General features: G+C 69.8%; 82 protein-coding genes, 3 tRNA genes, 1 other RNA gene and 2 pseudogenes (2 of these 88 running past the window's edge). 57 read left to right on the top strand and 31 right to left on the bottom strand.

Going from position 1 to position 115,343, the window contains the following annotated elements:
- From nuoF to ACT53Q_RS10315, 20 genes and pseudogenes are all read left to right on the top strand, one after another.
- Positions 1 to 605, top strand: the final stretch of a protein-coding gene (nuoF, locus tag ACT53Q_RS10410; RefSeq protein WP_476186573.1) for an NADH-quinone oxidoreductase subunit NuoF. The gene continues 751 nt to the left of window position 1, outside the view; the window shows 605 of its 1,356 coding nt (coding positions 752-1,356); its start codon lies beyond the left edge, outside the window; it ends in the stop codon at positions 603 to 605.
- Positions 602 to 2,854, top strand: coding sequence for an NADH-quinone oxidoreductase subunit NuoG (gene nuoG / locus ACT53Q_RS10405; RefSeq protein WP_476186572.1), 2,253 nt, complete (start codon positions 602 to 604; stop codon positions 2,852 to 2,854). The genes nuoF and nuoG overlap by 4 nt, the downstream gene beginning before the upstream one ends.
- Positions 2,854 to 3,936: an NADH-quinone oxidoreductase subunit NuoH gene (gene nuoH, locus ACT53Q_RS10400; protein ID WP_476186571.1), complete on the top strand. Its 1,083-nt coding sequence runs from the start codon at positions 2,854 to 2,856 to the stop codon at positions 3,934 to 3,936. The genes nuoG and nuoH overlap by 1 nt, the downstream gene beginning before the upstream one ends.
- Positions 3,936 to 4,424 (top strand): NADH-quinone oxidoreductase subunit NuoI, encoded by a 489-nt coding sequence (nuoI, locus tag ACT53Q_RS10395; protein ID WP_476186570.1) that lies wholly within the window; start codon positions 3,936 to 3,938, stop codon positions 4,422 to 4,424. Before nuoH ends, nuoI begins: the two co-directional genes overlap by 1 nt.
- 8 nt (positions 4,425 to 4,432) lie before the next feature.
- The gene (locus ACT53Q_RS10390) at positions 4,433 to 5,077 is read left to right on the top strand and encodes an NADH-quinone oxidoreductase subunit J (protein ID WP_476186569.1); all 645 of its coding nucleotides are present in this window, start codon (positions 4,433 to 4,435) and stop codon (positions 5,075 to 5,077) included.
- Positions 5,077 to 5,388 carry an NADH-quinone oxidoreductase subunit NuoK gene (gene nuoK / locus ACT53Q_RS10385; RefSeq protein ID WP_476170298.1) on the top strand — a complete coding sequence of 104 codons (312 nt, stop codon included), beginning with the start codon at positions 5,077 to 5,079 and terminating at the stop codon, positions 5,386 to 5,388. The genes ACT53Q_RS10390 and nuoK overlap by 1 nt, the downstream gene beginning before the upstream one ends.
- Before the next feature lie 10 nt (positions 5,389 to 5,398).
- The gene (nuoL, locus tag ACT53Q_RS10380; protein ID WP_476186568.1) at positions 5,399 to 7,510 is read left to right on the top strand and encodes an NADH-quinone oxidoreductase subunit L; all 2,112 of its coding nucleotides are present in this window, start codon (positions 5,399 to 5,401) and stop codon (positions 7,508 to 7,510) included.
- A 30-nt stretch (positions 7,511 to 7,540) separates the two neighbouring features.
- Positions 7,541 to 9,061 carry an NADH-quinone oxidoreductase subunit M gene (locus ACT53Q_RS10375; RefSeq protein WP_476169844.1) on the top strand — a complete coding sequence of 507 codons (1,521 nt, stop codon included), beginning with the start codon at positions 7,541 to 7,543 and terminating at the stop codon, positions 9,059 to 9,061.
- 40 nt (positions 9,062 to 9,101) lie between these two features.
- Positions 9,102 to 10,550, top strand: a complete 1,449-nt coding sequence (gene nuoN, locus ACT53Q_RS10370; RefSeq protein WP_476186567.1) for an NADH-quinone oxidoreductase subunit NuoN — start codon at positions 9,102 to 9,104, stop codon at positions 10,548 to 10,550.
- Positions 10,551 to 10,634: 84 nt separating this feature from the next.
- A tRNA-Met gene (locus ACT53Q_RS10365) sits at positions 10,635 to 10,711 on the top strand.
- A 170-nt stretch (positions 10,712 to 10,881) separates the two neighbouring features.
- Positions 10,882 to 11,481 carry a ribosome maturation factor RimP gene (gene rimP, locus ACT53Q_RS10360; protein ID WP_476186566.1) on the top strand — a complete coding sequence of 200 codons (600 nt, stop codon included), beginning with the start codon at positions 10,882 to 10,884 and terminating at the stop codon, positions 11,479 to 11,481.
- 96 nt (positions 11,482 to 11,577) lie between these two features.
- Positions 11,578 to 13,089, top strand: a complete 1,512-nt coding sequence (gene nusA, locus ACT53Q_RS10355; RefSeq protein WP_476186565.1) for a transcription termination factor NusA — start codon at positions 11,578 to 11,580, stop codon at positions 13,087 to 13,089.
- Between the two features lie 97 nt (positions 13,090 to 13,186).
- A pseudogene (locus tag ACT53Q_RS10350) lies at positions 13,187 to 13,954 on the top strand (translation initiation factor IF-2); the annotation flags it as partial.
- Between the two features lie 42 nt (positions 13,955 to 13,996).
- Positions 13,997 to 15,790 (top strand): annotated as a pseudogene (infB, locus tag ACT53Q_RS10345) (translation initiation factor IF-2); the annotation flags it as partial.
- Between the two features lie 36 nt (positions 15,791 to 15,826).
- On the top strand, positions 15,827 to 16,180 hold the full coding sequence (gene rbfA / locus ACT53Q_RS10340; RefSeq protein WP_476186564.1) for a 30S ribosome-binding factor RbfA: 354 nt from the start codon (positions 15,827 to 15,829) through the stop codon (positions 16,178 to 16,180).
- Between the two features lie 150 nt (positions 16,181 to 16,330).
- A complete protein-coding gene (truB, locus tag ACT53Q_RS10335) occupies positions 16,331 to 17,272 on the top strand; it encodes a tRNA pseudouridine(55) synthase TruB (RefSeq protein ID WP_476186563.1) in 942 nt (313 codons plus the stop codon).
- A gap of 50 nt (positions 17,273 to 17,322) precedes the next feature.
- Entirely contained in the window at positions 17,323 to 17,928 is a 606-nt protein-coding gene (locus ACT53Q_RS10330) for a hypothetical protein (protein WP_476186562.1), read from the top strand.
- 188 nt (positions 17,929 to 18,116) lie between these two features.
- A complete protein-coding gene (gene rpsO, locus ACT53Q_RS10325; RefSeq protein WP_476169837.1) occupies positions 18,117 to 18,377 on the top strand; it encodes a 30S ribosomal protein S15 in 261 nt (86 codons plus the stop codon).
- Between the two features lie 156 nt (positions 18,378 to 18,533).
- Positions 18,534 to 20,642 (top strand): polyribonucleotide nucleotidyltransferase, encoded by a 2,109-nt coding sequence (gene pnp / locus ACT53Q_RS10320; protein WP_476186561.1) that lies wholly within the window; start codon positions 18,534 to 18,536, stop codon positions 20,640 to 20,642.
- Positions 20,643 to 20,848: 206 nt separating this feature from the next.
- Complete coding sequence (locus tag ACT53Q_RS10315; protein WP_476186560.1) at positions 20,849 to 21,775, top strand: hypothetical protein; 927 nt, start codon at positions 20,849 to 20,851, stop codon at positions 21,773 to 21,775.
- Between the two features lie 66 nt (positions 21,776 to 21,841).
- Here ACT53Q_RS10315 and ACT53Q_RS10310 read toward each other — a convergent pair whose 3' ends face one another.
- The 4 genes from ACT53Q_RS10310 to ACT53Q_RS10295 all read right to left on the bottom strand — a co-directional run bounded on the left by ACT53Q_RS10310 (position 21,842) and on the right by ACT53Q_RS10295 (position 27,647).
- Positions 21,842 to 23,338, bottom strand: coding sequence for a DUF1501 domain-containing protein (locus tag ACT53Q_RS10310; protein ID WP_476186559.1), 1,497 nt, complete (start codon positions 23,336 to 23,338; stop codon positions 21,842 to 21,844).
- A gap of 10 nt (positions 23,339 to 23,348) precedes the next feature.
- Complete coding sequence (locus tag ACT53Q_RS10305; RefSeq protein ID WP_476186558.1) at positions 23,349 to 25,190, bottom strand: DUF1800 domain-containing protein; 1,842 nt, start codon at positions 25,188 to 25,190, stop codon at positions 23,349 to 23,351.
- Positions 25,191 to 25,327: 137 nt separating this feature from the next.
- Positions 25,328 to 26,143 carry a 3-hydroxybutyrate dehydrogenase gene (locus tag ACT53Q_RS10300; RefSeq protein ID WP_476186557.1) on the bottom strand — a complete coding sequence of 272 codons (816 nt, stop codon included), beginning with the start codon at positions 26,141 to 26,143 and terminating at the stop codon, positions 25,328 to 25,330.
- A 100-nt stretch (positions 26,144 to 26,243) separates the two neighbouring features.
- On the bottom strand, positions 26,244 to 27,647 hold the full coding sequence (locus ACT53Q_RS10295; RefSeq protein WP_476186556.1) for a GntP family permease: 1,404 nt from the start codon (positions 27,645 to 27,647) through the stop codon (positions 26,244 to 26,246).
- A 231-nt stretch (positions 27,648 to 27,878) separates the two neighbouring features.
- Between ACT53Q_RS10295 and ACT53Q_RS10290 the strand changes: the two genes are divergently transcribed.
- From ACT53Q_RS10290 to ACT53Q_RS10280, 3 genes are all read left to right on the top strand, one after another.
- Positions 27,879 to 30,146 carry a TonB-dependent receptor gene (locus ACT53Q_RS10290; RefSeq protein ID WP_476186555.1) on the top strand — a complete coding sequence of 756 codons (2,268 nt, stop codon included), beginning with the start codon at positions 27,879 to 27,881 and terminating at the stop codon, positions 30,144 to 30,146.
- 182 nt (positions 30,147 to 30,328) lie between these two features.
- Positions 30,329 to 33,709: a hybrid sensor histidine kinase/response regulator gene (locus tag ACT53Q_RS10285; protein WP_476186554.1), complete on the top strand. Its 3,381-nt coding sequence runs from the start codon at positions 30,329 to 30,331 to the stop codon at positions 33,707 to 33,709.
- A 90-nt stretch (positions 33,710 to 33,799) separates the two neighbouring features.
- A complete protein-coding gene (locus tag ACT53Q_RS10280; protein WP_476186553.1) occupies positions 33,800 to 34,288 on the top strand; it encodes an NUDIX hydrolase in 489 nt (162 codons plus the stop codon).
- A gap of 16 nt (positions 34,289 to 34,304) precedes the next feature.
- On the opposite strand, the gene ACT53Q_RS10275 is transcribed toward ACT53Q_RS10280, so the two are convergent.
- Positions 34,305 to 34,811 (bottom strand): hypothetical protein, encoded by a 507-nt coding sequence (locus ACT53Q_RS10275; RefSeq protein ID WP_476186552.1) that lies wholly within the window; start codon positions 34,809 to 34,811, stop codon positions 34,305 to 34,307.
- Positions 34,812 to 35,184: 373 nt separating this feature from the next.
- Between ACT53Q_RS10275 and ACT53Q_RS10270 the strand changes: the two genes are divergently transcribed.
- Positions 35,185 to 35,748 (top strand): pilin, encoded by a 564-nt coding sequence (locus ACT53Q_RS10270; RefSeq protein WP_476186551.1) that lies wholly within the window; start codon positions 35,185 to 35,187, stop codon positions 35,746 to 35,748.
- A gap of 37 nt (positions 35,749 to 35,785) precedes the next feature.
- On the opposite strand, the gene ACT53Q_RS10265 is transcribed toward ACT53Q_RS10270, so the two are convergent.
- Both ACT53Q_RS10265 and ACT53Q_RS10260 read right to left on the bottom strand, forming a co-directional pair.
- Positions 35,786 to 36,490, bottom strand: a complete 705-nt coding sequence (locus tag ACT53Q_RS10265) for a PP2C family protein-serine/threonine phosphatase (protein WP_476186550.1) — start codon at positions 36,488 to 36,490, stop codon at positions 35,786 to 35,788.
- A 168-nt stretch (positions 36,491 to 36,658) separates the two neighbouring features.
- Positions 36,659 to 36,749: transfer RNA gene (locus ACT53Q_RS10260), tRNA-Ser, on the bottom strand.
- A gap of 125 nt (positions 36,750 to 36,874) precedes the next feature.
- Between ACT53Q_RS10260 and ACT53Q_RS10255 the strand changes: the two genes are divergently transcribed.
- Positions 36,875 to 37,285 (top strand): DUF6165 family protein, encoded by a 411-nt coding sequence (locus tag ACT53Q_RS10255; protein WP_476186549.1) that lies wholly within the window; start codon positions 36,875 to 36,877, stop codon positions 37,283 to 37,285.
- A 24-nt stretch (positions 37,286 to 37,309) separates the two neighbouring features.
- Positions 37,310 to 37,954 carry a hypothetical protein gene (locus ACT53Q_RS10250; RefSeq protein WP_476186548.1) on the top strand — a complete coding sequence of 215 codons (645 nt, stop codon included), beginning with the start codon at positions 37,310 to 37,312 and terminating at the stop codon, positions 37,952 to 37,954.
- 558 nt (positions 37,955 to 38,512) lie between these two features.
- Here the strand turns inward: ACT53Q_RS10250 and ACT53Q_RS10245 are convergent.
- Both ACT53Q_RS10245 and ACT53Q_RS10240 read right to left on the bottom strand, forming a co-directional pair.
- Positions 38,513 to 39,265: a hypothetical protein gene (locus tag ACT53Q_RS10245; protein WP_476186547.1), complete on the bottom strand. Its 753-nt coding sequence runs from the start codon at positions 39,263 to 39,265 to the stop codon at positions 38,513 to 38,515.
- Positions 39,266 to 39,390: 125 nt separating this feature from the next.
- On the bottom strand, positions 39,391 to 40,473 hold the full coding sequence (locus tag ACT53Q_RS10240) for a glycosyltransferase family 9 protein (protein WP_476186546.1): 1,083 nt from the start codon (positions 40,471 to 40,473) through the stop codon (positions 39,391 to 39,393).
- Positions 40,474 to 40,489: 16 nt separating this feature from the next.
- Between ACT53Q_RS10240 and ACT53Q_RS10235 the strand changes: the two genes are divergently transcribed.
- The 7 genes from ACT53Q_RS10235 (at position 40,490) to ACT53Q_RS10205 (ending at position 45,082) form a co-directional block, all read left to right on the top strand.
- A complete protein-coding gene (locus ACT53Q_RS10235) occupies positions 40,490 to 41,278 on the top strand; it encodes a 3-deoxy-D-manno-octulosonic acid kinase (RefSeq protein WP_476186545.1) in 789 nt (262 codons plus the stop codon).
- 20 nt (positions 41,279 to 41,298) lie between these two features.
- A complete protein-coding gene (locus tag ACT53Q_RS10230) occupies positions 41,299 to 42,093 on the top strand; it encodes an MBL fold metallo-hydrolase (protein ID WP_476186544.1) in 795 nt (264 codons plus the stop codon).
- A gap of 19 nt (positions 42,094 to 42,112) precedes the next feature.
- Complete coding sequence (gene moaA, locus ACT53Q_RS10225) at positions 42,113 to 43,132, top strand: GTP 3',8-cyclase MoaA (RefSeq protein ID WP_476186543.1); 1,020 nt, start codon at positions 42,113 to 42,115, stop codon at positions 43,130 to 43,132.
- On the top strand, positions 43,132 to 43,803 hold the full coding sequence (locus ACT53Q_RS10220) for a phytanoyl-CoA dioxygenase family protein (protein ID WP_476186542.1): 672 nt from the start codon (positions 43,132 to 43,134) through the stop codon (positions 43,801 to 43,803). Before moaA ends, ACT53Q_RS10220 begins: the two co-directional genes overlap by 1 nt.
- Before the next feature lies 1 nt (position 43,804).
- The gene (moaC, locus tag ACT53Q_RS10215; RefSeq protein ID WP_476186833.1) at positions 43,805 to 44,299 is read left to right on the top strand and encodes a cyclic pyranopterin monophosphate synthase MoaC; all 495 of its coding nucleotides are present in this window, start codon (positions 43,805 to 43,807) and stop codon (positions 44,297 to 44,299) included.
- Positions 44,296 to 44,535: a MoaD/ThiS family protein gene (locus ACT53Q_RS10210; RefSeq protein WP_476186541.1), complete on the top strand. Its 240-nt coding sequence runs from the start codon at positions 44,296 to 44,298 to the stop codon at positions 44,533 to 44,535. The genes moaC and ACT53Q_RS10210 overlap by 4 nt, the downstream gene beginning before the upstream one ends.
- A gap of 124 nt (positions 44,536 to 44,659) precedes the next feature.
- Positions 44,660 to 45,082, top strand: coding sequence for a molybdenum cofactor biosynthesis protein MoaE (locus tag ACT53Q_RS10205; protein ID WP_476186540.1), 423 nt, complete (start codon positions 44,660 to 44,662; stop codon positions 45,080 to 45,082).
- Between the two features lie 9 nt (positions 45,083 to 45,091).
- Here ACT53Q_RS10205 and ACT53Q_RS10200 read toward each other — a convergent pair whose 3' ends face one another.
- From ACT53Q_RS10200 to ACT53Q_RS10190, 3 genes are all read right to left on the bottom strand, one after another.
- On the bottom strand, positions 45,092 to 45,601 hold the full coding sequence (locus ACT53Q_RS10200; RefSeq protein ID WP_476186539.1) for an HD domain-containing protein: 510 nt from the start codon (positions 45,599 to 45,601) through the stop codon (positions 45,092 to 45,094).
- Between the two features lie 209 nt (positions 45,602 to 45,810).
- Positions 45,811 to 45,907: signal recognition particle sRNA small type (gene ffs, locus ACT53Q_RS10195), an RNA gene on the bottom strand.
- A 47-nt stretch (positions 45,908 to 45,954) separates the two neighbouring features.
- Positions 45,955 to 46,047: transfer RNA gene (locus ACT53Q_RS10190), tRNA-Ser, on the bottom strand.
- A 126-nt stretch (positions 46,048 to 46,173) separates the two neighbouring features.
- Here ACT53Q_RS10190 and dnaX point away from each other — a divergent pair.
- The 3 genes from dnaX (at position 46,174) to recR (ending at position 49,015) form a co-directional block, all read left to right on the top strand.
- Positions 46,174 to 47,940 carry a DNA polymerase III subunit gamma/tau gene (dnaX, locus tag ACT53Q_RS10185; RefSeq protein WP_476186538.1) on the top strand — a complete coding sequence of 589 codons (1,767 nt, stop codon included), beginning with the start codon at positions 46,174 to 46,176 and terminating at the stop codon, positions 47,938 to 47,940.
- Positions 47,941 to 47,953: 13 nt separating this feature from the next.
- Positions 47,954 to 48,280: a YbaB/EbfC family nucleoid-associated protein gene (locus tag ACT53Q_RS10180; protein WP_476186537.1), complete on the top strand. Its 327-nt coding sequence runs from the start codon at positions 47,954 to 47,956 to the stop codon at positions 48,278 to 48,280.
- Positions 48,281 to 48,415: 135 nt separating this feature from the next.
- Positions 48,416 to 49,015: a recombination mediator RecR gene (recR, locus tag ACT53Q_RS10175; RefSeq protein WP_476186536.1), complete on the top strand. Its 600-nt coding sequence runs from the start codon at positions 48,416 to 48,418 to the stop codon at positions 49,013 to 49,015.
- Positions 49,016 to 49,076: 61 nt separating this feature from the next.
- On the opposite strand, the gene ACT53Q_RS10170 is transcribed toward recR, so the two are convergent.
- Positions 49,077 to 50,474 carry a S8 family peptidase gene (locus ACT53Q_RS10170; protein ID WP_476186535.1) on the bottom strand — a complete coding sequence of 466 codons (1,398 nt, stop codon included), beginning with the start codon at positions 50,472 to 50,474 and terminating at the stop codon, positions 49,077 to 49,079.
- 254 nt (positions 50,475 to 50,728) lie between these two features.
- Here ACT53Q_RS10170 and ACT53Q_RS10165 point away from each other — a divergent pair, with 254 nt between their 5' ends.
- Positions 50,729 to 51,076, top strand: a complete 348-nt coding sequence (locus ACT53Q_RS10165) for a histidine triad nucleotide-binding protein (protein ID WP_476186534.1) — start codon at positions 50,729 to 50,731, stop codon at positions 51,074 to 51,076.
- Positions 51,073 to 51,924, top strand: a complete 852-nt coding sequence (locus ACT53Q_RS10160) for a TIGR02452 family protein (RefSeq protein WP_476186533.1) — start codon at positions 51,073 to 51,075, stop codon at positions 51,922 to 51,924. Before ACT53Q_RS10165 ends, ACT53Q_RS10160 begins: the two co-directional genes overlap by 4 nt.
- A 24-nt stretch (positions 51,925 to 51,948) precedes the next feature.
- On the opposite strand, the gene ACT53Q_RS10155 is transcribed toward ACT53Q_RS10160, so the two are convergent.
- From ACT53Q_RS10155 to ACT53Q_RS10140, 4 genes are all read right to left on the bottom strand, one after another.
- The gene (locus ACT53Q_RS10155) at positions 51,949 to 52,407 is read right to left on the bottom strand and encodes a GNAT family N-acetyltransferase (RefSeq protein ID WP_476186532.1); all 459 of its coding nucleotides are present in this window, start codon (positions 52,405 to 52,407) and stop codon (positions 51,949 to 51,951) included.
- Positions 52,408 to 52,578: 171 nt separating this feature from the next.
- Positions 52,579 to 53,457, bottom strand: a complete 879-nt coding sequence (locus ACT53Q_RS10150) for a PhzF family phenazine biosynthesis protein (protein WP_476186531.1) — start codon at positions 53,455 to 53,457, stop codon at positions 52,579 to 52,581.
- An 81-nt stretch (positions 53,458 to 53,538) separates the two neighbouring features.
- Positions 53,539 to 53,856 (bottom strand): hypothetical protein, encoded by a 318-nt coding sequence (locus ACT53Q_RS10145; RefSeq protein ID WP_476186530.1) that lies wholly within the window; start codon positions 53,854 to 53,856, stop codon positions 53,539 to 53,541.
- Positions 53,857 to 53,881: 25 nt separating this feature from the next.
- Positions 53,882 to 54,754, bottom strand: a complete 873-nt coding sequence (locus tag ACT53Q_RS10140) for a PhzF family phenazine biosynthesis protein (RefSeq protein ID WP_476186529.1) — start codon at positions 54,752 to 54,754, stop codon at positions 53,882 to 53,884.
- Positions 54,755 to 54,828: 74 nt separating this feature from the next.
- Between ACT53Q_RS10140 and ACT53Q_RS10135 the strand changes: the two genes are divergently transcribed.
- From ACT53Q_RS10135 to ACT53Q_RS10115, 5 genes are all read left to right on the top strand, one after another.
- Entirely contained in the window at positions 54,829 to 57,423 is a 2,595-nt protein-coding gene (locus ACT53Q_RS10135; RefSeq protein WP_476186528.1) for a bifunctional aspartate kinase/diaminopimelate decarboxylase, read from the top strand.
- A complete protein-coding gene (locus ACT53Q_RS10130) occupies positions 57,420 to 57,908 on the top strand; it encodes a hypothetical protein (RefSeq protein WP_476186527.1) in 489 nt (162 codons plus the stop codon). The genes ACT53Q_RS10135 and ACT53Q_RS10130 overlap by 4 nt, the downstream gene beginning before the upstream one ends.
- On the top strand, positions 57,905 to 59,263 hold the full coding sequence (gene murL, locus ACT53Q_RS10125; RefSeq protein WP_476186526.1) for a UDP-N-acetyl-alpha-D-muramoyl-L-alanyl-L-glutamate epimerase: 1,359 nt from the start codon (positions 57,905 to 57,907) through the stop codon (positions 59,261 to 59,263). Before ACT53Q_RS10130 ends, murL begins: the two co-directional genes overlap by 4 nt.
- A 16-nt stretch (positions 59,264 to 59,279) precedes the next feature.
- Positions 59,280 to 60,686, top strand: a complete 1,407-nt coding sequence (gene murD / locus ACT53Q_RS10120) for a UDP-N-acetylmuramoyl-L-alanine--D-glutamate ligase (protein ID WP_476186832.1) — start codon at positions 59,280 to 59,282, stop codon at positions 60,684 to 60,686.
- Positions 60,687 to 60,790: 104 nt separating this feature from the next.
- Entirely contained in the window at positions 60,791 to 61,591 is an 801-nt protein-coding gene (locus tag ACT53Q_RS10115) for a dienelactone hydrolase family protein (RefSeq protein ID WP_476186525.1), read from the top strand.
- Positions 61,592 to 61,673: 82 nt separating this feature from the next.
- Here the strand turns inward: ACT53Q_RS10115 and ACT53Q_RS10110 are convergent, their stop codons facing one another.
- Together ACT53Q_RS10110 and ACT53Q_RS10105 are read right to left on the bottom strand one after the other, a co-directional pair.
- Positions 61,674 to 61,916, bottom strand: a complete 243-nt coding sequence (locus tag ACT53Q_RS10110) for a DUF4332 domain-containing protein (protein ID WP_476186524.1) — start codon at positions 61,914 to 61,916, stop codon at positions 61,674 to 61,676.
- A 5-nt stretch (positions 61,917 to 61,921) separates the two neighbouring features.
- A complete protein-coding gene (locus ACT53Q_RS10105; protein WP_476186523.1) occupies positions 61,922 to 62,917 on the bottom strand; it encodes a polyprenyl synthetase family protein in 996 nt (331 codons plus the stop codon).
- 168 nt (positions 62,918 to 63,085) lie between these two features.
- Between ACT53Q_RS10105 and ssb the strand changes: the two genes are divergently transcribed.
- From ssb to ACT53Q_RS10065, 8 genes are all read left to right on the top strand, one after another.
- Positions 63,086 to 63,631 (top strand): single-stranded DNA-binding protein, encoded by a 546-nt coding sequence (gene ssb / locus ACT53Q_RS10100; RefSeq protein WP_476186522.1) that lies wholly within the window; start codon positions 63,086 to 63,088, stop codon positions 63,629 to 63,631.
- Between the two features lie 1,009 nt (positions 63,632 to 64,640).
- The gene (locus ACT53Q_RS10095) at positions 64,641 to 82,928 is read left to right on the top strand and encodes a non-ribosomal peptide synthetase (protein ID WP_476186521.1); all 18,288 of its coding nucleotides are present in this window, start codon (positions 64,641 to 64,643) and stop codon (positions 82,926 to 82,928) included.
- Positions 82,925 to 90,220: an amino acid adenylation domain-containing protein gene (locus tag ACT53Q_RS10090; protein WP_476186520.1), complete on the top strand. Its 7,296-nt coding sequence runs from the start codon at positions 82,925 to 82,927 to the stop codon at positions 90,218 to 90,220. The genes ACT53Q_RS10095 and ACT53Q_RS10090 overlap by 4 nt, the downstream gene beginning before the upstream one ends.
- A gap of 9 nt (positions 90,221 to 90,229) precedes the next feature.
- Positions 90,230 to 91,822 carry an MBL fold metallo-hydrolase gene (locus ACT53Q_RS10085; RefSeq protein WP_476186519.1) on the top strand — a complete coding sequence of 531 codons (1,593 nt, stop codon included), beginning with the start codon at positions 90,230 to 90,232 and terminating at the stop codon, positions 91,820 to 91,822.
- Positions 91,823 to 91,866: 44 nt separating this feature from the next.
- Positions 91,867 to 93,597, top strand: coding sequence for an ABC transporter ATP-binding protein (locus tag ACT53Q_RS10080; RefSeq protein ID WP_476186518.1), 1,731 nt, complete (start codon positions 91,867 to 91,869; stop codon positions 93,595 to 93,597).
- Between the two features lie 81 nt (positions 93,598 to 93,678).
- On the top strand, positions 93,679 to 94,641 hold the full coding sequence (locus ACT53Q_RS10075) for a TauD/TfdA family dioxygenase (protein WP_476186517.1): 963 nt from the start codon (positions 93,679 to 93,681) through the stop codon (positions 94,639 to 94,641).
- The gene (locus ACT53Q_RS10070) at positions 94,628 to 95,770 is read left to right on the top strand and encodes an efflux RND transporter periplasmic adaptor subunit (protein WP_476186516.1); all 1,143 of its coding nucleotides are present in this window, start codon (positions 94,628 to 94,630) and stop codon (positions 95,768 to 95,770) included. Before ACT53Q_RS10075 ends, ACT53Q_RS10070 begins: the two co-directional genes overlap by 14 nt.
- Position 95,771: 1 nt before the next feature.
- Positions 95,772 to 98,873 (top strand): efflux RND transporter permease subunit, encoded by a 3,102-nt coding sequence (locus ACT53Q_RS10065; protein WP_476186515.1) that lies wholly within the window; start codon positions 95,772 to 95,774, stop codon positions 98,871 to 98,873.
- Position 98,874: 1 nt separating this feature from the next.
- Here ACT53Q_RS10065 and ACT53Q_RS10060 read toward each other — a convergent pair whose 3' ends face one another.
- Positions 98,875 to 99,240 (bottom strand): VOC family protein, encoded by a 366-nt coding sequence (locus tag ACT53Q_RS10060; protein WP_476186514.1) that lies wholly within the window; start codon positions 99,238 to 99,240, stop codon positions 98,875 to 98,877.
- A gap of 185 nt (positions 99,241 to 99,425) precedes the next feature.
- On the opposite strand from ACT53Q_RS10060, the gene ACT53Q_RS10055 reads away from it, so the two are divergent.
- Positions 99,426 to 100,721 (top strand): alpha/beta fold hydrolase, encoded by a 1,296-nt coding sequence (locus ACT53Q_RS10055; RefSeq protein ID WP_476186513.1) that lies wholly within the window; start codon positions 99,426 to 99,428, stop codon positions 100,719 to 100,721.
- A gap of 46 nt (positions 100,722 to 100,767) precedes the next feature.
- Here ACT53Q_RS10055 and ACT53Q_RS10050 read toward each other — a convergent pair whose 3' ends face one another.
- The 8 genes from ACT53Q_RS10050 to ACT53Q_RS10015 form a co-directional block, all read right to left on the bottom strand.
- Positions 100,768 to 101,475 (bottom strand): hypothetical protein, encoded by a 708-nt coding sequence (locus ACT53Q_RS10050; RefSeq protein ID WP_476186512.1) that lies wholly within the window; start codon positions 101,473 to 101,475, stop codon positions 100,768 to 100,770.
- Positions 101,476 to 101,623: 148 nt separating this feature from the next.
- Positions 101,624 to 101,944: a hypothetical protein gene (locus ACT53Q_RS10045; RefSeq protein ID WP_476186511.1), complete on the bottom strand. Its 321-nt coding sequence runs from the start codon at positions 101,942 to 101,944 to the stop codon at positions 101,624 to 101,626.
- Between the two features lie 553 nt (positions 101,945 to 102,497).
- Positions 102,498 to 103,124 (bottom strand): hypothetical protein, encoded by a 627-nt coding sequence (locus ACT53Q_RS10040; protein ID WP_476186510.1) that lies wholly within the window; start codon positions 103,122 to 103,124, stop codon positions 102,498 to 102,500.
- Positions 103,125 to 103,198: 74 nt separating this feature from the next.
- Positions 103,199 to 103,492 carry a hypothetical protein gene (locus ACT53Q_RS10035; RefSeq protein ID WP_476186509.1) on the bottom strand — a complete coding sequence of 98 codons (294 nt, stop codon included), beginning with the start codon at positions 103,490 to 103,492 and terminating at the stop codon, positions 103,199 to 103,201.
- Positions 103,493 to 103,618: 126 nt separating this feature from the next.
- A complete protein-coding gene (gene fusA, locus ACT53Q_RS10030; RefSeq protein ID WP_476186508.1) occupies positions 103,619 to 105,667 on the bottom strand; it encodes an elongation factor G in 2,049 nt (682 codons plus the stop codon).
- Between the two features lie 268 nt (positions 105,668 to 105,935).
- A complete protein-coding gene (locus ACT53Q_RS10025; protein ID WP_476186507.1) occupies positions 105,936 to 106,574 on the bottom strand; it encodes an NADPH-dependent F420 reductase in 639 nt (212 codons plus the stop codon).
- A 46-nt stretch (positions 106,575 to 106,620) separates the two neighbouring features.
- Positions 106,621 to 107,199, bottom strand: coding sequence for a hypothetical protein (locus tag ACT53Q_RS10020; protein WP_476186506.1), 579 nt, complete (start codon positions 107,197 to 107,199; stop codon positions 106,621 to 106,623).
- Positions 107,196 to 107,957, bottom strand: coding sequence for a type 1 glutamine amidotransferase domain-containing protein (locus ACT53Q_RS10015; RefSeq protein ID WP_476186505.1), 762 nt, complete (start codon positions 107,955 to 107,957; stop codon positions 107,196 to 107,198). Before ACT53Q_RS10015 ends, ACT53Q_RS10020 begins: the two co-directional genes overlap by 4 nt.
- 98 nt (positions 107,958 to 108,055) lie before the next feature.
- Here ACT53Q_RS10015 and ACT53Q_RS10010 point away from each other — a divergent pair, with 98 nt between their 5' ends.
- The 3 genes from ACT53Q_RS10010 to ACT53Q_RS10000 all read left to right on the top strand — a co-directional run bounded on the left by ACT53Q_RS10010 (position 108,056) and on the right by ACT53Q_RS10000 (position 109,904).
- Positions 108,056 to 108,940 carry a LysR family transcriptional regulator gene (locus ACT53Q_RS10010; RefSeq protein WP_476186504.1) on the top strand — a complete coding sequence of 295 codons (885 nt, stop codon included), beginning with the start codon at positions 108,056 to 108,058 and terminating at the stop codon, positions 108,938 to 108,940.
- Between the two features lie 28 nt (positions 108,941 to 108,968).
- Positions 108,969 to 109,403: an OsmC family protein gene (locus tag ACT53Q_RS10005; protein WP_476186503.1), complete on the top strand. Its 435-nt coding sequence runs from the start codon at positions 108,969 to 108,971 to the stop codon at positions 109,401 to 109,403.
- A gap of 153 nt (positions 109,404 to 109,556) precedes the next feature.
- The gene (locus ACT53Q_RS10000) at positions 109,557 to 109,904 is read left to right on the top strand and encodes a hypothetical protein (protein ID WP_476186502.1); all 348 of its coding nucleotides are present in this window, start codon (positions 109,557 to 109,559) and stop codon (positions 109,902 to 109,904) included.
- Between the two features lie 45 nt (positions 109,905 to 109,949).
- On the opposite strand, the gene ACT53Q_RS09995 is transcribed toward ACT53Q_RS10000, so the two are convergent.
- The 3 genes from ACT53Q_RS09995 to ACT53Q_RS09985 all read right to left on the bottom strand — a co-directional run bounded on the left by ACT53Q_RS09995 (position 109,950) and on the right by ACT53Q_RS09985 (position 112,595).
- On the bottom strand, positions 109,950 to 110,957 hold the full coding sequence (locus tag ACT53Q_RS09995) for a hypothetical protein (RefSeq protein WP_476186501.1): 1,008 nt from the start codon (positions 110,955 to 110,957) through the stop codon (positions 109,950 to 109,952).
- Positions 110,958 to 111,042: 85 nt separating this feature from the next.
- Positions 111,043 to 111,762 carry a hypothetical protein gene (locus ACT53Q_RS09990; protein ID WP_476186500.1) on the bottom strand — a complete coding sequence of 240 codons (720 nt, stop codon included), beginning with the start codon at positions 111,760 to 111,762 and terminating at the stop codon, positions 111,043 to 111,045.
- Positions 111,763 to 111,926: 164 nt separating this feature from the next.
- A complete protein-coding gene (locus ACT53Q_RS09985; RefSeq protein WP_476186499.1) occupies positions 111,927 to 112,595 on the bottom strand; it encodes a response regulator in 669 nt (222 codons plus the stop codon).
- A gap of 132 nt (positions 112,596 to 112,727) precedes the next feature.
- On the opposite strand from ACT53Q_RS09985, the gene ACT53Q_RS09980 reads away from it, so the two are divergent.
- Together ACT53Q_RS09980 and ACT53Q_RS09975 are read left to right on the top strand one after the other, a co-directional pair.
- Positions 112,728 to 114,620, top strand: a complete 1,893-nt coding sequence (locus ACT53Q_RS09980) for a 3-hydroxybutyrate oligomer hydrolase family protein (RefSeq protein WP_476186498.1) — start codon at positions 112,728 to 112,730, stop codon at positions 114,618 to 114,620.
- 46 nt (positions 114,621 to 114,666) lie between these two features.
- Positions 114,667 to 115,343: the 5' portion of a hypothetical protein gene (locus ACT53Q_RS09975; protein WP_476186497.1), read on the top strand. It continues 223 nt past the right edge of the window; only the first 677 of its 900 coding nucleotides appear in the window; the start codon lies at positions 114,667 to 114,669; its stop codon lies beyond the right edge, outside the window.

Below are 115,343 nucleotides of genomic sequence, written 5' to 3'. Positions count from 1 at the left end.
ACAACGGCGGCCCGAAGGTGTTCTCGGTGTCGGGCCACGTCAACAAGCCCGGCAACTACGAGATCCGCCTCGGCACCTCGTTCGCCGATCTGCTGGCGATGGCCGGCGGCGTGCGCAACGGCAACAAGCTCAAGGCGGTGATCCCCGGCGGTTCGTCGATGCCGGTGCTGCCGGGCGAGACGATGCTCGGCCTCACGATGGACTACGACAGCATCCAGAAGGCCGGTTCGGGCCTCGGCTCGGGCGCTGTCATCGTGATGGACGAGACCGCCTGCATGGTGCGCGCGTGCCAGCGCATCTCGCGCTTCTATTTCAAGGAAAGCTGCGGCCAATGCACGCCGTGCCGCGAAGGCACGGGCTGGATGTACCGCATGCTGACCCGCATCGTCGAGAAGCAGGCGACGATGGACGACCTGCGCATGCTGAAGGCCGCCGCCGGCCAGATCGAAGGCCACACCATCTGCGCGTTCGGCGAAGCCGCGGCGTGGCCGGTGCAGGGCTTCCTGCGTCATTTCTGGAACGAATTCGAGTACGCGATCGTGAACAAGCGCTTCCTGGTCGACGACCAGTGCGCCGGCACCGTCGTCGGGGAGGTGGCCGCATGAGCACCGAGACTGCGACTCCCGCCGCGCCGGTCGTGCCCGAGGGGCACGTCAGCATCGAGATCGACGGCCGCGCACTGTTCGCGCCGAAGGGTTCGATGATCATCCAGGCCGCCGACAAGGCCGGCATCCCGATCCCGCGCTTCTGCTACCACGAGAAGCTGCCGATCGCCGCGAACTGCCGCATGTGCCTGGTCGACGCCGAAATGGGCGGCCGTCCGATGCCCAAGCCGCAGCCGGCCTGCGCCACGCCGGTGGCCGACGGCATGAAGATCTTCACGCGCAACGAAAAGGCGCTGAAGGCACAGCGGAACGTCATGGAGTTCCTGCTGATCAACCATCCGCTCGACTGCCCGATCTGCGATCAGGGCGGCGAGTGCGAACTGCAGGACCTGTCGCTGGGCTACGGCCGCTCGGTCAGCCGCTTCGCCGAGCGCAAGCGCGTGGTGGCCGACGAGGACATGGGCCCGCTGGTCGCCACCGAGATGACCCGCTGCATCCAGTGCACGCGCTGCGTGCGCTTCACCGCGGACATCGCCGGTACCTACGAACTCGGCGGCATGCAGCGCGGCGAGAACCTGCAGATCGGCACCTACGACGGCAAGCCGCTGACGACCGAACTCTCCGGCAACGTCATCGACGTGTGCCCGGTTGGCGCGCTGACCAACAAGGTGTTCCGCTTCCGCGCCCGTCCGTGGGAACTGGTCGCGCGCGAGTCGCTGGGCTGGCACGACGCGCTGGGCAGCAACCTGTTCCTGCACGTGCGCCGCGGCGACGTGCTGCGCACCGTGCCGCGCGACAACGAAGCGGTCAACGAATGCTGGCTGTCGGATCGCGACCGCTATTCGCATCAGGGCCTCTACGCCGACGATCGCGCGAAAAAGCCGATGATCCGAGTGGGCGAGGGCGGCGAACCCGAGGCTTTCCGCGAGGCGAGCTGGGACGAAGCGCTGGCCAAGGCCGCCGAGATCCTGTCTGCGCACCGCGGCGACGACCTCGGCGTGCTCGTGCATCCGTCGACCTCGAACGAAGAAGGCGCGCTGCTCGCGCGCCTCGCCGACGCGCTGGGCACCGGCAACGTCGACCACCGCATCGCGCAGCACGACCTGTCCGACGGCGCGGTCGCCGAAGCCTTCGGCATGGCCGTGGCCGATCTGGAAGCTGCCGACGCCATCGTGCTGGTCGGCACCAACCTGCGCCACGAAGTCCCGCTGCTGCATCAGCGCCTGCGCAAGGCGGCGAAGCGCGGCGCGAAGATCCACGTGGTCAATCCGGTCGACTTCGACTTCGCGTTCGCGATTGCCTCGAAGACGATCGTGCCGCCGTCGCAGCTGGCGTCGGCGCTGTCGGGCCTGAAGCTCGAAGGCGTGACCCGCGGTGCGGTCATCGTCGGCGCGGTCGCGGAAACCTCCGCGCACGCGGCCGCCATCCGCCAGGCCGCGGCCGCGTTCGCTGCTGCGCACAATGCCGCGGTCTGCCGCATTCCGCAGGGCGCGAACGCGCTCGGCCTCGCCCGCATGGGCGTGCTGCCGACCGCGCGCGACGCGCAGGCGATGCTCGCCGACGCGCGCAAGGCCTACGTGATCTACGGCATCGAGCCGGGCCTCGATTTCGCCCATCAGTCCCGCGCGCTGAAGGCGCTGGGCGCGGCGAAGGTCGTGGCCTTCAGCCAGTACGCCTGCCGCTCGACCCGCAACGTCGCCGACGTGATCCTGCCGATCGGTGCGCTGCCGGAAATCGAGGCGACGCTGACCAATCTCGCCGGCACCGACCAGCGCACCGTCGCCGGCGGCAAGCTGCCGGGCGAGGCGCGTCCGGGCTGGCGCGTGCTGCGTGCCCTCGGCGGCACGCTCGGCGCGAACGGCTTTGCCTTCACCGATCTCGCCGACGCCGGCCTCGCGCCGCGCAGCGTGCAGGTCGCCGCATCGGCGGCGCAGCCGCAGGCGGGCGAGGGCCTCGAGCTGACCGTGTCGCAGGCGATCTACCGCGTCGACGCCACCGTGCGTCGCGCCGCGGCGCTGCAGTCGCATCCGCTGAACGCCGGTCCGCGCGTCGTGCTGCACTCGGCCGATGCCGCCGCTGCCGGCGTGCAGGAAGGTGCGATGGCGAAGCTCGACAACGGTGTCGGCACCGCGACGCTGCAGGTCGTGGTCGACGACCGCGTCGCGCAAGGCGCGGCGTGGGTCGAAGCGGGCTACGGCCCGACGGCGGCGCTTGGCGCCGGCCGCGTGCGCGTGACGGGGGTGGTCTGATGGAGATGCTGTTCGACCCGCTGCGCGACTGGCTGCTCGCGCTCGGCCCGACGATCGGCCCGCTGCTGTGGATCGTGCTGAAGATCCTGTCGGTGGCCATGCCGGTGATCATCTCGGTCGCGTTCTACGTGGTATGGGAACGCAAACTGATCGGCTGGATGCATGTGCGCCACGGGCCGATGTACGTCGGCTGGGGCGTGCTGCAGGCGTTCGCCGATGTGTTCAAGCTGCTGTTCAAGGAAGTGCTGCAGCCGTCCAGCGCGAACAAGCCGCTCTATATCCTCGCGCCGATGATCGCGCTGGTGCCGGCCTTCGCTGCGTGGGCGGTGGTGCCGTTCGACGCGCGCGCGGTGCTGTCGAACGCCAACGCCGGCCTGCTGTACTTGCTGGCGATGACCTCGCTGGGCGTCTACGGCATCATCCTCGCTGGCTGGGCCTCCAACTCGAAGTACGCCTTCCTCGGCGCGATGCGTTCCGCCGCGCAGGTGGTGTCGTACGAGATCGCGATGGGCTTCGCGCTCGTCGGCGTGCTGATCGCCGCCGGCAGCCTCAACCTCACCGACATCGTGATGGCGCAGGCGGGCAACGCCGGTCCGTTCGAGTGGTTCTGGTTCCCGCTGCTGCCGCTGTTCGTCGTCTATTTCATCTCCGGCGTGGCCGAAACCAACCGCGCGCCGTTCGACGTGGTCGAAGGCGAGTCGGAAATCGTCGCCGGCCACATGGTCGAGTACTCGGGTTCGCAGTTCTCGCTGTTCTTCCTGGCCGAATACGCGAACATGATCCTGGTCAGCTTCCTGACCGCGCTGTTCTTCCTCGGCGGCTGGCTCAGCCCGCTGCAGGGCCTGATCACGGCCGACGTGTCGCCGTGGGTCGACTGGATCTGGAAGGGCGGCTGGCCGTGGCTGCTGGCGAAGGTGTTCCTGTTCGCCAGCCTGTTCATCTGGTTCCGCGCCTCGTTCCCGCGCTACCGCTACGACCAGATCATGCGGCTGGGCTGGAAGGTCTTCATCCCGGTGACCATGGCGTGGATCTTCGTCGCCGCGCTGCTGGTGCACTTCCAGATCTTCGAGGCCGGCCAGTGATGGACAAGATCCTCTCCTACCTCAAGAGCCTGCTGCTGCTGGAGCTGTTCCAGGGCATGTGGCTGACCCTGAAGTACCTGTTCCGTCCGAAGTACACGCTGATGTACCCGATGGAAAAGACGCCGCAGTCGCCGCGTTTCCGCGGCCTGCACGCGCTGCGCCGCTATCCCAACGGGGAAGAGCGCTGCATCGCCTGCAAGCTGTGCGAGGCGGTGTGTCCGGCGCTGGCCATCACCATCGATTCGGAGCCACGCGAGGACGGCACTCGCCGCACCACGCGCTACGACATCGACCTGTTCAAGTGCATCTTCTGCGGCTTCTGCGAGGAATCCTGCCCCGTCGACTCGATCGTGGAGACCCACATCCACGAGTACCACTTCGAGCAGCGCGGCGAGAACATCCTGACCAAGCCCAAGCTGCTGGCCCTCGGTGATCGCCTCGAGAAGGAAATCGCCGAACGTCGCGCCGCCGACGCGCCCTATCGCTGAGGACCGCCGTGGAAAACCTGCCGACCATCGCTTTCCTCTTCTTCGCGCTCGTCGCCGTCGTCTCCGCCGGCGCGGTGATCACCGTGCGCAACCCGGTGCACGCCGCACTGTGCCTGGTGCTGACCTTCTTCACCGTCGCCTGCACCTGGATCATCGCCGGCGCCGAGTTCCTCGGCGTGGCCCTGGTCCTCGTCTACGTCGGCGCGGTGATGGTGCTGTTCCTGTTCGTGGTGATGATGCTCGACGTCGACATCGCGCCGCTGCGCGAAGGCTTCGTCCGCTACCTGCCGCTGGGCCTGCTGGTCTCGGTGGTGATGCTGGTCGAGATGCTGACCCTGATCGGCGTGAAGGCGCAGCTGGCCGCCGGTTTCGGTGCCGACCCGGCCGAAGCGCAGGGCCTGTCGAACACCGAGTGGCTGGCGCGCACGCTGTTCACCGACTTCATGCTGCCGTTCGAGACCGCGGCGGTGATCCTGACCATCGCGGTGATCGCGGCGGTGATGCTGACCCTGCGCCGGCGCACCGGCGTGAAGCACCAGAACCCCGCCGAGCAGTCGCGCGTCCGCGCGCAGGACCGCATCCGCATGGTGAAGATGGCGGCCGAACAGCCGGTCGTCGCCGAAACCGCCGCGACCGAGGAGGTGAAATCGTGATCGGACCGCTCGCCCTCGGGCACTACCTGGCGCTCGGCGCCGCGCTGTTCTGCATCAGCGTGGCCGGCATCTTCCTCAACCGGAAGAACGTCATCATCCTGCTGATGTCGATCGAGCTCATGCTGCTCAGCGTCAACATCAACTTCGTCGCCTTCTCGCGCCACCTCGGCGACGCGGCGGGGCAGATCTTCGTGTTCTTCATCCTGACCGTGGCCGCTGCCGAAGCCGCCATCGGTCTGGCGATCCTGGTCACGCTCTTCCGCAACCGCCGGACGATCAACGTGACCGAAATCGACACTCTCAAGGGCTGACGGCACCGGTATGTACGCTATCTCGAAGTCCGTCCTGATCGCCGTCGTGCTCGCGCCGCTGTTCGGCGCGATCCTCGCGGGCCTGTTCGGCCGCCGCATCGGCCGCGCCGGCGCGCACACCGTCACCATCCTCGGCGTCGCCACCGCCTGCGCGCTGTCGGTGTACACGCTGTGGCAACTGCTGCAGGGCGCGACGCCGTTCAACGAGAACGTCTACACCTTCTTCCAGGTGGCCGGTTACGACGCCCACGTCGGCTTCATGATCGACAAGCTGACCGCGATGATGATGGTGGTCGTCACCTTCGTCTCGCTGCTGGTCCATATCTACACCATCGGCTACATGGCCGAAGACCCGGGCTACCAGCGCTTCTTCAGCTACATCAGCCTGTTCACCTTCTCGATGCTGATGCTGGTGATGGGCAACAACTTCCTGCAGCTGTTCTTCGGCTGGGAAGCGGTGGGCCTGGTGTCGTACCTGCTGATCGGTTTCTGGTTCAAGCGGCCCAGCGCGATCTTCGCCAACCTCAAGGCCTTCCTGGTCAACCGTGTCGGCGACTTCGGCTTCCTGCTGGGCATCGCCGCAGTGCTGTACTGGTTCGGCACGCTGGACTACGCCACCGTCTTCGCCAATGCCTCCAGCGTGATCGGCGGCGGCCAGACCGTGCAGATCTTCGCCGGCCACGAATGGTCGGTGGCGACGCTGATCTGCATCTGCCTGTTCATCGGCGCCATGGGCAAGTCGGCGCAGGTGCCGCTGCACGTGTGGCTGCCTGACTCGATGGAAGGCCCGACCCCGATCTCGGCGCTGATCCACGCCGCGACGATGGTGACCGCCGGCATCTTCATGGTCGCGCGCATGTCGCCGCTGTTCGAGCTGTCGCAGACCGCGCTCGACTTCGTGCTGTTCATCGGCGCGACCACCGCGTTCTTCACCGGCCTGATCGGCATCGTCCAGAACGACATCAAGCGCGTCGTCGCGTACTCCACGCTGTCGCAGCTGGGCTACATGACCGTCGCGCTGGGCGTGTCGGCGTACTCGGCCGCGGTCTACCACCTGATGACCCATGCCTTCTTCAAGGCGCTGCTGTTCCTCGCCGCGGGCTCGGTCATCATCGGCATGCACCACGAGCAGGACATGCGGAAGATGGGCGGCCTGCGCAAGTACATGCCGATCACCTTCTGGACGAGCCTGATCGGCACGCTGGCGCTGGTCGGCACGCCGTTCTTCAGCGGCTTCTACTCGAAGGACACCATCATCGAGGCCGCCGCCGAACACGCGCACGAAGCCCACGGCTGGATCGCGACCTACGGCTACTGGTCGGTGCTGCTGGGCGCGTTCGTGACCTCGTTCTACAGCTTCCGCCTGCTGTACCTGACGTTCTTCGGTGAGGAGCGCTTTCGCCACGCGGCCGCGCACGGTCACGACGATCATGCCCATGCCGACGCGCATGGCGACGCGCACCACGACGACCATGCGCATGACGACCATGGCCACGGCCATGGCGCACACGAACCGCACGAGTCGCCGTGGGTGGTCACGCTGCCGCTGGTCCTGCTGGCGATCCCGTCGATCTTCATCGGCTTCTTCACCGTCGGCCCGATGCTGTTCGGCAAGGACATGAGCGGGCATCACGAAGTGCTGCCGTACTTCCTCGGCGCGATCGAGGTGCTCAAGGACCACGACGTGGTCGCCAAACTGGCCGAGGAGTTCCACGGCTCCGTGGCCTTCGCGCTGCACGGTTTCGCTGCTCCCGCGTTCTGGCTGGCCTTCGGCGGCTTCGCGCTGGCGACCTTCCTGTACCTGTTCCGCACCGACCTGCCGGCGAAGCTTGCGGCGTTCCCGCCGTTCGCGCTGGCGGCGCGCGTGCTCAACAACAAGTACGGCATGGACGACCTGTGGATCGGCGGCTTCGCCGGTGGCGGCGTCAAGCTGGGCAAGCTGCTGCGTCGCCACGACGAGGTCGTCATCGACGGCGTGATCGTCAACGGCAGCGCCCGCATCGTCGACCTGGCTTCCGCGCTGCTGCGCCGCACCCAGTCCGGCTACCTGTACCACTACGCCTTCGCGATGATCCTCGGCCTGATCGCCATGCTGGCCGTGCTGATCAACTTCTGGCACTAATCGACACGAACCGACGGATACCGAATCGCGATGCAACACTGGCCCCTTCTCAGCATCCTGATCTGGCTGCCCATCGTCGGCGGTGCGCTGGCGCTCGCGCTCGGCCAGGGCCGCGCGCAGACCGCGCGCTGGCTGGCGCTGACGGTCGCGCTGGCGACCTTCGCGTTCAGCCTGCCGCTGCTCACCGGTTTCGACTACTTCACCTCGGGCATGCAGTTCGTCGAGCAGCGCGAGTGGATCCCGAGCTACGGCATCCAGTACCACCTCGGCGCCGACGGCATCTCGGTGGCGCTGATCGTGCTGACCACGCTGACCACCGCGCTGGTGCTGATCGGTGCGTGGACGTCGATCGACAAGCGCGTGAACCAGTACGTGGCCGCGTTCCTGTTCCTCGAAGGCCTGATGGTCGGCGTGTTCTCCGCCATCGACGCGATGCTGTTCTACGTGTTCTTCGAGGGCATGCTGATCCCGATGTTCATCATCATCGGCGTCTGGGGCGGCCCGCGCCGCGTCTACGCGTCGGTGAAGTTCTTCCTGTACACGTTCCTCGGCTCGGTGTTCATGCTGGTCGGGCTGATCTACCTGTACCTGAAGGCCGGCAGCTGGCAGCTGCCCGACCTGTACGCACTGCGCCTCGAAGCCCACGAGCAGATGTGGCTGTTCTTCGCCTTCCTGATCGCGTTCGCGGTGAAGGTGCCGATGTTCCCGGTCCACACCTGGCTGCCCGATGCGCACGTCGAGGCGCCGACCGGCGGCTCGGTGATCCTGGCCGCGATCATGCTGAAGATCGGCGGTTACGGTTTCCTGCGCTTCAACCTGCCGATCGTGCCGGACGCGAGCCACGACTACGCCTGGCTCGTGATCGCGCTGAGCCTGATCGCGGTGGTCTACATCGGCCTGGTCGCGCTGGTGCAGGAGGACATGAAGAAGCTGATCGCGTATTCGTCGATCTCGCACATGGGGTTCGTCACCCTCGGCACCTTCATCGCGCTGATGCTGATCCGAGATTCCAGCGACCCGAACGCCGCCAATGCCGCGCGCCTCGGCTTGCAGGGCGCGATGGTGCAGATGATCTCGCACGGCTTCATCTCCGGCGCAATGTTCTCCTGCGTCGGTGTGCTCTACGACCGCATGCACAGCCGCATGATCCGCGACTACGGCGGCGTGGCCAACGTGATGCCGTGGTTCGCGATGTTCTTCGTGCTGTTCGGTATGGCCAACTCCGGCCTGCCGGGCACGTCCGGCTTCGTCGGCGAGTTCATGGTGGTGCTGGCCAGCTTCCAGGCGCACCCGATGATCGCCTTCACCGCCGCCATCACCCTGATCGTCGGCGCGGCCTACACGCTGTGGCTGGTCAAGCGCGTGGTGTTCGGCGAAGTCGGCAACGCCCACGTCGCCGAGCTCGAGGACATCAATCCCCGCGAGTGGATCGTGCTGTCGGTCTTCGCGGCCGGCACGCTGCTGATCGGCGTGTATCCCAAACTGCTGACCGACCTGATGGAGCCGGCCATCGCCCAGCTCGCCAGCCAGTTGGCCGCCAGCAAGCTCTGAGAACGACACGCGGGTTCAACCCCCAGGTTCCGGGAAGATCATGATCACGACCAACGTCACCGCCGCCTCCCTGCTGCCGCTCCTGCCGGAGCTGGTGCTCGTGGGCGCCGCGTTCTCGCTGCTGCTGCTCGACCTGTTCGTCAGCGAACGCCAGCGCGGCCTCGTCCACGGACTCGCCGTCGCCACGCTGATCGGCGTCGCCGGCCTCATCGCGCTGGGCGTCGGTGGCGACGCCGCCAGCCTGCACGGCAGCTTCCTCGGCGGCATGTTCGTGCGCGACACCATGGCCGACGTGCTGAAGTGGGTGGCCTGCATCGTCAGTGCGGCCTCGCTGGTCTACAGCTGGGCCTTCCTGCGCGAGCGCGGCCTGTACAAGGGCGAGATCGCGGTGCTGATGCTGTTCGCGGTCGCCGGCATGATGCTGCTGATCTCGGCCGGCAGCCTGGTGATGGTCTATCTCGGCCTGGAACTGCTGGCGCTGTGCTCGTACGCGCTGGTCGCGATCGACCGCGACAGCCCGCTCGCCTCCGAAGCGGCGATGAAGTACTTCGTGCTGGGCTCGCTGGCCTCGGGCCTGCTGCTGTTCGGCATGTCGCTGGTCTACGGCGGCGCCGGCAGCCTCGATCTCGCCGTCATCCACGGTGCCGGCACGGACAACCCGCTGCTGCTCACCGGCGTGGTGCTGATGGTCGCCGGCATCGCCTTCAAGTTCGGCGCCGCACCGTTCCACATGTGGTTGCCGGACGTCTACGAAGGCGCGCCCACGCCGATCACGCTCTTCATCGGCGCCGCGCCCAAGCTTGCCGCGTTCGCGATGGCGTACCGCCTGCTGGAAGGCGGCGTCGGCCAGCTCGACGCCGAGTGGCGCCTGATGCTCTCGCTGCTCGCGGCCGCTTCGCTGGCGATCGGCAACCTCATCGCGCTGGCGCAGACCAACCTCAAGCGCATGCTCGCGTATTCGACGGTCTCGCACGTCGGCTTCCTGCTGCTGGGCCTGTCCGGTGGCGGTGCGTCGGGCTATGCCGCATCGATGTTCTACGCGATCTCCTACGCGATCATGGCGGCCGCGTCCTTCGGCACGATCATCATCCTGTCGCGCAAGGGTTTCGAGGCCGATCGCATCGACGACTACAAGGGCCTCAACGCGCGCAGTCCGTGGATGGCGTGGCTGGTACTGTGCGTGATGGCGTCGCTGGCCGGCGTGCCGCCGTTCCTCGGTTTCTGGGCGAAGCTCGCCGTGCTGCGCGCGGCGTGGGAGGGCGGCCAGATCTGGCTGACGATCGTCGCGATCGTGTTCGCGGTCATCGGCGCGTTCTATTACCTGCGCGTGATCCGCGCGATGTTCTTCGACGAACCGCAGGGCGAACCGATGGTGCAGCGCGACGACATCGCCCTGCGCGTGGTGTTCGCGGTGAACGCGCTCGGCCTGCTCGTGCTCGGTCTGGCGTGGGATCCGCTCATGGCCTGGTGCCAGCAGGCGTTCGCCTGAAGATGAAGACGCCTGCATTCAGTCTTCGCGACTGAACAGGGCTTGCAACAGCCGTACGGGATCGGCATAATCTCGTTTCTCTGCTGCGGGGTGGAGCAGTCTGGCAGCTCGTCGGGCTCATAACCCGAAGGTCGCAGGTTCAAATCCTGCCCCCGCTACCACGTTTCTTCCATGTGTTCCGGCTTCGACCGGAGCGCATGGGAAACGGGGCTTGTCGAAACGGTTGCTCCCGTTTCGACGCCGACATCCAGCGGTATCGGACAAGGGGCCCCACGGCCCCTTTTTCGTTTCCGATTTTTGCGTATTCCGACCCCCGGAGCATCGCCGCAACATGGCGGACAAAGCCACCGACATCGCCGCACTGCTGTCGCCGACCGTCCAGGCGCTCGGCCTGGAACTGCTCGGCGTCGAGTATCTCCCCGCACCGGGCGGCGCGACGCTGCGGCTGTACATCGATCGTCCGGCCACGGAACCCCTGCGCGGGCCGCTGCCGGAAGGCGAGGGCAGTGCGCAGCACGTCGGCATCGAGGATTGCGAAGCGGTGAGCCGCGAGGTGTCGGCGTTGCTCGACGTCGAGGACCCGATCAGCGGCCACTACACGCTCGAAGTGTCGTCGCCCGGCGTCGATCGCCCGCTGTTCACCGCGGCGCAGTGCGCGCGTTTCCTTGGCGAAGAAGCCAAGATCGTGCTGAAGCTGCCGCAGGACGGCCGCCGTCGCTTTCAGGGCCGCATCGCGGCGGTCGAAGGCGATCGCGTCGAGTTCTCGATCGAGGCGAAGCCGGAAAACGCGATCCTGTCGGTGACGTTCGACAACATCGAGAAGGCTCGCCTGGTGCCGGACTGGGCCGCGCTCGGTTACGCGCCGACGAAGCCCGGCAAGAAGCCCGCGGGCAGGAAGCCGGACGCGAAGCGTTCCGACGGCAAGGGATAACGATCCAACGATCGCGGGCCGTCCGGCCCGCGGGGACGCGGCGACGTGTCCCGGCCCCACGAATGAGTGAATCCAAAGGTTCTAGAGGCAAACAAGATGAGTAAGGATCTGCTGCTGGTCGTCGACGCGGTCGCCAACGAAAAGCGCGTGCCCGAGTCGGTCATCATCGAGGCGCTCGAAGCCGCGCTGGCCACCGCCGCCAAGAAGCGCTACCAGGACCAGGACGTGCTGACGCGCGTGTCGATCAATCCCAAGGACGGCAGCTACGAGACCTTCCGTCGCTGGGAAGTGGTCGCCGACGACGTGGTGATGGAATCGCCGGATCGCCAGATCCGCCTGATGGACGCGGTCGACGAAGTCGAAGGCGTCGAGGTCGGCGACTACATCGAGGAGCAGATCGAGAACCCCGAATTCGGCCGCATCGGTGCGCAGGCCGCCAAGCAGGTGATCGTCCAGCGCGTGCGCGAGGCCGAGCGCCAGCAGGTCGTCGATGCGTGGAAGGACCACGTCGGCGAACTGATCACCGGCACGGTCAAGCGCGTCGAGCGCGGCAACGTCTACGTCGAACTGCCCGACAAGGTCGAGGCGTTCATCCCGCGCGACAAGGCGATCCCGCGTGACGTCGTGCGCGCCGGCGACCGCATCCGCGGCTTCCTGTCCGACGTCCGCAGCGAACCGCGTGGCCCGCAGCTGTTCATCAGCCGCGTCGCCCCCGAATTCATGATGGAGCTGTTCAAGCTCGAAGTGCCGGAAGTCGGCCAGGGCCTGGTCGAGATCAAGGCCTGCGCGCGTGATCCGGGCGATCGCGCCAAGATCGCGGTCGTCGCCTACGACAACCGCACCGATCCGATCGGCGCCTGCATCGGCATGCGCGGTTCGCGCGTGCAGGCGGTGTCGAACGAACTGAACGGCGAGCGCGTCGACATCGTGCTGTGGTCGGACAACCCGGCCCAGTTCGTCATCAACGCGATGGCGCCGGCCGAAGTGCAGTCGATCATCGTCGACGAAGAGAAGCACTCGATGGACCTCGCGGTCGCCGAGGAACGCCTGGCGCAGGCGATCGGCAAGGGCGGCCAGAACGTGCGCCTCGCCAGCCGCCTGACCGGCTGGCAGCTCAACGTCATGACCGCCGACCAGGTGCAGGCCAAGAGCGAGGCCGAGCAGGCCGCCGCCCGCCGCCTGTTCATGGACAAGCTGGAAGTCGACGAGGAGATCGCCGGCATCCTGGTGGCCGAGGGCTTCAACACGGTCGAGGAAATCGCCTACGTGCCGGTCGGCGAGCTGCTGGCGGTCGAGGGCTTCGACGAGGACATCGTCGAGGAGCTCCGCTCCCGCGCCCGCGACGCCCTGCTGAACGAGGCGCTGGCGGTCGAGGAGGAACTGGACGAGCACCAGCCCGCCGACGACCTGCTGTCGCTGGACGGCATGGACAGCGAGACCGCCTACGCCCTGGCCGGGCACGGCGTCCGCACCGTCGAGGAGCTGGGCGAACTGGCGGCCGACGAAGTCGCCGAGTTCGGGATCGAGGGGCTGGACGAGGCCCGCGCCGCGGCGCTGATCCTGGCCGCCCGCGCCGAGGAAATCGCCCGGCTGGAACGCGAAGGCTGAGTCGTCCCCGGGCGCCCCGGCGCCCCCCGCAGTAGAATTGCCAGATACTGCCAGATCACATGCGCGGCCCGCCGCGTCATAGAGAAACGGATACCGAATGTCGCAGCAAACCACCATCCGCAAGCTGGCCGAACTGGTGAACACGCCGGTCGAGAAACTGCTGGAGCAGCTGGCCGAAGCCGGCATGACCTTCAGCGGTCCCGACCAGATCGTGACCAGTGCCGAGAAGCTGAAGCTGCTCGGCTTCCTCAAGCGCGCACACGGCAAGAGCGAACCGACCGTCGAAGACCCGGTCGCGGCGAAGAAGATCACGCTCAGCCGCAACAGCAAGCAGGAAATCACCGTCGGCGGCGGCAAGAACAAGACCACCGTCGACGTGGTGGTGCGCAAGAAGGTCACGCTGGTGAAGCGGCCGGAAGGCGGCGCCGATGCCGGTGGCAACGACGAGCGCGCCGAGATCCTGCGCAAGCTCGAGGAATCGCGCCAGCGCAACCTCGAAGAGCAGCAGCGGCTCGCCGCCGAGGACCGCAAGCGCGCCGAAGAGGCCGCCGAGCGCAAGCGCATCGCCGACGAGGCCGCCGCGCGCGCCGCGGCCGAGGCCGCGCTGGCTGCGGGGACGGTCGCCGAGACCACCGACGAGGCCGCCGCGCGCCCGAAGGTCGCCGGCCACGGTCATCCCAAGCCGGCGCGCCCCGATGCGCCGCGCGTCGACGACCGCAACGCACACAAGGCCAAGCCGAACCGCGGCTCGCACGCGATGGTGGCCGACGTCGAGGACGACGACGCCACCGCGCGCTTCGCCGGCCAGTTGCACCTCAGCACGGCCGAGCGTGAACGTCGCTCGACCTCGCGTGGCAGCAAGACCCGCCAGACCCGTCGCCAGATCGAACAGAGCCGCAGCGGCGGCGGCCAGCACGGGTTCACCCGACCCACGGAGAAAGTCGTGCGCGAAGTGTCGATCGGCGAAGCCATCACCGTGTCCGATCTCGCGCAGAAGCTCGCGCTGAAGGGCGGTGATGTGGTCAAGGCGCTGTTCAAGATGGGCGTGATGGCCACCATCACCCAGACCATCGACCACGACACCGCGGCGCTGGTGACCGAGGAACTCGGCCACAAGGCGATCCGCGCCGAGAGCGACGACGCCGAGACCGAACTGCTCGCGCACATCGAGGACCAGCAGGGCGACAAGCGCGCCCGTCCGCCGGTGGTCACGATCATGGGCCACGTCGACCATGGCAAGACCTCGCTGCTGGACTACATCCGCCGCACCAAGGTCGCCTCGGGCGAAGCCGGCGGCATCACCCAGCACATCGGCGCGTACCACGTCGAGACGCCGAAGGGCGTGGTCAGCTTCCTCGACACCCCGGGCCACGCCGCGTTCACCGCGATGCGCGCCCGCGGCGCCAAGCTCACCGACATCGTGATCCTGGTGGTCGCGGCCGACGACGGCGTGATGCCGCAGACGGTCGAGGCGATCCAGCACGCGAAGTCGGCCGGCGTGCCGATCGTGGTCGCGGTCAACAAGATCGACAAGTCCGACGCCGACCCGCTGCGGGTCAAGAACGAACTGCTCGCGCACGGCATCGTGGCCGAGGACTTCGGCGGCGAGACCCAGTGCATCGAAGTGTCGGCCAAGACCGGCAAGGGCATCGACGAACTGCTCGACGCCGTGCTGCTGCAGGCCGAAGTGCTGGAACTGACGGCGGTCGCCGACGGTCGCGCCTCGGGCGTGGTCATCGAGTCCGCGCTCGACAAGGGCCGCGGCCCGGTCGCGACGGTGCTGGTGCAGGAAGGCCTGCTGCAGAAGGGCGATTACCTCGTCTGCGGCGTGCAGTACGGCCGCGTGCGCGCGCTGTTCGACGAAACCGGTTCGCAGGTCCAGAGCGCCGGCCCGTCGATCCCGGTGCAGGTGCTCGGCCTGTCGGGCGTGCCGGACGCGGGCGACGACTTCGTCGTGGTCGCCGACGAGCGCCTGGCGAAGGACGTGGCCCAGCAGCGCGAGGCCAAGCGCCGCGAGCTGCGCCTGGTGCAGTCCGCCGGCAACCGCATGGAAGACATCATGGCCCAGATGGGGTCGGGTGGCAGCCAGCTGTCGCTGAACCTGGTGGTGAAGGCGGACGTGCAGGGTTCGGCCGAGGCGCTGCGCCAGGCCCTGACCAGCCTGTCCAACGACCAGATCCGCATCAACCTGATCGTCTCCGGCGTGGGCGGCATCACCGAATCCGACGCCAACTCCGCGCTGGCGGCGAAGGCCACGATCATCGGCTTCAACGTCCGTGCCGACGCCTCGGCGCGCAAGGTGATCGACGCCAACAACCTCGACCTGCGCTACTTCTCGATCATCTACGACGTCATCGACCAGGTGAAGCAGGTGGCGTCCGGCCTGCTGGGCAAGGAGATCCGCGAAGAGATCATCGGTACCGCCGAGGTCCGCGACGTCTTCCGCAGCTCCAAGTTCGGCGCGGTCGCGGGCTGCATGGTCATCGAGGGCGTGGTCAAGCGCAACAAGCCGATCCGCGTGCTGCGCGACAACACGGTCATCTTCGAGGGCGAGCTGGAATCGCTGCGCCGCTTCAAGGAGAACGTCGACGAAGTGCGCAACGGCACCGAGTGCGGCATCGGCGTGAAGGCGTACAACGACGTCAAGCCGGGCGACCAGATCGAATGCTTCGAGCGCATCGAAGTGCAGCGCACGCTGTGATCACGCCGTGATCATGTCGTCCCGCCGGATCCGCTGATGCCGAAGAAATCGTTCCACCGCACCGACCGCGTCTCCGCCCAGCTCCGCAGGGAGCTGGGTGCGATCGTGCACGCCATGGTGCGCGAGCACGGCCTGCCGTCGGTCAGCGTCTCCGACGTCGAGGTCAGCCGCGACATGGCCCACGCGAAGGTGTTCTTCACCGCGCTGCAGGCCGAGCGCGCGAAGGAAGCGCTGAAGGGCCTCAAGGAGGCCGCGCCGGAAATCCGCCGCGAACTCGCGCATGCCGTGCGCATGCGCCACACGCCCGAACTGCATTTCGAATACGACGATTCGGTGGATCGCGGCGAACGCATCGACCACCTGCTGCGGGACCTCGGCACCGATTCGTAGGGTGGGCCCCGGGCCCACCGTTTCGACGGTTCCGTTCGAGGTTGCGGACGGTGAGACGGCTTCGATCGTCGTCCGTCGTGATCCGCGATGCCGCAATGGCGGGCCAGGGCCCGCCCGACAAACCCCAGCGGTTGGGAATATGATCCCCTGATGGCCCAGGCCTCCAAGAAAACCTTCCGCAAGCTCGACGGCATCCTGCTGCTCGACAAGCCGCAGGGACTGAGCTCGAACCAGGCGCTGCAGCGCGTGCGGCACCTGTTCCGTGCGGAGAAGGCGGGGCACACCGGCAGTCTCGATCCGCTCGCCACCGGCCTGCTGCCGGTGTGCTTCGGCGAGGCCACCAAACTCGCGGGCGACCTGCTTGGCTCGCGCAAGGCCTACGACACCGTGGCGCGGCTGGGCATCGTCACCGACACCGACGACGCCGAGGGCCGGTCGCTGCGCGAGCGTCCCGTCGGCCATTACGACATCGCCACGATCGACGCCGCGCTGCGCGGCCTCACCGGCCACATCGCGCAGGTGCCGCCGATCTATTCCGCGCTCAAGCGCGGCGGCGAGCCGCTGTACGCCAAGGCACGTCGTGGCGAAACGATCGAGATCGAGCCGCGGATGATCGACGTGCATGCCTTCGAGCTGCTGTCGGAACAGGACCTGCTCGACGGCGACGCGCCGCAGCTGCGGTTGCACGTCGAATGCGGTTCGGGCACGTACGTGCGCAGCCTCGTGCGCGACCTCGGCGAAGCGCTGGGCTGCGGCGCGCACGTCGCCGAGCTGCGCCGGCTGTGGGTCGACCCGTTCCGCGATCCGCGGATGTGGACGCTGGCCTCGCTGCAGGCGCTGGCCGAGCGCGACCCGCACTGCCTCGATGCCTGCCTGCTGCCGCTGGAGATCGGCCTGGTCGGCCATCGCCGGGTCGACCTGACCGACGACGCCGCACGGCGCTTCCGCCAGGGCCAGCGCCTGCATCTGACCCACGAGCGGCCCGGCGACTGCGCGGTGTTCGATGCGGACGGCCGCGCCTGCGGGCTGGCCTCGATCGACGACGACGGCGTGCTGGCGCCGCAGCGCGTCTTCCACCGCCCCTCGCCCTGAACCCGACATCCGCGCCCTGCCGCGCCCGTTCCGCCGACAAGGAGTTCCCCGTGCGCCATCCGTTCGCTTCGTTTGCCCGTCCCGTCCTGGCCCTCATGCTGCTGTGCGGCGCCCTGCCGCTGTCGGCCGCCGAGCTGACGCCGGACATGACGCCCCAGCAGGTCGCCGCCGAGAGCTTCACCCGGATGCGTGCCGGCGACTGGCCGGGCGCGGCCGCCACGTTCGATCCGGCGGCGCTGCGCCAGTTCCGCGGCATGCTCGGCGCGACCGACAGTTCCGGCAAGCTGGCGCCGATGCTGCAGATGCTGCTGGGCGTGGACGATGCGGCCGCCCTGGCCAGGCTGGACGACGCGGCGTTCTTCGCGGGATTCCTGAAGACGATGATGGGTCGGGCGCAAGGCATGGTGTCGCTGGGCGACCAGCAGATCCTCGGCGCCGTGCCCGAGGGCGACCACCAGGTCCACCTGGTGACCCGGAACACGGCCGAGGCCATGGGCATCAAGATGACCCGGATGGAGGTGGTCAGCCTGAACCGCACGCCGCAGGGCTGGCGCCTGGCCCTCAGCGGGCAGATGGAGGGCATGGCCGAGGTGATGCGCAAGATGTCCGAGGCCGCGGCGCTTCCGGCGCCCGCCACGGATACCGGAAAGCCCTGACCGGCCTTTCTCGGGCCCGGAGCCTTGTCCGGGCGAGGGGGGCGGGCTACAATTCCGATGCTGTCCGGGCCGGTTTCGACCGCACCCCGGACAGCGTCGTTTTTCCCATCCCATCAGGCGGCACCTGCGGTGCGCGGTATCCGGCATGACCGGCCGCTTTCCTGCAATGCCCGCGTCAAGAGGCTCCCATGTCCATCGATTCCGCCCAGATCATCGACGCCAACAAGCGCAGCGCCAACGACACCGGTTCGCCGGAAGTCCAGGTCGCGCTGCTGTCGGCCCGCATCTCGCAGCTCACCGAACACTTCAAGACCCACAAGCAGGACCACCACAGCCGTCGCGGCCTGCTGAAGATGGTCAACCGCCGTCGCAGCCTGCTCGACTACCTGCACCGCAAAGACGCGGAGCGCTACAAGGCCCTGATCGAGAAGCTCGGTCTGCGCCGCTAAGCTTCAGACCCACCGCGGCGCAGCAATGCGCCGCGGTTTCGTTTTGGGGACACCTGTCCCGCGCAACACCGGCCGCGACCGCGGCCACCCGGGCCCGGCAGGGGCCGCGTCCCGGTTCAGCATCGCCCATCGACATCGATCCGAGGAATTTCCAACGTGGCAAAAGTGACCAAGCGTTTCCAGTACGGCCGGCATGAAGTGGTGCTCGAGACCGGCGAAATCGCCCGCCAGGCCGGCGGCGCAGTGATGGTGTCGGTGGATGGCACCGTGGTGCTGGTGACGGCCGTCGCCGCCAAGTCGGCCCGTGAAGGACAGGACTTCTTCCCGCTCACCGTCGATTATCAGGAAAAGTTCTACGCCGGCGGCCGCATCCCGGGTGGCTTCTTCAAGCGCGAAGGCCGTCCGACGGAGAAGGAAACGCTGATCTGCCGCCTGATCGACCGTCCGATCCGTCCGCTGTTCCCGGAAGAGTTCCGCAACGAAGTCCAGATCATCGCGACGCTGGTGTCGCTGAATCCGGAAGTCGAGGGCGACATCCCGGCGATGATCGGCGCTTCGGCCGCGCTGGCCCTGACCGGCGCCCCGTTCCAGGGGCCGATCGGTGCCGCCAAGGTCGGTTACAAGAACGGCCAGTACATCCTCAACCCGTCCGTCAGCGAGCTGAAGGAATCGGAGCTGGAGCTGATCGTCGCGGGTACCTCGCAGGCCGTGCTGATGGTGGAGTCGGAAGCGAAGGAACTGTCGGAAGAGGTGATGCTGGGCGCGGTGGTCTTCGGCCACCAGGCGCAGCAGGCGGTGATCCACGCCATCAATGAACTGGTCGTCGAAGCCGGCACCAAGTCGTGGGAATGGCAGGCGCCGGCGAAGAACGACGCCATGATCGCCGCGCTGAAGGAAGCCGTGGGCAGCCAGCTCGCCGCCGCCTTCCAGGTGCGCGACAAGCTGCAGCGTCGCGACGCCATCTCCGCGATCAAGAAGGACGTGCTGGGCGCCCTCGCGCCGCGCGCCGAGGCCGAAGGCTGGAACGCCGGCGAGCTGTCGAAGGAATTCGGCGAACTCGAATACCGCACCATGCGCGACTCGGTGCTCGACACCAAGATCCGCATCGATGGCCGCACCCTCGACGCCGTGCGTCCGATCACCTGCAAGATCGGCGTGCTGCCGCGCGTCCACGGCTCGGCGCTGTTCACCCGCGGCGAGACCCAGGCGCTGGTCGTGACCACCCTCGGCACCGCGCGTGACGGCCAGATCATGGACGACGTCGCCGGCGAGTGGAAGGAACACTTCCTGTTCCACTACAACTTCCCGCCGTACTCCGTCGGCGAGACCGGCCGCTTCGGTGCGCCGAAGCGCCGCGAGATCGGCCACGGCCGCCTCGCCAAGCGCGGCGTGCTGGCGATGATGCCGGGCATGGAAGCGTTCCCGTACACGATCCGCGTGGTCTCTGAAATCACCGAGTCGAACGGCTCCTCGTCGATGGCCTCGGTGTGCGGCTCCTCGCTCGCGCTGATGGACGCCGGCGTGCCGGTGAAGCGTCCGGTCGCGGGCATCGCGATGGGCCTGGTGAAGGAAGAGAGCGCGTTCGTCGTGCTGTCCGACATCCTCGGCGACGAAGACCATCTCGGCGACATGGACTTCAAGGTGGCCGGCAGCGAGCAGGGCGTCACCGCGCTGCAGATGGACATCAAGATCCAGGGCATCACCGAAGAGATCATGAAGGTCGCGCTGGCCCAGGCGAAGCAGGGCCGCCTGCACATCCTCGGCGAGATGGCGAAGGCGATCACCACGCCGCGCGCCGAGCTGAGCGAGTACGCGCCGCGTCTGCTGACCATGAAGATCCATCCGGACAAGATCCGCGAAGTGATCGGCAAGGGTGGCGCCACGATCCAGGCGATCACCAAGGAAACCGGCACGCAGATCGACATCCAGGACGACGGCACGATCGTCATCGCTTCCGTCAATGCCGCCGCCGCGCAGGCCGCGAAGGCGCGCATCGAGCAGATCACCTCGGACGTCGAGCCGGGCCGGATCTACGAAGGCAAGGTCGCGAAGATCATGGACTTCGGCGCGTTCGTCACCATCCTGCCGGGCAAGGACGGCCTGGTCCACGTCTCGCAGATCTCCAGCGAGCGCGTGGAGAAGGTCAGCGACAAGCTGAAGGAAGGCGACGTGGTGAAGGTCAAGGTGCTGGAAGTCGACAAGCAGGGCCGCATCCGCCTGTCGATGAAGGCCGTGGCCGAAGGCGAAGGCCTGTCCGGCGAATAAGCCGCCTGCCGCTCCGCGCTTCCCCGAAGCCCGCCGTGAAAACGGCGGGCTTCGTCGTTTTGCGGTGGCGATCCGTCGTCGCGATGCCATGACGCTGCCGTCGCGGACAGGCTATGGTGAGCGTGCCGCGCCGGCATGCAGACGTCGCCGGCGTCCCCATGCGGCAATCCGGAAGCCAGACAGCCAACGTCCAGGAGGAACAGGCCATGAGCGGTACGCAGAAGATCACGATCTATCTCAACAACTTCGACGTCCAGAATCCCAGTCCCACCAGCAATCCCAGCATCGAGGCGCTGGGCCTGATGGCCCACGACATCGGCAATTCGGGCTTCACCGTCGGCGTGTTCTGGGCGCTGCACGTGCGCGCGAACGGCGACTTCGCCTACAACGACGGCGATCCGATCGTTTCCGGCGGCCAGCTGCAGCCGGGCTTCGCGCACCTGCCGGCGCTGATCGCGGAAATGAAGGCGCGCGGCATCATGACGCAGTTGCTGTTCTCGGTCGGCGGCTGGAGCTGCGAGAGCGACTTCGTCAACATCAAGGCGATGATCGACCAGTACGGCACCGGCAGCGCGAATCCGCTGTACGCGAACTTCCAGGCGTTGAAGACGGGGCTGTCGATCGACGGCATCGACATCGACCTGGAGGCGGAGTCGTCGCCGGCGCCGTATTCACATCCGTACAGCTACTACACCGATACGCTGGTGTCGCTGGCGGCGATGCTCGACGGCCTGGGCATGACCACGACGTTCTGCCCGTACATGGATTCGGGTTTCTGGATCGACTGCCTGGCGAAGATCTACGCCGCGAACGGCAATCGCCAGCTGGTGACCACGATGAACCTGCAGTGCTACGACGGTGGCGGCAGCAACACCCAGTCGCAGTGGGTCGGGCTGCTGCAGCAGGCGACGTCGCCGCTGGGCATCGCGAACATCCCGGCCTTCGTGGTGCCCGGCTACGACGCGCAGCAGACGCCGCCGCAGGCGCTGCAGACGACGTTCGCCGACAACACGCAGATGACGCCGGGGATCATCGGTGGCTTCGTCTGGAATTACGGCGAGGTGCAGCAGACCGGCAACCCGGTATCCGCGTACGCGTCGGCGATCGTGAACGGCATCGCCACGCTGGGCTGACGAGGGCGGGGCGATGCGAACGGCGGCGGGGCATTCGTCCCGCCGCCGTCGTGATGGCACGTGTGCTCAGACGAGGCCGAGCGCCGCCAGCAGGCGGTGGTACCAGGTCTCGCGATCGTGCGCGGCGGCGCGCAGGGCGCGCGAGGATTCGACCAGCGATTCGCCGTAGGCCGGCTGCGGGTTCGCCGGCAGGTTCGCCATGGCCGGGACCGCGAGGCCGGCCGTGTACTGCGGCGCGATGTCGGTGCCCTGCACGATGCCCAGCGGCGAATAGCCGGTGTAGCCGGGGAAGATCGTGCCCAGCTTGTTGTTGCCGAGGCGGCGGATCAGGATTTCCGAGAACACGCGGCGGTAGTCGGTGGTCGCCGGCACGTCGCCGAAGTAGGGCGACAGGATCTCCGGCGCCAGCCCCAGCCACTGGCCGTAGAGCTTGCGGCCGTTGACCGCGCCGCCGAGCACCAGCATCTGGTTGCCGTAGCCGTGGTCGGTGCCGCCGCTGCCGTTCTGGCGCACGCGGCGTCCGAATTCCGACTGCACGATCACCGTCACCCGGCCCATTTCGCCGGTGGTGGTCAGCTCGTTGTAGAACGCGGTCAGCGCGTCGGACAGTTCGGCGATCTTGTTCTGGTAGTAGTGGTAACCGCTGCCCGCGGTGCCCTGGCCGTCGTGCGTGTCCCAGCCGCCGAGGTCGACGGTGGCGAAGCGCAGGCCGAGGTTGAAGCGCACCGACTGGGCGATGGTCCACAGCTGGCGGGCGAAGGTCGTGGTCGGCCAGCCGGCGGGCAGGGTGGAGGTGTAGGCCTGGCTGCCGATCACCCGCAGCGCGTTGTCGGCGCGCTGGCCGGACAGCTCGGTCCCGGTCTGGCCGGCCCACAGCGCGGCCAGCGTCTCGTTGACGCCCTTGGTGCCGGCCGGCAGGCCGCTGCGGTACTGCTGCCACTGCCAGGCGCCGGTGTTCAGCGCGAAATCGGTGGGGCTGGGCATGACCAGGGCCTGGGTGTTGCCGAGCAGGTTCGCCGGCTGGCGGCTGGCCACGGCCAGCAGCGGCATGGATTCGCTGCCGGTGGTGCCGGTCTGGGTGGCCCAGGCGCGGCTCATCCAGCCGGTACCGCCGCCCTGCGCGCCGGGCGTGCCGAGGTCGAGGTACAGCTGGGCATCGAAATGACTGCGGGTGACCACGGTCGGCATGCCGCAGGCCTGGACGATGGCGAGCTTGCCGGCGTCCCAGATCGTCTTCAGCCCGGTGGCCGAGGGATGCAGGCCGAAGCCCGTGGCGGCGCCGCCGGCGAGGGTGAGCGGCAGCGCGCCGTAGGTGCCGCTGGCGGCGATGTTCAGCGAGGGCCGGGCTTCCTCGTAATAGCTGCGGTCGTTGCCGGAGACCGGCGGCACCAGGTTCAGGCCGTCCATGCCGCCGCGCAGGAACACCAGCACCACGGTGTCGTAGGGATTGGCGGCCGCGGCCGCCTCCTGCGAGAACAGCATCGACGGGCCGGCGGCGCCGACCGCGGCGGTCGCGCAGCAGCCCTTGAGGAACTCGCGCCGGTCGAAACGGAGATCGGTCATGGCGGGGTCCTCAGCGGCTCGTGAATTCGGGCGACAGCAGGATCAGCGCGACGAGGCTGCGGAGGCGCTGCTGGTTGTAGTGCTTCTTCGGGTCGCTCGCGGCCCAGGCGTCGGTGTCGGTGATGACGTCGACGGCGGGGTTGCCGTTCTGCGCCATGAAGCCCGCCAGTACCGCGCGCCGGCTCGCCGCCGGCAGGTAGCCCAGCAGCCGTTGGCACCAGAAGTCGACGAGATTGTTCGCGGTCCAGCTGGTCACGCCGCTGCGGGTCGCGTCGAGGATCGGCGCGATCGGCGCGGGGGTGGCCGCGCCGTCGTTGGTCTCGGTCAGCCAGTCCAGCACCCGCCACGTCATCACGTAGCTGCTGGAACCCGACCACGCGAGGAAGATGTCCGGATACCCGTTCGGCGCCGGCCATTCGTACGGCACGTGGCCGGCGGACGTCAGGAGATAGAAGAGCGAGTCGGTGCGGCTGTCGCCGACCTTCGGCGTCCAGTCGGAGCCCAGGCCGCGCAGCGTGGCGGCAATCAGCTCGAACGGGCGGCGGTTCTTCATGCCCCAGCTGTTCTTGAACGCGTCCGAAGTGAGGATGTGGCGCAGGGTCTTCGCGATCTGGTCCGGCTGCTGCCAGTTCGCGCGGAACACGACCGCGGCGCTGTCGATCAGCGACTGCGGCGGGCGGTCGCCCACGAAACGGCGGATCAGCTTCTTGCAGATGAACTTGGCGACGCGCGGATGGCTGGCCAGCCGGTCCATGATGTCGCGGCCGTCCTTCATCGCCGGCTGCTCGGGATAGATGTACTTACCGAGGACGTACTTCGGGCCGGCGTCGTGCCAGGCGGAGCGGTACACGAAGCCGCCGTCGTTCTCGGTCGGGTACTGCCAGTGGCCGTTCTTGATCGACCAGCCGGTGAACGCCGACGCGGTCTCGTAGACGTCGTTGTCGGTGTAGCCGATCGGGTAGGTCGGATCCTCGGGGCAGGGCGGGACCTGGAACGGATCCATGAAGCCGAGGTAGTTCTCGGCGCCCAGCGTGTGCAGTTCCAGCAGTTCGCGCGCGAAGTTCTCGTTCGGGCCGGAGCGCGTGTTCGACGAATTGTCGAGGTAGTACATCATCGACGTGCTCTGCGCGACCGCTTCGAGCATCGTCCGGAAGTTGCCCAGCGCGTTGGCGCGGATCACGTCGCGCTGGTAGTGCATGTACACCGGACCGGCGGAGAAGTCGCTGGCGGTGACGTTGAAGTGGTCGTGCCAGAAGCCGCAGACCACTTCCAGCAACTGGCGCTTGGAGTGGACCGCGCGAGCCAGCGCGCCGCGCTCGGCTTCCCAGGCCGGCCGCATGCGCACGTCGTAGGCGGGGTCGGGCACGACGTGGTCGGCCCACAGCTGGGTCAGGCTCTTGTTGAGCGTGGTGTACCCGGCCGCGGTCAGGCGGGCGTCCATCGCGCTGTCGTCGATGCCCGCCGGGTTGAGCTGCTGGTCGAGGAACGCCGTCAGCCGCGCGGTGTCGTTGGCGCCGAGCGCGTTGAAGGCGGCGATCGAGGCCTGCGTCGCGCCGAAGGTGAGGTGGTTGAGCACGCGCACGGCGAAGGGCGCGCGCTGCAGGGTCACAAGGTCGGGCGAGGAGCGGTTCGCCGTGGACGGGCCCGACATCCCGTGGCCGCCGGACGGCGTGCCCGGCACGGTCGCGGGGCCGGTGCCGATCGCGGCCGGCAGGCCGTTGGCGATCGGCTGGCCGAACTCGTCCAGACGCGGCGGCGGCGCCTGGAACACCAGCGGGCCGCGGATGCCGTTTCGACGCGCGATCTGGGCGTACACCGCCTTGCGGCGGAGATGCGGGAAGAGTCTGGGCATGCGGGCTCCGTCTCGATGCGACCGTGGGGATCGACCGCACTATAAGCCGGAACCCCGAAACGAAATATGTCCTGAACGTCTGCGAACCGTGACGGAAGCCTCGCTCCGGAAAGCCCGTATCCGGGCCGTCGCGCGACCTACTGCGCGGTCCAGCCGCCGTCGATCGGGAACGAGGCGCCGGTCACGTTGTGGGCCTCGCGGCGGCACAGCCACAGCACCATCGAGGCGATGTCCTCGGGCAGCGACATGCGCAGGCTGGGCTGCTTCTCGGCGAGCAATGCGCGCACGCCATCGTCGCGGCTGGCGGTCTCGCCGAGGGCGCTGCGGCGGGCCTCGATCTGCGGTTCGATCAGCGGCGTCTCCACCCAGCCCGGGCAGATGCAGTTGGCGGTGATGCCGCCGCTGTCGCGGCTGCCGGCCGCGGCGTATTCCAGCGCCGCGACCTTGCTCAGGCCGACGATGCCGAACTTGCTGGCGACGTACGGCGCCTTGTTCGTCGACGCCACCAGGCCGTGCACCGAGGCGATGTTCACGACGCGGCCGTAGCCGCGCGCGGCCATGCCCGGCATCGCCAGACGCATGGTGTGGAACGCCGAGCTGAGGTTGATCGCGAGGATGTCGTTCCACTTCTGCACCGGCATCTCGGCCAGCGGCACCGCGTGCTGGATGCCGGCGTTGTTGACCACGATGTCGAGCGGCGACCACGCGTCGATCGCGGCCATCATCGCCTCGATCGCCTCGGGATCGCGCAGGTCGGCGCCGAAGTGGCGGGCGTCGGCGGCGCCGGCGTCGCGCACGGTCTGCAGGGCTGTCTCGATCTGCTCGGGCGTGCCGAGGCCGTTGATCGCGACCGTTGCGCCGGCGGCGGCCAGTGCGCGGGCGATGGCCAGGCCGATGCCGGAGGTGCTGCCGGTGACGAGGGCGGTGCGGGACGCGAGGAATCGGTCGGACATGGGGGACTCCGTCGATGGAAAAGCGCCGCGGTCGAAGCGCGGCGCGGAAAGGAAAGTCTACGGCACGCGGTGTCGCGGACGCCGCGCGCCGGTCGCGGGATCAGACCAGCCCGGTGGCGTAGAACGCGCCGATCGCCACGAACACCGCCATGGTCTTGATCACCGTGATCGCGAAGATGTCCTTGTACGCCTGGCGATGGGTCAGGCCGGTGACGGCCAGCAGGGTGATCACAGCGCCGTTGTGGGGCAGGGTGTCCATGCCGCCGGAGGCCATGGCCGCCACGCGGTGCAGCACGTCCATCGGGATACCGGCGGCGGTCGCGTTGGCGATGAAGGTCTCGGCCATCGCGCCGAGCGCGATGCTCATGCCGCCCGAGGCCGAACCGGTGATGCCGGCCAGCGACGTCACCGTGATCGCTTCGTTGATCAGCGGATTGGGGATCGCGTGCAGCGCGTTCGCCACGACGAGGAAGCCCGGCAGCGCCGCGATCACCGCGCCGAAACCGTACTCCGATGCGGTGTTCATCGCCGCCAGCATCGCGCCGCCGATCGCGGCCTTGGTGCCGTCGGCGAAACCGGCCTTCACCGGCTTCCACGCCAGCAGCAGCACGCTGGCGATGCCGACCAGCAGCGCGCCCTGCACGGCCCACACCGCGGCGACCTTCGACACTTCCTGCACCACCGGCGTGGCCTTGCCGATCACCGCGGGGATGAATTCGTGGCTGCTGCCGTAGGCCTGCGGGATGTGCACCGTCAGCAGCTTGTTGACCACGCCCACCAGCACCAGCGGCAGCAGCGCCAGCAGCGGATGCGCGAGGCGGTCGTCGGCGTAGGCGGCGGGTTCGTTGAGCAGCGCCGCGGGATCGCCGTAGCCCTCGCCCTTGCGCTTGGCCGCGCGGCGGCGCGATTCCAGGTAGAGGCTGCCGACGATCAGGATGAACACCGCGCCGATCGTGCCCAGCCACGGCGCCGCCCACGCATTGGTGCCGAAGAACGAGCTCGGGATGATGTTCTGGATCTGCGGCGTGCCGGGCAGCGCGTCCATGGTGAAGGTGAACGCGCCCAGCGCGATCGTGCCCGGGATCAGCCGCTTGGGGATGTCGCCCTGGCGGAACAGTTCGGCCGCGAACGGGTACACCGCGAACACCACCACGAACAGCGACACGCCGCCGTAGGTCAGCAGCGCGCACACGACCACGATCGACAGCATCGCGCGTTCGGCGCCGAACAGCCGGATCACCGCCTTCACGATCGACTTGGAGAAGCCGGACAGTTCGATCAATTTGCCGAAGATCGCGCCGAGCAGGAACACCGGGAAATACAGCTTCAGGAAGCCGACCATCTTGTCCATGAACAGGCCGGTGAACATCGGCGCGACCAGCGACGGATCGGTGAGCAGCACGGCGCCGAGCGCGGCGATCGGCGCGAACAGGATCACGCTGTAGCCGCGGTAGGCCACGAACATCAGGAAGCACAGCGCGGCCAGGACGATCAGGAAGGACATGGAAAGGGCGCCGGAGGATAGCGGAAGGGCGGCGTGGCGGCGGCGTGCGTGCGCACGGGGCACCGCCGCGGCGAACGCGGGAGACGGCCGGCAGTGTCCGCAGGCACCGCGTCCCGGCCCATTGTCCGAAGGTACAAGTGCCGCCGCCGGGGGCGTTGCCTAGGCTTGCCGCATCCCGCTCGCCGCGTCCGGCGGGCGGTCCTGCGTTTGATCTCTCCGAGGAATCGACCGATGCGCCGCATCACGCCCGTTCTTGTCGTCCCCGCCGCGCTCCGTCGCGCCGCCCTGCAGCATTCGTCGCTGAGCCTGGCCATCGCCCTGAGCCTCTGCGCCCCGACCGCCTTCGCCCAGGACGCCGACGCCGGCGCACAGGCCGAACGCGGCACGCTCGATGCCATCACCGTCACCGCCCGCAAGCGCGAGGAAACCATCCAGGACGTGCCGGTCGCGGTCACCGCGTTCACGGCCGACTCGCTCGACAAGCTCAACGTCGAGGACCTCAGCGACCTCGACGCGCAGGTGCCGAACCTGACCGTCTACGCCGCCCGCGGCTCCAGCAGCACCCTGACCGCCTACATCCGCGGCGTCGGCCAGTCCGATCCGCTGTGGGGCGTCGACCCGGGCGTCGGTCTGTACCTCGACGACGTCTACGTCGCCCGCCCGCAGGGCGCGCTGCTCGACGTGTTCGACGTCGGCCGCGTCGAAGTGCTGCGCGGCCCGCAGGGCACGCTGTACGGCAAGAACACCATCGGCGGCGCGATCAAGTACGTGTCGAAGCCGCTGCCGCAGGATTTCGAGGGCTTCGCCTCGGTCACGCTCGGCAACTACAACCAGCTCGACGGCAAGGCCGCGATCGGCGGCCCGCTGTTCGGCCACGACAGCGGCCTGCGTGCGCGCCTGTCGGTCGCCAGCCTCAACCGCGACGGCTTCGGCAAGAACCGCACCACCGGCGCCCAGGTCAGCGACAAGAACATCGACGCCGTGCGCTTCTCGCTCGGCGCGTACTCGCAGGACGACTTCGATGTGCAGTTCGCGTTCGACTGGATGAAGGACAACTCCGGCGTCCGCGGCGCGCAGATGCTGGCCGCGAACCGCTTCGCCCCGACGCTGGCGCCGCTGGACAGCCGCTACGACGTGCGCAACGGCATGCCCAACACCAACGACACCGAGATGAAGGGCGCGTCGGTCACCGTCAACTGGCGTCCGAACGAGGCGTGGGCGTTCAAGTACGTCGGCGCCCGCCGCGAGTCCGACACCGACACCAACATCGACTTCGACACCCTGCCGAACAAGATCGCCGACGTGCACGCGCTGTACAGCGACCAGCAGACGTCGAACGAACTGCAGGCCAACTACGACGGCGGCGGTCGCGCCCGCGGCGTGTTCGGCGTCTACCAGTTCGACGGCCGCGCCGGCGGCCGCGTGCAGAACAACTTCTTCAACCTGCTGTTCGGCGACACCCAGGGCAACGTCTACACCAAGAGCATCGCGGTCTATGCCGACTGGACGTTCGACCTGACCGACCGCCTGAAGCTTGACGTCGGCGCGCGCTACACCGACGAGGACAAGCATGCCGTCGTCCTCAACCGCGGCTACTCGGACGCGACCTTCACCCGTCCGATCAGCGTCGCGGCGAACTTCAACAAGACGATCAACTTCAAGAACACGTCGCCGAAGATCTCGCTGGACTACCAGCTCACCGACAACATCATGGTCTACGGCCTCGCCAGCCGCGGCTTCAAGTCGGGCGGCTACAACATCCGCGCCCAGGCGACGGCGGTGCCGCGTTCGGCCGAGCCGTTCCAGGACGAGTCGGTCGACAGCTTCGAGATCGGCAGCAAGATGTCGTTCCTCGACAACCGCCTGTTCCTGAACGTGTCCGCGTTCCACAACAAGTACAAGGACATCCAGCTGTCGGTGTTCACCGCCTACGACAGCAACGGCGACGGCACCGACGACGCGTTCTTCGGCGACTTCACCAACGCCGGCCGCGGCACGGTGCAGGGCCTGGAAGTCGAGTACCAGTGGCTGCCGACCGCGCACTGGGCGATCTCCGGCAACCTGGCGTGGCTGGACGCGAAGTACGACGAGTACCTCTTCAAGAACGTCAACATCGCGAAGCAGCAGGAGTTCACCAACGCGCCGGAATTCTCGGGTGCGCTGAACCTGGAATACCGCACCGAGCTGGGCAGCCTCGGCAGCCTGTCGGCCCGCGTGGGCTACAGCTACCAGAGCCGCGTCGTCGCCACGACCGAAGTCGTGCGCGATCCGGTCACCGGCGCGCGCGCCACGCCGATCAGCCAGGACGGCTACGGCCTGATCAACGCCGGCGCGATCTGGAAGCTCAACAATGCGTGGAGCTTCTCGCTGCAGGGCAGCAACCTCGCCGACGAGGAATACCTGACCACCGGCTACAACCTGCAGTCGTCGCTGGGCGTGCTGACCGGCTTCTACGGTCCGCCGCGCCAGTACACGCTGACCGCCCGCTACGATTTCTGATCGGGCGACAGCGGGATTTTCGGGCCCGTCCTCTCCGTCGGGCCCGTCTTTTCATGAGGTTCCGGAAGCGGCGTGCGAAAGCGCGCCGCTTCCGCGTTATGCTCCGCCGCAACGGGTGAGGGCGGCGACGTGACGATCGGGCAGGGGATTCGCAGCGGGAATCTCAGGGGGAATTCGCGCAGATGCTGAGCGCAGGCTGGGTCATCCTCGCCGCGCTGGCCTGGCTGGGCGTGATGTTCGCCGTCGCGGTGCACGGCGAGCGCCGGCCACAGGCGTTCGCCGGTCGCTGGAACGACGTCTACGCGCTGTCGCTGGCGGTCTACTGCACGTCGTGGACGTTCTTCGGCACCGTCACCCAGGCCGCGCGCTACGACTGGCCGCTGCCGCCGACCTTCATCGGCACGATCCTCCTCTACACGCTCGGCATCGGCCTGCTCACGCGGCTGGTGCGGCAGGTGCGCGAGAGCAACAGCACCTCGATCGCCGACTTCATCGCCAGTCGCCTCGGGCAGGACGGCTGGCTGGCCGCGGCCGTCACCTTCGTCGCGGTGCTGGGCATCGTCCCGTACATCGCGTTGCAGCTGAAGGCGGTGGCGATGAGCTTCGCGCTGCTGGTGCGCGACGATGCCGGGCAGATGCCGGCGTGGCGCGACAGCGCGCTGTACGTGGCGCTGGCGATGGCCGCGTTCGCGATGCTGTTCGGCACCCGCAGCGCCAGCGCCGCCGAGCACAACCGCGGCCTGGTGCTGGCGATGGCATTCGAGGCGCTGCTCAAGCTTGCGGCGATGCTGGCGCTGGGCGCGTTCGCGCTGTCGCTGCCGCTGCCGGCGGTGCCCGATGCGCCGCTGCCGCCGGGGCGCGGCGATCTGTCCGGGTTCGCGCCGCTGGTGCTGCTCGGCGTGCTGGCGATGTTCACGCTGCCGCACCAGTTCCACGTCGGCGCGGTGGAATGCCGCGACGAGCGCCACCTGCTGCGCGCGCGCTGGCTGTTCCCGCTGTACCTGCTGCTGATCGCGCTGCCGGTGCTGCCGCTGGCGCGCGCCGGCGACGCGCTGCTGGCCGCGCGCGGCGTGCCGTCGGACCTGTACGTGCTGGCGCTGCCGCTGGCGCACGGGCGCGAGGGGCTGGCGCTGCTCGCGTTCCTCGGCGGCCTGAGCGCGGGCACCGGCATGGTCATCGTCAGCACGCTCACGCTCAGCCTGATGATCGGCAACCACTGGCTCACGCCGCTGTGGCTGCGCGGGCCGTGGGCGCCGCGGCGGCCGTCGCCGGAAGAACCCGCGGCCACGCAGCCCGACCTGCGCCGCGCGGTGCTGGTGCAGCGGCGCGTGGGCATCCTGCTGATCGTGCTGCTGGCGTGGGCCTACAACCGCCTGCTGGTCGGCAGCGATGCGCTGGCCGACGTCGGCGCGCTGTCGTTCTCGGCGCTGGCGGCGCTGGCGCCGGCGCTGGGCTTTGCGCTGTGGCGGCCGCAGACACCGCCGCGCGCGGTGCTGCTGGGCATCGGCGCCGGCGCGCTGCTGTGGGTGTGGCTGCTGCTGGTGCCAGTGCTGGTCGAAGCGCGCGGGCTGGACACGCAGTGGCTGCGTGACGGCCCCGGCGGCTGGTCGCTGATCGCGCCGGACGCCTTCTGCGGACTCATCGGCTGGAGCCGGCTCGGGCGTGCGGTGGTGCTGTGCCTGCTCGCCGGGCTGGCGACCACGTGGATCGCATCCGGCTGGCGCGCCGCGTGGTGGCAGGCGGTGCCGCGTCGCGCCGGCGCGCGCGGGCTCACGCTCGACAGCCTGCGCGAGGCCGGCCGCCGCTTCCTGCCGCACGACGCGGTCGAGACCGCGCTCCGCGGCGCGCCGCCCACCGGCGCGGTGCCGGCGCTGCAGGAAGCCCGGCTCGAACGCGAACTCGCCGCGGTGTTGGGCGCGGCGTCGGCGCGGCTGCTGCTGGACGCCGCGCGCCGCGAGGCCGGTCGCGATTTCGACACCGTCGCCGCGATCGTCGGCGAGGCCTCGCAGGACCTGCGCTTCAACCAGCGCCTCCTCGAAGCCGCGTTGGAGAACATGAGCCAGGGCATCAGCGTGGTCGACCGCGACCTGCGGCTGGTGGCGTGGAACGGGCGCTACGCCGAACTGTTCGGTTATCCAGAATCGCTGCTGCGCGTCGGCGTGCCGGTGGCCGAACTGGTCCGCCACAACCTGCGCAACGGCTGGACCGACATCGAGCCGGAAGTCGCCAAGCGCCTGCGTCACATGCAGGCCGGCACGCCCTACGTCAGCGAGCGCACGTTCCCGGACGGGCAGGGCGGCGACGGGCTGGTGATCGAGATCCGCGGCAACCCGATGCCGGGCGGCGGCTTTGTCGCGACCTTCACCGATGTGACCGCGTTCCGCCGCGCCGAGGCCGACCTGATCCGCAGCAACGAGACGCTGGAGCAGCGCGTCGCCGACCGCACCGCGCGGCTCGACCAGGCCCGCGCCGATGCCGAGCGCGCCAACGACGCCAAGAGCCGCTTCCTCGCCGCGATCGGCCACGACCTGCTGCAGCCGCTGCACGCCGCGCAGTTGTTCACCGATGCGCTGGTCGAGCAGTTGCCGGCGTCGGGCCAGCGTGCGGTGGCGCAGCAGATCCGCGGCGCGCTGGATTCGACCGGCGACCTGCTCGCCGGCCTGCTCGACATGTCGCGGCTGGAGGCCGGCGGCCTGGTGCCGCAGCCGCGGCCGTTCCCGCTGGCCGACGTGCTCGATCCGCTGGCGTCGGAGTTCCGCGCGCTCGCCGCCGAGCGCGGGCTGCGCTTCCATTGCCGGCCGACGCGCGCCTGGGTGCAGACCGATCCGCAGCTGCTGCGGCGCGTGCTGCAGAACTTCCTCGCCAACGCCGTGCGCTACACCGCGCAGGGCGGCGTGCTGCTGGGCGTGCGCCGCGAGGGCGACGGCGTGCGCATCGAGGTGCATGACACCGGCCCGGGCATTCCCGTGTCGCAGCAGCAGACGATCTTCGAGGAATTCCGTCGCGGAGAAGGTGCGGCCGGGCAGGGGCTGGGCCTCGGGCTCGCGATCGCCGACCGCATCGCGCGCCTCATCGACGCGCCGCTGCGGCTGCGCAGCCGCATGGGGCGCGGCACCGTGTTCGCGCTGTCGCTACCGGCGATCGCGCCGCCGCGGCAGGACGTGCTGCCGTCGACCGGCGGCGGCCTCGACGGCCTGCGCGTGCTGATCGTCGACAACGACCCGCAGGCGCTGGCCGCGCTGCGCGGCATCCTCGAAGGCTGGGGCTGCCGGGTCGACGCCTTCGCCAGCGGTGGCGGCGCCGAGGCGCTGCTGGCCACGGGGGCGGAACCGGCGCTGTGGCTGTTCGACTACCACCTGGACGACGGCGACACCGGCGTCGCCCTGCAGGCGCGGCTGGCGCAGCGCTTCGGTGCGCGGCCGACGCTGATCCTCAGCGCCGACGACAGCGGCGACGTGCGCCGGATCGCGCTGGAACACGGGCTGGGCCTGCTGCCGAAGCCGGTGAAGGCGCTGGCGCTGAAATCGATGCTGCGGCGATTGTCGGCGGCGCGCGCGGCCTGAGCTGTTGGACGGCCCGGGCGGCGTGCACGGTGGCGGATGCGCCGCCGCGCCTACAATGCCGGCTTCGCCCCGGATGCCGACTCGTCGCCCATGCCCTACACCCCGATCGTCGCCACCCTCGGCTACGTGCTGTCGCCCGACCGCACGCAGGTGCTGCTGATCCACCGCAACGCGCGCCCCGACGACCAGCACCTCGGCAAGTACAACGGCCTCGGCGGCAAGCTGGAGCCGGACGAGGACGTCGTCGCCGGCATGCGCCGCGAGATCCTCGAGGAAGCCGGCATCGCCTGCGACGAACTCGCGCTGCGCGGCACGATCAGCTGGCCCGGGTTCGGCAAGGCCGGCGAGGACTGGCTGGGCTTCGTCTTCGTGATCACGCGTTACAGCGGCACGCCGTTCGCATCGAATCCCGAAGGTGCGCTGGAGTGGGTGCCGGTGGACCGCATCCACGACCTGCCGCTGTGGGACGGCGACCGCCGGTTCCTGCCGCTGGTGTTCGACGACGACCCGCGCGCCTTCCACGGGGTGATGCCGTATCGCGACGGCAAGATGGTGTCGTGGTCGTATTCGAGGATCTGACGCGCACGGCAGCCGATCAGAGCGGACTGTCGCGCCGGGATTCCACGTCGGCCGCCAGCAGCGAACGCAGCACGCTGCAGCGCTTGCGAATGGCTTCGTAGTCCGCGGGCGTAAGCGGTCCGGTGTGGCCTTCGCCGACGGCGGAGGCGATCGCGCCTTGCAGCGGCCCGTAGCCTTCGTCGTGGGTGGTGCGCGACAGGTACATGCCGCCGACGTCGTAGTACCAGCGGCGCAGGTCGCGCCCGAGCTGCGCCAGCTGTTCGTAGGTGACGCCTTCGTCGCGCGGCCATTTCGGCAGCAGCGACGTGGCCTGCCACAGCGGGCCGTAGACCTCGATCCGCCGCTTGCGCAGGTCGAGGTCGATCTCGCCGACGTATTTCTGCGACTGCGCGAGGCGGTCGCCCCAGACGCGGCCCAGCCACGCGCCGAGCGCCACCACCAGCGCGCCACCGCCGCCGACCGCGGCCAGCACGGCCAGGACCACGTCGAACACCGTGCTCCCCGAATGGGTGTTGCCGTCCATGCTGCCCTCCGCCGTGTCGTCGCCGACAGGATAGACGGCCTCGCGCGCGCGCAGCGGCCGTCGTCGGCGTCGGGCCGCGTTTCCGCAGAGGTCGGGCCCGCATGCGCCGGGAGGTCCGGCGGATGGTCCAGAGCGTGTCATGCACTTTTTCATGCGCCGCGTTGCGCCCCCCGGCCGTCGCATCGGCGGCCCGGGGGCGCAACCCTTCGGGAAGCCCGTCCGCGGGTGCGATCCTGCGTTGCGTCCCTAGCCAAGGCCACCCGCCTTGGCGGCGGGCCGCGCCTTGGCTCGCGCCCGCGGACAGGCTTCGCGGCGTATGAAAAAGTGCATGACACGCTCTATGCTCGGCGCCGGTCCAACGCATCCTTCGCGCATGAAACAGTTCGTCGTCACCCTGCTGGCCGTGCTGGTCGGCGGCTTTCTCGCCCTGCTGGCCTACGACCGCTTCATCGTGACGCCGCGCGGGACCGCGGCGGCACCGGCTGCGGCGGACGCCGCGCCGGCCGCATCCTCACCTGCAATGCCCTCCACGTCGACGCCGCCGGTCGCACCACCGCCGCCATCGACGGTCGACCTGCCGCCGCTGGCGGACACCGCCATTTCCGACAGCGAACGCGCCGCGCTGATCATGGATGCCGTGCGCCGGGCGACGATGTACCGGGTGGCGCTGACCGAGTACTACCAGACCAACGGCCGCTGGCCGCAGGATGCCGACGAAGCCGGCCTGCCGTCGCCGGAGGAAGCCCGCGGCGGTGCGGTGCAGGCGGTAGAGCTGGATCGCCACGGCGTGGTGACGGTGCGACTGGACGGCCGGTTCGGCCGCGACGGCACGCTCGTGCTGCGGCCCACCGCGAACGGCGCGACCGGCACCATCGACTGGCGCTGCGAAGTGCAGGGCGGACCGGACCTGAAGAAGACGCTGCCGCGCTGCAGCTGACGCGGGAAGGCGGGCGACGGCGCCCGCGGCGGTGCGCTCAGTGGCGGCGCACCAGCACCACGGTGATGTTGTCGGAGCCGCCGCCGTCGAGCGCGGCGGCCACCAGCCCGTCGACGCATTCCTGGGCGCTGCATTCGGTGTGGCCCAGCACCTGCGAGATGCCGGCGTCCTCGACTTCCTCGGTCAGCCCGTCGCTGCACAGCAGCAACTGCATGCCCGGGCGCAGCTCGCCGGCCAGGGTCTCGACGTTGAGGTTCTGCGGCTCGGTCACGCCCAGCGCCTGGGTGACGACGTTGCGGTGCGGATGCGTGCGCGCCTGGTCGACGGTGATCGCGCCCTGCGAGATCAGTTCCTGCACGTAGCTGTGGTCGTGCGAGAGCTGGGCGAGGGTACCGTCGCGCCACAGGTAGGCGCGGCTGTCGCCGACCCAGGCCACTTCGAAACGGTTGCCGGTGATGCGCAGCGCGACCACCGTGGTGCCCATCGGCAGCGCGTCGCTGCGCTGGCGCGAGGCGCGGATGATGTCTTCGTCGGCGGTGCGGATGGCCTGCGCCAGCGACGCGCCCTGGCGGATCTCGCGGACGATGGTCTCGCGCGCGAGCGCGCTGGCGACTTCGCCGTACTCGTGCCCGCCCATGCCGTCGGCCACCAGCCACAGCCCGAGGTCGCTGTCACCGTAGTAGGTGTCCTCGTTGAGCTCGCGACGGAGCCCGGCATGGGTCAGGTGCCCGAATTCGATCATGCGGGGGCCATGGGGAAGTGAGTCAGCCATAATTCTGGAAGGTATACGGAATCCCGTCGACAAACCGGACGCCGGCGCCTCCCCTGCGCGTGCTGCCGTCCACTCCCGCACCTGCGCCACCCGGTCCCGGATAAACGAAACGCCCCGCGAAGGGGCGTTTCGTCTGTCTGGCGGAGAGGGAGGGATTCGAACCCTCGGTACGCTATTAACGTACGCCTGATTTCGAGTCAGGTACATTCAACCGCTCTGCCACCTCTCCGAAGGGGCTGCTGCCCGGGCCGTCGCCGGTCCCGTGCTGCGGGGGCGCCATCATAAGGGGCGGGGCGCCCGGCGACAAGGCGCGTACACTGGCCGCCCGTCTTTCCGCGATCCCGCGTCCCCGCCATGTCCGAAATCCTCGTCCCCGTCTCCTTCGGCGAACTGCTCGACAAGATCGCGATCCTGCAGATCAAGTCCGAGCGCATGTCCGATCCGGCGAAGCTCGCCAACGTCCGCAACGAACTGGCGGCGCTGGACGCGACCTGGAACGCGCACCCGGCCGCGGCGCAGGACATCAGCGACCTGCGCGCCGCGCTGAAGGCCGTGAACGAGCGGCTCTGGGTGATCGAGGACGACATCCGCCTGAAGGAGAAGGCGCAGGCGTTCGACGACGAGTTCGTCCGCCTGGCCCGCAGCGTGTACTTCGAGAACGACGAGCGCGCCCGGATCAAGAAGGACATCAACCTCGCGCTGGGCTCGGCCTACGTCGAGGAGAAGTCCTACCAGGACTACCGCGCCGGCACCGCCGCGCCCTGAGTCCCGCCGCGGGTCGCCCCGCGCATGCGCCGCGACAGCTGGCTCCACGACGACCTGCTCGCCTGGCTGAGCCCGGGCGGCCTGCTGTTGACCGCGCTGATGCTGCGCTTCCCCGAGGGCCTGCGCGCGCTCCGTGCGGTCGCCCCCGAACTCACGCTGCCGACCTGGTTCGCCGGCGCCTACGTGCTGGGCGTGGCGCTCAGTCCGGTCGGACGGCTCGCCTACGGGATGTCGCAGGCGATCGTGTGGCCGCTGCTGCGCGAGGCCTGGGCACCGGCGATCCGCTTCCTCGCCGCGCGTCCCGAACGCAGCGAGGGGCTGGCGCTGGGCGATCCCGCGCGCATGGGCAGCGGCGCATTCCACGATGTCGACCGCCGCCTGCGCGAATACATCGAAGCGCTCGATCCGCAGGCGCGCAGCACCATGCACCGGTTGAAGGTGCTGTGCAGCCTGGCTTGCAACGCGCTCGCCGCGGTGGTCGTCTTCATCGTGATCGATGTCCTCGCCGGGCACGCGCCGGGCTGGCGGGCGTCCGACGTCGCGCTGGGCGCCTGCGCCCTCGCGGCGGGTGTGGTCGCCGCCGCCTATCGCGAGCGCCGGAGACAGCGCACCCAGCTCTCGCTGTGGCGGCGCCTGTGCATCGAGCGGGGCGTGCACGACACCCTCTGAGGTGCCGTCGAGGCGGCGTGGAACGGGGTGTAACAGTGTGATCGGCATCGCATTTGCGTTTTATTTGCTAACCGACAACTTCCTTCACGTGGACAACGAAATTCACACCAGCCAGTTCACTTTTGGTAGCCGCTTGCGAATTGCATGGCAGGAATCCCGGGGTTTTTCGATGGTGGTGACCGGGATTGGCCAAAAACGTTCCGGGGGCCGTCTTCACAACGTCATCGTTCGCGCCTAACTTAGGCCCCGCACGAGACGGATCGCGTCAGCCATCGAAAGGGGCTCCGGATCCCGGATCTTCCGCTCGACGGAAGTCGCCGCAGGCATAAGGAGATGCCACGTGCAGGCCCCGCAAGGGGCGGCGCGATCCTCTGGACCAGGGTCGCGTACGTTCGGTGCAGGATGCGCCAAACAGCCTGGAAGGACCCGCCATCGAAAGGAACCGATGGGCAGAACACGGTCGAAGCGCGGCGACCACGGATGGAAACCCGCCTCGACGACCAGGATCGGACCCAGCCCCCGCGGTGCGCCAGCCGCGGGGGTTTTTCGTTTGCGGGATCAGTCGAGCGAGGACAGCGGCAGGCTGACCAGCGTGCCGTCGCGGACGCGCAGCCAGGCGCGATCGCCGTGTTCGGTCTCCTTCGCCGCGTAGCCGGTGTCCACCGGGTATTGCTTGCCCGGGATTCGGCCGAATCGCGGTTTGCGCTGCAGTTCATGGGCCAGCATGTCGATCGCGTCGCGCAGACCGGCGTCGATCCTGGCGTTCACCGCTTGCGGGCCCAGTTTCGTCCAGTAGGTGGCGTTGTCTTCCGCGAAGTCGAAGAAGCCGCCCTGCGGCGCAGGCTCGCGCGACTCGACGGTCTGCCGGAACGCCACGGGCGCCGTGGCGTTGCCGGCGACGAGGTCGCCGCGACGGCCGTAACGCGCGCCCAGCAGCACCGACAGACCGCCCATCATCGGCTCCATGCGGTAGCGCAGGAACATCAGCAGGACCGTGCGGTCGGCCTCGACCGTGGCGTCCGGCGCCGGATGAGCGCTGTCGTAGATGCGCACTTCGCCGACGCGGATCTTCCCGGTCGCCTCCAGGGCGCTCCGGATGGCCTCGGCCAGCGCGTCGCGGCGCGGGGCCGTGGACAGACCGGCGTTCAGCGTCGCCATCGCGGGGCGGATGATGTCGTCCTCCATCTTCCGATAGCGCGCCGTGGCGAGGACGCCGCCAATCGGGCTGATGGCCGAGGAGGCCGCGGGGATGGGCTCGTAGCGCAATTCCGCGTCGTCGAAGCGGACTTCGACGTCCATCGGCGCGTCCATCGGGAGGACCAACTCGTTGTGCGGCCTGAGCGGTGCCGCGGACGCCCGGGCCGGGAGAATGATCGCCGCCGCGATGCCGAGGGAGAGCAGGAGCCGCGATGTCCACGTGGCGTGCATCGGAGGCCTCATTCGCTGGCGCGGAAGGCGCGGTAGCGCTCGAACGCGGCGATCCCGTCCTCGACGGTCACCAGGTCCATCACGCCGTCGTGTTCGATCTTCGCGCCCCACTTGAGTTCGGCCGCGGGCCGGCCGCGATACTTGCGCGCGGCGTCGTCGTAGCGGTCCACGCAGAAACGCACGTCGGAATATGGACCGCTGCGACGCGGGTTGCTGGCGGCGTGCAGGCCCAGCACCTTCGTGCCCATGGCGTTGGCGATATGCATCGGGCCGGAGTCGGGCGTCATCAGCAGGTCGGCGCGGGCGAGCAGGGCCGGCAACTGCTTGAGCGTGTCCTTGCCGACGAGGTCGAGCACGTCGTGCGTGTCGCCGTCGCCGATCGGCGCAGCCGGGCGCATCGCCGCGAGGATGGCGTCGGCGGTGTCGCGTTCCAGCGCGCTGCGGCCGCCCAGCAGCGCCACCCGCCAGCCCTGCGCGCGGGCGTGCTCGGCGACCGCGGCGTAGCGGTCGGCGTGCCAGTTGCGCAGGACGTGGCTGGAGCAGGGCGAGATCGCCAGCGTCGGCATGCCGTCATCCGGCCACTGGGCACGGGCCCAGGCGTGGGCGTCGTCGGGCACCGGCATCTCCCAGACCACCTCGGTCTGGCGCAGGCCCAGCGGCTCGCAGAAGCTGCCGAGCGCGTCCAGCACGTGGATGCCCGGCCGGTCCGGGATGCGTTCGTTGATGAACAGGCCGTGCAGGTCCTTCGAGCGCGAGCGGTCGTAGCCGATCCGCCGCCGCGCCGGCAGGAACGCCGACAGCAGGTTGGCCCGCGCCGCCACCTGCATCTGCAGCAGCGCGTCGAAGCGGCGTCGCGCCAGGGCGCGGCGCAGGGCGCGCATGCCGGCCAGCCCGCTCTTCTTGTCGTAGACGAGGAACTCGACGCCGGGCAGGCCGTCGAGCAGTTTCTGCTCGCCCTTGCCGATCACCCACGTCAGCGCGACCTCGGGCCAGGCCCGGCGCAGCGTGCGGACCAGCGGCAGGACGTGCGTCACATCTCCCAGGGCGGAGAGACGCAGCAGGCAGATCGATGAGGGGCTTGTCTCGCGCAATTGGTAGACTCGGAGGATGGTCGCCTTCGACGCCAGCGAGAGCCTGACGCCTTTCCGTCGCGCCGACGGCTCGGGGGCGGGAGGTGCGATTCTGTTCGACGCCTCGCTGCTGCGGCAAGCAGGCACGAAGAGCGCCGTTCCCGGCTGGTTCGATCCCGACTGGTGGGGCGCGCGTGCCACCCGGGTCGGCAGTGGCGGCCGCGGCGGCGCCTGGTTCGTCGACGGCGGCCCCGAGGCGGGCGGGTTCGGGCCGGCGGTGCTGCGCCTGTACCTGCGCGGCGGGCTGGTCGCGAAGCTCACCCGCGCCCGCTACCTCTGGCGCGGCGCGAACCGCACCCGCAGCTTCGCCGAGTTCCGCCTGCTGCGTGAACTGCAGCGCCGCCACCTGCCGGTGCCGCGGCCGATCGCCGCGATCTACTGGCGCGACGGGCCGTGGTACTACGCCGGCATCCTGCTCGAACGTCTGCAGGACGTCACCGCGCTCGCCGACCTCGCCGCGGCGCGCGGCGCGGACGCGCCTTGGGCGCAGGCGGGCCAACTCATCGCGCGGCTGCATCGCGCCGGCCTCGACCATGCCGACCTCAACGCCCACAACCTGCTGTTCGACGACGCGGGCACCGGCTGGGCGATCGACCTCGATCGCGGCGCGCTGCGCATCCCCGCCACCGGCTGGCGCGAGAAGAACCTCGCCCGGCTGCATCGCTCGCTGCACAAACTGCGCGGTGCGCGCAGCGAGGCCGAGGTCGACCGGGATTACGCCGTGCTCCGCGCCGCGTACGATGCGCAGTGGCAACGCGGCACCTAGGCCGCACGGACGGATCGAGCATGGCGTGGGCTTTGCGGTTCCAGGGCGTCGGCAATGCGTCGGCGGTCGAATTGGGCTCGGCGATGGCGACGATTGAGCGCCACGGCCGCCCGTGGCTGACCATCGACTGCGGCGCGGAAGGGCTCAGCGCCTATCTCGCGCACTACGGCGAGGCGCCGCGCGCGCTGTTCGTCACCCACACCCATCTCGACCACGTCGCCGGCTTCGAGCGCCTGTTCGTCGATGCGATGTTCGGCGGCCACGGCGAACGCCCGCGGATCTACGTGCCCGCGCCGCTGGTGCCGCTGCTGCACCAGCGGGTCGGCGACTACCCGAACGTGCTGGCCGAAGGCGGCGCGAACTTCTGGGACGCGTTTCAGGTGATCCCGGTCGGCGACGCCTTCTGGCACGACGGCGTGCGTCTGGAGACGTTCGAGGCGCGTCATCACTGGCCGCGCACCGCCTGGGGCCTGCGCCTGCGCGGCAGCGTCGTATGGACCGGTGACACCCGCCCGATCCCCGAAACCCTCGCGAAGATGGCCGATGCCGGCGAACTCGTCGCCCACGACTGCGCGCTGCGCGGCAATCCCTCGCACAGCGGCATCGCCGACCTCGAACGCGAATACGACGCCGAGCTGCTGGCGCGCTGCGTGCTGTACCACTACGTCGGCGCCGGCGAAGGCCAGGCGCTGAAGGCACGCGGCTACCGGGTCGCCGACCCGGGCGAGCGGTTGCCGCTGGCCGAACCCACGGCCGCACGCGCGGAGCCATTCGACGCAACCGATGCCGCCGACGGCGCCTGCGTTCAGGCGTGAACCGCGTATCTTCCCGTCGATGAATGCCCTGCCGCGCCCCGCCGATGCTCCGCTCGACGCCTTGGGGCGCCCGCTGCGCGACCTGCGCCTGTCGGTGATCGAGGCCTGCAATTTCCGCTGTCCGTACTGCATGCCGGCGGATCGCGTGCCGGAGGACTACGGTCTGGATGCCGCCTCGCGGCTGTCGTTCGACGAGATCGAGCGGCTCGTGCGCGGGTTCGCGCGCGCGGGCGTGCGCAAGCTGCGCCTCACCGGCGGCGAACCGCTGCTGCGGCGCGGATTGCCGGATCTCGTCGCGCGGCTGGCCGCGATCGACGGACTCGACGACATCGCGCTGACCACGAACGGCAGCCTGCTCGCGACGCACGCGCAGGCCTTGCGCGACGCCGGGCTGCATCGGCTCACGATCAGCCTCGATACGCTCGATCCCGCGCGCTTCGCCGCGCTGTCGGGCGGCCGCGGTCGTCTCGACGACGTGCTGCGCGGCATCGATGCCGCGCAGGCCGCCGGTTTCGCGAAGCTCAAGCTCAACTGCGTGATCCAGCGCGGCGTCAACGACGACGAAGTGCCGGCGCTGGTCGCGTTCGCGCGCGAACGCGGCCACACGATGCGCTTCATCGAATACATGGACGTCGGCACCTGCAACGCCTGGGACGCTGCGCGCGTCGTGCCGTCGGTCGAGGTGCGCGACGCGATCCACGCGCGCTGGCCGCTGCATCCGCTGGCGCCGACGTATCGCGGCGAAGTCGCGGCGCGCTACGGTTTCGACGACGGCGCCGGCGAGGTCGGCTTCGTCAGTTCGATCAGCGCGCCGTTCTGCGGCGACTGCCATCGCGCCCGCGTCTCCGCCGACGGCCGCCTGTTCACCTGCCTGTTCGCCGCCGACGGCACCGACCTGCGCCCGTGGCTCGGCGACGACGCGGGGTTCGATCGCCGGCTCGCCGATCTCTGGCGGGCCCGCGGCGACCGCTACAGCGAACTGCGCGCCGGCCTGCGCACACCGCGGAAGCGGGTCGAGATGTTCCTGGTGGGCGGGTGATGGCGACGGCGCGACTCGCCGAACACGGCTGGACGCGCATGCCGTCCGGGCTTGCGCCCGCGCAATTGTCGAACGTGTCGCCGGACGCACTGCTCGATGCCGAGCGGGCGGGGTCGCGCAATCTGCTCGACGTCGCCTCGTGTCGTGCACTGGTCGCGCCGCTCCGGCAGGTGCTGCAGCAGGCGGGCGTGCTGGATGCGGAGGCGGTCGCGATCCAGTGCACGTTCTTCCGCAAGACGCCCGAGTGCAACTGGAAGGTCCCGTACCACCAGGATCTGTCGGTGCCGGTCGCCGAGCGGGTCGATCATCCGGCGTTGTCCGGCTGGTCGACGAAGGAAGACGGGCACTACGTGCAGCCGCCCGCGGCGCTGCTGGAACGTCTGCTGGCCGTGCGCCTGCACCTCGATCCCTGCCATGCCGGCGACGGCGCGCTGCGCGTGCTGCCGGGAACCCATGCGGCGGGACGCATCGACGTCGAAGCGATTCCCGCGCTGCGCCGCGACCGGCACGAAGCCCACTGTTTCGCCGATGCCGGCGACCTGATCCTGATGCGTCCCCTGCTGCTGCATGCGTCGTCGAAGGCCGAATCGCCTTCCGGGCGACGCGTGCTGCATGTCCTGTTCGCGCCGCCGGAGCCGGGCTTCGGGCTGCGCTGGAGAACACGTGTCTGAAATGAACGGGCGACTGACCCACCTCGATTCCGACGGCCATCCGGCGATGGTCGACGTGTCCGCCAAGGCCGCGACCGCGCGCGCGGCGACGGCGGAATGCCGCGTGACGTTTCCCGCGGCGGTCGCTGCGCAACTTCGCGAGAACGGGCTGAAGAGCGCGAAGGGCGGCGTGGTCGATACCGCCATCGTCGCCGGCACGCTGGCGGTGAAGCGCACGCACGAACTCATTCCGTTCTGCCATCCGCTGCCGATCGACGGCATCCGTTTCGCGATCGACTGGCGCGACGCGCGTTCGCTGGAGATCGTCTGCACCGTGAAGACCGTGCATCGCACCGGCGTCGAGATGGAAGCGCTGACCGGCGCGACCATCGCCGCGCTCACCGTCTACGACATGTGCAAGGCGCTGTCGCACGCGATCGTGCTGGGACCCGCGAAGCTGCGCGGCAAGCGCGGCGGCAAGCGCGATGTCGGCACGATCGCGGGGGAGGGCGCGTGACCTCGGCGACGGTGCTGTATTTCGCGAGCCTGCGCGACGCCGCGGGCATCGATCGCGAGGCGGTCGCGTTCGACGGCGACCTGCGTGCGCTGTATGCATCCCTGCGTGAGCGGCATGGCTTTGCGCTGCCGGTCGAACGTCTGCGCGTGGCCGTCGACGGCGCGTTTGCGCACTGGGACGACGTGCCGCGCGACGGCGCCGAGATCGCGTTCATCCCGCCGGTGTCGGGCGGGTGAAGGGCCACGCTTGCGCGGCACTGCCGCGCGTGGCCGCGAACGCCCGTCCATGGAGGGGCGGGCCGGGCGATCCGCGAGCCCGGAACTTCGCGCCAAGGATGGCAATGCATCCACCGCTGAAGAGATGTCCGAGATGACCCGCTTCGCCCTTGCCGATGCCCCGTTCGAGATCGCGCCGCTGCGCGCACGGCTGCTGCGCGCGGAGGCGGGCGCCTACGCGAGCTTTGAAGGCTGGGTGCGCGACCACAACGAAGGCCGGCGCGCGTCGGGCCTGCGCTACGAAGCCTATGCCGCGCTCGCCGAAGCCGAGGGCGCGCGGATCGTCGACGAGGCGCTGGCGCGCTTCGCCATCGCCGACGCCGCCTGCGTGCATCGCGTGGGCGATCTCGACGTCGGCGATCTCGCGGTGTGGGTCGGCGTCAGCGCCGCGCATCGCGATGCCGCGTTCGCCGCCTGCCGCTGGATCATCGACGAGACGAAGGCGCGGGTACCGATCTGGAAACACGAACGCTACGTCGAGGGCGACGCGGCGTGGCTGCATCCCTGACGCCGACGCTCAATCCCGCGGTCCGGTCGCCAGCAGGCCGTCGAGTTCGTGCCACAGCGGGTCGCAGAGCCCGTCGCGGAACACCGCGGGGCGGAACGTCGCGTGCTCGTCGCGGTACATCGCCAGCATGCCAGTGTTGTCCGACGCGATGCAGGCGCGCACGTTGGCGAGCCGGTCCGCGACCTTCGCGACGAGCGCCAGTGCGTGCGCGGCGTCGACCCGCGCCATCTTCGCGTAGGTCAACTGCTTGCGCGCCTTGCGGTTCGGGCCGGGTTCGTCGGTCAGGATCGCCACGCAGTCGGCGACCTGCGTGCCGAACCGGGCCTCGACCTCTTCGCGCGTGACGGCCGTGTCCTCGATGGTGTCGTGCAGGTAGCCGACGACCTGCGCCACGGCGCCGTAGGGCGCGAGGATCGCGGCAACCGCGTCGAGGTGATGGACGTAGGGAAACGCGCCATAGGTCTGGTCGCCATGCGCGGCGATGGCGAAGGCGCGGGCGTCGGCGACATCGGGATGCATCGCGGCACGATAGCAGGGCGCGCGACCCGGCGGAGACGCTTGGCGGCGACGGGGGCGCAGCCCGGAATGGCGATGGCCCCGCCGGCTGACCTCGGCGCCCGCATCAGTCGATACCGCGCCAGGCAGCGCCATGGAGTGCGACGCCGTTCAGGCCGTCGCCACGGCTGACGAGCTGCGGGTCGCGATGTCGTGGGCTTGGAATGGCGATGGCCCCGCCGGCTGACCTCGGCGCCCGCATCAGTCGATACCGTTGCTGCCTTCCGGCCCTGGCGGGGTTTTCGACCTAGCGTCGCGAGGGGCCGACGGGGCCACCATAGACGTTGCGTCTGTCGCGACGCATCACTTGCAGAAACTGGCGGAGAGAGGGGGATTCGAACCCCCGAAGCGCGGTTTAGACGCTTACACACTTTCCAGGCGTGCTCCTTCAACCACTCGGACACCTCTCCGGAGATGCCTTCGGTGCGGCGTCCGGCCGCCCCTCGGGACCGCGCATTCTACCGGCCCGTCCCGGGTCGGACAAGGACGGCCCGCGGCGGGTCCGGTCGGGGCGGTGCGCGTGGCAGAATGGCGGGATGTCCTATCTCGTCCTCGCCCGCAAGTGGCGCCCCCGGCGTTTCGCCGAACTCGTCGGGCAGGAGCACGTGGTCCGCGCGCTCAGCAACGCGCTCGACACCGGCCGGGTCCACCACGCCTTCCTGTTCACCGGCACCCGCGGGGTGGGCAAGACCACCATCGCCCGCATCTTCGCCAAGTCGCTGAACTGCGAGCGCGGGACCTCGGCCGAGCCCTGCGGCGAATGCAACGCCTGCCGCGACATCGATGCCGGCCGGTTCATCGACCTGCTGGAGATCGACGCGGCCTCCAACACCGGCGTGGACGACGTCCGCGAGGTGATCGACAACGCCCAGTACATGCCCTCGCGCGGCCGGGTGAAGGTCTACCTCATCGACGAAGTGCACATGCTGTCGAAGTCGGCCTTCAACGCGCTGCTGAAGACGCTGGAGGAGCCGCCGGGGCACGTGAAGTTCCTGCTCGCCACCACCGACCCGCAGAAGCTGCCGGTGACGGTGCTGTCGCGCTGCCTCCAGTTCAACCTGAAGCGGCTGGAGGAAGGCCAGATCCAGGGCCAGATGACGAAGATACTGGCCGCCGAGGGCATCCCGGCCGAGCCGGGCGCCATCCGCCAGCTCGCGAAGTCGGCCGATGGCAGCCTGCGCGACGGCCTGTCGCTGCTGGACCAGGCGATCGCCTACACCGGTGCCTGCGCCGCGGACGAGGGTCACGAGGCCGCGACGCTGACCGACGCCGGGGTCGCGACCATGCTCGGCACGGTCGACCGCACCCGCGTCGGCGCCGTGCTGAACGCGCTGGCGGCGGGCGAGGGCCAGGCCCTGCTCGACGAGATCGCCGCGCTGGCCGATTTCTCGCCCGACTGGAGCGGCGTGCTCGACGCGCTGGCCGAGGCGCTGCACCGTATCCAGGTGCGGCAGCTGGTGCCCGGCGCAGAGGTCGAGACCGACGGCGTCGACATCGACGCCATCGCCGCGCAGCTGCGGCCGGAAGTGGTGCAGCTGTGGTACCAGATGGCGCTGCAGGGCCGCCGCGACCTGGGCTACGCGCCCAGCCCGCGCGCCGGCTTCGAGATGACCGCGCTGCGGATGCTGGCGTTCCGCCCGGCAGACGCCGGCGCCGCGCAGCTCGAACGCCCGGCCGCTGCGTCCGCCCGCGGGCCCGAGGCCGCGCGCGCCGCGCTCGAAAGCGCGTCCGCGAAGCCGGCGCCGCAGACGTCGCGCCCGTTGCCGCCCGCGGCGATGGAAAACCCCGTCACGCAGGAGCGTCGGGTCGCCGAGCCGCCGCCGTCGCGGCCGCCGCAGATCGAGGTCAGCGCGCCGCCGCCGGTGCAGCCGCCGCGTCCGGCCGTCGCGCCGGTCGCTACCTCCATTGGCGAGATCGACAACGACCGCTGGCTCGACCTCGTCGCCCGCTGCGACCTGCGCGGCCCGGCACGCGAGCTGGCTGCGCACGCCGCCTTCCTCGCCCATGCCGACGGCGTCCTGCGCCTGTCGCTGTCCGAGGACGACGACCACCTGCGCAGCCCGGCCCTGATCAAGGCCCTGACCGATGCGCTGTCGGCGCAGCTCGGCGGGCCGGTGCAGCTGAAGTTCGAGACCGGGCGCGCCGCGCACGTCGAGACCCTGCACCAGCGCAACGAACGCCAGCGCGACGCGAAGCAGGCCGCGGCCGAGGACGCTTTCCTCGGCCACCCCGACGTGCAGCGCCTGATGCAGCAGCAGGGCGCGAAGCTCGTGCCCGATTCCATCCGTCCCTTCGAAGATTGAACCCGAGAGCCCCATGCGCGGAAACATCGCCCAACTCATGCAGCAGGCGCAGAAGATGCAGGAAAACCTGCAGCGCGCCCAGGAAGAAGTCGCGAAGATCGAGGCCACCGGCAGCGCCGGCAACGGCCTGGTCAGCGTCACCCTCAGCGGCAAGATGGAGTGCCGCAAGGTGCACATCGACCCGAGCGTGCTGTCCGACGCCGAGATGACCGAAGACCTGCTCGTCGCCGCCATCAACGACGCCGTGGGCAAGATCAACGCCGAATCGCAGGCGAAGATGTCCGCCGCCACCGCCGGCATGCCGATCCCGCCGGGGATGAAGCTGCCTGGGATGTTCTGAGTCGATGCGGAAGACGGGGCATCCTGCCGCCGCTTCCGCGACGACCGCAAAAAACGTGGTTTTTGCGGTCGTCCGGCGCGCGCATGGCGCGCGCGCCGTGCGCGCATCCCTGCGCGCGAACCATTTTCGGATCGCATGACCGCCTCTCTGCTCGAACAGCTCATCGACGCTTTCCGCATCCTGCCCGGGGTCGGCCAGAAGACCGCGCAGCGGATGGCCTACCACGTGCTGGAGCGCGATCGCGAGGGTGGGCAGCGCCTCGCCGATGCGCTGGCGAGCGCGGTGGAGCGGATCGGCCACTGCGAGCGCTGCCGCGATTTCAGCGAGACGCCGGTGTGCGCGACCTGCGCCAGCGGCGCGCGCGACGCGCACCTGCTGTGCGTGGTCGAATCGCCGGCGGACCGGTTGGTGATCGAGCAGGCGACCGGCTACCGCGGCTTTTACTTCGTGCTGCAGGGGCGGCTCAGTCCGCTCGACGGCATCGGCCCGCGCGAACTGGGCCTCGATGCCTTCGCCGCGCGCCTCTCCGAGGGCGAGGTGCAGGAACTGGTGATCGCCACCAACCCGACGGTCGAAGGCGAAGCGACCGCGCACTACCTCGCCCAGCTCGCGCGCCAGCACGGCGTGAAGCCGACGCGCCTCGCGCACGGCGTGCCGCTGGGCGGCGAACTGGAATACGTCGATCGCGGCACGCTGTCGCACGCCTTCGGCAGCCGCAGCGAAATGCCGATGTAGGGCGGGCCTAGGCCCGCCATCGCGGCACCTTCCCGGGCAGTCCGGGAAGGCGTCGCAGCGTTCAATACGGACACAGGATGTTGCGTGCGCAGGCCGCGACCACGGCCTGATGGGCGTCGAGCAGGCCCGGACCGCAATCGCCGTGGCAGGCCGGCATCGGTGTGGCGCTGCCCTGCAGGATCGACAGCACCTGTGCCGGTGTCAGGGTCGGTGCCGCGGAGAGCATCAGGCCGACGGTGCCGCTGACGTGCGGCGTGGCCATCGACGTCCCGGACAGGTAGCGATGGCAGGGGCGGGTGTTGGTCGATCCGACGTAGGCCGTGTTCCAGGCCGAGACCACGCCGAAGGCATACGGGTTGTAGGGGCCGCCGACGTTCTGCAGGCAGTCGGGGGTGCCGATCGACATGCCGTAGATCGACGAGCTGCGGTCGATCTGGCCGGTCTTGTCCAGCACGATCGTGCCGCCGCCTCCGGGCGCGGTGATGCCGATGTTCGCGCCGCGACCGCTGTAGGCGGCGAGCTGGCCGTTGTGGTCGGCGGCCGCCACGGAGATCACGGCCGGGCACGAGGCGGGTGAGGCGTCGTCGACGTTGCCGGGGACGTTGCCCGCTGCGGCCACCACCACGATGTTCTGCCGGATCGCATCGGCGATCGCGCTGCGCAGCACCTGCATCCCGCTGGCCATGCACGACATCGGATAGGCAAGGCTGAGGTTGACCACGCGCGCACCGTGATCTGCGGCCCAGGCGAGGCCTTCGACGACATCGGCGGTCGTGGCGTCGCTGCCGTTGGCGACCTTGACGTTGAGCAGCGTGCACTGGAAGCAGATGCCTGCACCACCGAACCGGTTGCCGGTCTCTCCGCCGGCGATGGCCGCCACATGCAGGCCGTGTCGCCAGCCGGTCTGTTCGTTCGCGTTCTGGCCGGTCGTGGCGTTGTACTCGGTCGTCGACCAGCGATTGTCGAGGTCGGGATGGGGGGCCTTGCCGTTGTCGAGGATCGCGATGCGGATCGCGCTGCTGCCGCCCCCCGCGAAGGCCCAGGCCTCGGGGATCCGCGCCATCGGGTAGTGCCACTGTGCCGGATAGAGCGGGTCGTCGGGCGTCATCCGCTGCTGCGCCAGCCGGAACACGTAGTTGGGCTGCGCCAGCGCGATGTCGGGATCGCGGCGCACGCGCTCCAGCAGTTGCAGCGTGCGGGCCCGGGCGGTGGCGCGATCCAGCAGGCGTGCGCCGGGCGGCCGCAGGCGCACGAGCAGGAGGTCGCGGCTGACGCGCCGCGTTTCCAGGCCGGGCAGGCGCGCGGCGATGCCGGTCGCTGGCATCCCGGGACGCAGGCGGACCACGATCTCGTGGGGGACGAAATCGTCCGGTGCGGCATCGCCGGGAGGTGGCGCGGCATGCAGCGACGGAGCGACGAGGCAGGCGCAGAGCGTGGCGATGCGGGAGAGGCGTTTCATGGGACTCCTTTCGGACGTGCCGTGTGGTCGAAGGCCGGTTCGCGTCCGGAGGCGATGGTCGGGATGCCATCCCGGAGCGGGGCCACGTCGAAGGTAGTGCGCCGTTGCCACGAGGGAAGCGTCATCGGGCGTGTCGACTCATCCGGCACAGCATTCCGCCACGATGGTGCGGTCGAAGGCGACGCCGGGCGCGCAGGCGCGACGGAAAGCGGTGCCGATCGGCATACAATCCGGCCCACGCACAGGAGGCGCCCATGTCCGACACCATCTTCCACAAGATCATCCGCCGCGAGATCCCCGCGACCATCGTGTTCGAGGACGACCACGTCATCGCGTTCCGCGACATCGCGCCGCAGGCGCCGATCCACGTGCTGTTCGTGCCGAAGGAAACGATCCCGACGCTCAACGACGTGCAGCCGGACCAGGCCGAACTGGTCGGCCGCCTCGCCGTCGCCGCGGCCCGCTACGCGAAGGCGCAGGGCTTCGCCGACGACGGCTACCGCATCGTGATGAACTGCAACGACCACGGCGGCCAGACCGTGTTCCAGATCCACCTGCATTTGCTGGCGGGCGCGCCGCTGGGGCGGTTTGGGACGCCGTGAGCGGGAATCGCACGGCGCGCGAACGCATCGCGCGCGACACGTTGCGCATCATCGACGACGGTGGCTATGTCGCGCCGAACGGTGAGCAGGTCGATCTGTCGGCGCCGCTCGCGCGCTGCCTCCAACGCACGCGGCATCTCGATGCCGAGGCCGTCGGTCGCATCATCGAAACGCAGCGCGGCGCGGCAGGGACGCACGCCACGCGGATCGACGTCGCGAACGAAACCACGCTTGCCGGTCTCGCTGCGCTGCTGGCGCAGGACGATGCACCGGTCGCCGTCCTGAACTTCGCATCGGCGAAGCATCCGGGCGGCGGATTTCTCGGCGGCAGCCAGGCGCAGGAGGAATCGCTGGCGCGCAGCTCCGCGTTGTACGCCTCGTTGTCGCGCTGCATGGCGTTCTACGACCTGCATCGCGCGTCGTCGTCACTGCTCTACAGCGACGCGATCATCGTCTCGCCCGATTGCCCGGTGTTCCGCGATGACGACGGCACGCTGCTCGATGCGCCGCGGCTCGCCGGATTCCTGACCTGTGCCGCGCCGAATGCGGGCGCCATCGCGCAGAACCGGCCCGAGGAATCGCCGCGCATCGCCGCGACCTTCCATCGCCGCATCGAAGGTGTGTTGGCGGTCGCGGCGGAACACGGTTACCGGCGGTTGGTGCTGGGCGCTTGGGGCTGTGGCGTCTTCCGCAACGATCCCGCGATGGTTGCGGCTGCCTTCGCCGACCACCTGCTGCACGGCGCGTGGCACGGGCGGTTCGAGACGATCCGCTTTTCCGTGCTCGACGGTTCGCAGGATCTCGCCATCTTCGAGGCATTCCGCCGCGCGTTCCCGACATCCGAGTGAGGCAGCGCGTCGGCAGGCCGGCGCTCAACCGCCGGGATGGCGCATCGCGACCCAGGTGACGCCGTTATCGGTGCGGGGCGGCGCCTCGCGGACGAATCCGAGCCGCGCGTAGACCGGTTCCGCGTACAGCGACGACCGCACCGTGAACGTGTCGTGGCCCGACAGCGCCTTCGCGTGCCGCCACAGGGCGCCCGCGATGCCGCGGCGGTGCCGGTCGGATCGCACGAAGAGATGGTAGAGGTGCGAGCCGCCGCGCAGCGCGATGACGCCACACAGGCCGCTGTCGTCTTCCGCGACGTAATGACGGAAATCGGGCGAGGCGATCCGCTGCGCGGTCGCGGCTGGCGTCAGGGTCGCCAGGAACGGCTGCGCCGCGGCGGCGTCGGGATCTTCGAGGAAGTGATGCGCCAGGCCGACCACCAGTCGGCTGATGGCGTCCGCGTCTTCGACGGTGGCGGTGCGAAGCGTCAACGACAGGGGCATGGAATGCGCCCTCCGCATGGCGCAGAAGCTCGGCTTCTCATGAAAGCGGGGTCCCGGCATGCGCCGGGATGACGGTCAGAAGCAGGTCCCTCCGCGGGCTGCGCCCACGTTCGGGATGACAGGGAAAGGCCGCCGTGACGTCGAGGTCCTGGCGGAGCCGAAGCCTTCCGCTCACCGCCAGTCCAGTTCCCCGCGCACCACCGAGCACACGCGCCCGCCGGACCACACGTCGCCGCCGGCGTCGACGGTGAGTTCGATGATGGCGTCGTGGCCGACTTCGCGGCCCTGGCTGATGCGGTAGAAGCCGCTGTCGCCGGGCAGGGCGTCCTGCGAGGCCAGCCACGCGGCGAGGGTGGCGTTCGCGGCGCCGGAAGCGGCGTCTTCGAACTGTGCCGGCGCGCCGACCCAGGCGCGGACGGCGAGGTAGTAGACCGGGTCGGTGCTGCGCGCGAACACGCACAGGCCCATGCTGTCGGTGGATTCGGCCAGCGTGCCGATCGCCGGCCACGGCGGCGTGGCTGCGCGCAGCGTCGCTTCGTCGGCGAGTTCGGCGATCCACCAGCGGCGGCCGCCGTCCATCAGCACCGGCGGCAGCGTGCCCAGCGGCAGCGTGGCCAGCACGTCGCGCAGGCGCGGGTCGTCGGCGGTGGCGATCTCGCGCACGGTCGCGCGCGGGGTGCGCACGGCGATCGTGCGCGTCGCGCCGCTGCCGGTCACGCGCAGCGGCAGCTTGCCGGCAATGCCGTGTTGCACCAGCAGGCCGTCCTTCGGCGTCGCGAGGCCGGCTTCGAGCACGGCGTGCGCGGTGCCGACGCTGGGATGGCCGGCGAACGGCACTTCGCGGCGCGGGCTGAACATCCGGATGCGGTAGCTGGTGTCGGCGTCGGTGGCCGGCAGCACGAAGGTGGTCTCGGGCAGCCGGGTCCACTTCGCGATCGCCTGCATCTGCGCGTCGCTCAGGCCGTCGGCGTCGAGGACCACGGCGAGCGGATTGCCGGCGCCGGGGCGGTCGGCGAAGACGTCGACCTGGACATAGCGGCGTGCGGTCATGGGCGTGGCGTTCTGCGGGGCGGGGCAGCTTAGCAGCGTCGGGGCGCGGGGGCAGTGCAGCGCGAGGTGCAGGGCTGCGGATCAGTGCAGCGGCGCGCCGTCGCGGTCCTCGGGCGGCCACAGGTGGAACAGGTGGCATTCGCCGTGCGCCTCGGCCTCGTCGAAGGCGTCGAGGAATTCGGGATCGTCCTCGCAGCGGGCGCGGTCGACCGGCTGCGGCGGATGCTCCACCGCCACCAGCTCCCAGGCCTGGTCGCGGAAATAGGCCATGGCCGCCGCGTGCGCGGCTTCGGGCGTGTCCGCGCGCACGAACGAGTTCGCGATCGCGCCGCCGACGGTGGCGAAATCCTCGCTGTGCGGCGCCGGGCGCAGTTCGTATTGCAAGGCGTAAATGGTCATTGGCGGCATCCTTTCACGATGCGGCTCACCAGTCGACCGTCCCGCGGATGATCGGCTGCGTGGCGCCGCCGATCCAGACCTCGCCGTCGGCATCCACTTCGACCGACACCCGGCCGTCGCGGCCCAGTTCGCGGCCCTGGCTGCCGACGTAGTGGCCGCCGTGCCCGGGCAGGCGGCCGGCGGCGGCCAGTTGCGCGGCGATGGCGGCCTGCGCACTGCCGGTGACCGGGTCCTCGGGGATGCCGTCGGACGGGCAGAACGCGCGGACGACGAGGTCGTGGCCGTCGCGCGATTCCGGCGCATGCACCGCCAGCCCGGTCGCGCCGGTCGCCCGGCACAGCGCGGCGATGGCCGGCAGGTCCGGCGCCAGCGTGCGCACCGCCGCGGCATCGGCCAGAGAGACCAGCCACCAGCGCGGGCCGTTGCACCAGAGGGCGGGCTCAAGCCCGCCGCGCTTCATGCCGCTGAGTGCAGCCACGAGCAGATCCGCGGGCACGGCCTCGTCGACCGGCCGTGCCCGCGGGGCGCGGACATGCGTGCGGCGGGTATCGCCGTCGACCTCCACCCGCACCGGCAGCAGGCCCGCGGCGCATTCCTGCACCAGCGTCGTGCGCCCGGCGGGCACCAGGCCGGCGTCGAGCACCGCCCACGCCGCGCCGACGCTGGGATGCCCGGCGAACGGCAGCTCCGAGCACGGCGTGAAGATCCGCACGCGGTAGTCGGCGCCGGGCTGCGTGGGCGGCAGCAGGAAGATGGTCTCGGACAGGTTGGTCCAGGCCGCGAAGGCCTGCATCCGGGCCGGGTCGAAGCGGTCGCCGTCCAGCACCGCGCCCAGCGGGTTGCCGGCGCCGGGGCGATCGGCGAACACGTCCATCTGCAGATAGCGCAACGACTTCATGGCGGGCGGTCCGGTTCGCATAGAATTGGGGACCGGCCACGCGCCGGCCCCCTCAGTCTATCCGCCCCCTTCCGATGCCCGATACGCATTCCGCCGGCCCCGCCTGGGTCGTGCTCAAGTTCGGCGGCACCTCGGTGTCGCGCCGCCACCGCTGGGACACGATTGGACGTCTCGCGAAAAAACGGGCCGACGACGAAGGCGTGCGCGTGCTGGTGGTGGTCTCGGCGCTGTCGGGCGTGACCAACGAACTCACCGCGATCGCGGACGGCAACGGCATCGGCGAGCGCATCGCCGCGCTGGTCGAACGCCACCGCGCGTTCTGCGCCGACCTCGATCTCGACGCCGACGCCGTGCTGGGCGAACGTCTCGCCGCGCTGCGCGGCCTCGGCGACGACGCGCGTGCCGCGACCCGCCCGCTGGACTGGCAGGCCGAGGTGCTGGCGCAGGGCGAACTGCTGTCGTCGACGATCGGCGCCGCCTACCTGCACGCGCAGGGCCACGACATCGGCTGGTGCGACGCGCGCGGCTGGCTCGACGCGGTCTCGCTGCCGAACGCCAGCGACTGGGCGCAGCGGCTGTCGGTGAACTGCCGCTACCAGGGCGACGCCGCCTTCCGCGAGCGCTTCGCCACGCAGCCCACGCGGCTGCTGATCTCGCAGGGTTTCATCGCCCGCCACGCCGACGGCGGCACCGCCATCCTCGGCCGCGGCGGTTCCGATACCTCGGCCGCGTACTTCGGCGCGCTGCTGAAGGCGAAGCGGGTGGAGATCTGGACCGACGTGCCCGGTATGTTCAGCGCGAACCCGCGCGAAGTGCCCGACGCGCGCCTGCTCAGTCGCCTCGACTACGCCGAGGCGCAGGAAATCGCGACCACCGGCGCCAAGGTGCTGCATCCGCGCTCGATCGCCCCGTGCCGCGACGCCGGCGTGCCGATGGCGATCCTCGACACCGAACGCCCGGACCTGCCGGGCACGCGCATCGACGGCGGCGTCGCCACCGTGCCGGGCGTGAAGGCGATCAGCCGCCGCAACGGTATCGTGCTGGTGTCGATGGAATCGATCGGCATGTGGCAGCAGGTCGGCTTCCTCGCCGACGTGTTCGAGCGCTACAAGCGCCACGGCCTGTCGATCGACCTGATCGGTTCGTCCGAAACCAACGTGACGGTGTCGCTGGATCCCAGCGAAAACCTCGTCAGCAGCGACGTGCTGAATCGCCTGTCGACGGACCTCGCCGAGATTTGCCGGGTGAAGGTGATCGCGCCGTGCGCGGCGATCACGCTGGTCGGCCGCGGCATGCGCTCGCTGCTGCACAAGCTGTCGGACGTGTGGGCGACCTTCGGCAAGGAGCGCGTGCACCTGATCTCGCAGTCGTCGAACGACCTCAACCTGACCTTCGTGGTCGACGAGGCCGACGCCGACGGGCTGCTGCCGCAACTGCATGGCGAACTGATCCGCAGCGGCGCGATGCCGGTGCAGGACGCGGCGGTGTTCGGCCCGAGCTGGACCGAGATCGCGCATGGCAGGCCCGAGCGCCCGGCACCGTGGTGGCAGGCGCAGGCGGCCGCGCTCGTCGCGCGCGCGGGGCAGGGCACGCCCGCCTACGTGTACGACCTCGCGACCGTGCGCGCCCGCGCCCGCGCGCTGCGCGGCGTCGTCGCGATCGATCGCCGCTTCTACGCGCTGAAGGCCAATCCGCATCCGGCGATCCTGCACGCGCTGGCGGCCGAGGGGTTCGGCTTCGAGTGCGTGTCGCTGGCCGAGGTCGAACACGTGTTCGAGACGCTGTCCGGCCTCGATCCGGCGCGGGTGCTGTTCACGCCCAGCTTCGCGCCGCGCGCGGAATACGTCGCCGCGCTGGCGCTCGGTGCGAACGTCACCGTCGACAGCGTCGAAGCGCTGGAACGCTGGCCCGACGTCTTCCGCGACCGCGCGCTGTGGCTGCGGCTGGATCTCGGCCGCGGCGACGGCCACCACGAGAAGGTCCGCACCGGCGGCAGCGACGCCAAGTTCGGCCTGCCGATCGCCCGCGCCGGCGCCTTCGTCGACGCCGCGCGCAAGCTCGGCGCCCGCGTCGTCGCGCTGCACGCGCACCTCGGCAGCGGCATCGAGAACGTCGCCCACTGGCGCGAGGTCTACGCCGATCTCGCCGCGCTGGCCGAGCAGATCGGCACGGTCGAGACGATCGACATCGGCGGCGGCCTGCCGGTGCCGTACACGCCCGACGCGCGTCCGTTCGACGTCGACGCCCTCGCGGAGGGTCTGGCCGGGATCAAGGCCGCGTATCCGCGCTTCGCGTTGGCGATCGAGCCGGGCCGCTATCTCGTCGCCGAAGCCGGCGTGCTGCTTGCGCGGGTCACGCAGGTGGTCGAGAAGGACGGCGTGCGCCGCATCGGCCTGGACGCCGGCATGAATGCGCTGGTGCGTCCGGCGATGTACGACGCCTTCCACGCGATCCGCAACCTGTCGCGCCTCGACGATGACGCGGTGCTGCCGTTCGACGTCGTTGGTCCGGTGTGCGAGAGCAGCGACGTCTTCGGCCGCGCGCGCATGCTGCCCGCCGCGACGCAGGAAGGCGACGTCGTGCTGATCGCCGATGCCGGCGCCTACGGCATGTCGATGGCCAGCACCTACAACCTGCGGTCGCTGCCGGTGGAAGAGGTGGTGGGGTGAGGGAGCGCGGCGCATTGGCACTGGGAAGCACGCTGGCCGCGGCGGTGGTCGGTACGCTCGGCCTGTCCATGTTCTTCCAATGGACCGGCGATATCCGGCATTTCCGACCATTCGCCGGCGAGTTGCTGGTGCTGGCCCTCTTGCCGACGATGATGTCCGCCTGCGTGTCGAGTGTCTGGGTGTCGCGCAGTCCGACGTTCGGTCAGCGGGGGGCGCTGGCGAATGCAGTCCGGATCAGCCTGCTGGCATTTCCCGTCCTGTTCGTGGTGCTGTGGGCCACGATCTGGACCTGGCTGCAGTTCGAACGTCATCTCCCACCCTACGAGCGGCCGGCCACGCTGTCCGCGATGGCGGCGACCGCCGGCAGCTACACGTTGCTCGCCTTCGCGGTCGGCATCGTGCCCGCGATCTGCATCGAATACTTCGTCATCCGTTTCGTCCGCAAGCGCTGGTCGCCCGCGCTCGCCCCTGGAGTGTCCCCGTGAGTGCCGAATTCAACCGCGACGCGATCCGCGCCTTCCGTTTCGTCCGCTGCGGCTTCGATGCGCAGACCGGCGTCGCGCAGCTGGTCTACGCCTTCGACGACGGCGCGGAGCTGGTCGAGACCGTGACCGTGCCTGGCGCGCCCTTCGTGCTGGACGGCGATCGCGCGATCGCGGCCGAGCGCGCGCTGCGCCTGCTGCACCTCATCGCCGGCGTGAGCTACTACAAGGCCGCGGTGCCGCCGGAGATCCGCATCGACGGCTACGCCATCGACGCCGACACCGCCGCGCTGCTCGATTCGATCTACCTGCACGGCCTCGGCGAGTTCGCTTACCGCAACGGCCTCGACCTGCATGGCCGCATTCGCTTCCCGGCGACGGCCACGGCCGCGTCTACCGCGCCCGCGCTGGGTCTGCGCGAACACGCGCTGGTCGCGATCGGCGGTGGCAAGGATTCGCTGGTCAGCATCGAGGCGCTGCGCGACGCCGGTGTCGACCAGACGGTGACGTGGATCGGCGGCTCGCAGCTGATCAAGGCCTGCGCCGAGCGCACCGGCCTGCCGACGCTCAATCTCGGCCGCCAGCTCGCGCCGGAACTGTTCGAATACAACCGCCAGGGCGCGTGGAACGGCCACATCCCGGTGACCGCGGTGAACTCCGCGATCCTCGTGTTCGCCGCGGTGCTGCTGGGCGTCGACCAGGTGGTGTTCTCCAACGAACGTTCGGCCAGCTACGGCAGCCTCATCGAAGGCACCGGCGAAGTGAACCACCAGTGGTCGAAGGGCTGGGCGTTCGAACGCGACTTCGGCGACCACGTGCATCGCCACGTCGCCGCGGACCTGCACTACTACTCGCTGCTGCGCCCGCTGAGCGAACTCGCGGTCGCGCGCCAGTTCGCGAAGACCGATCGCTACGACGCGCATTTCTCCAGTTGCAACCGCAACTTCCACATCCTCGGCGAACGCCCGGCCAGCCGCTGGTGCGGCGTCTGCCCGAAGTGCCATTTCGTGTTCCTCGCGCTGGCGCCGTTCATGCCGAAGCCGCGGCTGGTCGCGATCTTCGGCCGCAACCTGCTGGACGACGCCGGCCAGATACCGGGCTATGACGCGCTGCTGGAATTCCGCGACCACAAGCCGTTCGAGTGCGTGGGCGAGGGCCGCGAATCGCGTGCGGCGATGGCTGCGCTGGCCGAGCGCCCGGACTGGCGCGAGGACGAGATCGTCGAGCGCTTCGCGCGCGAGATCCGGCCGCAACTGGTCGACGGCGACCTCGCGATCGAACCGCTGCTGGCGCTGGACGACGAACACCGCGTCCCCGCTGCGCTGTGGGAGCGGCTGCGTGCCCGGTTCGTCGCCTGAGGCCGTGCGCGGCGGCATCGCGGGCCTCGCCGGCCGCAGCGTCGCGCTGTGGGGCTGGGGCCGCGAAGGCCGGGCCGCGTGGCGCGCCCTGCGGCGCCGGCTGCCGTCGCAGCCGCTGACGCTGTTCTGCTCCGAAGCCGAGGCCGCCGACGCGCAGGCGCTGGGCGATCCGCAGCTGTCGATCGAGACGACGGTCGATGCCGATCGCCTGTCGCGCTTCCAGGTGGTGATCAAATCGCCCGGCATCAGCCCGTACGGCCCCGAGACCATGGACGCCGCTGCGCGCGGCACGCTGTTCGCCGGCGGCACCGCGCTGTGGTTCGCCGAACATCCCGAAGCGCGCACGCTCTGCGTCACCGGCACCAAGGGCAAGAGCACGACCACCGCGCTGCTGGCGCACCTGCTGCGCGCCGGCGGCCATCGCACCGCGCTGTGCGGCAACATCGGCCTGCCGATGCTGGAACTGCTGGACATCGACGATCCGCCGGAATTCTGGGCGATCGAACTGTCGAGCTACCAGACCCGCGACGTCGCGCTGTCGGGCGTGCGGCCCGGGATCGCGGTCGCGACGAACATCTTTCCCGAGCATCTGGACTGGCACGGCAGCGAGGCGCGCTACATCGCCGACAAGCTCGCGCTGTTCACCGTGGCAGCGCCGCACATCGCGATCCTCAACGGCGAGGACCGCACGCTGGCCGCGCTGCCGCTGCCGGACAGCGAGATCCGCTACGTCGGTCGTCCCGATGGCTGGCACCTGCGCGGCGACGTGGTGCATCGCGGCGATCAGGCCGTGTTCGATACCTCCGACGTGCCGCTACCGGGGCGCCACAACCGCTCGAACCTCTGCGCCGTGCTGGCGGCGATCGAGGCACTGGGGCTGGACGCCGTCGCGCTGGCGCCGCACGCCGCCACGTTCCGGCCATTGCCGCACCGGCTGCAGACCTTGGGCGAACGCGACGGCCTGACCTGGGTGAACGACTCGATCAGCACCACGCCGCACGCGACGCTGGCCGCGCTGGACTGCTTCCGCGGCCGTCGCATCGCGGTGCTGGTCGGCGGCCACGACCGCGGCCTGGACTGGCGCGACTTCGCCGACGCCCTGCGCACCGACCCGCCCGCGGCCGTCGTGACCATGGGCCAGAACGGGCCGAAGATCCACGCGCTGCTGGCGCCGGTTGCGGCCGACGCCGGGTTCGGACTGGCGGCCGCCGGGGACCTGTCCGCGGCCGTGGACGCCGCCCGCCGCCTGCTCGCCGCGGAAAACGGCGGCCGCGTCGTCGGCAACGGCATCGTCCTGCTGTCGCCCGGCGCGCCCAGTTTCGGCGCCTACCGCGACTACACCGAGCGCGGCCGCCATTTCGCGGCGCTGGGCGGATTCGATCCCGACACGATCGCCGCCATTCCGGGGCTGGGCATCGCCTGAGCCCCGCGGATCGGCGATGTTCGATTGCGGGCACCGTGCAGGGGAAACCGTCGTCGATTCCGGGTAGGCTGGCCGCCTGTCCCCCTGACATGGAGTACGGTCCCATGCGCTTGTTCCGTCGTGCGGCCCCCGTCGCCGCCCTCATCCTCTCGCTGCTGCTGACGCTGCCGGCCTTCGCCGCCATGCAGGCCAAACCGGTCGAATGGAAGCAGGGCAAGCTCCGCTTCAGCGGCTACGTCGTCTACAACGATGCCAACGCCACCAAACGTCCCGGTCTGGTGATGGTGCCCGACTGGAAGGGCGTGACCCCGGCGTCGGTCGAAAAGGCCAAGCAGATCGCCTCCGCCGGCTACGTCGTGCTGGTCGCCGACGTCTACGGCAAGGGCGTGCGGCCGAAGGACGACAAGGCCGCCCGCGCGCTCGTCACCAAGCTGTACCAGGATCTTCCGGGCCTGCGCGCGCGCGCCGCGGCCGCGCTCGATGCCCTGCGCGAGCAGGCGAAGACCGCACCGCTCGACGTCGACCGCATCGGCGCGATCGGTTTCTGCTTCGGCGGCAAGACCGTGCTGGAACTGGCCCGCAGCGGCGCCAACGTCGCCGGCGTGGTCAGCTTCCACGGCGGCCTCGACACCACGCTGCCCGCGGAAGCCGGCGCGCTGAAGACCAGCGTGCTCGCGCTCAACGGCGCCGACGACACCTACGTCCCGGCCGAGCAGATCCAGGCGTTCGAGAACGAGATGAAGGCCGCGAACGCGGACTGGCAGTTCGTGAACCTCGGCGGCGCGGTGCACTGCTTCGCGCTGGAAGGCGCGAACAGCCCGCCGGGCTGCGTCTACAACGAGCGCGCCGCGAAGCGGGCGTTCTCGATGATGAACCTGTTCTTCCACGAGCGTTTCAACCCGTGACGTGTCCCGGGCGGACGCGCGGTCGGCCGATGTGCCCGCCGTGCGGCCGTCCGGCCGGGTGACGCAAGGTTCGAGGAGACCGTCAGGCCGCGGTCGCGTGCCGGGCTGCGGCCACGGCGTCGGCGATCGCCCGCCGGGCCTGCGGGCTGTTCTTCCAGCAACTGGCCCCGAGCATCGCGGCCACCTGTGCCACGATGTCCTCCGGCTTCGTCGCCGCCAGTGTGGCGAGCGAGTCGATGCCGATCTGTTCCAGCCGGTCGACGACGGTCGGGCCCACGCCCTTGACCGCCAGCAGCGTCGCGCGCTCGTTCGCCGGGAACGCCATCGCGGTCAGCGGTCGCGGCGGACCGCGTAGCGGGCGAGGCCGCGCAGGGCGGCGATCGCATCGTTGTCGCCCAGCCCGTCGAGCGCGCGTTCGGCGGCGTCGGCGTAGTCGTCGGCGCGCTTGCGGCTGTAGGCCAGGCCGCCGGTGGCCTCGATCGCCGCCAGCACCTCGGGCATCGCCTCGACCTCGCCGGCCTCGACGATCGCCCGCAGGCGGTCGCGGGTCGCGGCATCGGAATGCAGCATCGCGTGGATCAGCGGCAGGGTCGCCTTGCCCTCGGCCAGGTCGTCGCCCAGGTGCTTGCCCAGCGCGGCTTCGTCGGCGCTGTAGTCCAGCACGTCGTCGGCGATCTGGAAGGCGTAGCCCAGCGCCATGCCGTAGTCGTGCAGGCGCTGCTGGGTCGCCTCGTCGGCGCCCGCGAGCAGCGCGCCCAGCCGCGTGGCGGCCGCGAACAGCACCGCGGTCTTGCGCTCGATCACCTTGAGATATGCCGGCTCGTCGGTGTCCGGGTTGCGCACGTGCAGCAGCTGCAGCACCTCGCCCTCGGCGATGGCATTGGTGGTGTCGGCGAGGATGCGCATCACTGGCAGGCGGTCCAGTTCGACCATCAGCTGGAAGCTGCGCGAGTACAGGAAGTCGCCGACCAGCACGCTGGCGGCATTGCCGAACAGCGCGTTGGCGGTCTTGCGGCCGCGGCGCAGGTCGGACTCGTCGACCACGTCGTCGTGGAGCAGGGTGGCGGTGTGGATGAACTCGACCACCGCCGCGAGCTGGTGCGCGTCCGGTCCGCCGTGGCCCAGCGCCCGCGCGGCGAGCAGCAGCAGCATCGGCCGCAGGCGCTTGCCGCCCGCGGCGACGAGGTGCTCGGCGACCTGGTTGACCAGCACCACGTCCGAGGCCAGGCGCCGGCGGATCAGGGCGTCGACCGCGGCCATGTCGGCGGCGGCGAGCGCCTGGATGGCGGGCAGGTCGAGCGCAGGGGTCGCCGAGGTCGCGTGCATGGGGGGTCCGGACGTGGAGAACGCGCAATTATAGAAGGCGCCGCCGTGGAAGGTCCCTGCCCGGTGTCGGGGAACCCCGACCCCCGGCCGCGGGAAGTCCCGATTCCGGGACGCCGGGCTTATAATCCAATGTTCTGCGCCACCCACGGCACAACGGCAGGTACGTTCATGGCACGCGGCATCAACAAGGTCATCCTCGTCGGCAACCTCGGCGACGACCCCGAAACCAAGTACACCCAGGGCGGCATGGCCGTGACCAAGGTGCGTCTGGCCACCACCAGCGTCCGCAAGGACCGTGAAGGCAACCAGCAGGAACGCACCGAGTGGCACCGCGTGACGTTCTTCGGCAAGCTCGGCGAAATCGCCGGCGAATACCTGCGCAAGGGTTCGCAGGTCTACGTCGAAGGCTCGATCCGCTACGACAAGTACACCGGCCAGGACGGCGTCGAGCGCTACTTCACCGACATCATCGCCGACGAGATGCAGATGCTCGGTGGTCGCGGCGAAGGCGGAGCTGCCGGCGGCGGCGATCGCCCCGCGCGCGCCCCGCGCAGCGAAGGCGGCGGTTACGGCGGCGGCAGCGGTGGCGGCTACGGCGGTGGTCAGCGCAGCGGCGGCTATGGCGGCGGCAGCGGTGGTGGCCAGCGCCAGGCGCCGCCGGCGAGCAGTCCGCCGCCGATGGACGATTTCTCCGACGACGACATTCCGTTCTGAATTCGATCGCCAGGCGTTGCACACGGAATCCCGGCCGGCCTCGCGCCCTCCGGGATTTTTCTTGTCCGCGATACCGGACGCGTCATGCGTGATGCTGGGATGTGGCAGCGGTGACGATGGCCCGTTGCATGCGCGTCACGTGCAAGAGGCGAAACGCGCTGCGGCCCGTGACTCACGATCGTCACGCGTGACGATGATGCGGCGAACACGATCGATGCACTGCACATTGCACGTCGGGAATCCTGTCGGATCGATGCGGGGCGGTGCATGGTCGCCGGTTGGTGTCATCGGGTTTGCGAAGGCTCATCTTCGTGAACACGATGCGGCGACTCGCGATGCGCATGCGCGTTGAGACGGGAACGATTGCATGCGGGAATTCGTCGCGATCGCGAACGAAAACCCGGAGATTCGTCACGAAAAACGGACTGTCTGCACTTCTTTCGCGGCCGCATGACGAACATTCGGATTTCATTTTCCGGCCAATCGCTCCTATTGCACTGGCCACCCGCAGCCATTAGCTTAGGCCGCCGAATGGAAATGATTCCGAATACGGAGTGCCAAGGATAAGGCGTCGAGAACGAAGGATCACGGCAGCGACATGCTCATGACGTCGCGCTGTTTTGCTCTTCTCGGGTCGTGATCGACACCCGATGCGACGGGTTCACGCGTCGTCGGGTGCATGAACAAGGACACGACCATCCCGGTTTCGCATGTGTTTCGAGCGAGCCGGATGTTGTAGCGACACACTGCGAGGCGCGCGTGGGTGGCAAGGGGGCCGCGCGCAACGCTGGTGCGTCATGACAGGCATGCGAAGACGATGGCCGGATGTCGGCATGATCGCCGGCAGTCTCATGGTTCGCGACTTCGCCGCCGCATGATCGAGCCGGAAATGCATGTCGAACGCCATCACCGGCGGCGACGCGCACGAATCTGCAACACACGAGCGCTTTACTTGCGCTTCACTTGATCGAGGAAATCGGTTCCGCATAGCGACGATGCAGTTCCATTGATGACCTTTCCAGGAAGGATGGCGCGAAGCGGCATGCCGTGGAAGGCCCAGGACACGTCTCCGGACGCACATGCGATCCGGATGACCACACAAAAGGATTTTGAAATGAACAAGCACGAAGCGTGCTCCGAAGCCCTGTTGTCCAAAGAAGGCGCCGCCGCCTCTTCCGCGCCCCTTCCGGTGTCGCAAACCGGTGCATCTTCGCCGTCTCCCGACGCGCAGCAGCAACCACCGGCTTCCTGGAACGACACGGCGTGCGACGTGCCGCATGCGCTCTGCATCCATGCGCTGTTCGAGGCGCAGGTCGACCGCGCGCCGCAGGCGATGGCGCTGGCTTCTGCCGAGGGAATCCTGGTTTACGGCGAGCTCGATGCGCAGGCCAACCGGATCGCGCATCGACTGCGCGCACTGGGCGTAGGTCCGGATGCACGCGTTGCAATCTGCATGCCCAGCGGCGTCGATCGCGTCGTCGCGGTGCTGGCGACGTGGAAGGCGGGCGGTGCCTATGTGCCGCTGGATCCGGCGTATCCCGCCGAACGGTTGCGCTACCTGCTGCAGGACAGCGAGCCCGCGGTGGTGCTGACCCATGACGGCGTGGCATCCGGCGTGCGCTCGATCCTGCGCACGGCCTCGACGTCGCAGACTGCCTTCCTGGATGTGGGCGCCGAGCGCGAGGCACTGGCCGCGCTGCCGGACACGCGTCTCGCGCCGGACGACATCGGGCTTGCGCCGCAGCATCTTGCGTACGTCATCTACACCTCGGGCTCGACGGGACAACCGAAGGGTGTGATGGTCGAACATCGCGGCGTGGTCAATCTGGCCATCGCGCAGCGCCGTGCCTTCCCGGTGGACGCCGCCAGTCGCGTGCTGCAGTGCGCCTCCTTCAGTTTCGACGCCTGCGTCTTCGAGACGGTGATGGCGCTGTGCAACGGCGGATCGCTGCATCTGCCGGCGGCAGGCGCCGTCGTCGCGGGCCCCGTGCTCCGCGATCTGCTGATCGAACACCGCATCACCCACGCGACGCTGACGCCGTCGGTGCTGGCCGGGATCGACGATCCGGCCTGCATGGCGAGCGTGCGCACGCTGGTGGTGGCCGGCGAGGCCTGCCCGGCGGCGCTGGTCGAGCGCTGGGCGCCGGGTCGCTGCTTCGTCAACGCCTACGGCCCGACCGAGACGACCGTGTGGGCGACGTGGCATGTCTGCGAGGCGCCGATGGCGGGTCGCCCGCCGATCGGGCGGCCGATCGCCAATGCCCGGGTCTACGTGCTCGATGATGCACGCAGGCCGGTGCCGATCGGCGTCGAAGGCGAACTGTACGTCGGCGGCGCCGGGCTGGCGCGCGGCTACCTGCATCGTCCCGAATTGACGCACGAGCGATTCGTGCAGGATCCGTTCGTCGTGCAGGAGGGTGCGCGCATGTACCGCACCGGCGACATCGTCCGCTGGCGCGACGACGGCACGCTCGACTACGTCGGCCGCAACGACGACCAGGTGAAGCTGCGCGGTCTGCGCATCGAGCTCGGCGAGATCGAAGCGCAGTTGCTGGCGCAGCCCGGCATCCGCGAAGCCGTAGTGCGCGTGCGCGAGGACGTCGCGGGCGACCGGCGTCTGGTGGCCTATCTGGTGGCCGATGCCGGCGCAGCCGATCCGCAGACGCTGCGCGATGCGCTCGTGCGCGCGTTGCCCGAATACATGATCCCGGCGGCGTACGTGTCGCTGCCGAATCTTCCGCGCACGCCCAACGGCAAGCTCGACGCCCGCGCCTTGCCTGCGCCCACGTCGAGCGCGCTCGCGCAGCGTGCGTACGAGGCGCCGCAGGGCGAACTCGAAACCGCGCTGGCGACGCTCTGGCAGGCATTGCTGCGGGTGGAGCGCGTCGGTCGGGACGACCATTTCTTCGCGCTCGGCGGACATTCGCTGCTGGCCATGCAACTGGTCGCGCGCATGCGCCAGCGTCTCGGCGTGTCGGCGGCGCTGTCCGATCTGTTCGCGCATCCGGTGCTCCGCGATCTCGCCGCAGCGCTGGCCAATCGACCGGCCGCGGACGCGCTGCCCGACCTCCTTCCCGTGGCGCGTGACGGCGCGCTGCCGCTGTCGTTCGCGCAACAGCGCCTGTGGTTCATCGCCCGCATGGGCGCCCGGGCCAGCGCGGCGTACCACCTGTCCTGCGCGCTCGCCTTGCACGGCGCGCTCGACGAAACCGCCTTGCAGGCAGCGCTCGATCGCATCGTGGAACGCCACGAAGCGCTGCGCACGCGGTTCGCGATCGTCGACGGCCAGCCCGTCCAGCGCATCGAGGCGTCGGCACGTTTCGCGCTGTCGACGCAGGACATCGGCGATGCCCATGCCTCGCATGAAGATGCGATCACGCACTGGCAGGCGATCGAGGCGGAGACGGCGTTCGACCTCGAACACGGGCCGCTGATCCGCGGTCGGTTGCTGCGGCTGTCCGGGCAGGATCACGTGCTGCTGCTGACGATGCACCACATCGTCTCCGACGGCTGGTCGATGGACGTGCTCGCGCGCGAGCTCGATGCGCTCTATCGCGCCTACGCCGTCGACGGTGTTTCGCCGGCTCTCGATCCGCTGCCTGCGCTGCCGGTGCAATACGCCGATTACGCCGCGTGGCAGCGGGCGTGGCTGGCGGGCGAGGTGCAGCAGAGGCAGCTGGATTTCTGGCGCAAGGCGCTGGACGGCGCGCCTGCGTTGGTCGGCCTGCCGACCGATCGTCCGCGGCCGCCGGTGCAGGACTACCGCGGCGGGCTGCTGCCGATCGCGCTCGACGGCGAGCTGACGGCGGCATTGAAGGCACTGTCGCAGCGCCACGGCACGACCCTCTACATGACGTTGCTGGCGGCATGGGCCGCCGTGGTGGCGCGACTGGCCGGCCAGGACGAGGTGGTGATCGGCACGCCGGTCGCCAATCGCACGGTCGTCGAAGTCGAATCGCTGATCGGCTTCTTCGTCAATACGCTGGCGCTGCGCCTCGATCTCGGCGATCAGCCCAGCGTCGCGCAACTGCTGGCACAGGCGCGCGAGCGCGTGGTGTCGGCGCAGGCGCATCAGGACGTGCCGTTCGAGCAGGTGGTGGAAGCGCTGAATCCGCAGCGCTCGCTCGCACACACGCCGATCTTCCAGCTGGCGTTCGCGTGGCAGAACGTGCCGCAGACGGCCTTCGCGCTGGAAGGCATGACGACGACCGCGCTGCCGTCGCCGTCGGCCGATGCCAAGTTCGATCTGACGCTGGAACTGCAGGAGTCGGAAGGCCGCATAGTCGGCACGCTGTGCTTCGCGACGGCGCTGTACGACCTGTCGATGATGCAGCGGCACGTTGGTCATCTCGAAGCGCTGCTGCGCGGCATGGTCTGTGACGACGCGCAGCCGGTCGACGCGATCGACATCATCGACGCCGCCGAGCGCCAGCTGGTGCTCAAGTCGTGGAACGACACCCGGCGCGCATATCCGCAGGACCTGTGCGTGCACCAGCGGTTCGAGCGACATGCCGCCGAAGCGCCGGAAGCGGTGGCGATCGCGTTCGAAGGCGACACCGTCAGTTACGGTGAGCTTGATGCACAAGCCGATGCACTCGCGCAGCGGCTGCGCGTGCTGGGCGTGGGCCCGGAGACGCGCGTGGCGCTGCTGCTGCGCCGCGGCCCGGACCTGATCCGCGCGATGCTGGCGGTGCCGAAGGCCGGCGGTGCGTACGTGCCGCTGGACCCGGGCGCACCGGCGGAGCGCCTGCGCGAAATGCTGTCCGACAGCGCGCCGCGGGTGGTGCTGACGCAGTCCGAGCTGTCGGCGCAGGTCGATCTCTCGGGCGACTGGACCGTGCTGGAACTCGATGCGCTGCCGCCGCTGGCGGAGACGCGCGCGCAATCGCTCGAGCGCACCGCCGCCGACCCCAACCGGTTGGCCTACGTGATCTACACCTCCGGTTCGACCGGCAAGCCGAACGGCGTGATGGTGGAACATCGCCACTTGGCGAATCTCATCGCGTGGCACAGCGAGACCTTCCCGCTGGCGCGCGGCGAGCGCACGTCGAGCACCGCGGGCATCGCCTTCGACGCCTGCACCTGGGAAGTGTGGCCGGCACTGTGCCAGGGCGCGACGCTGGCGCTGCCGTCGTCGAGCACGCACGGTGATCCGTCCGCGCTGCTGGACTGGTGGGAGTCGCAGGACCTGCAGAGCAGCTTCCTCGTCACCGCGCTCGCGGATGCCGCGTTGGCACGCGGGCAGGGCAGTCGGACGAAGCTGCGTTCGCTCTTGACCGGCGGCGACCGGCTTAATCGCTTGCCGACGGCAGACCTGCCGTTCGCGCTGGTGAACAACTACGGCCCGACCGAAACGACGGTGGTGGCCACATCGGGCACGCTGTCGCCGGACGACACGGTGATCCATATCGGTCGCCCGATCGCGAACACGAAGCTCTATCTGCTCGACCGCCACGGCAAGCCGGTGCCGGTTGGGGCACCGGGCGAGCTGTACATCGGCGGCGCACAGGTGGCGCGCGGCTATCTCAATCGCCCCGAACTGACGCAGGCGCGCTTCCTCGACGATCCGTTCTCCGATGAGCCGGGCGCCCGGATGTACCGCACGGGCGACCTCGGCCGCTGGCGCGCGGACGGCACGATCGAATACCTCGGCCGCAACGACCACCAGGTGAAGCTGCGCGGCCTGCGCATCGAGCTGGGCGAGATCGAGGCGCAGCTGTCGGCGCAGCAAGGCATTCGCGAGGCCGCGGTGATCGCGCGCGAGGACGCACCGGGCGAAGTACGGCTAGTCGCCTACGTCGTCGCGGACGGCGAAGTGCCGGAGCCGCAGCGCCTGCGCGAAGGGCTGTCGCGGACGCTGCCGGAGTACATGCTGCCGGCGGCGTACGTCACGCTCGATCGCTTGCCGCTGACGCCGAACGGCAAGCTGGACCGTCGTGCACTGCCGGCGCCGGAGGGTGCGGCGTTCGCGCAGCGCGCGTACGAGGCGCCGCAAGGGACGATCGAGACGACGCTCGCCGCGATCTGGTGCGAGCTGCTGCGCGTGGAGCGCGTCGGTCGGCACGACAACTTCTTCGAACTCGGCGGTCACTCGCTGCTCGCGGTGCAGATGATGGAGCGCCTGCGGCAGGAAGGTTTCGCCGCCGACATTTCCGCGCTGTTCGCGAGCCCGACGCTGGCCGCGCTGGCGCGCGCGATCGAGCAGGCGATGCAGGACGGCCATCGCGAGGTCGTGGTGCCGCCGAACGGCATTCCGGCCGATTCCATGGCGATCGCACCGGAGATGCTGCCGCTCGTTTCGCTCGACGCTGCGCAGATCGCGCGCATCGTCGCGACAGTGCCGGGCGGCGCCGCGAACGTGCAGGACATCTATCCGCTGGCGCCTCTGCAGGAAGGCATCCTGTTCCATCACCTGCTGCAGCCGGATGCCGATCCGTACCTGCTCTCGATCACGTTGGGTTTCGGGACCCGCGCATCGCTCGACGGCTTCGTCGAGGCGCTGCAGCGCGTGGTCGATCGCCACGACGTGCTGCGCACCGCCGTGCTGTGGGAAGGACTCGATGCGCCGGTACAGGTGGTGTGGCGCGACGCGCACATCGACGTGCAGACGCTGGCGCTGGCCGGCGACGACATCGCCGCCGAGCTGGAACGCGACGATGCATCGCGCCGGCTCGAACTGCGGCATGCGCCACTGATGCGCGGCCTCGTCGCGCACGACGCGCAGAACGGCCGCTGGCTGCTGCGTCTGGTCCACCACCACCTGGTGTTCGACCACACCGCGCTGGACATCCTGATGCGCGAGATCGGCCTGATCCTGCGCGATCTCGCGCAGGCGCTGCCGGAGCCCGTGCCGTTCCGAAACTTCGTCGCGCAGGCGCGGCTGGGCACGAGCGCGGAAGCGCACGAAGCCTTCTTCACCCGCATGCTGGGCGACATCGACGAGACCACTGCACCGTTCGGGTTGCTGGAAGTGCATGGCAACGGCGAGCACGCGCACGAGGCCGACCGCTTGCTGCCGGCGGCGCTGTCGCAGCGTCTGCGCCGGCAGGCGCGACGTCTCGGTGTGAGCACGGCCAGCCTGTTCCACTGGGCCTGGGCGCAGGTGCTGGCCAAGACCACCGGTCGCGACGACGTGGTGTTCGGCACCGTGCTGTTCGGTCGCCTGCAGGGCGGCGCGGGTGCGGAACGCGCGATGGGCCTGTTCATCAACACGCTGCCGATGCGGGTCACGCTGGGCGAGACCGGCGTGCGCGACGGCGTGCAGCAGACGCATGCGCTGCTGTCGGAGCTGCTGGGCCACGAGCACGCCTCGCTGGCGCTGGCGCAGCGCTGCAGCGCACTGCCGGCGAGCATGCCGTTGTTCACGACGCTGCTGAACTACCGCCATGGCGCCGGCGTCACCGACATGTCGGCCTGGGCGCCGGGCACCGAACTCGTGTCGGTGCGCGAACGTTCGAGCTATCCGATCGATCTCTCCGTCGACGATCTCGGCGACGATTTCAAGCTGACCGCACAGGCCACGGCGCCGCTCGATCCGCAGCGGATCTGCGGCTACATGCAGACCGTGCTGGCCGCAATGGCCGATGCGCTGGAATCCGCGCCGCTCACGCCGTCCTGGCGGATCGATGCGCTCGACGCGGATGAACGCCATGTGGTGCTGGCCGGTGGGCTTGACGCGCATGACCGCGCCTCGCAGACGGACGACTGCATCCACGCACTGTTCGAGCAGCGCGTGCAGGCGCATCCGGATGCGATCGCGCTGGAACACGAGGGCGCGCGCCTGCGCTACGGCGAACTCAACGCCCGCGCGAACCGCCTCGCGCGCCATCTGCGCGCGCTGGGCGTGGCGCCGGACGCCAAGGTCGCGATCTGCCTGTCGCGCGGCCTCGACATGGTGACGGCGATCCTCGCGGTGCTGAAAGCCGGCGGCGCCTATGTGCCGCTGGATCCGTCGTATCCGCAGGAACGTCTGGCCTACATGCTGCGCGACAGCCGGCCGTGCGCGATGCTCGCGCAGGGCGACGTCGACATCGCGTTCGCGCAGGAGGCCGCGCTGCCCGTGGTGCGGATGGACGATCCGCTGGCACCGTGGGCGTCGCTGGCGGACAGCGACCTCGCGCCGGCCGAAACCGGCCTCGAACCCCGCCATCTGGCCTACGTGATCTACACCTCCGGTTCCACCGGCGAGCCCAAGGGCGTCGCGGTCGAACATGGCCCGCTGGCGCGGCGCATCCCGGCGCTGACCGCACGTTACGGCTTCCGCGCAGACGACCGCCTGCTGCAGTTCGCTTCGATCAACTTCGACGTGTCGATCGAGGAAATCCTGGGCGCGCTGACCGTCGGCGCGACGTTGGTGCTGCGCACGCCCGAGTGGCAGACCGATGCCGCGTGCTTCTGGCAGCTTTGCGCCGAGGCGCGGATCACCGTTGCCGAGCTGCCGACCAAGTTCTGGCAGTACGTGAGCGCCGATCCGGCGATCGCGATCCCCGAGACCGTGCGCATGGTGGTCATCGGCAGCGAAGCGGTCGAGGCGCAGGCCATCCGCGACTGGACGGCGCGTCCCGGCCACCGGCCGCAGCTGTTCAACGCCTACGGTCCCACCGAGGCCGTCATCACCGCGACGGTGCAGGAAGTCCGCTCGGCCGAGGACATCCACATCGGCCGGCCAGTGGGCGACCTCGCGATCTACCTGCTCGATGCGCACGGCCAGCCGACCCCGTTCGGCGTGCCCGGCGAGATCCACATCGCCGGTGCCGGACTGGCGCGCGGCTACCTCGATCGCCCCGAACTCACCGAGGAACGCTTCGTCGCTGATCCGTTCGCGACCACGCCCGGCGCGCGCATGTACCGCACGGGCGACCTCGGCTGCTGGCAACCCGACGGCGCGCTCGCCTACCTGGGTCGCAACGATCGTCAGGTGAAGATCCGCGGCTTCCGCATCGAACTCGGCGAAATCGAAGCACGGCTGTCACGCCTGCCGGGCATCCGCGATGCCGTGGTGCTCGCGCGTGCCGATGCGCCCGGCGAGCAGCGGCTGGTGGCCTATCTGGTCGCGAACGAACAGGCCTCGCGCGGAGACGCGCACGATCCGCAGGCGCTGCGCGATGCGCTGGCACAGACGCTGCCGGAGTACATGATTCCGTCGGCCTACGTGCGGCTGCCCGCACTGCCGCTGTTGCCGAACGGCAAGCTCGATCGCCGCGCGCTGCCGGCGCCGGGCGATGCGGCGTTCGCACAGCGCGCCTTCGAGGCGCCGCAGGGCCGGACGGAAACGACCCTCGCCCGGATCTGGAGCGAGCTGCTGCGCGTCGACCGGATCGGTCGCGACGACAACTTCTTCGAGCTCGGCGGCCACTCGCTGCTCGCGGTGCAGCTGATGGAACGCCTGCGCCGCGAAGACCTGCATGCCGACATCCGCGTCTTGTTCGCCAAGCCGACGTTGTCGGTGCTGGCGCAGGCCGTCGAGGAGGCGCGGCGGGCCGGCGAGCGCGGCGTCATCGCGCCCGCGAACGGCATCCCGCCGGGCTGCGAGGCGATCACGCCGCAGATGCTGCCGCTGGTGACGCTGGACGCGACGCAGATCGCGCGCATCGTCGCCGCGGTGCCGGGCGGCGCAGCGAACATCCAGGACATCTACCCGCTGGCGCCGCTGCAGGACGGCATCCTCTTCCACCATCTGCTGCAGACGCGCGGCGATCCGTACCTGCTGTCGACGCTGCTGTCGTTCGAATCGCGCGCGGCGCTCGACGATTTCGTGCAGGCGCTGCAGAAGGTCGTCGATCGCCACGACGTGCTGCGTACCGCGATCCTGTGGGATGGCCTGCCCGAACCGGTGCAGGTGGTCTGGCGCACCGTGACGATGGCCGTGGAGACGATCGAGGTCGCCGACGGCGACGCCGCGGCGCGGCTGGCGGAAATCGCCGATCCCCGCGATGCGCGCATGGACGTGCGCCAGGCGCCGCTGATGCGCGGCGTGGCCGCCTTCGATGCGCGAAGCCAGCGCTGGATCCTGCTGCTGCTGCAGCATCACCTCGCGATGGACCACGTGGCGGTCGAGCTGATCTTCGAGGAGATCGGCATGATCCGCACCGGTCGCGCGGATGCGCTGCCGGAGCCGGTGCCGTTCCGCAATTTCGTCGCGCAGACGCGACTGGGCGTGAGCGCGCAGGAGCACGAGGCGTTCTTCCGGGAGATGCTGGGCGACGTCGACGAACCGACGGCACCGTTCGGCATGCTGGAGGTGCACGGCGACGGTGACAACGTCCACGAGTCGGAACTGAAGTTGCCGCGCGATCTCTCGCTGCGACTGCGGCAGCAGGCGCGCACGCTCGGCGTGAGCACCGCGAGCCTGTTCCACTGGGCGTGGGCGCAGGTGCTCGCGAAGAGCGCGGGTCGCGACGAAGTCGTGTTCGGCACGGTGCTGTTCGGCCGCCTGCAGGGCGGCGAGGGCGCGGATCGTGCGGTCGGCCTGTTCATGAACTCGCTGCCGATGCGCGTGCAGTTGGGCGATCTCGGCGTGCAGGACGGCATCCTGCAGACGCACGCCGTGCTGTCCGGTCTGGTGCGCCACGAGCACGCGCCGCTGGCACTCGCGCAGCGCTGCAGCGCGCTGCCGACCAACGCGCCGCTGTTCTCGTCGCTGCTGAACTACCGCCACACCACGCCGGCCGGCGATACCGTGGCGGACTGGGCGCAGGGCGTCGAACTGCTGTCGGTGCGCGAACGCACCAACTATTCGTTCACGCTGTCGGTGGACGACCTCGGCGAGGACTTCGAGCTGCGCGCGCAGATCGAGGAGCCGGTCGCGCCGGAGCGCGTCTGCGACTACTTGCACCACGTGCTGGCGCGTCTGGTCGATGCGCTGGCGCATGTGCCGCGGACGCCGTCCTGGCAGATCGACATGCTGGGCGATGCCGAACGCGACTTCCTGGTGCACGACTGGAACGCGACCGATCGCGACTACGCGACGGCCTGTGTGCACGAGCAGTTCTCTGCGCAGGCGACGCGCACGCCGGACGAAGTGGCGCTGCGGTTCGAGGATGTCGAGCTGAACTATGCCGAGCTCGATGCGCGTTCCGATCGCCTCGCGCGCTACCTGATCGAGTCCGGCGTGACGCCGGGCGCGCGCGTGGGCCTGTATCTGTCGCGCTCGCCGGAACTGGTGATCGCGGTGCTCGGCGCGCTGAAGGCCGGTGCGGCCTACGTGCCGCTGGAGCCGAAGCTGCCGAAGGAACGCCTGGGCTACATGGTGCAGGACGCGAACATCGCCTGGGCGCTGCTGGAAGCGGCGACGATGGACGAACTGCCGCTGCAGGGCGTCGACGTGGTGCTGATGGACGGCGCGGCGACGGAAGCGGACTGGCTGGGCGAGTTCACGCAAGGCGAACTGCCATCGATCTCGGCGAACGCCATCGCCTACGTGATCTACACCTCCGGTTCGACCGGCCGTCCGAAGGGCGTGATGGTGGAACACGGCGGGCTGTCGAACTATCTCGCGCATGCGGTCGAAGCGTACCTGCCGGGCCTCGCGGGGTCGGTGGTGAGTTCGCCGCTGTGTTTCGATGCGACGCTGACGACGCTGCTGCCGCCGCTGCTGGCGGGCAAGCCGGTGTGGCTGCTGCCGGACGAGTCGCACACCGAAACCTTGGCGCGCCTCTCGACACGGCTGTTCGCCGAGGGTGAGGGCTGGCTGTTCAAGATCACGCCGGCGCATCTGGACGCACTGTCGTACCTCGAACGCGATGTTGCCGCCTGTAATGCGCCGCACTGCATCGTGGTCGGTGGCGAACAGCTGCCGGCGTCGACGCTGCGCCGCTGGAAGGGCGAACTGCTGCCGAACGCGACCTTCGTGAACGAGTATGGCCCGACCGAAACGGTGGTGGGCTGCAGCGTGTGGACGCTCTCGACGCAGGATCAGCTGTCGAAGCTGGACGGCTCGGCGGCGACGCCGATTGGTCGTCCGATCGGCAACACGCAGCTGTACGTGCTGGATGCGCACGGGCAACTGCAGCCAATGGGCAGCACCGGCGAGCTGTACATCGGCGGTGCGGGCGTGGCCCGCGGCTACCTCAAGCGTCCGGAGCTGACCGCGGAACGCTTCCTGGACAACCCCTTCGCCGAAGGCCGGATGTACCGCACGGGCGACCTCGTGCGGCACCTGCCGGACGGCGAGCTGGAGTTCGTGGGTCGCATCGACGACCAGGTGAAGATCCGCGGGTTCCGGATCGAACTGGGCGAGATCGAAGCGGCGCTGGTGGCGCAGCCAGGCGTGCGGGAGGCGGTGGTGCTGGTGCGCGAGGACGCACCGGGCGATCGTCGCCTGGTCGCGTACGTGGTGCCGGCGGAAGGCGCGACGGCGGAAGCGCACACGCTGCGCGAGGCGTTGTCGCAGTCGCTGCCGGAGTACATGGTGCCGGCGGCGTACGTGGCGCTGGGCATGCTGCCGCTGACCAACAACGGCAAGGTCGATCGCCGCGCGCTGCCCGCACCGGGTGACGCGATGCAGACGCAGCAGGCCTTCGTCGCGCCGCAGGGACCGTTGGAGACCGCGATCGCGGGCGTGTGGAGCGAGGTGCTGGGCGTCGCCCGCATCGGTCGCCACGACAGCTTCTTCGAACTCGGCGGGCAGTCGCTGCTGGTCGTGCGCATGATCTCGCGCCTGCGCCAGTCGCTCGGCCTCAACCTCGCGCTGTCGACCGTGTTCGCGCATCCGGTGCTGCACGATTTCGCGCAGGCGGCCGGCCAGGCGCAGACGACCGCGCTGCCCGCGCTCGCGCCGATGCCGCGGCCGGACGACATGCCGCTGTCGTTCGCGCAGCAGCGCCTGTGGCTGGCGGCGCAGTTCGGCGAAGAAGCGAGTGCCGCCTACCACATGCCCATCGGGCTGCGCCTGCGAGGCCGGCTCGACCGCGCCGCGCTGCAGGCCGCACTCGACGGTATCGTGCGTCGCCATGAGTCGCTGCGCACGTGGTTCGAACTCGTCGACGACCGCCCGGTGCAGCGCATCGCCCCGGTTGCGCCGTTCGGGCTCGTGTTCCAGGCGTTGGATCACACCATCGATCTCGATGTTGCCGAACGCGACGCCACGATCGCGCACTGGAGTCTGCTGGAGTCGCGCGAGCCGTTCGACCTGCATCGCGGTCCGCTGTTCCGCGGTCGCCTGCTGCGGCTCGACGAACGCGACCACGTGCTGCTGCTGACGGTGCACCACATCGTGTCCGACGGCTGGTCGCTGGGCGTGCTCGCCGAGGAGCTGAGCGCGCTGTACCGCGCCTATGCCGTCGACGGCGTGCCGACGTCAGTCGATCCGCTGCCGCCGCTGCCGGTGCAGTATCCGGACTACGCGCTGTGGCAGCGCCAGTGCATGGACGATGCCGTGCAGGCGCACCTGCTCGCGTACTGGCGCGACCAGCTTGCCGGCAGCGCGCCGCTGTCGACGCTGCCGACCGATCATCCGCGCCCGCCCATCAAGGGGTTCGTCGGCGGCATGGTCCACGCGCACGTGCCGCAGGCGACCACCGCGGCGCTCAACGCACTCGCTGCGGGCCATTCCGGCACGCTGTTCATGTTGCTGATGGCGGCGTTCAACGTCGTGCTGTCGCGCTACACCGGCCAGACCGACCTCAACGTCGGCACGGTGGTGGCGAATCGCAATCGCGCCGAGGTCGAGCCGTTGATCGGCCTGTTCCTCGACACGCAGGCGATCCGCACCCGGCTCGATCCCGAGCAGAGCTTCGAATCGCTGTTGCAGCAGGTGCGCGCCACGTTGATCCAGGCGTACCTGCATCAGGACCTGCCGTTCGACCGGTTGCTCGAAGACCTGAAGCCGGCGCGCAGCCCCGGCGTGCCGCCGGTGTTCCAGGTGATGGTGCAGATGCAGAGCGTGCCCGATCCGGTCGTGCGCCTGCCCGAGCTGGAGATGGAAGAACTGCCGCTCGCCGAGCATACGGTCAAGTTCGACCTCACGCTCTACGTCAACGAGCGCAACGGCGCGATCGACATCGCCTACGAGTACGACGCCGCGCTGTACGAGCCCGCCACCATCGAGCGCCTGGCCGCGCACTTCGGCCGCATGCTCGATGCCGTCGCGGCCACGCCGCAGGCGCGCCTGTGCGAGGTGTCGCTGCTCGACGATGACGAACGCGACTTCCTGGTGCGCGACTGGAACGCGACCGATCGCGACTACCCGACGGCCTGCGTCCATGCGCAGTTCTCGGCGCAGGCCGTACGCACGCCGGCAGCGGTGGCGCTGCGGTTCGAGGATGTCGAACTGAGCTATGCCGAACTCGATGCACGCTCCGATCGCCTTGCGCGCTACCTGATCGAGTCCGGCGTGACGCCGGGTGCGCGCGTGGGGCTGTACCTGTCGCGTTCGCCCGAGCTGGTGATCGCGGTGCTCGGTGCGCTGAAGGCCGGCGCGACCTACGTGCCGCTGGAGCCGAAGCTGCCGAAGGAACGGCTGGGCTACATGGTGCAGGACGCGAACATCGGCTGGGCGCTGCTGGAAGCGGCGACGATGGACGAACTGCCGCTGCAGGGTGTCGACGTGGTGCTGATGGACGGCGCGGCGACGGAAGCGGACTGGCTGGGCGAGTTCACGCATGGCGAACTGCCATCGATCTCGGCGAACGATGTCGCCTACGTGATCTATACCTCCGGCTCGACCGGCCGGCCGAAGGGCGTCATGGTCGAGCACGGCGGATTGTCGAACTATCTCGCGCACGCGGTCGAGGCGTACCTGCCGGGCCTTGCGGGCTCGGTGGTGAGTTCGCCGCTGTGCTTCGACGCGACGCTGACGACGCTGCTGCCGCCGCTGCTGGCGGGCAAGCCGGTGTGGCTGCTGCCGGACGAGTCGCACACCGAGACGCTGGCGCGGCTATCTGAGCGCCTGTTCGCCGAGGGCGAGGGCTGGCTGTTCAAGATCACGCCGGCGCATCTGGACGCACTGTCGTACCTCGAACGCGATGTCATTGCCTGCGATGCGCCGCACTGCATCGTGGTCGGCGGCGAACAGCTGCCGGCGTCGACGCTGCGCCGCTGGAAGGGCGAACTGCTGCCGAACGCGACGTTCGTGAATGAGTACGGCCCGACCGAGACGGTGGTGGGCTGCAGCGTGTGGACGCTGTCGGAAGAGTCGCAGCTCTCGAAGCTCGAAGGCTCGGCCGCGACGCCGATCGGCCGTCCGATCGGCAACACGCAGCTGTACGTGCTGGACGCGCATCGGCAGTTGCAGCCGATGGGCAGCACGGGTGAGCTGTACATCGGCGGTGCGGGCGTGGCGCGTGGCTACCTCAAGCGTCCGGAGCTGACCGCGGAACGCTTCCTAGACAACCCCTTCGCCGAAGGCCGGATGTATCGCACGGGCGACCTCGTGCGGCACCTGCCGGATGGCGAACTGGAGTTCGTGGGCCGCATCGACGACCAGGTGAAGATCCGCGGGTTCCGGATCGAGCTGGGCGAGATCGAGGCGGCGCTGGTGGCGCAGCCGTCGGTGCGCGAGGCGGTGGTGCTGGTGCGCGAGGACGCGCCGGGCGATCGCCGTCTCGTCGCATACGTGGTGCCGGTTGAAGGTGCAACGGCGGAGGCGCATGCGCTGCGCGAGGCGCTGTCGCAGTCGCTGCCGGAGTACATGGTGCCGGCGGCGTACGTGGCGCTGGGCACGCTGCCGCTGACCAACAACGGCAAGGTCGATCGCAAGGCGCTGCCCGCGCCCGGCGACGTCGCCTTCGCGCAGCGCGATTTCGAGGCGCCGCAGGGTCCGGTCGAAACGCTGCTGGCGGGCATCTGGAGCGAACTGCTCGGCGTCGAACGCGTCGGGCGGCAGGACAACTTCTTCGAGCTCGGCGGGCATTCGCTGCTGGCCGTGCGCCTGATGGGCATCCTGCGGCGCGAATCGCTCAACATCGACATCCGCGCCCTGTTCGCGCAGCCGACGCTGGCCGCGCTGGCGCAGGCGGTGGAGGACGCGCAGCGTGGCGCATCGACCGACGTGGTCGTGCCGCCGAACGGCATCCCGGCCGGCTGCACCGCCATCGTGCCGGAGATGCTGCCGCTGATTTCGCTCGACGCCGCGCAGATCGCGCGGATCGTCGCGGCGGTGCCGGGCGGTGCGGCGAACGTGCAGGATCTCTATCCGCTGGCGCCGCTGCAGGAAGGCATCCTGTTCCATCATCTGCTGCAGGTGCAGGGCGATGCCTACCTGCTGTCGACCACGCTGGCCTTCGACACGAAGGCGCGGCTCGATGCCTTCGTGGGCGCGCTGCAGCAGGTGATCGATCGCCACGACGTGCTGCGCACCGCAGTGCTGTGGGAGGGACTGGCGGAACCGGTGCAGGTGGTCTGGCGCCACGCCCGTTTCGAGGTGCAGACGCCGACGCTGTCCGCCGGCGACGTGGCGACACGTCTCGCCGAACTCACCGATCCGCTGCACATCCGCATGGACGTGAGCCATGCGCCGCTGATGCACGGCCACGCAGCGTTCGATGCCGCCAACCAGCGCTGGCTGCTGCAGTTGGTCCATCACCACCTGGTGCTCGACCACACCGCGCTGGAGGTGCTGCTGCACGAGATCGGCCTGATCCTCGGCGGCCGCGCGCACGAACTGGCCGAGCCGGTGCCGTTCCGCAACTTCGTCGCGCAGGCCCGCCTGGGCGTGAGCGAGGCGGAACACGAAGCCTTCTTCGGACGCATGCTCGGCGACGTGGAGGAGCCGACGGCGCCGTTCGGCATCCTGAAGGTGGAAGACGAAGGTGCGCATGTCCGCGAGGCGCAGCGTGCGTTGCCGCGTGCGCTGTCGAAGCGCCTGCGCCAGCAGGCCCGGAGCCTCGGCGTGAGCACGGCCAGCCTGTTCCACTGGGCCTGGGCGCAGGTGCTGGCGCGCACCACCGGCCGCGAGGACGTGGTGTTCGGCACCGTGCTGTTCGGTCGCCTGCAGGGCGGCGCCGGTGCGGAACGCGCGATGGGCCTGTTCATCAACACGCTGCCGATCCGCGTGCGACTGGGCGAGACCGGCGTGCGCGACGGCGTGCAGCAGACGCACGCGCTGCTGTCGGAGCTGCTGGGCCACGAGCATGCCTCGCTGGCGCTGGCGCAGCGCTGCAGCGCGCTGTCGTCGAGCACGCCGCTGTTCTCGGCGGTGATGAACTACCGCCACAGCGTCGATGCCGCCGCCGAGGCCGAAACGCCGGACTGGGCGCACGGCATGCAGATGCTGTCGGCGGTGGAACGCACCAACCACGTGCCGTTCATCATGGCGGTGGACGACCTCGGTGAGGACTTCGAGCTGAAGGCGCTGGTCGAACAGCCGGTCGCCCCGGAGCGGATCTGCGCCTACCTGCAGACCGCGCTGGAATCGCTGGCCGACGCACTCGAAGGCGCATCGCAACTGCCGTCGTGGCAGGTCGAGGTGCTGGATACGGACGAACGCCGGCAGGTGCTCGAAGACTGGAACCGCACCGGTCGCGAATGGCCGCATCCGGACGCGTGCGTGCAGACGCTGTTCGAGCGCCAGGTGCAGGCCACGCCGGACGCGCTCGCGCTGGCGCAGGGCGAGGAACGGCTGACTTATCGCGAACTCGACGCGCACGCGAACCGGCTGGCGCACCATCTGCGCGGTCTCGGCGTGAAGCCCGACGAGAAGGTCGCGATCTGCCTGCAGCGCAGCGTCGACACGATCGTCGCGATGCTGGCGGTGCTGAAGGCCGGCGGTGCCTACGTGCCGCTCGACCCGTCGTATCCGCAGGGCCGCCTCGATTTCATGCTGCGCGACAGCCGCCCGCGCGTGCTGATCACCACCGCGGCGCTGCAGGACCAGTTGCCGGCGAGCCCGATCCTCTGGCGCACGCCGGTGGTGGACATGACCGAAGCCGAGCAGTGGCAGTCGCTGTCGTCCGAGGCGATCCATCCGACCGCGTCCGGCCTGCTGCCGACGCACCTGGCCTACGTCATCTACACCTCGGGTTCGACCGGCGTGCCGAAGGGCGTCATGGCGACGCATCGCGGCCTGTGCAACCTGGCGCAGGCGCAGATCGCGGGCTTCGGCGTGCATCCGGACAGCCGCGTGGTGCAGTTCGCGTCCTTCAGCTTCGACGCCTGCATCTCCGAGGTGATGATGGCGCTGCTGTGCGGCGCCAGCCTGCACCTGCCGCCGCCGGGTCCGCTGGCGGGCCGGGAGCTGGTGGCGTGGCTCGATGCGCAGCGCATCACCCACGCGACGCTGCCGCCGGCCCTGCTGGCCAGCCTGCCGGACGACACCGCGCTGTCGCACCTGCACACGCTGATCCTCGCCGGCGAGGCCACCAGTGCCGCGCAGGTGCGGCGCTGGGCGCCGGGACGCCGGCTGATCAACGCCTACGGCCCGACCGAAGGCACGGTGTGCGCGAGCATGCACGACTGCGATCCGTCGTCGACCGAGTCGCCGCCCATCGGTCGGCCGATCGCCAACGTCCGCCTCTACGTGCTGGATGCGCATGGTCGCCCGGCGCCGATCGGCGTGGCCGGCGAGCTGCACATCGGCGGCGTGCAGGTCGCGCGCGGCTACCTCAACAACGCGACGTTGACCGACGAGCGCTTCGTGCCCGATCCGTTCGCTGGCGAGGCCGATGCCCGCCTGTACCGCACCGGCGACCTGGCGCGCTGGCGTGCTGATGGCACGCTCGATTTCCTCGGCCGCAACGACCATCAGGTCAAGATCCGCGGCTTCCGCATCGAACTCGGCGAGATCGAAGCGAAGCTGCTGGCGCAGTCAGGCGTGCGCGAGGCGCTGGTGCTCGCGCGCGAGGACGTCACCGGCGACAAGCAGCTCGTCGCCTACGTGGCCGACGGTGCGAACGGGGAACTCGACACGCAGGCGTTGCGTCGCGCGCTCGCGCAGGCGCTGCCGGACTACATGGTGCCGGCCGCCTGGGTGGTGCTGGCGAGCCTGCCGGTCACACCGAACGGCAAGGTCGATCGCAAGGCGTTGCCGCTGCCGTCGCAGGCCGGCGTCGCGCAGGCCGCGTACGAACCGCCGGAGGGCGTGACCGAGACCACGCTGTCGCAGATCTGGAGCGAACTGCTGGGCATCGAGCGCGTCGGCCGGCAGGACCACTTCTTCGAACTCGGCGGGCATTCGCTGCTGGCGACGCGACTGATCTCGCGCGTCCGCAGCGAGTGGGACATCGAGCTGTCGCTGATGACGATCTTCTCGAACCCGCGCCTGAGCGAGTTCTCAGAAGCCATCGTCGACTGCCAGCTCGCGCAGTTCGACGCCGACTACCTCGACACGATCGTCGCCCAGCAACAAGGCCTCGTCCAATGAACAACGCCACCCTGAAGACCATGACGCGCGCCGAGCGCGAGGCTCTGCTCCTGGCGGCGCAGGCCGCGCGTGGCAAGCCGAAGCCCGCCGGTCGTCCGGTCGGCATTCCCGCGCGCACCGCGCCGCGCGCGCACTGGCCGCTGTCGTTCGCGCAGCAGCGACTGTGGTTCATCGCGCACATGTGGCCGACGGCGCACATGCTGCATTTCGGCCTGGGCCTGCGCGGCCCGCTCGACACGCCCGCCCTGCAGGCGGCGCTGGACCGCATCGTCCGTCGCCACGAAGGCCTGCGCACGCGCTTCGAGGTGGTGGGCGAACAGCCGGTGCAGTGCATCTCCGAAACCGCCGGTTTCATGCTGCTGCACCACGATCTGGCCGAGGAGGGCGGCGAGGCCGCGGCGATGATCGATCGCTGGCAGCGCGAGGAAGCGTCCACGCCGATCGATCTCGAGCACGGCCCGATGATCCGCGGCCGCCTGCTGCGGCTGGCCGAGCAGGACCACGTGCTGCTGGTGACGATGCACCACATCGTGTCCGACGGCTGGTCGATGGGCATCCTCGCGAACGAACTGGACACGCTCTATCGCGCCTATGCGGGGCAGGGCGTGGCGTTCGACGTCGACCCGCTGCCGGCGCTGCCGATCCAGTACGCGGACTACGCGCTGTGGCAGCGCGAATGGCTGACCGACGAGGTGCAGCAGCGACAGGCGGCGTTCTGGCGCGAGCAATTGTCCGGCGCGCCGGGGCTGGTCGGGCTGGCGACCGATCGCCCGCGTCCGCCGGTGCAGGATTCGCGCGGCGAACTGCTGCCGGTCGCGTTCGACGGTGAACTGGCGGCGGGCCTGAAGGCGTTGTCGCAGCGGCACGGCACCACGCTGTACATGACGCTGCTGGCGGCCTGGGGCGCGCTGGTGGGCCGGCTGGCCGGGCAGGACCAGGTGGTGATCGGCTCGCCGGTCGCCAACCGCACCCGCGCCGAGATGGAGCCGCTGATCGGCTTCTTCGTCAACACGCTGGCGTTGCGCATCGACCTGAGCGACCAGCCCACCGTGGCGCAGCTGCTGGCGCAGGTGCGCGAGCGCGTGCTGCTGACGCACAGCCACCAGGACCTGCCGTTCGAGCAGGTGGTGGACGCGCTGAAGCCGGAGCGCACGCTGGCGCATACGCCGATCTTCCAGGTCACCTTCGCCTGGCAGAACACGCCGGAGGAAACGCTCGAACTCGACGGCCTGCAGTTGAACGTGCTGCCGCCGCGCAACGGCGAGCACAACGCCCAGTACGATCTGGAACTTGACTTGCACGAGACCCGCGACGGCATTGCCGGCACGCTCGGCTTTTCGCGTGCGCTTTACGACCGCGACACGGTGGTGCGCTTCCGCAACCATCTGGAAGCGCTGCTGCGCGGCATGGTGCACGACGACGCGCAGCCGGTCGACGCGATCGACCTGCTGGACGCGGCCGAGCGCGAGCGCGTGCTGACGACCTGGAACGACACGCGCCGCGACTACGCGCTCGACGTCTGCGTGCACGAACGCTTCGAGCTCCATGTGGCCGAAGCGCCGGAGGCCGTGGCGATCACGTTCGAAGGCGCGTCGACCACCTACGGCACGCTCGACGCAGACGCCAACCGCCTCGCGCACCAGCTGATCGCGCAGGGCGTGCGCGCCGAGACGCGCGTCGCGGTGGTCGCTGCGCGCGGCCCGGCGCTGGTCACGGCCTGGCTCGCGGTGCTGAAGGCCGGCGGCGTCTACGTCGCGATGGATCCGGCGTACCCGCAGGAGCGCCTTGCCTACATGCTCGACGACAGCCGGCCGCGCGTCGTGCTCACCGAGGCCGCGCTGCAGGACCAGTTGCCGTCGTGCCGCGCGCTGCGTACCGCCGCCGTGCTGGTGCTGGACGAACCGACCTGGCAGCAGCGTCCGGCGACTGCGCCCGGCCGCGAGGCGACGGGCCTGCAGCCCGAGCACCTGGCCTACGTGATCTACACCTCCGGTTCGACCGGAAAGCCGAACGGCGTGATGGTGGAGCATCGCCACCTCGCGAACCTGATCGCGTGGCATTCGGAGACCTTCCCGCTGGCGCGCGGCGAGCGCACGTCGAGCACCGCGGGTGTCGCGTTCGACGCCTGCACCTGGGAAGTGTGGCCGGCGCTGGCGCAAGGCGCGACGTTGGCGCTGCCGCCGTCGAACACGCACGGCGATCCGTCGGCGCTGCTCGACTGGTGGGAGTCGCAGGATCTGCAGAGCAGCTTCCTCGTCACCGCGCTTGCGGATGCCGCATTGGCACGCGGGCAGGGCGGCCGCACGAAGCTCCGCTCGCTGCTGACCGGCGGCGACCGATTGAATCGCTTGCCGACGGCGGACCTGCCGTTCGCGCTGGTGAACAACTACGGTCCGACCGAAACGACGGTGGTGGCCACATCGGGCACGCTGTCGCCGGACGACACGGTGATCCACATCGGCCGTCCGATCGCGAACACGAAGCTCTATCTGCTCGATCGCCACGGCAAGCCCGTGCCGGTCGGCGCGCCGGGCGAACTGTACATCGGCGGCGCACAGGTCGCGCGTGGCTATCTCAATCGCCCCGAACTGACGCAGGCGCGGTTCCTCGACGATCCGTTCTCGGACGAGCCGGGGGCGCGGATGTATCGCACCGGCGACCTCGGCCGCTGGCGTGCGGACGGGACGATCGAGTATCTCGGCCGCAACGATCATCAAGTGAAGCTGCGCGGCCTGCGCATCGAATTGGGCGAGATCGAGGCGCAGCTGTCGGCGCAGCCGAACGTGCGCGAAGCGGCTGTGATTGCGCGCGAGGACGCACCGGGCGAGATACGTCTCGTGGCGTATGTCGTCGCGGACGGCGAGGCGCCGGAGCCGCAGCGCCTGCGCGAAGGGCTGTCGCGGACGCTGCCGGAGTACATGCTCCCCGCCGCTTACGTCACGCTGGATCGCCTGCCGCTCACCCCGAACGGCAAGCTCGACCGTCGTGCGCTGCCAGCGCCGGAGGGCGCGGCGTTCGCGCAGCGCGCATACGAAGCGCCGGAAGGGACGATCGAGACCACACTCGCCGCGATCTGGTGCGAACTGCTGCGCGTGGAGCGCGTCGGCCGGCACGACAATTTCTTCGATCTCGGCGGGCATTCTCTGCTCGCGGTGCAGATGATGTCGCGCGTGCGGCAGCGGCTGGGACTGGAGATGACCGTCTCGCAGTTGTTCACGCATCCGGTCATGCAGGCGTTCGCCGCCGCGCTGGCGGAGGCACCGGCCAGCGCACTGCCGGCATTGCTGCCCGCGCCGCGTACCGACGCGCTGCCGCTGTCGTTCGCGCAGCAGCGGCTGTGGTTCATCGCGCAGATGGGCACGGTGGCGAGCGGGGCCTATCACATGCCGGGCGGCCTGCGCCTGCGCGGTGCACTCGATGTCGCCGCGCTGCAGGCGGCGCTGGATCGCGTCGTGACCCGCCACGAAGCCCTGCGCACGCGTTTCGAAGTGGTCGACGGACAGCCGGTGCAGCGCATTGACGCGTCGGCGGGCTTCGCGCTCGAACGGCAGGACATTGGTGCAGGCCACGCGTCGACCGAAGACGCGATCGCGCACTGGCAGTCGATCGAGGCGGAAACGCCGTTCGATCTCGAACGCGGTCCGCTGATCCGCGGCCGGCTGCTGCGGCTCGCGGAACACGACCACGTGCTGCTGCTGACGATGCACCACATCGTGTTCGACGGCTGGTCGCTGGGCGTGCTGATGGACGAATTCGCCCGCCTCTACGCGGCGTATGCGACGCAGGGGCTGTCGATCGACAGCGATCCGCTGCCCGCGCTCGCCGTGCAGTACGCGGACTATGCCGCATGGCAGCGCGACTGGCTGTCGGGCGCGGTGCAGGCGCAGCAACTGGCGTTCTGGCGCGACCGGCTGGCGACCGCGCCGGCACTGGTCGCGCTGCCGACCGACCGTCCGCGCCCGGCGGTGCAGGACTATCGCGGCGAAAGTCTGTCGATCGCATTGGACCCGCAGCTCAGCGCAGGGCTGAAGGCGTTGTCGCAGCGGCATGGCACCACGCTGTTCATGACCTGTCTCGCGGCCTGGGGCGCGCTGGTGGCGCGACTGGCCGACCAGGACGAGGTGGTGATCGGCACGCCGGTCGCGAACCGCACGCGCGCCGAGGTCGAGCCGCTGATCGGCTTCTTCGTCAACACGCTGGCGCTGCGCCTGGATCTCGGCGATCGCCCGACCGTGGCGCAACTGCTGGCGCAGGTGCGCGAATCCGTGCTGGAGGCGCAGAACCACCAGGACCTGCCGTTCGAGCAGGTCGTGGAGGCGCTGAAGCCGAAACGCACCATGGCGCACACGCCGCTCTTCCAGCTGATGTTCACCTGGCAGGGTGCGTCGGAATCCGCGCTCGAGATGCCGGGGTTGCAACTGGAGGAACTGACATTGCCGCCGGCCACGGCCAAGTTCGACCTGACGCTGGAACTGCAGGAAGCCGGGGACCGCATCGTCGGCACGCTGTGCTTCGCGACGGCGCTGTACGACCTGTCGACGATGCAGCGGCACGTCGGCCATCTCGAAGCGCTGCTGCGCGGCATGGTCCGCGACGACGCGCAGCCGGTGGACGCGATCGACCTCATCGACGCCGCCGAGCGCCAGATGGTGTTGAAGGCGTGGAACGACACCCGGCGCGCGTATCCGCGCGACGTCTGCGTGCATCAGCGGTTCGAGCGGCACGCGGCCGAGGCGCCTGAGTCAGTCGCGATCGCCTTCGAAGGTGACACCGTCAGTTACGGCGAGCTCGACGCGCAGGCCGATGCGCTCGCGCAGCGGCTGCGCGCGCTGGGCGTGGGCCCGGAGACGCGCGTGGCGCTGCTGCTGCGCCGCGGCCCGGACCTGATCCGCGCGATGCTGGCGGTGCCGAAGGCGGGCGGTGCGTACGTGCCGCTGGACCCGGGCGCACCGGCGGAGCGCCTGCGCGAAATGCTGGCCGACAGCGCGCCGCGGGTGCTGCTGACGCAGTCCGAGCTGTCGGCGCAGGTCGATCTCTCCGGCGACTGGAGCGTGCTGGAGCTCGATGCGCTGCCGCCGCTGGCGGAGACGGTGCAACAGACCGCTCGCACCGCCGCCGACCCGAACCGGTTGGCCTACGTGATCTACACCTCCGGTTCGACCGGCAAGCCGAACGGCGTGATGGTCGAACATCGTCACCTCGCGAACCTCGTCGCGTGGCATTCGGAGACCTTCCCGCTGGCGCGCGGCGAGCGCACGTCGAGCACTGCGGGCGTTGCGTTCGACGCCTGCACGTGGGAAGTGTGGCCGGCGCTGGCGCAGGGCGCGACGCTGGCGTTGCCGCCGTCGAGTACGCAGGGCGATCCGTCGGCGCTGCTGGACTGGTGGGAGTCGCAGGACCTGCAGAGCAGCTTCCTCGTCACCGCACTCGCGGACGCGGCGCTGGCGCGCGGGCTGGCGAACAAGACGGGCCTGCGCTCGCTGCTGACCGGCGGCGACCGATTGAATCGCTTGCCGACGGCAGACCTGCCGTTCGCGCTGGTGAACAACTACGGCCCGACCGAGACGACGGTCGTGGCGACGTCGGGGGTGATCTCGTCGGACGACACGGTGATCCACATCGGCCGCCCGATCGCGAACACGAAGCTCTATCTGCTTGATCGCCACGGCAAGCCGGTGCCGGTCGGTGCGCCGGGCGAGCTGTACATCGGCGGCGCGCAAGTCGCGCGTGGCTATCTCAATCGCCCCGAATTGACGCAGGCGCGGTTCCTCGACGATCCGTTCTCCGACGAACCCGGCGCCCGGATGTACCGCACCGGTGACCTCGGTCGCTGGCGTGCGGACGGGACGATCGAATACCTCGGCCGCAACGACCATCAGGTGAAGCTGCGCGGCCTGCGCATCGAACTGGGCGAGATCGAGGCGCAACTGGCGGCGCAGCCGAACGTGCGCGGAGCGGCGGTGATCGCGCGCGAGGACGCACCGGGCGAGGTGCGTCTCGTAGCCTACGTGGTCGCGGACGGCGACGCGCCGGAGCCGCAGCGCCTGCGCGAAGGGCTGTCGCGGACGTTGCCGGAGTACATGCTCCCCGCCGCTTACGTCACGCTTGATCGCCTGCCGCTGACGCCGAACGGCAAGCTGGATCGCCGTGCGCTGCCGGTGCCGGAGGGCGCGGCGTTCGCGCAGCGGGCGTACGAGGCGCCGGAAGGACCGGTGGAAACCACGCTCGCCGCGATCTGGCGCGAACTGCTGCGCGTGGAGCGCGTCGGCCGGCACGACAACTTCTTCGAGCTCGGCGGGCATTCGATGCTGGTCACCCGCCTGATCGACGGCGCCCGCCGGCGCGGCCTCCTGCTGGATTTGCGGCAGGTGTTCGATGCGCCTACACTGGCCGGCCTTGCGACCGTCGTCACGCTGGGCGGGCAGGGCGAGGAGACGCAGAGCAGCCTGATCCCGGTGCGCATCGCCGGATCGCGGCGCCCGCTGTTCTGCTTCCACGAAGGATTCGGCAGCGTCTTGGCCTACGAACGTCTGGCGCGTTTCATCGACGCGGACGTCCCGGTGTACAGCATGGAAGCCAGAGCAATGCACGAGGACCCGCCGGTCTACCGGTCGCTGGTCGAAATGGCGCGCGATTACCTTCGCCAGATCCGGGCCGTGCAGCCTGTCGGCCCCTATCGTCTCGCCGGCTGGTCCGGCGGCGGCCTGATCGCCTACGAAGTCGCGCGCCAGTTGCTGGAGAACGGCGAATCCGTCGGCTATCTCGGCATGATCGACACCTACCGGCTGTCGCCGGAGGACATGGACGGCGACATCGCCCAGACCAAGCACTTCCTCATCCGCATCCTCCAGTACCTGCGGCCGGAACTGACGCCGGACGTGCTGCGCGGCCTGCTCGCCTTCGACGACCTCGACGCGATGGTCGCCGAATGCCACCGCAACGGCTGGCTCGGCCCGGACGTGACCGGGCACGAAATGGATCGCCGCTTCCGCGTCGCCAACGACATCGCGCGCGCCAGCGTGCAATACGTGCCGCCGCCGATCGATCTCGATGTCAGTCTGTTCAGCGCGCAGGAACCCGTCCGCGACGATCGCAGCAACGGCTGGTCGTCGCTGCTCGGCGCGCGGCTGGAGGTCGTCGAGGTGGGCGGCACGCACATGGCGATGATGCAGGACGAGACCCTGCTCGCAAGGATCGCCGGCCCGATGAACCGCGCGCTGCTCGGCACCGGTGCCGCGCCGTCCCGATCCGCTCCCGCCGCTTCGCGGAGCGTCGATCTTTCTCTTTCCTAAGGACAGGACATGACCCAGAACACCCTCAAATCCCTGGCGCCGGGGATCCGCAGCATCCCGCTGATCAATTCGTGGTTCGCCCACATGTACCTGGTCGCGCCATCGACGTTCGGCCACTACACGCAATACCACCTCGACCTGCTCGAATCGTTCGTCGACGATCCCTCCCAGCACCTGGAGTCGATCAAGATTCCGGAGCTGATCGGCGGCCCGTTCATCAACTACACCGGCGATCCGGCCGACATGGCGCGCTTCCGCGACCAGACCCGCGAGCGCTGCGCGCGCCAGTTGCACGCCGCCGAGTCGATCAACGCGATGTACCAGATGATCCTCGCGCAGGCCAAGGGCGCCGGCGTGCCGGGCCTGTACGCGCAGATCGATCCGTCGATCCGCCACGGCGTCGAGCTGTCGTACGACGTCTGCAAGCAGCCGGTCGCGCGCATCATCGAGAAGGTGCTGTACGACAGCCCGCTCTACGATCCCTCGCTGCAGACCTGCATCCTCGAGAAGGCGACCTATGAGCCGCGTACCTTCGTGCTGAGCACGCCGCAGATCCGGCGCCAGCCGTCGTCGGTGGAACTGCGCCTGCCGTTCGGCGATCCGTTGTGGAACCACATGAGCAGCGGCCGGCACGGGCTCGGCGAACTGATGGAGATGCTGCGGCCGCACGTCGGCGACGCCGGCGAGATGGCGTTCCTGCAGGACATGTTCATCGACCACCCGACCCGTACGCAGGCCGACGACGTGCCCGCCGGCCGCGTCCGCGTGCGCTACTTCGGCCACGCCTGCGTGCTGGTCGAATGCGCCGGCACCAGCGTGCTGGTCGATCCGCTGATCAGCTATCCCGGCGAGTCCACGCTCGACCACTTCACCTTCGACGACCTGCCCGCGCGCATCGACTACGTGCTGATCACCCATCCGCACCAGGACCACGTGGTGCTGGAAACGCTGCTGCGCCTGCGCGACAAGGTCGGGCACGTCGTGGTCGGGCGCTCGGGCGGCGGCCACCTGCCGGACGTGTCGCTGAAGCTGATGCTGAACCACTGTGGCTTCGACGACGTGATCGAACTCGGCGAGTACGAGACCATCGAGTTCGAGGACGGCCGCATCATCGGTGCGCCGTTCTACGGCGAGCACGCCGACCTCGACATCCGCTCGAAGCTCGCCTTCGGTGTGCAGATGCACGGCAAGGGCTGCCTGTTCTTCGCCGACTCCAACCCGCCGATGGCGGAGTTCTACGAACCGCTGAAGCGGATGATGCCGCAGGTCGACTGCCTGTTCCTCGGCATGGAATGCGTCGGTGCGCCGGCGACGTGGCTGTACGGTCCGCTGCTGCAGAAGATGTTGACGCGCGGCGAGGACCAGTCGCGCCGGCTCGACGGCTGCGACTCGGCGCGGGCGCTGGAGATGCATCGCTTCTTCGACCCCGAACACATCTTCGTCTATGCCATGGGCGCGGAACCCTGGCTGACACACATCACCAGCATCCTGTATTCCGAGGAACTGCCCCAGTTCAAGGAAGCGCGGATCCTGGAATCGACCGTGCGTTCGCAGGGTCGCCAAGCGGAAGTGCTTTACGGAAAACGGGAACTGCTGCTGTGAATGATCGTACTTCGTCTCTCGAGTCCCTGTGGCGGCTGATGCGGATGGCGCGGCCGTCCGGGCCGCTGCTGGCGACGGCCGCGCTGGTGACCCTCGTCGCCGCCGCGGGCACGCTGGTGTTCCCTATGCTCACCAAGGGCATGGTCGACAAACTCTCCAGCGGCACGCTGGATCCGTCCAGCGTGATGGCGCTGGCAGCGGTGATGGTCGGCGTCGCGGTGGCCTCCGCGTTGTCGGCCTTCCTGCTGAACCGCGTCGGCTACGACATGATCGCCGTGCTGCGCGCCATGCTGGTCGACAAGCTGCTGAAGTTGCCGGTGGCCTCGTTCGACGAGGAAAGCACCGGCGAGCGCGTCAGCCGCGTGCTCAACGACTGCCAGCTGATCTCCGAGCTGGCGACGCGGCAGGCCGCCAACCTGCTCAGCGGCGCGCTGATGCTCTTCGGCGCGATCATCGTCCTGCTGTTCCTCGATGCGCGGCTCACGCTGACGATGCTCGGCTGCGTGGTCGCGGCGTTCGCGGTCGTGATCCCGCTGATCACCGTGCTGGAGAAGCTGGCGCGAAGCATCCAGGACCGCACGGCGCGGCTGGGCGGCATCCTCACTCACGTGCTGTCGGAGATCCGCCTGGTGAAGGCGTTCTCGGCCGAGGCGCGCGAACGCGAGCGCAGCCGGCGCGAGATCCAGGACATCCGCCGGCTGGGCATCCAGGTGGCGAAGGTCAGCTCGGTGCTGGCGCCGCTCACCAGCCTGTCGCTGACCGCGGCGATCCTGGTGATCCTCGTCTACGGCAGCTCGCGGGTCAGCGACGGCAGCATCACCATCGGCACGCTCACGGCCTTCATTCTCTACATCGTGAACGTCGCCGTGCCGATGATCCAGCTGACCACGTTCCTCGAGGAACTGCAGAAGGCGCGTGGCGCGTCCGCGCGCATCGCCGCGCTGCTGGTGCACGCCGAAGAACCCGCCGGCGGCGATGCGCTGCCGGACACGCACGAGGCGCTGGAATTCCGCAACGTGGCCTTCCGCTACCCGGGCCGCGACACCACCGTGCTGCACGGCATCGACCTGACCTTCCAGCCCGGCACCACCACCGCGCTGGTCGGCGCCAGCGGCAACGGCAAGACCACCGTGCTCTCGCTGATCCTCCGCTTCTACGCGCCCAGCGGCGGCAGCATCGTCTACGGCGGCCGCCCGATCGACGAATACGCGCTGTCCGCCTGGCGCGAGCGCATCGGCTACGTGGCGCAGAGCGCGCCGATCATGCCGGGCACCGTGCGCGACAACATCCTCTATGGCCTGAGCGGCGAATATTCCGACGAACAGGTGCACATGGCCGCGGAGAAGGCCGGCGCGCTGGCGTTCATCCGGCAGATGCCGCAGGGCCTGGACACGATCCTCAGCGAGCAGGGCGCGAACCTCTCGGGCGGGCAGCGCCAGCGCATCGCGATCGCGCGCATGTTCCTGCGCAACCCCGACATCCTGATCCTCGACGAAGCCACGTCGAGCCTGGACAGCGAGACCGAGCACCAGGTGAAGCTGGCGCTGGACGCGCTGATGCAGGGGCGCACGAACATCGTGGTCGCGCACCGGCTGTCCACGATCATCCACGCCGAGCGCATCTATTTCCTCGACGGCGGCCGCGTCTCCGGCGACGGCAACCACGAGGAGCTGCTGCAGTCGAACGCGCACTACGCGCGTCTGGTCGCACGCCAGTTCCGCAACCCGGTCCGCGAGGCCGCGGAAGACCGCGTGCTCGAAGCCGACGCGGTGTGAGGCGCGCGGCACCGACCGTCGCCCCGGATGCCGCGGGGTGATGGCGCTTTTTTTTCCGACATTCCAGGAAAGGACATCCACATGAGCATGCGCGATGCGCTACAGGACGTGGCGGGACGCAGGATCCTTGCCCAGGCGAAGCCGCAGACCCCGTCGCTGGTCTGGGCGAGCGAACACCGGGACGAGGTGCAGGACCTCCTGCGCGACCAGGGCGCGCTGCTGATCCGCGGCCTGCGCTTCCACGGCACCAAGCAGTTCGGCCAGTTCCTCGAAGCCGTCTTCGGCAACGACCTGGCCGAGTACACCTACCGCTCCACGCCGCGCACGAAGCTGGGCGGCAACGTCTACACCGCGACCGAATACCATCCCAGCGAGACGATCCCGCAACACAACGAATCCGCCTACGCGAACGTGTGGCCGCTGCAGATCGGCTTTTTCTGCATGGTGCCGCCCGGTCCCGGCCTCGGCGGCGCCACGCCGCTGGCCGACAGCCGCGAAGTGCTGTCGCGGCTGCCGGCGGACCTCGTCGAGAAATTCGAGACGAGGCAACTGCAGTACGTGCGCAACTACGGCAACGTCGACCTGCCGTGGAGCGAGGTGTTCCAGACCGAGGATCGCGACGAGGTCGAGGCGTTCTGCAAGGCGCACGACATCGCGTTCGAATGGACCGCCGACAACGGCCTGCGCACGCGGCAGGTGACGCCCGCCACCGAGGTGCACCCGGTCACCGGCGAGAAGATCTGGTTCAACCAGGCGCATCTGTTCCACGTCTCGGGCCTGGCCGACGACGTCGTGCGCGACATGCTGTCGGTGTATCGCGAGGAAGAGCTGCCGCGCAACGTCTACTTCGGCGACGGCTCGCCGATCGACGTCGCCGACCTGGACATCATCCGCGCCGTCTACGACGAGGTGAAGTTCCACTTCGACTGGCAGAAGGACGATGTCGTCCTGCTCGACAACATGCTGTACACGCACGGCCGGCAGCCGTTCTCCGGTCCGCGCAAGATCCTGGTCGGCATGGGCAGGACCCATGGGCGCGCCTGACGAGCGCGCCATCGTGTTGCTGCGTTCGGCGGTGTCGTGCCTTGCATGCGCGACCCTGCTGGTCGCGTGCGACACGCCCGTGGCGACAGCGCCCGTGGCGACCGCGGTCGCGCCCGGGCTCGCGGTGGAAGTGGTGTCGCCGCGCGTGCAGGCCGTGCCGCGCGAGGTGCGCGCCTCCGGCACGGTCGCGGCGTGGGAGGAAATCGGCATCGGCGCGGAGGTGTCCGGTCTGCGCGTGACCGAGGTCGCGGTGGAAGTCGGCGACACCGTGCGTCGCGGCGACGTGCTGATCCGTCTCGATGCGCGCACGCAGCGCGCGAGGGTCGCGCAGGCCGAGGCCGCGCTGGCGCAGGCGCAGGCGAGCGCGACGGTCGCGGGCAAGCGCGCGAAGCGTACGCGTGAACTCGCCTCGCACGACTTCGTCTCGCGCCAGGATGCCGACCAGGCCGAATCCGAGGCGATCGGTGCCGAAGCGCAGCTGCGCACGCTGCGCGCCGCGCTGGACGCCGCGCGGGTCGAACTCGGCTTCACCGAGATCCGCGCGCCGCAGGACGGCACCGTGTCCGCGCGCAGCGTGCAGCCGGGGCAGGTGACCGGCGCGTCGGAAGACCTGCTGAAACTGATCCGCGATGGTCGCCTCGAATGGCGCGCCGAAGTCACCGGCGCCGATCTGGCCCGGATCGCGCCGGGCATGCCCGTGCGCCTTGCCGGCGCGGACGGCACGCCGATCGAAGGTCGCGTGCGCAAGGTCGCGCCGGGCATCGATGCGCGCCGCATGACCGGCCTGGTCTATGCCGACCTGCCGCAGCCCGGATCGCTGCGCGCCGGCATGTTCAACGCCGGCCGCATCGTGCTGGGCGAGGCGCCGGGACTGGTGATCCCCGGCAACGCCGTGGTCCGTCGCGATGGTCGCGCCTACGCCTACGTGGTCGACGCCGGCGGCCATGCGCGCGAGCGCACGATCCGCACCGCCGGCAGCGTCGGCACCGGCATCGATGTCGACGACGGCTTGCACATCGGCGATCGCGTCGTCGCCCGCGGCGCCGGGTTCCTCAACGACGGCGACCTCGTGCGCGTGGTCGCGCCCGGCGCAGGCGGTGCCGTGAAGCCGGTGCCGGCGGCGCGCTGACATGAACTTTTCCGCGTGGTCGATCCGCCGGCCGCTGCCCGCGATCCTCGTCTTCGTCCTGCTGGTCGGCGCGGGCGTGCTCGGTTTCCTGCGGTTCCCGATCTCCGAATTCCCCGACCTCAGCGTGCCGGTCGTCACCGTGAGCGTGGGGCTGCCCGGCGCATCGCCGAGCACGCTGGAGACGCAGGTCACGCGGCGGATCGAGGACGCGCTGGCCGGCCTGCCGCACGTCGACGAGATGCGCTCCACGGTGAACGAGGGCGTGTCGATCACGTCGGTCAAGTTCGAGCTCGACCGCGACGGCAACGTCGCCAAGGACGACGTGCGCGACGCGGTCGACCGCATCCGCGCCGACCTGCCGAAGGAGATCGAGGCGCCGGTCGTGGCGCTGGCGAGCGTCGACGGCGAGGACATCGTCACCTTCGCCGTCGCCGCCGACGGCATGGACGACGAGGCGCTGAGCTGGTTCATCGACGACACCATCGGCAAGCGCCTGTTCGGCCTGCCCGGCGTCGGTGCGATGCACCGCATCGGCGGCTTCGATCGTGAAGTGCGCGTCGATGTCCGCCCGGAGGCGCTGCAGGCGCTGGGCGTGAGCCCGGCGACGCTGTCGCAGCAACTGGCGGACCTGCAGCAGGAGCAGCCCGGCGGCCGCACCACGGTCGGCGGCAACGAGCAGGCGGTGCGCACCGTGGGCACGGTGGCCGCGGCGTCCGACCTCGCCGATTTCACGATCTTCACGCCCGACGGCCGCCCGGTGCGACTGTCGGCCATCGCCGACGTGCGCGACGGCACCGCCGAGCCCGTGCAGCGCGCCAGCCTCGACGGCCGGCCGGCGATCGGGTTCGCCGTGCAGCGCACGATCGGATCGAGCGAAGTCGCCGTCGGCAATGCGGTCCGCGCCGAGGTACAGGCGCTCGCGAAGGTATACCCGCGCCTGCGTTTCACCGAGGTCGCGTCGACCACGGCGGAGGCAGAGGCGTCCTATGCGTCGTCGATGGCGATGCTGTGGGAAGGTGCGCTGCTGGCGACGCTGGTGGTGTGGTGGTTCCTGCGCGACTGGCGCGCGACCTTCATCTCGGCGGTCGCGCTGCCGCTGTCGATCATCCCGACCTTCGCCGCGATGCACTGGCTGGGCTTCAGCCTCAACGTGGTCACGCTGCTCGCGCTCGCGGTGGTGGTCGGCATCCTCGTCGACGACGCGATCGTCGAGGTCGAGAACATCGACCGCCACCTGCGCATGGGCAAGCCGCCGCGGGCCGCGGCGCTGGAGGCCGCGGACGAGATCGGGCTGGCGGTCGTCGCCACCTCGTGTGCGCTGGCGGCGGTGTTCGTGCCGGTGGCGTTCATGCCCGGCATCGCCGGCAAGTTCTTCCGCGAATTCGGCTGGACCGCCGCCACCGCGGTGCTGTTCTCGCTGCTGGTCGCGCGCCTGATCACGCCGATGATGGCCGCCTTCCTGCTGAAGGCGACGCCGGCGCCGCGCGAGGACACCGCGATCATGCGCTGGTACCTGCGCTGGGCGGACCGCGCGCTGCGCCACCGCAATCGCACGCTGCTGCTGTCGGCGGCGCTGTTCGTCGCGTCGATCGCGACGGTGCCGCTGCTGGAGACGACGTTCATCCCGCCCGACGACGGCAACCAGAGCAGCATCGTGCTCGAACTGCCGCCGGGCACGTCGCTGCCGGAGACGCAGGCCGTGGCCGAGGACGCGCGGCAGCGCATCGCCTCGATGCCGGGCCTGGCGCACGTGTTCGTGACCGCCGGTGCCGGCAACGGTGACGGCGAGGGCGGGGCGAACGTCGAGGAAGTGCGGCGGGCCACGCTCGCGGTGCAGTGGAAGCCGCATCCCGACCGCACGCTGCAATCGCTGGAGGCCGACGTGCGCCGGCGCCTCGCCGACCTGCCCGGCGTGCGCGTCGGCTTCCAGGGCAGCGAGGCGGGACGTTCGCTGCAACTGGTGCTCGCCGGCGACGACGCGGCGACGCTCGCCCGCGCCTCGCGCGAGGTCGAACGCGCGATCCGGCAGCAGCCCGGGCTGGGCGCCGTCACCTCGACCGCCGCGCTGGTGCGGCCCGAGATCATCGTGCGTCCCGATGCCGCGCGCGCCGCGGACCTCGGCGTGTCCACGGCCGACATCGCCGCCGCCGCGCGCGTTGCCACCCGCGGCGACTACGCGCAGTTCCTCGCCAAGCTCAACCTGCCCGAACGCCAGGTGCCGATCCGCGTGCAGCTCGCCGGCGGCGCGCTGTCCGATCCCGAACTGCTCGCGCAACTGCGCGTGCCCACGGTGTCGGGCGATGCCGTGCCGCTGTCGGCGGTCGCGACCATCGAGGCCGGCAGCGGGCCGTCGCAGATCGACCGCTTCGGCCGCGCGCGCAACGTCACCATCACCGTCGATCTCGGCGGCCGGCCGATGGGCGAGGTCGAGGACGCCATCCACGCGCTGCCGGCGCTGCGCGACCTGCCGCCGGGCGTGTCGCTGCAGCGGGCCGGAAACGCCAAGGTGTTCGTCGAGATGATGCTCGGTTTCGTCGTCGCGATGTTCACCGGCATCTTCTGCGTATACGCGGTGTTGCTGCTGCTGTTCAACCACGTCGGCCAGCCGGTCACCATCCTGGTCGCGGTGCCGCTGGCGGCGACCGGCGCGGTCGCGGCGCTGCTGGTCACCGGCACCGACATTTCGCTGCCGGTGCTGATCGGCCTGATCATGCTGATCGGCATCGCGGTGAAGAACTCGATCCTGCTCGTCGACTACGCGGTGATCGCGCGCGACCGGCTCGGCATGGGCCGGCACGAGGCGCTGCTGGATGCCTGCCGCAAGCGCGCGCGGCCGGTGCTGATGACCACGCTCGCGATGGGCGCGGGCATGGCGCCCATCGCGCTCGGGTTCGCCGCCGATTCGGGCTTCCGTGCGCCCATGGCGATCGCGGTGATCGGCGGGTTGATCTCGTCGACGGCGTTGAGCCTGGTCGTGGTGCCGGCGGCGTTCACGCTCGTCGACGATGTCGAACAACGGCTGCTGCGGCGGTTCCGTCGCGCGCCTGCGGCAGCCGCCCCGGCGGCGGTCGCGCCGGGCGACTCGCCGCGCATGCCGGCGTGACTCAGGCGTCGTGTTCGTCCTCTTCGTCCGCCTGCCACAGTTCGATCGGATTGCCTTCCGGATCGTGCAGGCGTGCGAAACGCCCGACGCCCGGCATGTCCCATTCCGGTTTGGTGATCACGGTGATGCCGGCCGCGACCAGCTTCGCGCACAGGGCGTCGAGATCGTCGACGCGCAGATTGAGCATCCACGCATGGTCCGCCGCGAAATAGTCCGTATCGGCCGCGAACGGCGCGAAAACGCTCGGGCCCGCCTGCGTCTCCCACGTGCCGTAGGGCGTGGAGCCCACGCCGAGATGTTCGGCATACCAATTGCGAATCGCCTCGGGATTCTTCGAACGAAAGAAAAAACCGCCGATTCCGGTCACGCCCATCCTGTTCTCCCCCGACGCTTCGACACCGAAGCTGCCCGGATCAATACCATGCGGTGCAGGGCCGCGCAACGCGCGGGGCGGGGCCTGTCGCCGGTCCCGGCGCCGCGGTTGCGACGGCGGCTGACGGGCATCGTCGTCCGCATCGTCGCCGCCGATTCTGACAGTCCGGTTGCCGTCGCATGACGACCCTGGCGCCCATCCTCGTGCTGCTGCAGGGCGGCCATGCGTCGCCCCTCGACCTTGGCGGCCGGGGCCTCGCGGTCTGCGTGCTGCGCGTGGACGAAGGCGATCCCGCGCTGTCCACGCTGCCCGGCATGGCCCGGGACGCGCTCGCGCGATTGCCGGCGGACCCGTCCGGCGCGGGATTCGCACTGGCGGCGCTGGGCACGTGCGCGTCGATGTTCGCGCAGGCGCTGGCGCTGGAACTGCTTGGACGCGATCGCCGGGTGACCTGCGTCGCGCTGGTGCCCGATGCGGCGCTGCCGGCCGTGGATGCGCCTGCGGACGACGACCGGCTCGTCGCCGCCTGCGCCGCGTGGACGCCGCCGGAACCCGCGATGCTGCCGGTGCAGCGCTGCCCGGCAGCGAGCGTCGATGTCGCGGACTGGATCGTGCGCACCATGCGCGCCGCACCGATGCCGCCACCACCGCCCGCGGCCATGGCGCTGCCGCTGAAGATCGGCGGGCCGCAGCGTGCGCCGATCGTGTGCGTTCCCGGCGCCGGCGCGAGCGTGGTCTCGTTGCTGGATCTCGCGCAGGCCGCGCATCCGCAGGCGACCGTGTACGGCCTGCAGCCGCGCGGCATCGACGGCCTCGCGCCGCCGTGCACCACGGTGGAAACGGCGGCCGACGCCGTCGCCGCGGAGATCGCGCAGGCCCTGCCGCACGGACCGTTGCGCCTCGTCGGCCATTCGTTCGGCGGCTGGATCGCGTTCGAGGCCGCGCTGCGCCTGCGCGCGGCCGGCCGCACGATCGTCAGCCTGGATCTGCTGGATTCGCGGCCGCCGGACGCCGCGCACGACCATCGCGAGTGGGACGATCTGGCGGTGCTGGTGCACTGGATGACGCTGATCGAACTGTCGGCCGAGCGGCGGCTGGGCATCGACGCCGAGACGCTGCATGCGCTGCCGGCACCGGCGCGCCTGCGTCGCGTCCATCAGGGCATGCGCGACGCCGGACTGCTGCCGCCGCGCTCGGAGCCGGCGTCGATCGTCGGTGCGCTGCGCATGTTCGCGGCCTGCATGCGCACACGCTACGTGCCGTCGGGCACGTACGATGGCGCGCTGCGCGTGGTGCACCTGCGCAATCCGGCGCTGGATGCCGACGGCAACGATCGCGCGGCGCTGGCGCGTCACGCCGGCTGGTCGCGGCATGCGCTGCGTGTGCAACTGCTCTGCGGCGAGGGCAATCACATGACTGGCATCCGCGGCGATCACGCGCGGGCGCTGGCGGAGCGCCTGGGGTTGAGCGCGTGATCGCGGATTGCCGTCAGCGCCCGGGTCGCCGCATCGCGATCCGGCGTCAGCGCGCGACCGGCACCAGGAATTCGCAGACGCGGGCCGGGTGCGCCACCATCCGCTTGTCGTCGGACGAGAACGCGCTGTCGCCGGACGGGTAATCCGTCGGCGCATCTTCCGGCGGACACAGGGTCAGCGCGCTGCCGTCGGACTTCACCGACGCGAGCGCGCCGCCGTGCCAGTCGGTGATCGCGCCGCCGTAGTCCCAGTCGAAGCCGAGGAACTCGAACGGCTTGCCGTTGCGCTTCTGCAGTTCGGCGGTGGTCGTGCCGATGCCGATGCCGTCGGCGCGCCGCCAGACGGTCTCCTCGGCGAACACGCGCAGCGCGGTGGGATGCGCGTTCGCATCGTCGAGGAAGACCTCGACGCGGCGCGTCGGATCGTCCGGATACAGCACCCAGCCGGGGAAGGTTTCGCCCTCGGCGCCGTCGAGCGTTTCGGCGACGACGTTGCCCGCGCCCAGTCGTGCCTGCGCCGTCGCCAGCGTGTCGTCCGTGCGCAGCAGCGATTCAAGCGCGGGCGTCGATGCGGACGTCGCCTGCGCAGCGGGTTGCGCAGGTGGCTGCGGCGCAGTTGCGGGCGACGCGGCCGGAGCGGGTGTCGTCGCTGCCGGGGGCGCGGCGGGTGCGGGCGGCGGCGCCTCGGGCGCCTGGCAGGCGGTCAGCGCCCACATCGTCGCCAGCATCACGCAGGCCATCGGTTTCGTCTGCATCGCGGTGGTCTCCGGAGAAAATCGATGCGACCCGATCGCATGCGCCATGCGTCGGGTGTCGTCGAAGGAGCATAGCCCGGATCGCGCTGGCCGATGTCTCGTCGCCCCACGGGAGGGCGGCCGGCGATCGACGCGGCGCGATCCCGGCTCAGGTGTCGGCGACGACGCTCGCGATCAGGAATTCCGGCGCGTCGGCGAAGCCCATGAACTGGCCCATGACGCCCTGCACGGTGTCGCCGGGCATGTCCTCCGCCGTGAAGCCCGCGAGGTCGGGGATGTCGAACACCTCGACGTAATCGCAGCTCGGCGCGCCTTCGCCCAGCAGCAGCCCGTCGATCCGGTAGGTCGTGAACCGCTGCACGCGCTGCAAGCCGCCCATGGTCGGATGATCGACCGTCCGTACCCACTGCTCGAAATCCGCGGGCGTCACGCCGGCTTTCAGACGGTAGCGAAGAATCAGCGAACTCATGGAAACGCCTCCGGGTAGGTGGAATCGGTGTGGCAGATCGATCTGCGAACCCAACGTCGTTTCCAGCCCGGGGCGGACAGCGGCTCGGGTTCGCTCATGCGCTTCCAGATCCTGTCGATCGGGATCGACGCACCCCGACGATCACCAACGCCATGCCGACCACGAGCGCGACGGCGCCGATCACCAGCATCTCCCGCCCGGAGAACGCGATGCATGCCCCGCCGGTGACGGCCGGGCACAACTGGAAATACGTGTGGGGATCGAACGGATCGCGCCCGACGGACGTGATGAGCAGCGTGCCCGCGGCATGGGCCGCGACACCGAGTATCGGCAGCGGGAGCAGGAGGAAGGCGAGGGCGGTCAGGCGTGCGTGGCAACTGGAAGTTCCCGATGGTCCGTCGATCAGCCCAGCATCGTAGGGTGGGCCCTTGGCCCACCATCACGACATTTCCGCCTCTGTGCGACTTCTGCGAAGCCTGTTCCAACCACAGGGCGCCGGCGCATCCGGTCGGGCAAAGTGGTGGGCCAAGGGCCCACCCTACGCGCTTGAAAACTATGTGGCCGAGAAAATCGAGACATCCATCCGGGGAAGAATGCCCTTGATGTCCTTGATCTTTTTCTCGAGAAATTCTAGGTCGAACTTCGTGTTGCCTTTGAGGATTGTTTGGTCAAGTCGGAACGAAATCGACGTGCGGTCATTTCTTTCGTCCGAGGTCAGAGGTCCTCTTTCGACCAGCACGCCTTTGATGAAGCAATAGCGGGCTGAGCATCCGGAAAACGATGTGGTGACAGTCATTCTGTCACTCAGTGCGTTCAATGCCATCAATCCTATTTCGCATAGTTCGTCGCCGGCCTTCAAGTGGCGCTTCCGGTTGTGGCAGCCTGCGAGGACACTCAGGAAGATCAGGGGTGTTTGGTCCGCGTCTCCTGCCTCCGGGTCGATCGGCATGCCGGCGTCGTATTCGATCTCTACATCTTGGCCGTCGATCCTGATTTCGACCCGCGAGCATTCGCCATCCATAGCGCAATCCGCTGCATGGCACAGCGCCTGCATCAGGAGCCGGGCAGGAAGAGAAGGGTCTTGCATGTCGCCGACGTACATGGCGGGACGACGGCGCACGGCTTCCAAGGCTGTCAATACCTCGATTTCCCCGGCGTCGTAGCTTTGATCTTCAGTCATTTCGGTTTGGGTGCATTGATGCGTTCGATGGCGATTTTCTCGGGATTAGAATGAGCTTCCGATTGCTTCGCCAGTCAACAGCGCCATCTCGCCACGCCACCTTCGATGTGGATGAGGAGTTCCATTATCGCGTCCCCGCCGTCCGAGGGAACAAGCTTCAGTCCCGGGGCTTCGATGGCCTCCCATGCGTCCGACCATGCGTCCATTTCTCCTGCCTCAAGAAGTCGCGATTCCTCCCGGAAAAGCGCTTCGACTTCCGCGAACCCGGGCGCAGGCGTGAAAAGGCCTGCATGCCACGGAAAGTCAAAAAGTTCGGCTCTCGGTTCGATCCGGCCGAGCAGGCAGTCTCCTCTGTACAGCTCAATCATGGCGTTGTTCACGTAAGTCATGGTTTGCAGAGGGCTGTGTGGCGCACGGTGCGATCAAGGAGGCATAGGCGGAATCGCCAATGGCGATTCCGCCAGCAAGGTGTGTAGTCCGATTCGACCGGTTTCTCACTCCTCCTCATGCCTCGGCTTGTAAGCCTCCACCAGCTTCGCCTGCACCTGCGGGGGCACCGGTTCGTAGTGGCTGAAGTCGAGTGAGTAGCGGCCGCGGCCGGCGGTGATCGACTTGAGTTCGGCGGCGTAGCCTTCGAGTTCGGACAGCGGGACCTGGGCCTTCACCACGATCTCGCCGCCGCGCAGCGCATCGGTGCCGCTGATGCGGGCGCGCTTGGCCGACAGGCCGCCGCTGATGTCGCCCATGTGCGCTTCTGGGGCGGCGACTTCGAGATCGACGATCGGTTCCAGCACCTGCGGGCGGGCCTTGAGGATGGCGTCGAGGAAGGCCTTCTTGCCGGCGGCGATGAACGCCACTTCCTTGCTGTCGACGGGGTGGTGCTTGCCGTCGTACACGATCACGCGCACGTCCTGCATCGGGTAGCCGGCGACGGCGCCGCCGGTCAGCACCTGGCGCACGCCTTTCTCGACCGCGGGCAGGAACTGGCCGGGGATGGTGCCGCCCTTCACTTCGTCGACGAACTCGAAGCCGCTGCCGCGGGGCAGGGGTTCGATGCGCAGGAACACTTCGCCGAACTGGCCGGCGCCGCCGGTCTGCTTCTTGTGGCGATGATGCCCTTCGGCATTTGCGGCGATCGTTTCGCGGAAGGCGATGCGCGGCGGGCGCGTCGTCACGTCCACGGCGAAGCGGTCTTTCAGCCGCTGCAGGTTGATGCGCAGGTGAAGGTCGGACAGGCCGCGGATCACGGTTTCATTGGTCTCGACCTCGTGCTCGACGTGGAAGCAGGGATCTTCCTCGGCCAGCTTGTGCAGCGCGATCGCGAGTTTCTGTTCGTGGCCCTTGCTCGCCGCTTCGACCGCGAGGCCGAACATCGGCTTCGGGAATTCCAGCGGCGCGAGGTGGATCTGGTCCTCGTCGTGGCTGTCGTGCAGCACGGCGTCGAAATGCAGGTCGTCGACCTTCGCCACCGCAGCGATGTCGCCGGGAATCGCGTGATCGACCTCGACGTGGTCCTTGCCCTTCATCTTGAACAGATGACCGACCTTGAACGGCTTGCGGCCGTCGTCGACGAACAACTGCGTGTCCTTCTTCACCGTGCCCTGGTAGACGCGGAAGATGCCGAGCTTGCCGACGAAGGGATCGTTGACGATGCGGAACACGTCGGCGATGACGTGCGCGGCGGGATCGGGCATGGCGGTGATGGATTCGGCGGCGTCGCCGGTGCCCTTCACGAACGGCGGCGGGTTGGCTTCGCCCGGATGCGGGAACAGTTTCTCGGCAATGTCGAGCAGTTCCTTCACGCCGGCGCCGGTGCGCGCGGACACGAAGCACACGGGCAAGAGGTGGCCTTCGCGCAGACATTGCTCGAACGCATCGTGCAGCTCCTGGCCGGCGAGGTCTTCCTCGCCCACTTCGAGGAAGTGGTCCATCACCTGCTCGTTGATCTCGACCACCTGGTCGATGATGCGCTGGTGCCACTCGGCGACGGGGCCGAGGTCGCTGTCGCCGGCCGGCGTGCCGAAGCAGTCGACGACGGCGGTGCCGCCGTTCGCGGGCAGGTTGAGCGGCAGCACTTCGTTGCCGAAGGTCTCGCGCAGCTCGTCGAGCAGGGCGCGGAGATCGGCGCCGTCGTGGTCGATCTTGTTGACGACGATGACGCGGCAGAGGCGGCGGGCCTGCGCGTATTCCATCATGCGTCGGGTGCCGTAGCCGATGCCGGTGTCGGCATCGACCACCACGGCGACGGTCTCCACCGCCGCGAGCGCGGACAGGGTGGGGCCGCGGAAATCGGGATACCCGGGGGTATCGATCAAATTGACGTGGATGCCGGAGTGATCCGTGCTGGCGATGGCGGCGTCGATGGAGTGGCCGCGTTCCTTCTCGATCGGATCGAAGTCGGACACGGTGGTGCCGCGTTCGATGGTGCCTGCCGTCTGGACGGCGCCGCCGGCATGCAGCAGGGCTTCGAAGAGCGTGGTTTTGCCGGCGCCGGGGTGGCCTGCGAGGGCCACATTGCGGATTTGTGCTGTGCTGTAGGACATGAGCGACGCTCCTTTCGCGAAGGCGGTGAAGGAATGCCGTCATGGCTGTCCGCGGTGGGAGCCCGGCCTTCCGAGCGGTGCTCGGCGGGCGGTCATGGCGGGGCGCCTGTGGGCGCCCGACAAGGATCGGAAGTTCGTCGACGCGGGTCAAGCCGCGCCGCGGCACGAGTGCGAGGCTGAATTGATCCGGATCAATCGTCGCGGGCGATCGCGGCAGCGATCACGGTGACGATCATCGCGCGCCTCGTCTCGTGCGCGAGACGCTGGCTCATGCGCGCCGTGTGCGCGAGAACGCCCACGCGCGGCCGTGGCCGGCGGCGAAGGCGAGATGGATCCACGTCATCGCGAACGGTTCGAGCCAGCGCGCGGCCTGCAGCGGGCCGGCATCCACCGCGTCGAAGCCCATGCGTGCGACCAGCGCGAGCACGATCGCGCGCGCGTCGGCATTGTCGGACGCGACGGGCATGAACACCGGCGCGTCGAGCGCGCGCGGGTCGGCCATGTTCTCGGCGCCGGTGACGTTGAAGCACTTCACGACGCGGGCGTTGGCGGCGCGTGCTGCGATCTGCTCGCCGGCCGAGCTGGTGGTGCCCACGGTCAGCCCCGACAGCCCGGGCGCCAGCGGATTGGTGGCGTCGACGAGGATGCGGCCCTGCCAGTCCGGCACGACGGCGGCGATCTCCAGCGCGGCGGCGTAAGGCACGGCGAGGATGACGAGGTCGGCGCCGTCGATGGCGTCGGCGACGCTGCCGACCTCCGCGCCAAGCGCGGCGGCGAGGTCGCGATGCTTGCCGGGATCGGGCACGCCGAAGCGCACGCGTTCGCCGAGCGCGACGAGGTTGCGGGCGAGGGCTGCGCCGACGTTGCCGGCGCCGAGGATGGCGATGGGACGGGAAGCGGTGGTCATGGCGGAAGTCCGTGTCGTGGAAGGAAGGTGTTCGCCAGCGCCGGCATCACCAGCGCAGGAAAGGCATCGGGCGGAGCGGATGGCGCAGCCACCAGCCGCGGGCGCGGGCGAGGAGGAAACGGTGGAAGCCGGCGTTCGGGAACGCCGCCGAGAGCCGGCGCAGGAACGCGCGCGGCACCCCGGCGCGCACGGCGCCGAGCGAGAAGTCGACCAGGTCCGCACGTCGCAGCACCTCGACCAGCGGCGTCGCGGGGTCGCGCCACGGGCGGAGCCGATGGTGCAGGCCGATCATCAGCCGGATCTCGTCCGTCCACGATGCCAGATCGTGGCGCGCGAGCCAGGCCGCGGCTTCGGCCTCGGACGGCGGCAGGTAGTCGACGGTCTGCGCCGACCACAGCCCGAGGTCGTGGAAGGCGAGGGCGATGGCCAGCTTGTGTCGCTCCTCGTCGCTGCACCGCCGCAATTGCAGGCAGACGTTGAAGACGCGGTAGACGTGGCCGCGGTAGCCGTCGAAGGCCGGCCCGATCGCGTCGCGCCATTCGCCGAGGATGGCGTCGATCGTCGGTTCGTCGACGACGATCGCTGCTTCGACGATGGTGGCCGGCGTCGGCGCGGCCGTGCTCACCGGCCCAACGCCTCGACCACGAGGCGCGCGGTCTCGGCGCCGGAGAAGTTCTGCTGGCCGGTGATCAGGTTCCCGTCGCGCACCGCGAAGTTGCGCCACGCGCCCGCCTGCAGGTAGTTCGCGCCGAGGCCGCGCAGCGCGTCCTCGATCCGCCACGGCATCACGTGGCGATCGCGCGGCAGCAGGCCGGCGTCCCGCACGGCCTGGTCGGCGGCGTCTTCCTCGATGTTCGCGAAACCGGTGACGGTGCGGCCCTTCGCGATCAGTTCGCCGTCGGCGCCGCGGGTGTAGCGCAAGATCGCGGTGCCGTGGCAGAGCGCGGCGGCGATCTTGCCGGCGTCGTGGAAGGCGGCGAACGTCGCGTGCAGGTCGGTCGCAGCCTCGAACGAGAACATCGGCGACTGGCCGCCGGCGACGAGGATCGCGTCGAAGGCGGCGACGTCGATGTCGGCGACGCGGCCGGTCGTATCGAGCAGGGCCCGCAGCTCGGGTGTGTGCAGGAAGCCGCGGCTGATCAGGTCGTGGCCGCTGTAGCCGCTGGCGTCCTCGGGATCGCTCATGGCGTCGGCCTCGACGCGGCCGCCGTCGGGGCTGAACAGGACGACCTCGTAGCCGGCTTCGGCGAACACGAGCCACGGGTGGCTGAGTTCGCTCCACCAGAACCCGACCGGCCAGCCGGTGGTGGTGGAGACGGCCGGGTTGGCCAGCACCAGCGCGATGCGGCGGCGGGCGGGGGCGGACGGGGAGGCATGCGGCATGGGGGTGCTCCGGAAGGGACGAGGCGTGCAGGATCACGGTTGCCGGTTTCCGGATAAATCCGGATCATCAAGACCTTCCGTTGCCGGAAAAGACAACAATGGAACTGTCCCGCCTGCGTGCCTTCGTCACCGTGGTCCAGAGCGGCAGCTTCACCCGCGCCGCCGACCTGCTGCGTACCCAGAAGGCGCGGGTCAGCCGGCAGATCGGCGAACTCGAGGCCGAACTTGGCGTTCGTCTGCTGGAGCGCACCACCCGCGCGCTGCGCCTGACCGAGATCGGCCGCGAGGTGCATGCGCGGGCGGTGGGCATCCTCGCCGCCGTCGAGGACACCGAACGCGTCGCGCAGGCGTCCCGAGGCGAGCCGCAGGGCCTGCTGCGGGTGACCATGCCGATGGAGTTCGGCTTGCTCGGCGGTTTCGCGTGGGTGCGCACGCTGCTGGCGCGGCATCCGGCGCTCTCGATCGAGGTCGACAGCAGCACGCGCATCGTCGATCTCGTGCACGAAGGCTTCGACCTGGCGATCCGGGTCGGGCCGCTGCAGGATTCGCGGCTGGCGGCGCGGCGGCTCGGCACGCTGCGCTACGGCCTGTACGCCGCGCCGTCGTACCTGCGCGAACGCGGCGCGCCGGACGATCCCGCTGCGCTGGCCGGGCACGTCGCCGTCGCCTTCGCGCCGGGCGGGCGCGTGGCGCCGATGCGGCTGCGCGGGCCGGCGGGCGAGCGTGTCGACATCGACATGCCGCCGCGGCTGCGCGTCGACAGCCGCTTCGCCCAGCGCGACGCCGCGCTCGAAGGCCTGGGCATCGCCGATCTGCTCGAATCGATCGCCGCCGCCGACATCGCTGCCGGCCGGCTGGTGCCGGTGCTGCCGGCGTGGCGCGGCGACGACGTGCCGGTGCACGCGGTGTTCCCCAGCGCGCGCTTCCTGACCCCCAGCGTGCGGGCCTTCATCGAGCACGCGGTGGCGCATTTTCCGGCGTAGACTCGGCCCACCTCACAGGAGCTTCGCCATGGCTTTCAAACGCATCGCCACCGCCCGCTGGGAAGGCGACCTCATGTCCGGCAAGGGCGCGATGAGCACGCCGCAGAGCGGGCTGTTCGCGGACCAGAACTTCTCGTTCAAGACCCGCTTCGGCGACGAGACCGGCACGAACCCCGAGGAACTGCTCGCCGCCGCGCATGCCGGCTGCTTCAGCATGGCGCTGTGCGCCGTGCTCGGCCGCGCCGGCTTCACGCCGACCCGCATCGAGACCCGCGCCGAAGCGACGATGGAACCGGGCATGGACCCGGGCCCGACCGTCACCGGCGTGCACCTGATCGTCGATGCCACGGTGCCGGGCATCGACGCCGCGCAGTTCGAGCAGATCGCCCAGGCGGCGAAAGCCGGCTGCGTGATCTCGCGTGCGCTGGCCGTGCCGGTGACGCTGGAAGCGACGCTGGCCTGAGTTTCCCCGGGCGGCCGCGCGCCGCCCCGACGCCCCCACGTCGACCGCAACCGTGTTCGCCGCGGCGGATGCCGGAGTCCGCATCCGCCGCGGTAGTGGCAGGTGTCGGGCGCGACCGTCGACGGCGCCCATCGCAGAGGGGAGGGCGTCACCATGACAACGCGGAACCACACCCGCCGGGCATTCCGGCTCGTGCTGCTGGCCACGCTGGTCGCATTCCAGTGCGCGGCCGCCGGAGGCGCCCGGCAGGCGCCACGCGCGCAGCCGGAACAGGCCCAGGCGCCCGCGCCGATGCCGCGTGCGATCGTCGTCCACAGCGACGGCACGCTGGCCGGCGGCCTGCCCGGCAGCGGCGGGCAGGGCAAGATCATCAGCCTCAGCAGCACGGACGCCAAGGGCGACTGCCCGGCCGGCGCGACGAAGATCGAACGTTGCTCGGGCGTGTACGCGAATGGCACCAACTGGGAAATCGCGCCCTGCTGCCGGACGGAAACGAACTGACCGCATGCACCGCGACCGGCGCCGTCATGGCGTCGGTCGCGTCGTTCAAAGCGTCTTCGGCACCGCCACGATGTCGTCGCCTTCGACCGCACCCGGCACGAAGGTCGCGATCTTGTCGCGCAGGTCGGCGTACCACGCCAGTTCGATCCGCTCCGGCGGCCCGAACGCGCGCTCGAAGGCATCGATCGTCGCGCCTTCGGCCAGCATCCGCTTGAACGCCGCCGCGTGGCGGCCGCCGTCGCCGTGCAGCAGGAAGTGCACGAGGCTCCAGTACTCGACGTAGTAGAGATTGAGATTGCGCTCGAACGGCGGCGCGTCGACGCCAGTGATCAGCGCGCGCAGCGGGATGATCCGGCCGCGGCGCACGTCGCGATCGAGACTGCCGCTCAGGCCCAGGCCGCCGAGCTTCCACACCGGATAGGTGTCGGGATCGATGCGCCCCGGCAGCAGCGCGCCGTCGCGCAACCGGCTGGTGCCGAAATACGTCGCCAGCCCTTCGTTCGCCCATTTCGCAAGCGTGAAACCCGCGACCTCGGTGTTCAGCTGGTGCGTCGCCTCGTGCAGCATCCAGTGGTAAGGATTGGGCTCGCCTGCCGGAAAGTACGCGTAGCAGGTCGGCCGCCGGTAGTACGCCTCCGCCCACCAGTAGCTGCGGTTGTACGCGCGGAACTGCGCGCGGTTCGCGTACAGCGTGAGCTGCAGTCTGTCGCCGGTCGCGCCTGCTTGCCCCGGCACCGCATCGCGGACGAAAGCCGTGTAGGCGGTGTGCAGCGCTTCGACGGCATCGGCGACCTGTCGGGTCTGCGCGTCGTCGGCGGTCGACGCGATGCGGTAGTGCGCCGTCTCCACCGTGCGCGCGCCGGCCAGCGGCGGTTCGGGCTGTGCCCAGCGACGCGCCCATTCGGCACGCCGCGCCGCCGACTCGCGTTTCTGCGCGACGACGGCGCCGCGTTCGAGCGCGCGTTGTTCGTGGATCCAGTGGCGCCAGTAGAGGCCGATGGCGACGAGGGCGAGCAGCACGATCGCCGTCTTCACCGTGCGACCCCGTGTCACGAAGCGCATGCCTTTCCCGAAGTCTGCCGTGGTGCCGGCATGGTCGCATCGCGATGCGAAGCGTCAAGGCCGACGGCGTCATGCGTCAGGGGCAGGCGTCGCGGACCCGGATCCACTGGTTGTCCTGCGCCGCGCGCGTCCTGGTGCCCGGCAGCACGCAGACGTGGTCGCCCGGGAAGGCATCGCGCCAGACGTAGCCCGGCAGGCAGGTGTCCGGACCGTAGGGGCCACCGTTCGGGCTGCGTCGCGCTCCCGCCTGTGCGTTGTCCTGGCGCGCCTGGTCGCGGATGTCGGGCGTGACGCAGACATGGTCGTTCGGGCCTGCGTCGCGCCAGACGAATCCCGCCACGCAGGTGTCCGGCCCGTAGGCGCAGTTGCGTTCCCCGGTCAGCGGTTGCGACACGCTGCCGGTCGCGCTGCAGCAGTAGACCTTCGACCCCGTCCAGCAACTGCTGCCGCTCGACGAGCCCGCAGGCGGTTGCGCCTGTGTCTCGCCGGCACGGCAGGAACCCGCGCAGAACGGTGCGGTGCCGTCCCATCGGCAGCTCCTGCCGGGCGTCGAACAGCAGTACGCCTTGCTGCCTGTGGTGCAGTTGCCACCGAAGGGGACGTTCTGGTTGACGAAGGGCGGTATCCAGTAGTCCGGGATCCCGCTCATCCGGGTGACTTCCGTTTCGTTGCTGCCGCATGAGCCGTTGCAGAACGGCGGGCTGCCGTCCCAGCGACAGGTCTGTGCGAACAGGGGCGGGGTGCCGGCGAGCGCGAGCAGGCAGAGCAGGGCGAACCTGCGCATGACGTCCTTCATGTCGATCTCCTTGGTGATGCCGCCTTGGTGATGTCGCCCTGGTGATGCCGCATCATGCGGCGGCGCGGCGAGGACGCCGGCGGCGTTCAGTCGTCGGGTCTTGCTGTGGAAGCAACGTCATGGGCTTCCGGAAGCGGACACGGCCGGGGATACCGGCTTCGGCTTCAACTCTCGTCGACGCGCTGCGCCGGGTCGCCGATCTCCAGTCCGCGCAGGATCACGCTGGCCTGGGTGCGGTTGCGGGCGCCGAGCTTCTCGAAGATCGCGCTGAGGTGCGCCTTCACCGTGCGTTCCTGCACGTCGAGGCGGTCGGCGATCTGCTTGTTGAGCAGGCCTTCGGCGACCAGCGCCAGCACGCGGAACTGCTGCGGGGTCAGGCTCGCGAGGCGCGCGGCGAGGTCGGCGTCGTCGGGCGCGGAGCGAGCGCGGGCGACCGCGGGACGCAGCGCCGGCGGCAGCCATTCCTCGCAGGCGAGCACGGCGCGGATCGCGTCGCGCAGTTCCTCCAGTCCGGCGCTCTTGGGGATGTAGCCGGCCGCGCCGTGGTCCAGCGCGCGGCGGATGATCTGCGGGTCCTCGTTCGCCGAGACCAGCGCCACCGCGACCGCGGGGAACTGCGCGCGGATCGCGGCGAGGCCGGCGAGGCCGTGGTTGCCGGGCATGTGCAGGTCCAGCAGCACCAGATCGATGTCGGGCCGCGCCTCCAGCGTGGCGAGGACTTCGTCGAGCGATGCCGCCTCGCAGGTCGTCACGCCTTCCGCGGCCTCGACCGCCGCGCCGCGCAGGGCGGCCCGGAAGAGGGGGTGGTCGTCGGCGATGAGCAACTGCGGCATGGACACGGATACGGCGGGTGATCCGGTCAAGCCTAACAGGCGCGGTCGACCCCGGGCGTCGCGATGCTGCATTGCCGCACTCGTACCAAAGTACGATGCCCCGGGCCGCCGCGGCTGCTACGTTGGAAAGTCATGACCGCCTTCTCTCTGCGCGCCCTGCCGCGCCCGCCTTCCGCCTCCGTCCGCACCGCGCTGCTCGCCGCGCTGCTCGCCGCGCTGCTCGCGCCCCTGCTGGCCGCCTGCGCCGGCACGTCCGCGCGCGGATCGGCCGCCCATGCCTCTCTTGCCGGAGCCTCCACGATGTTCACCGCCGAGCGCGACACCCTCCACCGCGACGGCGATGATCTGCTGACCGCGGGGCTCGGCCTGGCCGGCCTGCGCAGCCTCGCGCCGCCGCCGTTCGCCGATCCCGCCGCGCCCACGCCGGCGGAACTGCGCCGCCGGGCGATCTGGAGCAACTGGCGCGGCATCGCCGATCTCGCTCCGGGCGGCGGCTACGGCGAGCTGTACGGCAGCACCGCGGCGGTGCCGGGCCGCGAATACGCCGCGCTGGCGCGCCTGCCCGGCGCGCACCAGCCGCATCGCGTGGTCACGCAGGTGCCGGACAGCTTCGACCGCAAGCGTCGCTGCCTGGTGGTCGCGCCGTCGTCGGGTTCGCGCGGGGTGTACGGCGCGATCTCGGTCGCGGGCGCCTGGGGCCTGCCGAAGGGGTGCGCCGTCGCCTACACCGACAAGGGCACCGGCACCGACTATTTCGATCTCGACGCCGGCCTCGGCGTGCGCGCGGACGGCACCGTCGGCGCGGCACAGGACGGCGATCTCGCGTTCGCGCCGCCGACGACCGCGGGCGCGCAGGGCGTCGCGTTCCGCCACGCGCATTCGCAGGACAACCCCGAGGCCGACTGGGGCCGTCACGTGCGCCAGGCGGCCGAGTTCGGCCTGCATGCGCTGGACCGCGCGTTCCCCGACGAAGCGCCGTTCACGTTCGCGAACACGAAGGTGATCGCGGTCGGCATCTCCAACGGCGGCGGCGCGGTGCTGCGCGCGGCCGAGTTGGACGGCGACTGGCTGGACGCGGTCGTCGCCGGCGAGCCCAGCGTGTACGCGGACGCCGCCGGCGCGCGTGCGCTGTACGACTACACCACCGAAGCCGCGCTGCTGATGCCGTGCGCGCTGCTCGGCATGGACAACCTGCCGCAGCCGCCGCTGCAGGCGCAGGCGAAACCGCTGTGGACGCTACAGTGCGCCGCGCTGCGCGCCGCCGGCCTGATCGACGGCGACGACGCGCCGGCGCAGTCGCGCGACGCGCACGCCCGGTTGCGCGCACACGGCTGGACCGAGGAGGCGCTGCGCGCGGGGGCGCTGAGCGTCGGCTTCGACCTGTGGCGCGCCGTCGCCGTCACCTACGCCTCCGCCTACGGCCGCTACGGCGTGGGCGAGCATCCGTGCGGCTTCGCGTTCGCGATGCACGATGCCGCCGGCGCGCCGCGCGCGGCGACGCCCGCCGAACGCGCCGCGTGGTGGAGCGACGCCAGCGGCATTCCGCCGGGCGCCGGCGTCGGCATCATCGACCAGGTGGCGAAGGCCGATCCCGGCCTGACCCGCCTGCGCTGCCTGCGCGACCTGTGGGGCGGGGCGTCGGTCGACGCCGACCGCGTGCGCAAGGGCATCGCCGAGACCCGCGCCGGGCTGCCGCGCGCGGGGCTGCCGGTGACGGTGATCCACGGCGTCGACGACGGCCTGATCCCGATGGCCTTCACCAGTGCGCCGTACGTCGCGCACGCCCGCGCCGCGGGCCGCGACGTGCGCTTCTGGCAGGTGCGGCACGCGCAGCATTTCGACGCCTTCCTCGGCCTGCCGGACTACGGCGCGCGCTACCTGCCGATGCTGCCCTACGTCTACGCCGCGCTCGACCGCACGCTCGCATCGCTGGAAGGCGAGGGCGCGCTGCCGGTCGATGCCACCTTCGACACCGTGCCGCGCGCCGGCAAGCCGCTGGCAGCGGAGCACCTGGCGCTGCACTGAACCGGGGCGGCTTGAGCGCCGCCCCCGTCGTTGGCACGCTGGCGGCATGACCGGCCACCATCCGCTTTCAGGAACACGCGCGTCGCGAAGGGCACTTCTCCTGATCGCGTGGCTGGCGTGCATGGTCGCGGGCTGCGGATCGCCGGAGGCCGTGACGTCGTCCCGCACGGTGGCGGTCACGCCGTCGGTGGCATCGCAGACCGCACCTTCGCCCGCGCCGCTGCCGTTCGCCGACGGGCGCGCGGTCGACGCCGATGCGCTCTTCGCGGCCCTGCGTGCCGAACTGCCCGCCATGGAAGCCGCCGCCGCAGTCCGCGACGACTGGGCTCGGCTGCGCAAGGCGCACGACCTCGCCGACGATCCCGTGCTGTTCGCCGACTTCGTGCGCGTGCGGCTCGCCTTCGAGGCCACGCGGGCCGGCGGGCTGTGGGGACTGGAGTGGCGGATCACCGACCAGGAGCCGCGCTCGGACCGGATCTGGACGCAGTGGCGCGATGTTGTGCCATCGGATCGACTGCCGCTGCACACCGCGATCGCCGAGTGCGACGAGCTGTCTGCGCTGTTCGCCGTGGTCGCGCACGGGCTGGGGCTGTCGTCGCGCTCCCGCGTCGGCCTGTTCTGGCCGGCCGCGAACCACACCGTCGCCGTCTGGGCGTTTCCGGGGGCCGACGGGCGCGAGGTCCGGGTGGTCGTGCCGACCTCGCAGATCTTCCTCGACGGCGC

This window comes from Lysobacter sp. DMC97, from assembly GCF_056313745.1.
This window is presented reverse-complemented; position numbering and strand designations above follow the sequence as displayed.

Coding starts and splice junctions, on each gene's coding strand:
- nuoG (WP_476186572.1), top strand. CDS start 602: ATGAGCACCGAGACTGCGACTCCCGCCGCGCCGGTCGTGCCCGAGGGG.
- nuoH (WP_476186571.1), top strand. CDS start 2,854: ATGGAGATGCTGTTCGACCCGCTGCGCGACTGGCTGCTCGCGCTCGGC.
- nuoI (WP_476186570.1), top strand. CDS start 3,936: ATGGACAAGATCCTCTCCTACCTCAAGAGCCTGCTGCTGCTGGAGCTG.
- nuoL (WP_476186568.1), top strand. CDS start 5,399: ATGTACGCTATCTCGAAGTCCGTCCTGATCGCCGTCGTGCTCGCGCCG.
- ACT53Q_RS10375 (WP_476169844.1), top strand. CDS start 7,541: ATGCAACACTGGCCCCTTCTCAGCATCCTGATCTGGCTGCCCATCGTC.
- nuoN (WP_476186567.1), top strand. CDS start 9,102: ATGATCACGACCAACGTCACCGCCGCCTCCCTGCTGCCGCTCCTGCCG.
- rimP (WP_476186566.1), top strand. CDS start 10,882: ATGGCGGACAAAGCCACCGACATCGCCGCACTGCTGTCGCCGACCGTC.
- nusA (WP_476186565.1), top strand. CDS start 11,578: ATGAGTAAGGATCTGCTGCTGGTCGTCGACGCGGTCGCCAACGAAAAG.
- rbfA (WP_476186564.1), top strand. CDS start 15,827: ATGCCGAAGAAATCGTTCCACCGCACCGACCGCGTCTCCGCCCAGCTC.
- truB (WP_476186563.1), top strand. CDS start 16,331: ATGGCCCAGGCCTCCAAGAAAACCTTCCGCAAGCTCGACGGCATCCTG.
- rpsO (WP_476169837.1), top strand. CDS start 18,117: ATGTCCATCGATTCCGCCCAGATCATCGACGCCAACAAGCGCAGCGCC.
- ACT53Q_RS10315 (WP_476186560.1), top strand. CDS start 20,849: ATGAGCGGTACGCAGAAGATCACGATCTATCTCAACAACTTCGACGTC.
- ACT53Q_RS10310 (WP_476186559.1), bottom strand. CDS start 23,338: ATGACCGATCTCCGTTTCGACCGGCGCGAGTTCCTCAAGGGCTGCTGC.
- ACT53Q_RS10305 (WP_476186558.1), bottom strand. CDS start 25,190: ATGCCCAGACTCTTCCCGCATCTCCGCCGCAAGGCGGTGTACGCCCAG.
- ACT53Q_RS10300 (WP_476186557.1), bottom strand. CDS start 26,143: ATGTCCGACCGATTCCTCGCGTCCCGCACCGCCCTCGTCACCGGCAGC.
- ACT53Q_RS10295 (WP_476186556.1), bottom strand. CDS start 27,647: ATGTCCTTCCTGATCGTCCTGGCCGCGCTGTGCTTCCTGATGTTCGTG.
- ACT53Q_RS10290 (WP_476186555.1), top strand. CDS start 27,879: ATGCGCCGCATCACGCCCGTTCTTGTCGTCCCCGCCGCGCTCCGTCGC.
- ACT53Q_RS10285 (WP_476186554.1), top strand. CDS start 30,329: ATGCTGAGCGCAGGCTGGGTCATCCTCGCCGCGCTGGCCTGGCTGGGC.
- ACT53Q_RS10280 (WP_476186553.1), top strand. CDS start 33,800: ATGCCCTACACCCCGATCGTCGCCACCCTCGGCTACGTGCTGTCGCCC.
- ACT53Q_RS10275 (WP_476186552.1), bottom strand. CDS start 34,811: ATGGACGGCAACACCCATTCGGGGAGCACGGTGTTCGACGTGGTCCTG.
- ACT53Q_RS10270 (WP_476186551.1), top strand. CDS start 35,185: ATGAAACAGTTCGTCGTCACCCTGCTGGCCGTGCTGGTCGGCGGCTTT.
- ACT53Q_RS10265 (WP_476186550.1), bottom strand. CDS start 36,490: ATGATCGAATTCGGGCACCTGACCCATGCCGGGCTCCGTCGCGAGCTC.
- ACT53Q_RS10255 (WP_476186549.1), top strand. CDS start 36,875: ATGTCCGAAATCCTCGTCCCCGTCTCCTTCGGCGAACTGCTCGACAAG.
- ACT53Q_RS10250 (WP_476186548.1), top strand. CDS start 37,310: ATGCGCCGCGACAGCTGGCTCCACGACGACCTGCTCGCCTGGCTGAGC.
- ACT53Q_RS10245 (WP_476186547.1), bottom strand. CDS start 39,265: ATGGACGCGCCGATGGACGTCGAAGTCCGCTTCGACGACGCGGAATTG.
- ACT53Q_RS10235 (WP_476186545.1), top strand. CDS start 40,490: ATGGTCGCCTTCGACGCCAGCGAGAGCCTGACGCCTTTCCGTCGCGCC.
- ACT53Q_RS10230 (WP_476186544.1), top strand. CDS start 41,299: ATGGCGTGGGCTTTGCGGTTCCAGGGCGTCGGCAATGCGTCGGCGGTC.
- moaA (WP_476186543.1), top strand. CDS start 42,113: ATGAATGCCCTGCCGCGCCCCGCCGATGCTCCGCTCGACGCCTTGGGG.
- ACT53Q_RS10220 (WP_476186542.1), top strand. CDS start 43,132: ATGGCGACGGCGCGACTCGCCGAACACGGCTGGACGCGCATGCCGTCC.
- moaC (WP_476186833.1), top strand. CDS start 43,805: ATGAACGGGCGACTGACCCACCTCGATTCCGACGGCCATCCGGCGATG.
- ACT53Q_RS10205 (WP_476186540.1), top strand. CDS start 44,660: ATGTCCGAGATGACCCGCTTCGCCCTTGCCGATGCCCCGTTCGAGATC.
- ACT53Q_RS10200 (WP_476186539.1), bottom strand. CDS start 45,601: ATGCATCCCGATGTCGCCGACGCCCGCGCCTTCGCCATCGCCGCGCAT.
- dnaX (WP_476186538.1), top strand. CDS start 46,174: ATGTCCTATCTCGTCCTCGCCCGCAAGTGGCGCCCCCGGCGTTTCGCC.
- ACT53Q_RS10180 (WP_476186537.1), top strand. CDS start 47,954: ATGCGCGGAAACATCGCCCAACTCATGCAGCAGGCGCAGAAGATGCAG.
- recR (WP_476186536.1), top strand. CDS start 48,416: ATGACCGCCTCTCTGCTCGAACAGCTCATCGACGCTTTCCGCATCCTG.
- ACT53Q_RS10170 (WP_476186535.1), bottom strand. CDS start 50,474: ATGAAACGCCTCTCCCGCATCGCCACGCTCTGCGCCTGCCTCGTCGCT.
- ACT53Q_RS10165 (WP_476186534.1), top strand. CDS start 50,729: ATGTCCGACACCATCTTCCACAAGATCATCCGCCGCGAGATCCCCGCG.
- ACT53Q_RS10155 (WP_476186532.1), bottom strand. CDS start 52,407: ATGCCCCTGTCGTTGACGCTTCGCACCGCCACCGTCGAAGACGCGGAC.
- ACT53Q_RS10150 (WP_476186531.1), bottom strand. CDS start 53,457: ATGACCGCACGCCGCTATGTCCAGGTCGACGTCTTCGCCGACCGCCCC.
- ACT53Q_RS10145 (WP_476186530.1), bottom strand. CDS start 53,856: ATGACCATTTACGCCTTGCAATACGAACTGCGCCCGGCGCCGCACAGC.
- ACT53Q_RS10140 (WP_476186529.1), bottom strand. CDS start 54,754: ATGAAGTCGTTGCGCTATCTGCAGATGGACGTGTTCGCCGATCGCCCC.
- ACT53Q_RS10135 (WP_476186528.1), top strand. CDS start 54,829: ATGCCCGATACGCATTCCGCCGGCCCCGCCTGGGTCGTGCTCAAGTTC.
- ACT53Q_RS10115 (WP_476186525.1), top strand. CDS start 60,791: ATGCGCTTGTTCCGTCGTGCGGCCCCCGTCGCCGCCCTCATCCTCTCG.
- ACT53Q_RS10110 (WP_476186524.1), bottom strand. CDS start 61,916: ATGGCGTTCCCGGCGAACGAGCGCGCGACGCTGCTGGCGGTCAAGGGC.
- ACT53Q_RS10105 (WP_476186523.1), bottom strand. CDS start 62,917: ATGCACGCGACCTCGGCGACCCCTGCGCTCGACCTGCCCGCCATCCAG.
- ssb (WP_476186522.1), top strand. CDS start 63,086: ATGGCACGCGGCATCAACAAGGTCATCCTCGTCGGCAACCTCGGCGAC.
- ACT53Q_RS10095 (WP_476186521.1), top strand. CDS start 64,641: ATGACCTTTCCAGGAAGGATGGCGCGAAGCGGCATGCCGTGGAAGGCC.
- ACT53Q_RS10090 (WP_476186520.1), top strand. CDS start 82,925: ATGAACAACGCCACCCTGAAGACCATGACGCGCGCCGAGCGCGAGGCT.
- ACT53Q_RS10085 (WP_476186519.1), top strand. CDS start 90,230: ATGACCCAGAACACCCTCAAATCCCTGGCGCCGGGGATCCGCAGCATC.
- ACT53Q_RS10080 (WP_476186518.1), top strand. CDS start 91,867: ATGGCGCGGCCGTCCGGGCCGCTGCTGGCGACGGCCGCGCTGGTGACC.
- ACT53Q_RS10075 (WP_476186517.1), top strand. CDS start 93,679: ATGAGCATGCGCGATGCGCTACAGGACGTGGCGGGACGCAGGATCCTT.
- ACT53Q_RS10070 (WP_476186516.1), top strand. CDS start 94,628: ATGGGCGCGCCTGACGAGCGCGCCATCGTGTTGCTGCGTTCGGCGGTG.
- ACT53Q_RS10065 (WP_476186515.1), top strand. CDS start 95,772: ATGAACTTTTCCGCGTGGTCGATCCGCCGGCCGCTGCCCGCGATCCTC.
- ACT53Q_RS10055 (WP_476186513.1), top strand. CDS start 99,426: ATGACGACCCTGGCGCCCATCCTCGTGCTGCTGCAGGGCGGCCATGCG.
- ACT53Q_RS10050 (WP_476186512.1), bottom strand. CDS start 101,475: ATGCAGACGAAACCGATGGCCTGCGTGATGCTGGCGACGATGTGGGCG.
- ACT53Q_RS10045 (WP_476186511.1), bottom strand. CDS start 101,944: ATGAGTTCGCTGATTCTTCGCTACCGTCTGAAAGCCGGCGTGACGCCC.
- ACT53Q_RS10040 (WP_476186510.1), bottom strand. CDS start 103,124: ATGACTGAAGATCAAAGCTACGACGCCGGGGAAATCGAGGTATTGACA.
- ACT53Q_RS10035 (WP_476186509.1), bottom strand. CDS start 103,492: ATGATTGAGCTGTACAGAGGAGACTGCCTGCTCGGCCGGATCGAACCG.
- fusA (WP_476186508.1), bottom strand. CDS start 105,667: ATGTCCTACAGCACAGCACAAATCCGCAATGTGGCCCTCGCAGGCCAC.
- ACT53Q_RS10025 (WP_476186507.1), bottom strand. CDS start 106,574: ATGACCACCGCTTCCCGTCCCATCGCCATCCTCGGCGCCGGCAACGTC.
- ACT53Q_RS10015 (WP_476186505.1), bottom strand. CDS start 107,957: ATGCCGCATGCCTCCCCGTCCGCCCCCGCCCGCCGCCGCATCGCGCTG.
- ACT53Q_RS10010 (WP_476186504.1), top strand. CDS start 108,056: ATGGAACTGTCCCGCCTGCGTGCCTTCGTCACCGTGGTCCAGAGCGGC.
- ACT53Q_RS10005 (WP_476186503.1), top strand. CDS start 108,969: ATGGCTTTCAAACGCATCGCCACCGCCCGCTGGGAAGGCGACCTCATG.
- ACT53Q_RS10000 (WP_476186502.1), top strand. CDS start 109,557: ATGACAACGCGGAACCACACCCGCCGGGCATTCCGGCTCGTGCTGCTG.
- ACT53Q_RS09990 (WP_476186500.1), bottom strand. CDS start 111,762: ATGAAGGACGTCATGCGCAGGTTCGCCCTGCTCTGCCTGCTCGCGCTC.
- ACT53Q_RS09985 (WP_476186499.1), bottom strand. CDS start 112,595: ATGCCGCAGTTGCTCATCGCCGACGACCACCCCCTCTTCCGGGCCGCC.
- ACT53Q_RS09980 (WP_476186498.1), top strand. CDS start 112,728: ATGACCGCCTTCTCTCTGCGCGCCCTGCCGCGCCCGCCTTCCGCCTCC.